The 115,343-nt window shown below is 53.6% G+C and carries 107 protein-coding genes (2 of these 107 running past the window's edge); 34 read left to right on the top strand and 73 right to left on the bottom strand.

What is annotated here, in order from left to right; translation table 11 throughout:
- The 6 genes in view from DOQ08_RS01610 to DOQ08_RS01585 are tightly spaced (at most 57 nt apart) and all read left to right on the top strand, a layout consistent with a single transcriptional unit that may run on beyond the window.
- Positions 1 to 755, top strand: the final stretch of a protein-coding gene (locus DOQ08_RS01610; RefSeq protein WP_114333159.1) for a carboxyl transferase domain-containing protein. 853 nt of this gene lie to the left of the window's left edge; only the last 755 of its 1,608 coding nucleotides appear in the window; its start codon lies off the left edge, out of view; the stop codon is at positions 753 to 755.
- 12 nt (positions 756 to 767) lie between these two features.
- Positions 768 to 1,574, top strand: a complete 807-nt coding sequence (locus DOQ08_RS01605) for an enoyl-CoA hydratase-related protein (protein WP_114333158.1) — start codon at positions 768 to 770, stop codon at positions 1,572 to 1,574.
- Entirely contained in the window at positions 1,574 to 3,562 is a 1,989-nt protein-coding gene (locus DOQ08_RS01600; RefSeq protein ID WP_114333157.1) for an acetyl/propionyl/methylcrotonyl-CoA carboxylase subunit alpha, read from the top strand. Before DOQ08_RS01605 ends, DOQ08_RS01600 begins: the two co-directional genes overlap by 1 nt.
- Positions 3,562 to 4,470, top strand: a complete 909-nt coding sequence (locus tag DOQ08_RS01595) for a hydroxymethylglutaryl-CoA lyase (protein WP_114333156.1) — start codon at positions 3,562 to 3,564, stop codon at positions 4,468 to 4,470. Before DOQ08_RS01600 ends, DOQ08_RS01595 begins: the two co-directional genes overlap by 1 nt.
- Positions 4,467 to 5,045, top strand: a complete 579-nt coding sequence (locus DOQ08_RS01590) for a peroxidase-related enzyme (RefSeq protein WP_114333155.1) — start codon at positions 4,467 to 4,469, stop codon at positions 5,043 to 5,045. The genes DOQ08_RS01595 and DOQ08_RS01590 overlap by 4 nt, the downstream gene beginning before the upstream one ends.
- A gap of 57 nt (positions 5,046 to 5,102) precedes the next feature.
- Entirely contained in the window at positions 5,103 to 6,785 is a 1,683-nt protein-coding gene (locus tag DOQ08_RS01585; RefSeq protein WP_227537506.1) for an AMP-binding protein, read from the top strand.
- A 56-nt stretch (positions 6,786 to 6,841) separates the two neighbouring features.
- Here the strand turns inward: DOQ08_RS01585 and DOQ08_RS01580 are convergent, their stop codons facing one another.
- Positions 6,842 to 7,750, bottom strand: coding sequence for a bestrophin family protein (locus tag DOQ08_RS01580; RefSeq protein WP_114333153.1), 909 nt, complete (start codon positions 7,748 to 7,750; stop codon positions 6,842 to 6,844).
- A gap of 164 nt (positions 7,751 to 7,914) precedes the next feature.
- Here DOQ08_RS01580 and DOQ08_RS01575 point away from each other — a divergent pair, with 164 nt between their 5' ends.
- Entirely contained in the window at positions 7,915 to 8,628 is a 714-nt protein-coding gene (locus DOQ08_RS01575) for an SGNH/GDSL hydrolase family protein (RefSeq protein WP_114333152.1), read from the top strand.
- A 107-nt stretch (positions 8,629 to 8,735) separates the two neighbouring features.
- Positions 8,736 to 10,043, top strand: a complete 1,308-nt coding sequence (locus DOQ08_RS01570; RefSeq protein ID WP_114333151.1) for a short-chain fatty acid transporter — start codon at positions 8,736 to 8,738, stop codon at positions 10,041 to 10,043.
- A 59-nt stretch (positions 10,044 to 10,102) separates the two neighbouring features.
- Here the strand turns inward: DOQ08_RS01570 and DOQ08_RS01565 are convergent, their stop codons facing one another.
- From DOQ08_RS01565 to DOQ08_RS01495, 15 genes are all read right to left on the bottom strand, one after another.
- Entirely contained in the window at positions 10,103 to 10,843 is a 741-nt protein-coding gene (locus DOQ08_RS01565) for a substrate-binding periplasmic protein (protein WP_114333150.1), read from the bottom strand.
- A 65-nt stretch (positions 10,844 to 10,908) separates the two neighbouring features.
- Positions 10,909 to 11,310: a GFA family protein gene (locus tag DOQ08_RS01560; protein ID WP_114333149.1), complete on the bottom strand. Its 402-nt coding sequence runs from the start codon at positions 11,308 to 11,310 to the stop codon at positions 10,909 to 10,911.
- A gap of 68 nt (positions 11,311 to 11,378) precedes the next feature.
- A complete protein-coding gene (locus tag DOQ08_RS01555; RefSeq protein ID WP_114333148.1) occupies positions 11,379 to 11,687 on the bottom strand; it encodes a hypothetical protein in 309 nt (102 codons plus the stop codon).
- A 157-nt stretch (positions 11,688 to 11,844) separates the two neighbouring features.
- Positions 11,845 to 12,840: a branched-chain amino acid ABC transporter permease gene (locus DOQ08_RS01550; RefSeq protein WP_114333147.1), complete on the bottom strand. Its 996-nt coding sequence runs from the start codon at positions 12,838 to 12,840 to the stop codon at positions 11,845 to 11,847.
- Positions 12,841 to 12,842: 2 nt separating this feature from the next.
- Positions 12,843 to 13,730: a branched-chain amino acid ABC transporter permease gene (locus tag DOQ08_RS01545; protein WP_114333146.1), complete on the bottom strand. Its 888-nt coding sequence runs from the start codon at positions 13,728 to 13,730 to the stop codon at positions 12,843 to 12,845.
- Between the two features lie 105 nt (positions 13,731 to 13,835).
- Entirely contained in the window at positions 13,836 to 14,999 is a 1,164-nt protein-coding gene (locus tag DOQ08_RS01540) for an ABC transporter substrate-binding protein (protein ID WP_114333145.1), read from the bottom strand.
- 121 nt (positions 15,000 to 15,120) lie between these two features.
- Positions 15,121 to 15,840, bottom strand: a complete 720-nt coding sequence (locus DOQ08_RS01535) for an ABC transporter ATP-binding protein (protein WP_114333144.1) — start codon at positions 15,838 to 15,840, stop codon at positions 15,121 to 15,123.
- Entirely contained in the window at positions 15,837 to 16,643 is an 807-nt protein-coding gene (locus DOQ08_RS01530; protein WP_114333143.1) for an ABC transporter ATP-binding protein, read from the bottom strand. Before DOQ08_RS01530 ends, DOQ08_RS01535 begins: the two co-directional genes overlap by 4 nt.
- A 76-nt stretch (positions 16,644 to 16,719) precedes the next feature.
- Entirely contained in the window at positions 16,720 to 17,145 is a 426-nt protein-coding gene (locus tag DOQ08_RS01525; protein WP_114333142.1) for a PaaI family thioesterase, read from the bottom strand.
- Positions 17,142 to 18,791: an AMP-binding protein gene (locus DOQ08_RS01520; protein ID WP_114333141.1), complete on the bottom strand. Its 1,650-nt coding sequence runs from the start codon at positions 18,789 to 18,791 to the stop codon at positions 17,142 to 17,144. The genes DOQ08_RS01525 and DOQ08_RS01520 overlap by 4 nt, the downstream gene beginning before the upstream one ends.
- Before the next feature lie 125 nt (positions 18,792 to 18,916).
- Positions 18,917 to 19,804 (bottom strand): 3-hydroxyisobutyrate dehydrogenase, encoded by an 888-nt coding sequence (mmsB, locus tag DOQ08_RS01515; RefSeq protein WP_114333140.1) that lies wholly within the window; start codon positions 19,802 to 19,804, stop codon positions 18,917 to 18,919.
- Positions 19,805 to 19,846: 42 nt separating this feature from the next.
- Positions 19,847 to 20,929 (bottom strand): enoyl-CoA hydratase/isomerase family protein, encoded by a 1,083-nt coding sequence (locus DOQ08_RS01510; RefSeq protein ID WP_114333139.1) that lies wholly within the window; start codon positions 20,927 to 20,929, stop codon positions 19,847 to 19,849.
- An 11-nt stretch (positions 20,930 to 20,940) separates the two neighbouring features.
- Positions 20,941 to 21,720, bottom strand: coding sequence for an enoyl-CoA hydratase (locus DOQ08_RS01505; RefSeq protein WP_114333138.1), 780 nt, complete (start codon positions 21,718 to 21,720; stop codon positions 20,941 to 20,943).
- Positions 21,721 to 21,750: 30 nt separating this feature from the next.
- Positions 21,751 to 22,917: an acyl-CoA dehydrogenase family protein gene (locus tag DOQ08_RS01500; protein ID WP_114333137.1), complete on the bottom strand. Its 1,167-nt coding sequence runs from the start codon at positions 22,915 to 22,917 to the stop codon at positions 21,751 to 21,753.
- A gap of 22 nt (positions 22,918 to 22,939) precedes the next feature.
- Positions 22,940 to 24,433, bottom strand: coding sequence for a CoA-acylating methylmalonate-semialdehyde dehydrogenase (locus DOQ08_RS01495; protein WP_114333136.1), 1,494 nt, complete (start codon positions 24,431 to 24,433; stop codon positions 22,940 to 22,942).
- A gap of 143 nt (positions 24,434 to 24,576) precedes the next feature.
- Here DOQ08_RS01495 and DOQ08_RS01490 point away from each other — a divergent pair, with 143 nt between their 5' ends.
- Together DOQ08_RS01490 and DOQ08_RS01485 are read left to right on the top strand one after the other, a co-directional pair.
- Positions 24,577 to 25,479 carry an AraC family transcriptional regulator gene (locus DOQ08_RS01490; RefSeq protein ID WP_114333135.1) on the top strand — a complete coding sequence of 301 codons (903 nt, stop codon included), beginning with the start codon at positions 24,577 to 24,579 and terminating at the stop codon, positions 25,477 to 25,479.
- A gap of 98 nt (positions 25,480 to 25,577) precedes the next feature.
- On the top strand, positions 25,578 to 26,567 hold the full coding sequence (locus DOQ08_RS01485) for an XdhC family protein (RefSeq protein WP_114333134.1): 990 nt from the start codon (positions 25,578 to 25,580) through the stop codon (positions 26,565 to 26,567).
- Here the strand turns inward: DOQ08_RS01485 and DOQ08_RS01480 are convergent.
- The 16 genes from DOQ08_RS01480 to DOQ08_RS01405 all read right to left on the bottom strand — a co-directional run bounded on the left by DOQ08_RS01480 (position 26,539) and on the right by DOQ08_RS01405 (position 43,093).
- Positions 26,539 to 28,575, bottom strand: a complete 2,037-nt coding sequence (locus tag DOQ08_RS01480; protein ID WP_114333133.1) for a CocE/NonD family hydrolase — start codon at positions 28,573 to 28,575, stop codon at positions 26,539 to 26,541. The genes DOQ08_RS01485 and DOQ08_RS01480 overlap by 29 nt on opposite strands.
- A gap of 274 nt (positions 28,576 to 28,849) precedes the next feature.
- On the bottom strand, positions 28,850 to 29,218 hold the full coding sequence (locus DOQ08_RS01475) for an STAS domain-containing protein (protein ID WP_114333132.1): 369 nt from the start codon (positions 29,216 to 29,218) through the stop codon (positions 28,850 to 28,852).
- Positions 29,209 to 29,637: an ATP-binding protein gene (locus DOQ08_RS01470; RefSeq protein WP_114333131.1), complete on the bottom strand. Its 429-nt coding sequence runs from the start codon at positions 29,635 to 29,637 to the stop codon at positions 29,209 to 29,211. Before DOQ08_RS01470 ends, DOQ08_RS01475 begins: the two co-directional genes overlap by 10 nt.
- Positions 29,634 to 31,958 (bottom strand): GAF domain-containing SpoIIE family protein phosphatase, encoded by a 2,325-nt coding sequence (locus DOQ08_RS01465; protein ID WP_114333130.1) that lies wholly within the window; start codon positions 31,956 to 31,958, stop codon positions 29,634 to 29,636. Before DOQ08_RS01465 ends, DOQ08_RS01470 begins: the two co-directional genes overlap by 4 nt.
- Before the next feature lie 7 nt (positions 31,959 to 31,965).
- Positions 31,966 to 33,165 carry a peptidoglycan-binding domain-containing protein gene (locus DOQ08_RS01460; protein ID WP_165823578.1) on the bottom strand — a complete coding sequence of 400 codons (1,200 nt, stop codon included), beginning with the start codon at positions 33,163 to 33,165 and terminating at the stop codon, positions 31,966 to 31,968.
- A 79-nt stretch (positions 33,166 to 33,244) separates the two neighbouring features.
- Positions 33,245 to 35,041, bottom strand: coding sequence for a hypothetical protein (locus tag DOQ08_RS01455; RefSeq protein ID WP_114333128.1), 1,797 nt, complete (start codon positions 35,039 to 35,041; stop codon positions 33,245 to 33,247).
- Positions 35,034 to 35,306 (bottom strand): hypothetical protein, encoded by a 273-nt coding sequence (locus tag DOQ08_RS01450; RefSeq protein WP_114333127.1) that lies wholly within the window; start codon positions 35,304 to 35,306, stop codon positions 35,034 to 35,036. Before DOQ08_RS01450 ends, DOQ08_RS01455 begins: the two co-directional genes overlap by 8 nt.
- Complete coding sequence (locus DOQ08_RS01445) at positions 35,306 to 36,010, bottom strand: tetratricopeptide repeat protein (protein WP_114333126.1); 705 nt, start codon at positions 36,008 to 36,010, stop codon at positions 35,306 to 35,308. Before DOQ08_RS01445 ends, DOQ08_RS01450 begins: the two co-directional genes overlap by 1 nt.
- A 59-nt stretch (positions 36,011 to 36,069) precedes the next feature.
- Complete coding sequence (locus DOQ08_RS01440) at positions 36,070 to 36,942, bottom strand: type II secretion system F family protein (protein WP_114333125.1); 873 nt, start codon at positions 36,940 to 36,942, stop codon at positions 36,070 to 36,072.
- Positions 36,935 to 37,852, bottom strand: coding sequence for a type II secretion system F family protein (locus DOQ08_RS01435; protein ID WP_114333124.1), 918 nt, complete (start codon positions 37,850 to 37,852; stop codon positions 36,935 to 36,937). The genes DOQ08_RS01440 and DOQ08_RS01435 overlap by 8 nt, the downstream gene beginning before the upstream one ends.
- Positions 37,849 to 39,042: a CpaF family protein gene (locus DOQ08_RS01430; RefSeq protein WP_114333123.1), complete on the bottom strand. Its 1,194-nt coding sequence runs from the start codon at positions 39,040 to 39,042 to the stop codon at positions 37,849 to 37,851. Before DOQ08_RS01430 ends, DOQ08_RS01435 begins: the two co-directional genes overlap by 4 nt.
- A 14-nt stretch (positions 39,043 to 39,056) precedes the next feature.
- Positions 39,057 to 40,232: a response regulator receiver-like protein gene (locus tag DOQ08_RS01425; RefSeq protein ID WP_114333122.1), complete on the bottom strand. Its 1,176-nt coding sequence runs from the start codon at positions 40,230 to 40,232 to the stop codon at positions 39,057 to 39,059.
- 13 nt (positions 40,233 to 40,245) lie between these two features.
- Complete coding sequence (locus tag DOQ08_RS01420; protein ID WP_227537445.1) at positions 40,246 to 41,430, bottom strand: type II and III secretion system protein family protein; 1,185 nt, start codon at positions 41,428 to 41,430, stop codon at positions 40,246 to 40,248.
- Entirely contained in the window at positions 41,420 to 42,361 is a 942-nt protein-coding gene (gene cpaB, locus DOQ08_RS01415; protein WP_114333121.1) for a Flp pilus assembly protein CpaB, read from the bottom strand. The genes DOQ08_RS01420 and cpaB overlap by 11 nt, the downstream gene beginning before the upstream one ends.
- A gap of 54 nt (positions 42,362 to 42,415) precedes the next feature.
- Positions 42,416 to 42,871: a TadE/TadG family type IV pilus assembly protein gene (locus DOQ08_RS01410; RefSeq protein ID WP_114333120.1), complete on the bottom strand. Its 456-nt coding sequence runs from the start codon at positions 42,869 to 42,871 to the stop codon at positions 42,416 to 42,418.
- Positions 42,872 to 42,886: 15 nt separating this feature from the next.
- Complete coding sequence (locus tag DOQ08_RS01405) at positions 42,887 to 43,093, bottom strand: Flp family type IVb pilin (protein ID WP_114333119.1); 207 nt, start codon at positions 43,091 to 43,093, stop codon at positions 42,887 to 42,889.
- A gap of 345 nt (positions 43,094 to 43,438) precedes the next feature.
- Here DOQ08_RS01405 and DOQ08_RS01400 point away from each other — a divergent pair, with 345 nt between their 5' ends.
- The gene (locus DOQ08_RS01400) at positions 43,439 to 44,530 is read left to right on the top strand and encodes an OmpA family protein (RefSeq protein WP_114333118.1); all 1,092 of its coding nucleotides are present in this window, start codon (positions 43,439 to 43,441) and stop codon (positions 44,528 to 44,530) included.
- A 72-nt stretch (positions 44,531 to 44,602) separates the two neighbouring features.
- On the opposite strand, the gene DOQ08_RS01395 is transcribed toward DOQ08_RS01400, so the two are convergent.
- From DOQ08_RS01395 to DOQ08_RS01340, 12 genes are all read right to left on the bottom strand, one after another.
- Positions 44,603 to 46,543, bottom strand: a complete 1,941-nt coding sequence (locus DOQ08_RS01395; RefSeq protein WP_227537444.1) for an alpha/beta hydrolase family protein — start codon at positions 46,541 to 46,543, stop codon at positions 44,603 to 44,605.
- 237 nt (positions 46,544 to 46,780) lie between these two features.
- Positions 46,781 to 49,747, bottom strand: coding sequence for a parallel beta-helix domain-containing protein (locus DOQ08_RS01390; RefSeq protein ID WP_206074758.1), 2,967 nt, complete (start codon positions 49,745 to 49,747; stop codon positions 46,781 to 46,783).
- A gap of 45 nt (positions 49,748 to 49,792) precedes the next feature.
- Positions 49,793 to 52,279 (bottom strand): amidohydrolase family protein, encoded by a 2,487-nt coding sequence (locus tag DOQ08_RS01385; protein ID WP_227537443.1) that lies wholly within the window; start codon positions 52,277 to 52,279, stop codon positions 49,793 to 49,795.
- 332 nt (positions 52,280 to 52,611) lie between these two features.
- Complete coding sequence (locus DOQ08_RS01380; protein WP_114333116.1) at positions 52,612 to 53,715, bottom strand: AI-2E family transporter; 1,104 nt, start codon at positions 53,713 to 53,715, stop codon at positions 52,612 to 52,614.
- 81 nt (positions 53,716 to 53,796) lie between these two features.
- A complete protein-coding gene (locus DOQ08_RS01375; protein WP_114333115.1) occupies positions 53,797 to 54,495 on the bottom strand; it encodes a DUF3592 domain-containing protein in 699 nt (232 codons plus the stop codon).
- Positions 54,496 to 54,528: 33 nt separating this feature from the next.
- Complete coding sequence (locus tag DOQ08_RS01370; protein WP_114333114.1) at positions 54,529 to 55,140, bottom strand: DUF3592 domain-containing protein; 612 nt, start codon at positions 55,138 to 55,140, stop codon at positions 54,529 to 54,531.
- A gap of 18 nt (positions 55,141 to 55,158) precedes the next feature.
- Complete coding sequence (locus tag DOQ08_RS01365) at positions 55,159 to 56,082, bottom strand: formylglycine-generating enzyme family protein (protein WP_114333113.1); 924 nt, start codon at positions 56,080 to 56,082, stop codon at positions 55,159 to 55,161.
- A 20-nt stretch (positions 56,083 to 56,102) separates the two neighbouring features.
- Positions 56,103 to 57,041: a formylglycine-generating enzyme family protein gene (locus DOQ08_RS01360; RefSeq protein ID WP_165823576.1), complete on the bottom strand. Its 939-nt coding sequence runs from the start codon at positions 57,039 to 57,041 to the stop codon at positions 56,103 to 56,105.
- A 158-nt stretch (positions 57,042 to 57,199) separates the two neighbouring features.
- Positions 57,200 to 58,222 carry a DUF6708 domain-containing protein gene (locus DOQ08_RS01355; RefSeq protein ID WP_114333112.1) on the bottom strand — a complete coding sequence of 341 codons (1,023 nt, stop codon included), beginning with the start codon at positions 58,220 to 58,222 and terminating at the stop codon, positions 57,200 to 57,202.
- Positions 58,219 to 60,885, bottom strand: coding sequence for a toxin VasX (locus DOQ08_RS01350; RefSeq protein WP_114333111.1), 2,667 nt, complete (start codon positions 60,883 to 60,885; stop codon positions 58,219 to 58,221). Before DOQ08_RS01350 ends, DOQ08_RS01355 begins: the two co-directional genes overlap by 4 nt.
- Positions 60,882 to 61,499 carry a DUF4123 domain-containing protein gene (locus DOQ08_RS01345; RefSeq protein WP_114333110.1) on the bottom strand — a complete coding sequence of 206 codons (618 nt, stop codon included), beginning with the start codon at positions 61,497 to 61,499 and terminating at the stop codon, positions 60,882 to 60,884. Before DOQ08_RS01345 ends, DOQ08_RS01350 begins: the two co-directional genes overlap by 4 nt.
- The gene (locus DOQ08_RS01340) at positions 61,496 to 63,628 is read right to left on the bottom strand and encodes a type VI secretion system Vgr family protein (protein ID WP_227537442.1); all 2,133 of its coding nucleotides are present in this window, start codon (positions 63,626 to 63,628) and stop codon (positions 61,496 to 61,498) included. Before DOQ08_RS01340 ends, DOQ08_RS01345 begins: the two co-directional genes overlap by 4 nt.
- A 168-nt stretch (positions 63,629 to 63,796) precedes the next feature.
- Between DOQ08_RS01340 and DOQ08_RS01335 the strand changes: the two genes are divergently transcribed.
- From DOQ08_RS01335 to DOQ08_RS01310, 6 genes are all read left to right on the top strand, one after another.
- Positions 63,797 to 64,225, top strand: coding sequence for an SRPBCC family protein (locus tag DOQ08_RS01335; RefSeq protein ID WP_114333109.1), 429 nt, complete (start codon positions 63,797 to 63,799; stop codon positions 64,223 to 64,225).
- 69 nt (positions 64,226 to 64,294) lie between these two features.
- Positions 64,295 to 65,020 carry a YebC/PmpR family DNA-binding transcriptional regulator gene (locus DOQ08_RS01330; RefSeq protein WP_114333108.1) on the top strand — a complete coding sequence of 242 codons (726 nt, stop codon included), beginning with the start codon at positions 64,295 to 64,297 and terminating at the stop codon, positions 65,018 to 65,020.
- A 35-nt stretch (positions 65,021 to 65,055) separates the two neighbouring features.
- Positions 65,056 to 65,802 (top strand): glutamine amidotransferase, encoded by a 747-nt coding sequence (locus DOQ08_RS01325; RefSeq protein ID WP_114333107.1) that lies wholly within the window; start codon positions 65,056 to 65,058, stop codon positions 65,800 to 65,802.
- Positions 65,803 to 65,841: 39 nt separating this feature from the next.
- Positions 65,842 to 67,287: a phospholipase D family protein gene (locus DOQ08_RS01320; protein ID WP_114333106.1), complete on the top strand. Its 1,446-nt coding sequence runs from the start codon at positions 65,842 to 65,844 to the stop codon at positions 67,285 to 67,287.
- Positions 67,288 to 67,383: 96 nt separating this feature from the next.
- Positions 67,384 to 67,785 (top strand): PA2779 family protein, encoded by a 402-nt coding sequence (locus tag DOQ08_RS01315; RefSeq protein WP_114333105.1) that lies wholly within the window; start codon positions 67,384 to 67,386, stop codon positions 67,783 to 67,785.
- Entirely contained in the window at positions 67,773 to 68,792 is a 1,020-nt protein-coding gene (locus DOQ08_RS01310) for a PA2778 family cysteine peptidase (protein WP_319921906.1), read from the top strand. Before DOQ08_RS01315 ends, DOQ08_RS01310 begins: the two co-directional genes overlap by 13 nt.
- Positions 68,793 to 68,804: 12 nt before the next feature.
- Here DOQ08_RS01310 and DOQ08_RS01305 read toward each other — a convergent pair whose 3' ends face one another.
- Complete coding sequence (locus tag DOQ08_RS01305; protein WP_406565338.1) at positions 68,805 to 69,344, bottom strand: class I SAM-dependent methyltransferase; 540 nt, start codon at positions 69,342 to 69,344, stop codon at positions 68,805 to 68,807.
- Positions 69,345 to 69,654: 310 nt separating this feature from the next.
- Between DOQ08_RS01305 and DOQ08_RS01300 the strand changes: the two genes are divergently transcribed.
- From DOQ08_RS01300 to DOQ08_RS01290, 3 genes are all read left to right on the top strand, one after another.
- Positions 69,655 to 70,677 carry an AraC family transcriptional regulator gene (locus DOQ08_RS01300; protein WP_114333104.1) on the top strand — a complete coding sequence of 341 codons (1,023 nt, stop codon included), beginning with the start codon at positions 69,655 to 69,657 and terminating at the stop codon, positions 70,675 to 70,677.
- Positions 70,678 to 70,923: 246 nt separating this feature from the next.
- Positions 70,924 to 72,744 carry a choice-of-anchor D domain-containing protein gene (locus DOQ08_RS01295; protein WP_114333103.1) on the top strand — a complete coding sequence of 607 codons (1,821 nt, stop codon included), beginning with the start codon at positions 70,924 to 70,926 and terminating at the stop codon, positions 72,742 to 72,744.
- 114 nt (positions 72,745 to 72,858) lie between these two features.
- Positions 72,859 to 73,704 carry a DUF6160 family protein gene (locus tag DOQ08_RS01290; RefSeq protein WP_114333102.1) on the top strand — a complete coding sequence of 282 codons (846 nt, stop codon included), beginning with the start codon at positions 72,859 to 72,861 and terminating at the stop codon, positions 73,702 to 73,704.
- A gap of 36 nt (positions 73,705 to 73,740) precedes the next feature.
- Here the strand turns inward: DOQ08_RS01290 and thpR are convergent, their stop codons facing one another.
- Positions 73,741 to 74,274 (bottom strand): RNA 2',3'-cyclic phosphodiesterase, encoded by a 534-nt coding sequence (thpR, locus tag DOQ08_RS01285; protein WP_114333101.1) that lies wholly within the window; start codon positions 74,272 to 74,274, stop codon positions 73,741 to 73,743.
- Positions 74,275 to 74,399: 125 nt separating this feature from the next.
- On the opposite strand from thpR, the gene DOQ08_RS01280 reads away from it, so the two are divergent.
- Positions 74,400 to 75,455 carry an alpha/beta hydrolase gene (locus DOQ08_RS01280; protein WP_114333100.1) on the top strand — a complete coding sequence of 352 codons (1,056 nt, stop codon included), beginning with the start codon at positions 74,400 to 74,402 and terminating at the stop codon, positions 75,453 to 75,455.
- A gap of 28 nt (positions 75,456 to 75,483) precedes the next feature.
- Here DOQ08_RS01280 and DOQ08_RS01275 read toward each other — a convergent pair whose 3' ends face one another.
- The 4 genes from DOQ08_RS01275 to DOQ08_RS01260 form a co-directional block, all read right to left on the bottom strand.
- Positions 75,484 to 75,969 carry a DUF4442 domain-containing protein gene (locus tag DOQ08_RS01275; protein ID WP_114333099.1) on the bottom strand — a complete coding sequence of 162 codons (486 nt, stop codon included), beginning with the start codon at positions 75,967 to 75,969 and terminating at the stop codon, positions 75,484 to 75,486.
- Between the two features lie 101 nt (positions 75,970 to 76,070).
- Positions 76,071 to 76,679: a LysE/ArgO family amino acid transporter gene (locus tag DOQ08_RS01270; RefSeq protein WP_114333098.1), complete on the bottom strand. Its 609-nt coding sequence runs from the start codon at positions 76,677 to 76,679 to the stop codon at positions 76,071 to 76,073.
- Between the two features lie 32 nt (positions 76,680 to 76,711).
- Positions 76,712 to 77,296 (bottom strand): CPBP family intramembrane glutamic endopeptidase, encoded by a 585-nt coding sequence (locus DOQ08_RS01265; RefSeq protein WP_114333097.1) that lies wholly within the window; start codon positions 77,294 to 77,296, stop codon positions 76,712 to 76,714.
- 3 nt (positions 77,297 to 77,299) lie between these two features.
- Complete coding sequence (locus DOQ08_RS01260; protein ID WP_114333096.1) at positions 77,300 to 78,154, bottom strand: crotonase/enoyl-CoA hydratase family protein; 855 nt, start codon at positions 78,152 to 78,154, stop codon at positions 77,300 to 77,302.
- Positions 78,155 to 78,345: 191 nt separating this feature from the next.
- Here DOQ08_RS01260 and DOQ08_RS01255 point away from each other — a divergent pair, with 191 nt between their 5' ends.
- Positions 78,346 to 78,765 (top strand): universal stress protein, encoded by a 420-nt coding sequence (locus DOQ08_RS01255; protein WP_114333095.1) that lies wholly within the window; start codon positions 78,346 to 78,348, stop codon positions 78,763 to 78,765.
- Position 78,766: 1 nt separating this feature from the next.
- Here the strand turns inward: DOQ08_RS01255 and DOQ08_RS01250 are convergent, their stop codons facing one another.
- Positions 78,767 to 78,994 carry a hypothetical protein gene (locus tag DOQ08_RS01250; RefSeq protein WP_072677829.1) on the bottom strand — a complete coding sequence of 76 codons (228 nt, stop codon included), beginning with the start codon at positions 78,992 to 78,994 and terminating at the stop codon, positions 78,767 to 78,769.
- A gap of 24 nt (positions 78,995 to 79,018) precedes the next feature.
- Here DOQ08_RS01250 and DOQ08_RS01245 point away from each other — a divergent pair, with 24 nt between their 5' ends.
- Positions 79,019 to 81,205: an OsmC domain/YcaO domain-containing protein gene (locus tag DOQ08_RS01245; RefSeq protein ID WP_114333094.1), complete on the top strand. Its 2,187-nt coding sequence runs from the start codon at positions 79,019 to 79,021 to the stop codon at positions 81,203 to 81,205.
- 33 nt (positions 81,206 to 81,238) lie between these two features.
- Here the strand turns inward: DOQ08_RS01245 and DOQ08_RS01240 are convergent, their stop codons facing one another.
- Complete coding sequence (locus tag DOQ08_RS01240) at positions 81,239 to 82,123, bottom strand: diacylglycerol/lipid kinase family protein (protein WP_114333093.1); 885 nt, start codon at positions 82,121 to 82,123, stop codon at positions 81,239 to 81,241.
- An 80-nt stretch (positions 82,124 to 82,203) separates the two neighbouring features.
- On the opposite strand from DOQ08_RS01240, the gene DOQ08_RS01235 reads away from it, so the two are divergent.
- Positions 82,204 to 82,503: a SelT/SelW/SelH family protein gene (locus DOQ08_RS01235; RefSeq protein ID WP_114333092.1), complete on the top strand. Its 300-nt coding sequence runs from the start codon at positions 82,204 to 82,206 to the stop codon at positions 82,501 to 82,503.
- Positions 82,504 to 82,524: 21 nt separating this feature from the next.
- Here the strand turns inward: DOQ08_RS01235 and DOQ08_RS01230 are convergent, their stop codons facing one another.
- The 5 genes from DOQ08_RS01230 to DOQ08_RS01210 form a co-directional block, all read right to left on the bottom strand.
- Complete coding sequence (locus DOQ08_RS01230; protein ID WP_114333091.1) at positions 82,525 to 83,043, bottom strand: copper chaperone PCu(A)C; 519 nt, start codon at positions 83,041 to 83,043, stop codon at positions 82,525 to 82,527.
- Positions 83,044 to 83,152: 109 nt separating this feature from the next.
- Complete coding sequence (locus DOQ08_RS01225) at positions 83,153 to 84,277, bottom strand: dihydrolipoamide acetyltransferase family protein (protein ID WP_114333090.1); 1,125 nt, start codon at positions 84,275 to 84,277, stop codon at positions 83,153 to 83,155.
- A gap of 11 nt (positions 84,278 to 84,288) precedes the next feature.
- On the bottom strand, positions 84,289 to 85,281 hold the full coding sequence (locus DOQ08_RS01220; RefSeq protein ID WP_114333089.1) for an alpha-ketoacid dehydrogenase subunit beta: 993 nt from the start codon (positions 85,279 to 85,281) through the stop codon (positions 84,289 to 84,291).
- Entirely contained in the window at positions 85,278 to 86,357 is a 1,080-nt protein-coding gene (gene pdhA / locus DOQ08_RS01215) for a pyruvate dehydrogenase (acetyl-transferring) E1 component subunit alpha (RefSeq protein ID WP_114333088.1), read from the bottom strand. Before pdhA ends, DOQ08_RS01220 begins: the two co-directional genes overlap by 4 nt.
- A gap of 196 nt (positions 86,358 to 86,553) precedes the next feature.
- Positions 86,554 to 86,892, bottom strand: coding sequence for a zinc ribbon domain-containing protein YjdM (locus DOQ08_RS01210; protein WP_114333087.1), 339 nt, complete (start codon positions 86,890 to 86,892; stop codon positions 86,554 to 86,556).
- A gap of 119 nt (positions 86,893 to 87,011) precedes the next feature.
- Here DOQ08_RS01210 and DOQ08_RS01205 point away from each other — a divergent pair, with 119 nt between their 5' ends.
- Positions 87,012 to 87,470: a YaiI/YqxD family protein gene (locus DOQ08_RS01205; protein WP_114333086.1), complete on the top strand. Its 459-nt coding sequence runs from the start codon at positions 87,012 to 87,014 to the stop codon at positions 87,468 to 87,470.
- A gap of 176 nt (positions 87,471 to 87,646) precedes the next feature.
- Here the strand turns inward: DOQ08_RS01205 and DOQ08_RS01200 are convergent, their stop codons facing one another.
- Both DOQ08_RS01200 and DOQ08_RS01195 read right to left on the bottom strand, forming a co-directional pair.
- Positions 87,647 to 88,060, bottom strand: coding sequence for a GFA family protein (locus DOQ08_RS01200; protein ID WP_114333085.1), 414 nt, complete (start codon positions 88,058 to 88,060; stop codon positions 87,647 to 87,649).
- A gap of 89 nt (positions 88,061 to 88,149) precedes the next feature.
- The gene (locus DOQ08_RS01195; RefSeq protein WP_114333084.1) at positions 88,150 to 88,920 is read right to left on the bottom strand and encodes a glutathione S-transferase N-terminal domain-containing protein; all 771 of its coding nucleotides are present in this window, start codon (positions 88,918 to 88,920) and stop codon (positions 88,150 to 88,152) included.
- 251 nt (positions 88,921 to 89,171) lie between these two features.
- Here DOQ08_RS01195 and dacB point away from each other — a divergent pair, with 251 nt between their 5' ends.
- On the top strand, positions 89,172 to 90,740 hold the full coding sequence (gene dacB, locus DOQ08_RS01190; protein WP_114333083.1) for a D-alanyl-D-alanine carboxypeptidase/D-alanyl-D-alanine endopeptidase: 1,569 nt from the start codon (positions 89,172 to 89,174) through the stop codon (positions 90,738 to 90,740).
- 49 nt (positions 90,741 to 90,789) lie between these two features.
- Here dacB and DOQ08_RS01185 read toward each other — a convergent pair whose 3' ends face one another.
- From DOQ08_RS01185 to DOQ08_RS01160, 6 genes are all read right to left on the bottom strand, one after another.
- Positions 90,790 to 91,050: a DUF2798 domain-containing protein gene (locus tag DOQ08_RS01185; protein ID WP_114333082.1), complete on the bottom strand. Its 261-nt coding sequence runs from the start codon at positions 91,048 to 91,050 to the stop codon at positions 90,790 to 90,792.
- 195 nt (positions 91,051 to 91,245) lie between these two features.
- A complete protein-coding gene (locus DOQ08_RS01180; protein WP_114333081.1) occupies positions 91,246 to 92,016 on the bottom strand; it encodes an SDR family oxidoreductase in 771 nt (256 codons plus the stop codon).
- Between the two features lie 15 nt (positions 92,017 to 92,031).
- On the bottom strand, positions 92,032 to 92,721 hold the full coding sequence (locus DOQ08_RS01175) for a histidine phosphatase family protein (RefSeq protein ID WP_114333080.1): 690 nt from the start codon (positions 92,719 to 92,721) through the stop codon (positions 92,032 to 92,034).
- Positions 92,721 to 93,785, bottom strand: coding sequence for a phosphotransferase family protein (locus DOQ08_RS01170; RefSeq protein WP_114333079.1), 1,065 nt, complete (start codon positions 93,783 to 93,785; stop codon positions 92,721 to 92,723). Before DOQ08_RS01170 ends, DOQ08_RS01175 begins: the two co-directional genes overlap by 1 nt.
- A gap of 37 nt (positions 93,786 to 93,822) precedes the next feature.
- Positions 93,823 to 94,644 (bottom strand): SDR family oxidoreductase, encoded by an 822-nt coding sequence (locus DOQ08_RS01165; RefSeq protein WP_114333078.1) that lies wholly within the window; start codon positions 94,642 to 94,644, stop codon positions 93,823 to 93,825.
- 479 nt (positions 94,645 to 95,123) lie between these two features.
- Positions 95,124 to 96,335: an acyl-CoA dehydrogenase family protein gene (locus DOQ08_RS01160; protein WP_114333077.1), complete on the bottom strand. Its 1,212-nt coding sequence runs from the start codon at positions 96,333 to 96,335 to the stop codon at positions 95,124 to 95,126.
- Between the two features lie 150 nt (positions 96,336 to 96,485).
- Between DOQ08_RS01160 and DOQ08_RS01155 the strand changes: the two genes are divergently transcribed.
- Positions 96,486 to 97,385 carry a LysR family transcriptional regulator gene (locus DOQ08_RS01155; RefSeq protein ID WP_114333076.1) on the top strand — a complete coding sequence of 300 codons (900 nt, stop codon included), beginning with the start codon at positions 96,486 to 96,488 and terminating at the stop codon, positions 97,383 to 97,385.
- On the opposite strand, the gene DOQ08_RS01150 is transcribed toward DOQ08_RS01155, so the two are convergent.
- Entirely contained in the window at positions 97,382 to 97,738 is a 357-nt protein-coding gene (locus DOQ08_RS01150; RefSeq protein WP_114333075.1) for a hypothetical protein, read from the bottom strand. The two genes, DOQ08_RS01155 and DOQ08_RS01150, sit on opposite strands and share 4 nt — an antisense overlap.
- 188 nt (positions 97,739 to 97,926) lie before the next feature.
- On the opposite strand from DOQ08_RS01150, the gene DOQ08_RS01145 reads away from it, so the two are divergent.
- Both DOQ08_RS01145 and DOQ08_RS01140 read left to right on the top strand, forming a co-directional pair.
- On the top strand, positions 97,927 to 99,081 hold the full coding sequence (locus DOQ08_RS01145; RefSeq protein WP_114333074.1) for an isocitrate/isopropylmalate dehydrogenase family protein: 1,155 nt from the start codon (positions 97,927 to 97,929) through the stop codon (positions 99,079 to 99,081).
- 44 nt (positions 99,082 to 99,125) lie between these two features.
- Complete coding sequence (locus DOQ08_RS01140) at positions 99,126 to 100,385, top strand: aspartate aminotransferase family protein (protein ID WP_114333073.1); 1,260 nt, start codon at positions 99,126 to 99,128, stop codon at positions 100,383 to 100,385.
- Between the two features lie 83 nt (positions 100,386 to 100,468).
- Here DOQ08_RS01140 and DOQ08_RS01135 read toward each other — a convergent pair whose 3' ends face one another.
- The gene (locus DOQ08_RS01135) at positions 100,469 to 101,038 is read right to left on the bottom strand and encodes a DUF1439 domain-containing protein (RefSeq protein WP_227537439.1); all 570 of its coding nucleotides are present in this window, start codon (positions 101,036 to 101,038) and stop codon (positions 100,469 to 100,471) included.
- A gap of 68 nt (positions 101,039 to 101,106) precedes the next feature.
- Positions 101,107 to 102,333, bottom strand: coding sequence for a pyridoxal phosphate-dependent aminotransferase (locus tag DOQ08_RS01130; RefSeq protein WP_114333072.1), 1,227 nt, complete (start codon positions 102,331 to 102,333; stop codon positions 101,107 to 101,109).
- Positions 102,334 to 102,489: 156 nt separating this feature from the next.
- Between DOQ08_RS01130 and DOQ08_RS01125 the strand changes: the two genes are divergently transcribed.
- A complete protein-coding gene (locus tag DOQ08_RS01125; RefSeq protein WP_114333071.1) occupies positions 102,490 to 103,467 on the top strand; it encodes a D-2-hydroxyacid dehydrogenase in 978 nt (325 codons plus the stop codon).
- A 56-nt stretch (positions 103,468 to 103,523) separates the two neighbouring features.
- On the opposite strand, the gene DOQ08_RS01120 is transcribed toward DOQ08_RS01125, so the two are convergent.
- From DOQ08_RS01120 to DOQ08_RS01110, 3 genes are all read right to left on the bottom strand, one after another.
- Positions 103,524 to 104,189 (bottom strand): LuxR C-terminal-related transcriptional regulator, encoded by a 666-nt coding sequence (locus DOQ08_RS01120; protein ID WP_114333070.1) that lies wholly within the window; start codon positions 104,187 to 104,189, stop codon positions 103,524 to 103,526.
- Positions 104,190 to 104,232: 43 nt separating this feature from the next.
- On the bottom strand, positions 104,233 to 106,182 hold the full coding sequence (gene acs / locus DOQ08_RS01115; protein ID WP_114333069.1) for an acetate--CoA ligase: 1,950 nt from the start codon (positions 106,180 to 106,182) through the stop codon (positions 104,233 to 104,235).
- Positions 106,183 to 106,397: 215 nt separating this feature from the next.
- Positions 106,398 to 107,936 (bottom strand): fatty acyl-CoA reductase, encoded by a 1,539-nt coding sequence (locus DOQ08_RS01110; RefSeq protein ID WP_114333068.1) that lies wholly within the window; start codon positions 107,934 to 107,936, stop codon positions 106,398 to 106,400.
- A 400-nt stretch (positions 107,937 to 108,336) separates the two neighbouring features.
- Between DOQ08_RS01110 and DOQ08_RS01105 the strand changes: the two genes are divergently transcribed.
- The 3 genes from DOQ08_RS01105 to DOQ08_RS01095 all read left to right on the top strand — a co-directional run bounded on the left by DOQ08_RS01105 (position 108,337) and on the right by DOQ08_RS01095 (position 112,136).
- On the top strand, positions 108,337 to 110,217 hold the full coding sequence (locus DOQ08_RS01105) for a sensor domain-containing protein (RefSeq protein ID WP_114333067.1): 1,881 nt from the start codon (positions 108,337 to 108,339) through the stop codon (positions 110,215 to 110,217).
- A 213-nt stretch (positions 110,218 to 110,430) separates the two neighbouring features.
- Positions 110,431 to 111,084, top strand: a complete 654-nt coding sequence (locus tag DOQ08_RS01100) for a class I SAM-dependent methyltransferase (protein ID WP_114333066.1) — start codon at positions 110,431 to 110,433, stop codon at positions 111,082 to 111,084.
- Positions 111,085 to 111,128: 44 nt separating this feature from the next.
- Positions 111,129 to 112,136: a DUF2156 domain-containing protein gene (locus DOQ08_RS01095; protein WP_114333065.1), complete on the top strand. Its 1,008-nt coding sequence runs from the start codon at positions 111,129 to 111,131 to the stop codon at positions 112,134 to 112,136.
- Here DOQ08_RS01095 and murI read toward each other — a convergent pair.
- Together murI and nudC are read right to left on the bottom strand one after the other, a co-directional pair.
- Positions 112,128 to 112,958 carry a glutamate racemase gene (gene murI, locus DOQ08_RS01090; RefSeq protein ID WP_114333064.1) on the bottom strand — a complete coding sequence of 277 codons (831 nt, stop codon included), beginning with the start codon at positions 112,956 to 112,958 and terminating at the stop codon, positions 112,128 to 112,130. The two genes, DOQ08_RS01095 and murI, sit on opposite strands and share 9 nt — an antisense overlap.
- Before the next feature lie 2 nt (positions 112,959 to 112,960).
- Positions 112,961 to 113,788: an NAD(+) diphosphatase gene (gene nudC / locus DOQ08_RS01085; protein WP_114333063.1), complete on the bottom strand. Its 828-nt coding sequence runs from the start codon at positions 113,786 to 113,788 to the stop codon at positions 112,961 to 112,963.
- 136 nt (positions 113,789 to 113,924) lie between these two features.
- On the opposite strand from nudC, the gene plsB reads away from it, so the two are divergent.
- Positions 113,925 to 115,343, top strand: partial view of a glycerol-3-phosphate 1-O-acyltransferase PlsB gene (plsB, locus tag DOQ08_RS01080; RefSeq protein ID WP_114333062.1) — the 5' portion only. 1,053 nt of this gene lie beyond the right edge of the window; the window shows 1,419 of its 2,472 coding nt (coding positions 1-1,419); it begins with the start codon at positions 113,925 to 113,927; the stop codon falls past the right edge of the window.

Raw genomic sequence — 115,343 nt, 5'->3', positions numbered from 1 at the left:
ACCAAAACGAAATATACGGCATCGTCGGCACCGATTTGCGCAAACAGTTTGACGTACGAGACGTGATCTCCCGCATCGTAGACGGCTCAGAATTCGACGAATTCAAACGCTACTACGGTTCCACCCTAGTCACCGGCTTTGCTCACATACATGGCTACCCTGTAGGCATCATCGCCAACAACGGCATCCTGTTCAGCGAATCCGCTCAAAAAGGCGCCCACTTCGTCGAGCTCTGCTGCCAGCGCAATATTCCGCTGCTGTTCCTGCAAAACATCACCGGCTTTATGGTCGGGCAAAAACACGAAGCCGAAGGCATTGCCAAACACGGCGCCAAAATGGTGATGGCCGTGGCCTGCGCCAACGTACCCAAAATCACCGTCCTGATCGGTGGCAGCTACGGTGCCGGCAACTACGGCATGTGTGGCCGAGCCTACAGCCCGGACTTCCTGTGGATGTGGCCCAACGCCCGCATCTCCGTGATGGGCGGTGAACAGGCTGCTGGTGTACTGGCCCAGGTTCGTAGAGAAGGCATGGAGCGCAAAGGCCAAAGCTGGAGCGCCGAAGAAGAAGCCGAATTCAAAAAGCCGATCACCGAAACCTATGAGCACCAAGGCCACCCGTACTACGCCAGTGCGCGCCTGTGGGATGACGGCGTCATCGACCCGGCCCAGACACGCGAAGTGGTCGCCCTGAGCCTGTCTGCCACCCTCAACCGACCCGCCAAGCCAACGCGCTTTGGCGTGTTCCGCATGTAAAGGAGCGCCGACATGTCACAACAACACTCAGCGGTTCTGATGCACCAGCGGGATAACGGCATCTCCGAGATTGTGCTCAACCGACCGGACAAACGAAACGCGTTCGACGACGTCATCATTCAGCAGCTTATTCAGGCTTTCGAATACGTCGACCGTGACCCGGAAACCCAGATTGTCATCCTGCGTTCGGAAGGCAAACACTTCTCCGCCGGCGCGGATTTAGGCTGGATGCGCCGCATGGCAGAGAACACGCGCCAGGAAAATCTGGACGACTCCCGAGAACTGGCCCGGCTGATGAATACGCTCAACCACCTGTCCAAGCCGGTGATCGGCCTGGTTCAGGGTGCAGCCTTCGGCGGTGCGGTGGGCCTGGCAGCCTGTTGCGATATCGTCTTGGCGACACAGTCTGCCAGCTTCTGCCTGAGCGAAGTCAAACTTGGGCTCATCCCCGCCGCCATCAGCCCTTACGTTGTTCGGGCCATTGGGGAACGACAAGCTCGGCGTTATTTCCTCTCAGCCGAAGTGTTCAGCGCGAGCGAAGCACAACAATTCGGGCTGGTGCATATGGTTTGCGACGACGAACAGGCGCTGCAGGCTCGATGCGACGAACTACTGAAACAAATGGCCAATAACGGCCCAGAGGCCATGAAAGCCGCTAAGGATCTGGTCTTTGCCGTTAGCCACAAGCCCATCACCGCAGACCTGATCGACGATACCGCACAGCGCATCGCCGACATTCGCGTGGGCGCAGAAGGTCAGGAAGGGCTCAGCGCCTTCCTGAACAAACGAAAGGCCAGTTGGATTCCGGAGACACAATAATGTTTAACAAGATCCTGATTGCCAACCGGGGCGAAATCGCCTGCCGGATTATCCAAACCGCTCACCGTATGGGCATCCGCTGCGTGGCGGTATATTCCGAAGCCGATGCAGACGCACGACACGTTGCCATGGCAGACGAAGCGTTTCTGATTGGCCCCGCGGCCAGCTCCGAGAGCTACCTGAAAGCCGACAAAATCATTGAAGTCGCGAAAGAAAGCGGTGCTCAGGCGATCCATCCCGGTTATGGGTTCCTGTCCGAGAACACCGATTTCGCCGAAGCCTGCGAAGCCAACGGCATAGCCTTCATCGGCCCCCCCTCTTCGGCCATTGCGGCCATGGGTTCCAAGTCAGCCGCCAAGGCGATCATGGAAAAAGCCGGAGTACCGCTGGTGCCCGGCTATCACGGCAGCGACCAAGACCCGGAACTTTTGAGAAAAGAAGCCGAGAACTGCGGTTTCCCGTTGCTGCTTAAAGCGGTCGCCGGTGGCGGCGGTAAAGGCATGCGAGTGGTCGAAAACATGGGCGAGTTTGACGACGCTCTGGCCGCCGCCAAGCGTGAAGCAAAGAACGCCTTCGGCAACCCGGACATGCTGATTGAGCGTTACCTGACCCAGCCCCGGCACGTCGAGATCCAAGTGTTCTGCGACCAGCACGGCAACGGCATTTACCTCGCCGAACGTGACTGCTCTGTGCAGCGCCGACACCAGAAAGTACTGGAAGAAGCCCCGGCACCGGGCCTGAGCGAAGAAACCCGTAAAGCCATGGGTGACGCGGCTGTTCGGGCCGCCCAAGCCATCAATTACGTGGGCGCAGGCACCGTCGAGTTTCTGTACGACGTAGACGGCTCCTTCTTCTTCATGGAAATGAACACCCGCCTGCAGGTGGAACACCCTGTCACCGAAATGGTCACCGGTCAGGACTTGGTGGAATGGCAGCTGAAAGTCGCCTGGGGTGATCCTCTGCCTCTGGTGCAGGAACAAGTCAAAACCCGCGGTCACGCCATCGAGGCGCGAATCTATGCGGAAGACCCGGATCAAGACTTTCTGCCGGCTACCGGCACCCTTCGCTACCTGAGCACCCCGGCCGAATCCGCTCACGTGCGCGTGGATACAGGCGTAACCGAAGGCGACGATATCAGCATCCATTACGACCCGATGATCGCCAAGCTAATCGTCTGGGACGAAACCCGGGGTCAAGCGGTCAACCGCATGGTCCAGGCGCTGGAGCATTATCGCATTGCCGGCCTGAAAACCAACATCCGGTTCCTGCATGCAACCGTGGACAGCCAACCTTTCCGCGAAGCGGACCTGACCACCAACTTTATTGCCACTCATGAAACCTTGCTGTTTCCAAAGCCAAAACTGGATCTGGACAAGGCCTTGGTGCTGGCCGCCGGCTTTATTCTGGAACACCGGAAATCTGTGGAACCGGTTACCGCTGATCCGTGGTCGCCGTTTGGCCGCAAGAACAGCTGGCGCATGAATTCGGAATTCGCACAGCCACTGTCCTTACAGGTGGGTGACGATATCCACGAGTTGAAAATTCTGGAGCGGGACGACCGATATCAGGTTCTCGTTGACGGCAGCGTTTACCACTTGAATGCCCGCCTGGACGAAGACTACCTGCAAGCGGTTCTCAATGGCCACCGCTTGAGCGTACACGGCAACCTGCACAATAACGAGCTGGTGCTGTTCTACGAAGGTGACACCTTCAAATGCACCGTTTACCAAGAGTCTTACGGCCTTGAAGATGTGGCTGGCGAAGGCAGCCTGGCCGCCCCGATGAACGGCGCCATTGTGGCCGTACAAGCCAAAGTGGGCGACAAGGTAACCGCCGGGCAAAACCTGGTGATCATGGAAGCCATGAAAATGGAGCACGCCATTAAGGCACCGGCCGACGGTGTGGTCAGCGAAATTTTCTACGCCGAAGGGGATCAGGTAGCCGAAGGCGCGGAATTAATCGCCATCGACACCGAGGAGGCAGAGTAATGGCCTTTCCGAAACAGGTTCGGCTGGTGGAAATGAGCCCCCGGGACGGTCTGCAGAACGAACCCGGCGAAGTGATTGCCACCGCCATCAAAACCGGGTTGATTGACCGCCTGGCGGATTGCGGCCTGAGCCACATTGAAGCGGCCAGCTTCGTGTCACCGAAGTGGGTTCCCCAGATGGGGGATGCGGCCGACGTAATGGCCGGCATCACCCGCAAAGCCGGGGTTCGCTACTCTGCCCTCACCCCGAACCTGAAAGGGTTCGAAGGTGCACTGGCAGCAAAGGCCGATGAAGTCGCGGTCTTTGGTGCGGCCTCGGAGGCGTTCACGCAAAAGAACATCAATTGCAGCATTGCCGAAAGTCTCGAACGTTTTGGTCCGGTGATTGAAGAAGCCCGCAAGCACGGCATTCCTGTGCGCGGCTATGTGTCTACCGTAATGGGTTGCCCATACGAAGGGGACATTGCACCCGAGAAGGTCGCCACCGTGGCCAAGGCGCTTTACGACATGGGCTGCCACGAGATTTCTCTGGGCGACACCATCGGTGTGGGCACACCACTGAAAGCCAAACGTATGCTAGAAGCGGTCGCCGCTCATGTTCCGATGAACAAACTGGCCGCCCACTTCCACGACACCTACGGTCAGGCATTGGCAAACCTTTATGCCGTGCTCGAAGAAGGCGTGAGTGTGATCGATGCTTCGGTTGCAGGACTGGGCGGCTGCCCCTACGCCAAAGGCGCATCCGGCAACGTAGCCACCGAAGACGTGCTATATCTTCTGAACGGATTGGGCATAGACACCGGCGTTGACCTGAACAAACTGGTTACCACCGGCGACTGGATCAGTCAGCAACTAAATCGCCACAACGGCTCGAAAGTCGGTCAGGCGTTAGGAGGACTCTGCCAATGAACCAAAATAAGAATGTGGTTGCTCTGGATCTGCCGATTCCCGAGATCAGCAATCTCCCTGAAGACACCAAAAAGTACTTCGAGATCTGCCAGGAAAAGCTGGGCATGATCCCCAACGTACTGACCGCCTATAGCCAAAACTTGCCCCAGCTGGAAGGCTTTACCCGCCTGTACAACGAGTTGATGTTGGGTGAAGGCGAACTCTCCAAGCTGGAGCGGGAAATGGTCGCGGTAGTGGTCTCTTCCGAGAACAAATGCTTTTACTGTCTGGTCGCCCACGGTGCCGCCGTTCGCGTACTCAGCGGTGACCCGGCGCTGGGCGAGCATCTGGTCATGAACTACCGCAGTGCCAAGCTGGACCCGCGTCAGCGGGCCATGCTGGATTACGCTTCTCACCTCACCCGTTCTCCGGCCACGGTTGCTGAACAGGAAATTCAAGCACTGCGGGATGCCGGATTCAGTGATAGAGCCATTTGGGACCTGAGCAATCTGGTGGGTTTCTACAACATGTCCAACCGTGTTGCGATCGCCAGCGATATGCAGCCCAACCCCGAATACCACAGTCAGAGCCGCTAGCAAGCGCGTGATTTGCCAGCCCTCGAATACAACAACAATGGAGGCAGAGAGATGAGCATGACTCTCCCAAGTTACACCAGCGGTATTGCCGACAAGCCCCTACTGGGCATGACCATCGGCGACATGCTGGACCGCACCGCGCAACAATATCCGGACAACGACGCTCTGGTGTGCCTGCATCAGGACATTCGTTGGACCTACAAAACGTTCGTCGAAAAGGTGAACGAGGCAGCCCGCGCCTTCCTCGCCGTTGGCGTGAAAAAAGGCGATCGGGTGGGCATCTGGTCACCCAACCGTTACGAATGGACGGTCACCCAATTTGCCACCGCCAAAGTGGGCGCGATTCTGGTTAACATCAATCCTTCCTATGGCGTGCACGAGCTTCAGTATGCCCTGAATCTGGCGGGTATCAGCGTCTTGGTAACAGCAGACAGTTTTAAAGCATCCAATTACCGCGAAATGCTTTACCAACTGGCACCGGAGCTGAAACAAAGCGAAGCCGGAAAGCTGAATGCCGAAGACGCACCGGACCTGCGCGCCATCATTAACGTTCACGACAACAAACACGACGGCATGTGGACATGGCAGGAATTTCTTGGCTTTGCCGATCAGGTATCGGCAGCGGATCTCGAGAAGCGCCAAAGCACACTGCAGTTCGATGATCCCATCAACATACAGTTTACCTCCGGCACCACCGGCAACCCCAAAGGGGCCACCCTCACCCACCACAATATTCTGAATAACGGCTATTTCGTGGGTGAAAGCCAGCGCCTGACTGAAAACGACCGCTTGGTTATTCCTGTGCCGTTGTACCACTGTTTCGGCATGGTCATGGGGAACCTTGGCTGTATTACCCACGGCAGCGCCATGATCTACCCCGGAGAAGGATTTGATCCCAAGGCGGTCCTGCAGGCGGTGCATCAGGAAAAAGCCACGGCACTCTACGGCGTACCGACGATGTTCATCGCCGAATTGGCGGAACCAGACTTCGAAAGCTACGACCTGTCCACGCTTCGCACCGGGATCATGGCCGGCTCTATCTGCCCTGCCGAGGTGATGAAGAAAGTAAACAGCAAAATGAACATGAAAGAAGTTCAAATTGCCTATGGCATGACAGAAACCAGCCCGGTTTCCACCCAGACCAGCTCTCTGGACCCATTCGAGAAACAGGTCACCACCGTGGGCCGCACTCAACCTCATCTGGAGACCAAGATCGTCGATCCAGGTAACGGGAACGTCGTGCCGCGAGGCGAGATCGGCGAACTCTGCACCCGCGGCTACAGCGTCATGCTGAAGTACTGGAACAACGAAGAAAAAACCCGCGAAGCCATCGACGAAAACGGCTGGATGCACACCGGCGATTTGGCCACCATGGACGACGAAGGCTACGTTCAGATTGTTGGCCGCATCAAGGACATGGTGATTCGGGGCGGCGAGAACATCTACCCGAAGGAAATTGAAGAGTTCTTCTACACCCACCCTGCCATCGAAGAAGTCCAGGTCACAGGTATACCCGATGACAAGTACGGCGAAGAACTGATTGCCTGGGTCAAATTCCGGCCCGACGCAGAGCCCGTCAGTGCAGACGACCTTCAGGCCTTCTGCAAAGGCAAGATCGCGCACTTCAAGATTCCACGAAACTACAAGTTTGTGGATGAATTCCCCATGACCGTTACCGGGAAAATCCAGAAATTCAAAATGCGGGAAGTTTCGATTGAAGAGCTGGGGCTAAAAAAATAGCTCCCTCACAAGACCAATGAAAACAAAAGGCCTCCGGAATTCCGGGGGCCTTTTTCTTATTGCAGTTGAAACTCGACCGGCTGCAGAGGCTCGGGAGCACACTCCCCCAGTGCTTCCGCAATACTGATTTCATGAATTCTGCAGATGGCATCCAGCGGCAAGTCATTCGCGTTGCGGCCAAACGGAAACTCCAGCTGCTCTGACAAGCGATCCAACCCAAAGAAGGTATAAGCCACAATCGCGGTGAATACCGGCGTGAACCAACCGGCAACGCCCACCAAACCAAACGGCAGCATGTAGCAATACACATAGGCCGTGCGATGAGCCAACAACGTGTAAGCGAAGGGCAAAGGCGTATGAGCGATCCGTTCCGAGGCAGCCTGAATACCCGCCAGTTCATGCAAATGCCGATCGATGGCCGCGGCTGCAATCGAGTCTAGCTCGCCAACTTGAAAAGCCTCTGCCACGACCTCTCCCGCCTTCTGAAGCATGAACGCCGCTGGATTCTGAGTCCGCAATGCTGCGTCGATTAATTCTTTAGACAATGACGAAGGCAAATCCAGACGAACGTCTTCGCTTCGCAACTGCCCTCTGAGTAAATGGGTGTGCGCCAGGCTTCGCATCAACAGCTCTCTGCGCCGTTCCGGATTCAGGTAAATACCGCCTGTCCTCGCTAGACTGCGAATCTCATAAACCATGTGTCCCCAATGCTTACGGGCCTCCCACCAACGATCGTAAGTGGCGGTATTGCGCACGCTCAAAAAGATGGACAGCGCAATGCCCATAATGGTGAATGGCAACAGGCTATAGTCCACAATGCCATCCAGATAGTGATGGCGAGATACCCATGTCACCCCTGCCGCAAACAACCCTGTCAGCACAATATGAGGCAGGATATGAGGCACCACCGAGCCTTTCCAGGCCAGCATTAATCTCAGAGCACCGGGGCGATCACGTACTATCATGAAGCAGGTCTCCAATTGTAGGCCAAGGCCCTATCGATCGGAGCAGAATTACACCACATCGTTAACAACTGCAGCAAAGCCTTTCATCAGATGAGACAACGACCATCCCCTCATTCCCCGCTTCGCGCTATGATGAATCATCTCATTGTTTGGAAGGACGCAACATGCACGCACCGTTCTGGCTGACCACGGCCCTGCTGTCTCCGATCTTGCTGTATCAGGGTAAACGAGCCCGGCGAGACACGCCTAGATTGCCCGAAGCAAGCGGTGCCAAAAGCGGCCAGTATGGGGAAGGGGCGCCCGAGTTTCGCTTACTGGTACTTGGGGAATCAACGGCTGCCGGGGTCGGGGTTGCCACCCACAAAGAGGGCCTTGCCAGCCAGTTGGCCATCCGGCTGCACCAACGCACCGGCAAAACCGTTGGTTGGCAGACCTTCGGTGTGAACGGCATTCGCCTTGGCAACCTGCTAAACACACTGGCCTCTGAAAGCCTGCCACCCGCGAATTCTATTGTGCTGAGCATGGGCGTTAACGACACCACCGGCTTTACCTCCCGAGCCCGGTTCCGGCAGCATCTGCAAACATTGCGCGCGGCCATCGCGCCACTCTCTCCTGCACCGATCACTCTGCTTAGCGTGCCGCCCATGGAAAAGTTCACCGCGCTCCCGTCACCCCTCCGGCACATTATGGGTTGGAGAGCGCGACAACTGGATCGGATCTACCAAGATCTTGCCAAACGAACGCCCAACGACTTTCGCTATCTGAATTACCCCACGGTCGAAGATCCATCCCTGCTCGCCAGCGATGGCTACCACCCCAGCCAACGTGGGTATCAGTTCATTGCCGAGGCTCTTTCTGAGCAAGATTGGGGGCTCTAACCCGGCCTTTTTTGGGCAACGCTCGCGGCATTGGCCTTTGGTCGACAATACGCTCTCCTTATTGCTTGGTACCATAACCAAGTTAAAAAATAACAATGGAGAACAGCATGTTAGAGCGCGCATCCAAACCTATGGTAAGTTTGGTGGAGAAGTATCTGCCAGACCCTTACCTGTTCGTGATTATCCTCACCCTGCTCACGTTCGTATCGGCCATGCTCTTCGAGGGCCATGGCCCCATGGCAGTAGTCGAAATGTGGGGCAACAGCTTCTGGAACCTGCTGACGTTTTCCATGCAAATGCTGCTGGTCCTGGTCACCGGGTTCATGATGGCCAGTACGCCACTCGTTCGCGGGATTCTAAACCGCATTGCCAGCCTGGCGAAAACGCCCGGACAAGCGATCGTCCTGGTGACCTTCATTGCTTTGGTCGCAAGCTGGATTAACTGGGGCTTCGGCCTCGTGGTTGGCGCACTGTTCGCGAAAGCACTGGCTCGCCAAATCCGGGTTCACTACCCACTGTTGGTTGCCAGTGCCTACTCGGGCTTCATCGTGTGGCACGGCGGCCTCGCCGGCTCAATCCCACTGACCATCGCTACAGACGGCCACTTCAGCGCAAGTGCAATCGGCATCATCGATACCAGCGAAACCATCTTCGCGTTCTTCAACCTGGCCATCGTTGTTGCACTGTTCATCGTGGTACCTCTGGTGAATCGCCTGATGCTGCCTGCAGAAAAAGACAGCGTTTACGTGGACCCGAAACTACTCGACGACGAACCAGATACTGCGGTGGTCATCAACCGCCCTGCAGACCATCTGGAAAACAGTCGGATTCTGGCGTGGCTGATTGGTTTCAGCGGTTTGGCCTTCATTTTCCAGTATTTTCTGGATAATGGCGGCCTGAACCTGAACATCGTGAACTTCATGTTCCTGTTCATCGCGATCATCCTTCACCAAACCCCAAAGCGCTTGCTGGCAAGCTTGAACGAAGGAGTTAAAGGTGGAGCGGGCATTGTTATCCAGTTCCCCTTCTATGCCGGCATCATGGGCGTGATGACCGCATCCGGCCTCGCGGCCAGCATTTCTGCTGGATTTGTGTCCTTCGCAAGTGCTGAGAGCCTGCCGTTCTGGAGCTTTATCAGTGCGGGGCTGGTGAATATTTTCGTGCCATCCGGCGGCGGCCAGTGGGCCGTGCAAGCGCCGGTGATGTTGCCAGTTGCCCAGGAACTGGGTGTAGAGATTCCCCGAGTCGCCATGGCTGTAGCCTGGGGCGATGCCTGGACGAACTTGCTGCAACCCTTCTGGGCACTGCCCGTGTTGGCCATCGCCGGGTTAAAAGCCAAGGACATTATGGGCTACTGCCTGATGCTGCTCATCATTACCGGAGTCATCATCAGCATTGGTCTGACCTGGCTCTAACGTTTCCTGCCCATAAAAAAACCGGGAGCAAATAGCTCCCGGTTTTTCTGCAAAGTGACCTAATTGGCTGACTGAATCGAGATGGGGCGGTCCGGCGGTGGCAGTGTGGGCAACATGGCGTCCACGTCAATCTTGTGGGTCGCGAAGAACGCTTCAACGGCTTCAATCAAAGCCGCTTCGGTTTTCAGGATGCCTAGATAGACCGGCCATTCTGCGTCTACCAAGTCTGTGGTGTAGGTGGTTGGGTCAAAGTTCCCCTGCAGCGCCAGGAACCGGAACTCTGTTTCGTTCATCACGACGTAATCGCATCGCTTACTCAGAAACATACGCAGCATATGCTGGACGTTGTATGCGTGAAGACGCACCAGGTCGGCCCCCATCCTTTGCTCGAGTTGATCACTGTAGACAAACCATTTACGCAGACAGATGCGGCCCTGAAGTTCATCAAATGAATCTGGTTTTAGGCCAGGTTGCGCGTACACACGGTCGCGCCAGGTTAACACCGGTCCAACGGCGTGCATTCGATCCGGCGACGGCATCCATCGCGGGTTGGCGAAAACTGCGTTGGCAAGGCCATTTTCCAAGGCCCAGGCTTGCCGTTTGCGCGCCATTAAGCGGAATTCGGAGGCAATACCAGTTTCCAAGGAGAATTCGTTGATCACCTCAACGAAAATACCTTTGTCTAGGGTTTTACCGTAGTAAAACGGCAGAAAACCATCGTCTGCGCCCATAATCCGTAGCGTTTGGGACGAAACGGGAAGGGTCCACAAAGCTAAAATAAACAGCAGGCCTATTCTCATTGGGCACCCGTCAATGATGCAGCGCAGGCACGTTCGCCAACAACCACTGATTATGTGATGGTAGCTCAATCTGGCAGTCCCTCAAACTTTGGCAACTCCCCAAATTCGCCACTCCAAGCTGCTTGGCTGGATGAAAAGATGTGCGCTGTGGGTGCCATAGAAAGGTTAGTGTCTAAGCACCCCGCGGGAACAACAAGTAAACCTGCGTCCTGAGTGCTTGGCAATGCAGAGCCACACACCTTACAAAAGCTTTTGTTGTGGCGAGTACCTGGGAGCGTAAATGACGTCACTGCACCTGCACCCGACCGCCAAACCAATTGAGCTGACTGTGAGAACAGATTCGCCGCATAAGCCGACCCCGTATCTTTTTGGCAGTGCTGACAATGACACAAGTAAAAGTTATCAAAATCACCGTTTACCAAAAAGCTCACGGTGCCGCACAGACAAGATCCAAAATATTCTGCCATCAGAACCTCTTATCTGGCTTGGAGCGCGAGCTGAGAGACGGCCCCGTTGATGCATTGGTTAACTGAAGTTAGCGGTACCACGCGTTTGGATACCTTTGCCCAAGGTACATCAGCCAGTACTCTTGTTTATCAATTGAGAGTTTTTTCATTGCGATAGGACGCACCGCGAAGTAAACCACAACCTGATTCACGACTGCTTGAATGAGAAAGATCAGCATTAATCCTGTAAAAAGCCACCAGTTAGGTCCTGAATTAGTGCTAAGACGCTCGAAAAGCGGTACCCAAAGAAAAAGCGCACCCATCGCCGGGAAGAAACTTAGAACTCCCAATGTCAGAATCAGCGTACGATATCCGAACTTCAGCTTATTCATTTCCATGGGGAGAGCGACTCGTTCAGTTAACAGCTGATTATACGAAAGCGCTCGTATAATTCCGTGAATTCGGTAGGCGTCGATCTTCGCGCAGAGGGATTGCGTCGTGATGCTGCGCTCTCCGGCACACCATAGCGTGCCGGAGGAGTCAGAACAGCTTCATTTAGCCAAGATTTTTCTTCATGAACTTCTGGATCTCACCCACGATACCGCTGCGGAAAGCCAACACGGTGAGCACGAAGATGCCGCCCAGTATTGGGTCTACCCAATCCCGCAGCGGCCCTTGGGCCAACTGATATTCCACGTTGACCACAAAGGTGGCACCAACGACCGGGCCCAATAACGTGCCCATACCGCCAACCAGCGTCATCAGGATGACTTCACCCGACATGTGCCAGTGAGCGTCGTTCAGGGAGGCGAGCTGGAACACCACAGACTTCATGGAACCGGCCAGCCCGGCCAGTGCCGCTGAGATGACAAAAGCGAGAATCTTATAGCGATCCACGTTGTAACCCAGAGATACCGCCCGCGGCTCGTTTTGCTTGATCGCTTTCAGAACCTGACCAAAGGGACTACTGACAATCCGCTGCACCAGAAGATAACAGCCAATGAAGACCGCCAGCACGACATAGTACATGTTCATGTTGTTTTCCAAGTCGAGCAGACCAAACAACTTCCCTCTTGGAATCCCGTGCATACCATCTTCCCCTCCGGTGAAATCCGACTGCACGTAGAAGAAGAACACCAGCTGCGCCAAAGCCAGAGTCACCATCGCAAAGTAGATACCCTGCCGGCGAATGGACAGCAACGCGAAAGCGGTGCCCATTACCGTGGCCGCCAGTGTGCCGGCGAGAATACCCACCTCGGTGGTCAGCCCGGAATAGTGACTTAACAGATAGCCAGTGGTATATCCGCCGGTCGCCAAGAACGCCGCATGCCCGAACGACAAGAGGCCGGTGAACCCGAACAGCAGGTTGAAGGCCACCGCGAACAGTGCGAAGCACAGTATCTTCATCAAAAAGACCGGATACAAAGCAAAGGGCGCGGCCAGCAACAGCAGCAACAAAACGCCATTCACCATCATCTTCTTACGGTCCTGGGCCTTTTGTTGCTCAACAATAACCTTATGGATGTCGGCAGGGTTAACAGAGTTATTCATGGCTATGCCTCCTTACCGAACAAGCCGTTGGGTCGGAACATCAGCACGACGACCATCACCAGAAAGATAATGGCGGACGATGCAGGCGGGTAAAAAGTTTTGGTGAGGCCTTCAATCACGCCCATCAAGATGCCGGTGATGATCGCGCCGCCAATGGACCCCATACCACCGATTACCACCACCGCAAACACCACAATGAGCGTGTTGGAGCCCATCACCGGCGTTACGGAGTATATCGGCGCGGCAAGCACACCCGCGAAGGCGGCCAGCATCACACCAAATCCGTAGGTCAGGCTGACCAGAAGCGGTACGTTGATGCCAAAGCCCTGCATGAGCTGAGAATCTTCAGTGCCAGCTCGCAGATAGGCTCCGAGTTTGGTTTTCTCGATAACAAACCAGGTGCCGAAACATACGAGTAGAGCCACCACGATTACCCAAGCCCGGTAGTACGGCAGGAACATGAAGCCCAAGTTAATGCCGCCCTTGAACAGATCCGGCATGGAATAGCGTAGCCCCGATACCCCGTAAATATTGGTTAACACGCCCTGTATGATGAGCGCGACACCAAAGGTCAGCAGCAAGCTGTAGATGTGATCCTGACCGGCAATGCGCCGGAGCAGAAAATACTCGATGAGTATGCCGAATGCCCCTACCAATAGCGGAGCTAAAAACAGCGCTACCCAGTAATTGACACCCATCATGTCAAAGAGAACTACGGTAACCAAAGCACCAAGCATGTACATGGCGCCGTGGGCAAAGTTGATAATCTTCAGTAGGCCAAAGATAACTGCGAGGCCAAGGCTCAACAGCGCGTAGAACGCTCCGTTGATAACGCCGATCAATAGCTGGCCGGAAAGCACAGCAAGGGGGACGCCGAAAATCATGGTCATATTGCTTTCTCCACAAGCAGTGCAGGCGTTGTTGTTATTCTGTCTGTTGGCAGGCGATTGCCCGGCGAGGTCTGCGATGAGACTTGCCGGGCAAGGCTGGCTAATTTACATCTTTACCAGTTTGCACTTGCTCTGGGAGAGCGGACGGTAAGCTTCTTCAGCCGGAATGGTCCGCAGGATCTTGTACAGATCCCAGTCAGACTTGGACTCTGCCGGTGTTTTCACTTCCGCCAGATACATATCGTGCACCATCCGGCCGTCAACACGGATTTTGCCGTTCTTGGCAAACATGTCGTTGATGGGCGTATCCATCATCTGCTTGCGTACGGTCTGGGCGTCATCCGAACCGGCTGCTGCAACAGAATTCAGGTAATGCATCGTGCTGGAATAGATACCCGCATGCACCATCGTCGGGCGTACACCGGTTTCTTTCATAAAGCGATCAGACCACTCACGGGTTTCATCGTTCATGTCCCAATACCAACCGGTTGTCAGCTGGATACCTTGTGCCGTTTCAGCGCCAAGTGCGTGAACGTCTGTCAGGAACAGCAGCAATGCAGCCAACGTTTGGCCCGACTGAGTCAAACCAAACTCACTGGCGGTGGTGATGGCGTTGGTGGTGTCAGAACCGGCGTTCGCCAAGCCCACCACGTCAGCACCTGAAGCCTGAGCCTGCAGAATGAAGGATGAAAAATCCTGGGTCGGGAATGGATGGCGCACCGCACCAATCACTTCACCACCGTTTGCTTCAACCACCTGCCGGACATCGCTCTCCAGCGAATGTCCAAACGCGTAGTCGGCGGTCAGCATGTACCAGGCCTTGCCACCTTCTTTGACCACAGCGCTGGCGGTGCCGTTGGCCAGTGGATAGGTGTCGTAAACGTAGTGGATATGATTCGGCGTGCAGTGCTCATTGGTGATGCTGGAGGCTGCCGATCCGGAAATGATACCTAACCGATCATTTTCTTCGAGGATCTTACTTACGGCGATCGATACTGAAGACGCCACCATACCGGCAACCATATCAACGTCTTCATTCTCAACCCAGCGTCTGACGGTGCTTGAAGAGGTATCCGGACTGTTGCGGTCGTCAGCACTCACGACTTCGATCTTGGCGCCGTTCACTTTTCCGCCAAAATCTTTGATCGCCATTTCCAGTGCTTTCAAGCCATTAGGGCCGGCCAAGTCGCGGTAGGTACCGGACATGTCAGCCAGATAACCAATCTTTACCGTATTGTTCGAGATTTCCGCCTGCGCGCCACCCACCATCAAGGTGGATGCAACGGCTGAAGCAAGAAGTTTTTTTCATCATTGTCATTGTTATATCTCCGATACTGTCTTGCGTTGGTTCGTTTTGTTGTTGCTTTTGTTGCTCTCGATCTTTCCGGGTTCAGACCCCCAGATAGCCATCCAGCACCGACTGCTTGGCAGCAAGTTCGTTGGCGTGAATTTCTTCTACAATTTGACCGTGCTCCATCACGTAATGGCGATCCGCCAACGGCGCTGCAAAATGGAAGTTTTGCTCTACCAAAACGATGGTCAGACCTTTGTTTTTAAGTGCGATTAACACTTCGCCCAGTTTTTCGACGATGACGGGGGCGAGCCCTTCAGTGATTTCGTCCAGCAACAGCATGTTGGCTCCCGTGCGCAGGATCCGCGCCATGGCCAGCATTTGCTGCTCACCTCCCGACAGCTTGGTGCCTTGACTGAACCGGCGTTCGTAGAGATTCGGGAACATGGTGTAAATTTCTTCGAGGCTTAGCCCACCGCTGCGAACAACGGGCGGTAACGTCAGGTTCTCCTGCACGCTGAGCGACGCAAAGATACCCCGGTGTTCAGGGCAATACCCCACGCCCAAACGGGCAATGTGGTGAGGTGCGCACCGCATGGTATCTTCACCGTTGATCGAAATAGTGCCGGTACGCCGTCCCACCATGTTCATGATGGCCTTAAGCGTAGTACTACGCCCTGCACCATTGCGGCCCAGCAACGTCACCAACTCGCCTCGATTAACCACCATGTCTATACCGTGCAGAATGTGCGATTCGCCGTAAAAAGCGTGCAACCCTGAGAGACGCAATTGTTCGTACTCACGATCCGAGTGACTCATTGGGCCGCCTCCACATTGTCGTCTTCGGCACCGGCAACGCCGCGTTCGCCACTGCCATCGCTGCCCATATAGACTTCTCTGACCTGCGGGTCGGCGGACACCGTCTGATAGTCACCTTCAGTCAAGACGGCACCCTGAGCGAGCACGGTGATCCGGTCACACAACTTACTCACCACGCTGAGGTTGTGTTCCACCATCAACACGGTGCGGCCTTGAGCGGCCTTACGAACGAGCTCGACAACCCTGTCCACATCTTCGGAACCCATGCCCTGAGTAGGCTCATCCAGCAACAAAAGTTCCGGCTCCATGGCCAGAGTGGTCGCCAGCTCCAAAGCCCTTTTGCGGCCATAGGCCAGCTCTACGGTCGTGGTGTTGGCGTATTCCGCCAAGCCGACCGATTCCAGCAATTCCATGCTGCGTTCATTGAGCTTATTCAGAGAATTGCCGCTCTTCCAAAAGCTGAAAGACGTGCCTTCGGCGGTTTGCAACGCCACCCGGATATTCTCCAGTGCCGTCATGTGCGGAAATACCGCGGAAATTTGGAACGAACGAATGATGCCCTTCCGGGCAATGGCGGGCGATTTCAGCGACGTAATGTCTTCACCCTTGTAAAGAATCTGACCGCGGGTGGGGATCAGGAATTTGGTAAGCAGGTTGAACACCGTGGTCTTGCCGGCCCCATTGGGCCCGATAAGAGCGTGGATGTCCCCCTGGCGGATCTTCAGATTGACGTCATTAACGGCAACGAAGCCCTTGAATTCCTTGATCAGGTTGCGGGTCTCGAGAACGTACGGTTCACTCATGAGCCACTCGACCTTTTTATTGTTGTCTTTATGAACTAACCACAGGTTAGATTTACGTGTACGTCAACGTCAAGAACTAATTTTCGCTTTTATTTGGCGGAATCGAATAAGTCAGGGTGGAGTGGGCCACCGGCTCTTTCATCCCTTCCGAATAAATAAAAACATCACCAACTGCCATGGTCCGGCCGACCTTCAGCAACGATGCTCTGGCCCGAATAGGCACATCGGCAACCGGTTTTCGCAGGAAGTTAATATTAAGATTAGTCGTTACCGCCAAAGGCACCAGTCCAATTTTGCCTAACAGCGCGGCATACATGGCTACATCCGCCAGCGCCATCATGGCGGGCCCGGAAACCGTGCCGCCCGGGCGCAGATGAACCTCGTCCACGTTCAGCACCATCTCCGCCCAGCCATCCCCAAGGTCCACCAAAGCGCCGTAAGCGGCGCCTTGGGGAAAATGGTCTACGAGGAAGGCGTTCAGTTCCTCGAAGCTGACTCTCATGCCGAAACCTCTTCCTCAGCCCGATTTCTCAGCATAAAGCGCTGAATCTTGCCACTGGGCGTTTTCGGCAGTTCGTCCACGAACTCAATTTCCCGAGGGAAGGCATGGGTCGATAAGCGCCGGCGCACCAACTCCTGCAGTTCGCCCTTCAGGCTTTGTTCGTCTACCGGCTCCTGGCCTGCTTTGATCACCACATAAGCTTTGATGATGGAGCCTCGCTTTTCATCCGGCTTCGCAACCACGCCCGATTCGGCCACGGCGGCATGTTCCAGCAAGGTGCTTTCCACATCGGCCGGGCCAACCCGGTAACCGGCGGTGGTGATGATGTCATCGTCCCGGCCACTGAAGGAGAAACTGCCATCGCCATGGCAAACCACCATGTCGCCCGTCAGGTAGTAGCCGTTGGCGAACGGATCTTTTTCACCCCAGGTATAACCGTCGAAATGGAAGAGCGGCGAAGCTTTGGTATCCACCGCCAACTGACCGACCTCTCCCGCAGCCACTTCTTCGTATTTGGTATTCAACGCAACCACACGATGGCCCGGGGAGGCATACCCCATGGCCCCATCTCGCATCGGGTGTTCCAGCGCATGGAAATTACAGCAAGTCATACCTGTTTCGGTCTGGCCGTAATGATCTTTTACCGGGCAACCAAAACGACGGTCGATCCAGTTCACCACCTCAGGATTCAGTGGCTCACCGGCGCTGCTACACACACGTAAACCCAGCGTTTCGCCTTCCGGCAATACTTGGTCGTTGGCTTTCAGCAAACGATAAGCGGTTGGAGCTGCCGCGAGATTGGTGATCCCGTATTTGCGGATCATGTCGTAGGTGGATTCTGGCGTGAACGCATTGGGATTGAAGTGGGTAGCGTGGCCCATTAACAGCGGACCGGTCACGGCGTAGTACAGGCCGTATGCCCAGCCGGGATCAGCCACGTTCCAGAATACGTCGTCTTCACGCAGGTCGATGGCGTACTTCATGTAAACGTAGAAGGCCAGCAGTGCTTTGGCCGGCACGGCAACGCCCTTGGCTTTACCTACGGTTCCGGAGGTAAACATCTGCAAGAAGGGATCGCTGCCGGTGATCATTACCGGTTCGAATTGATCGGACTGGGCGCTCAGCACTTGTTCGAAATCGGGCACATCATCGCCAGTTGCGGCTGCGTTGCGGCACAGCACGGGCGGGCAGCCTTTCACATCGCCCAGCTTGGGGTAATTATCCGGGTCGGTGACCACCAGACGGGTACCGGCTCTTTCCAGCCGATATTCAATGGCACCAGAGCCAAAGGCGGTAAACAGCGGTTGATACACGGCACCCAAACGTAAAGTACCGGCAATGACGATCAACAACTCGGGGCCGCGAGGCAACAAACCAGCGACGCGATCGCCCTTGCTGATACCGAGGGACTGAAGATAGTTCGCGAAGCGAGCGGAAGCAGACTTAAGCTCGGCAAAGGTAAGCACACCGTCGCCGCCATCGGTTTTTTCGTAGTAGAGCGCGACCTTTTGCGGGTCAGCAGCCCATTTATCGCAAATTTCGTGGCATACGTTCAAGCCACTGTCCAAGCGACCGTCCAGGACCTCTGACTCCAGTGCGGCCGCATCAAAGTTGCTGTACACATCATGATATTGCGGAAGGCTCATCGTCCTCTCCTATTGTTGTTGTGTTCACTTACACATGCTTCATACAGATTTAGCACGACATACATCTTACGTAAAGGTAAACTTTAGGCTAAAAGAAAAGGGCGAACCTAGTCGCCCTTCTCGAATCACTCCGGCTGAAACAGCCTTAAAATGCTGGAGAAATCCAGCTCTCCGTTACCTTGCCCTGCATGCAGTTGGAACAAGTTTCGAGCCAAAGACCCCATTGGAATAGAAGCCTGATTCGTGACGGCGTTATCAAACGCCAAGCCTAAATCCTTAGTCATCAGATTCACCAAAAAGCCGCCCTCATAATTCCGAGACGCTGGAACCCCTTCCATAACCCCCGGCCAAGGGTTGTAGACGTTCAATGCCCAGTTACCACCCGAACTCTGCTTCATTACCTCTGACAACACCGCGGGGTCCAAACCGTTTTTGGCACCCAACGCCAAGGCTTCGCTGGTACCCGCCATCAGGATGGCCAACAGCATGTTGTTACAGATTTTGGCAACTTGCCCGGCCCCGAAAGGCCCTGCGTGGAATATGTTCTTCCCCATATCCTCGAGAATCGGCTTGGCCCTCTCGAAGGTGCTGGCCTCGCCACCACAGATGAAGGTCAAGGTACCGGCTTTCGCGCCGCCTACGCCCCCGGAGACTGGCGCATCGATGAACGCCAGGCCTTTGGCCGTTGCTTCTTCGGCTACGCTGCGGGCTGTTTCCGGCGCAATGGTTGAGGAATCAATCACCAGCGTGCCTTCAGGCAAGGCTGACAGCAGACCCTCCTCTCCCAGATAAACCGCTTCTACATGCTTGCCTGCAGGCAACATGGTAATAACGCATTCGGCTCCTTCGGCAGCCGCTTTTCCACTCTCTGCGCTGCTTGCACCTTCGGAAACCAGCGCCTCAACAGCCGATGCGGACAAATCAAATACCGTCACCTGATGCCCGGCTTTAACCAGATTGGAGGCCATCGGCGCCCCCATATTACCGAGACCAATAAACGTTATCTTCGCCATAGTATTTCTCCTTGTTATTGTGGCAATCCGCCGGGGGGATTGTTACCCGGCGTTCAGGCTGAAAAATTCATCAACCCACTGACTGTCCATCTCCGCCAATGAGGCGTAGCGCCAGCGCGGCTGCATATCTTTATCAATCAACAAGGCCCGAATGCCTTCGGCAAACTCACCCTTCTTCAAACAGTTTTTAGACAGCACCAGTTCGTTATCCAGCACCTGCTTCAAACCATCCAGCTTGCTACGGTGATAGTGCCGCCAGGTCAGCGCCAATGCCGTAGGCGATGCTTTCGCGACGCCTTTTACGGCTTTGCCTAACCAGTCATCGCGGCTTCCAAGCTCCTGCAGCTGAGCCACAACTTGCTCCACTGAGCCGGCATCGGTCGCTTGCTGGATCTCATCAAAGTGCTTGCGAACCGGAGATTCTGGCAACGCCTCGGCGCTTTGTTGCTCGAACTGTTTGAGCACACCACTGACCACGTTGTGGCTATCGCCGTTTTGCCAGGTGGCGGCTTTCAGGCCTTCGATCACTTGCGCTTTCAGATCGTGACTAATGAATCGGTCAGCCATATCCACAAACAGCGCGTCAGCGGCGTTCATGCGCGCGCCGGTCAGCCCGAGAAACAGGCCCGTGCGCATAGGCATACGGTTCAGGAACCAACCGGCACCAATGTCCGGGTACAGACCGATGCTGACTTCCGGCATGGCCAATTTGGAGTTCTCGGTCACCACCCGGTGTGAAGCCCCCACCATCAGGCCGATACCGCCACCCATGACGATGCCATTACCCCAACATACGATGGGCTTGGGAAACGTGTGAATCAGGTAATCCAGTTCATACTCTTCGGTAAAAAACTGCTCGCCCTCGCTCAGCTTTCCGGATTCGGTCATGCTCCGGTACAGCGAGACAATATCACCGCCCGCGCAGAAGGCTTTCTCGCCCTCTGCTTCCAGCCATACAGCCCGAACACTGGTGTCTTCGGCCCAACGTTCCAACTGCGGTTTGAGCAGTCGAATCATCTCCATGGACAAAGAATTCAAGTTTCGTGGCGTGTTCAGCCGGGCGACCGCAATGCGCGCACCGTCGCTGGTGTTCCACTCTTCAAATACTATTGGTTGATCACTCATAACGGCTCCGGTTATTGGTTTTTCCATTCCGGCTTACGTTTCTCGAGAAACGCGTTAACGCCTTCTTTTTGATCTTCCGTGTGGAACAATTCGACGAATAACTCACGCTCCATGCGCCACCCGTCGCTATGGCTGCGGCCATCGCGGGCACTCATCACCAACTGTTTGCAGCGCGCGATAGACGACGGGCTTTGTTTGCAAGCGCCTTCCGCCAGCTTCAGTGCTTTTTCCAGCGATTGGCCAGACGGCACAACTTCTTCAACCAATCCAATTTGCTGCGCTTTTTCTGCTGTCACGCGCTCACCGCACAGAATCATCCGCTTGGCCCAACCTTCACCGACCAACCAAGGCAAGTTCTGGGTGCCACCGGCACAGGGCAACAGGCCGACACTGGCTTCAGGCAGCGCCATCTGCGCATGCTCTTCGGCAATGCGGATATCGCAGGACAACGCACACTCCAGGCCGCCGCCCATGGCGTAACCGTTAATCGCAGCTATCGAAACGCCCCGGAAGCCGGTCAAAGCGGCAAAAGCTTCACCAAAGCGTTGAGCCATTTCATTGGCTCTGGCCCGGTCGCCGTCGGCGAAAGTTTTCAGGTCAGCACCGGCTGAGAAGAACTTCTCGCCCTGCCCTGTCACCACCAATGCGTATATGTTCTGGTCATCGTTCAGCTCTTCGATGGTCTTCTTCAGAGCGGCTAACGAATCCACCGTCCAGGTGTTGGCCGGTGGGTTGGCAATGGTAAGAATCGCAATATGGTCGCGTTTTTCGAGTTGGATCAGTTCACTCATGATTGAATCCTTTTGTTATCTATTGGCCCGTCACTGAATGGCTTCAGCCACGCCATCATCCAGCAATCGGCGAGCAATGATCATGCGCATGATTTCGTTGGTGCCTTCCAGAATCTGATGCACTCGCAAATCCCGCACATAGCGTTCAAGCGGGTACTCCCGGATATAACCGTATCCGCCATGCAATTGCAGTGCTTCATTAGCCACCTCAAAGCAGGCGTCGGTGGCAAAGCGTTTGGCCATGGCACAGTGCAGAGTGGCTTCCGGGTCTTTGCTGTCCAGTTTAAACGCGCCCAGCCGCACCATTTGGCGCGCTGCCACAAGATTCGTCGCCATATCCGCCAGTTTGAACTGTAAGGCCTGAAACGCGGCCAGTGGCTTACCGAATTGCTGACGCTCATGCAGGTAATTGCGGGCTCGAAGAAGCGCGGCCTGCGCGCCGCCCAACGAACAGGTTGCTATGTTCAAGCGGCCACCATCCAGCCCCTTCATGGCGATGGCAAAACCGTCGCCTTCTTCACCGACGCGGTTGCTGGCTGGAATGCGAACGTCTTCAAGGGTGACCATCCTAGTGGGCTGACTGTGCCAACCCATTTTTTCTTCGTTTTTTCCGTAGGAAACACCCTCAGCATCCGCCGGAATCACAAAGGTGGATATGCCTTTTGCGCCGCTGTCCGCGTCACCCGTGCGGGCCATCAGCACCAACACGTCCGTGGCACCGGCACCGGAAATGAACATTTTGCTGCCGTTGATCACGTAGCTATCACCGTCGCAAACCGCTTTGGTTCGCAGGCTCGCGGCGTCCGAACCGGCACCCGGTTCGGTCAGACAGTACGATGCCAGCCACTCCCCGCTCGCCATCTTCGGCACAAACGTTTGTTTAAGCTCGTCATCGGCAAAGCTGGCGACCATCCAGGTGGCCATATTGTGGATGGTGATAAACGCGGCCGTGGAAGGGCAAGCCATGGCCAGCTCTTCCACAATCACGGACGTATCCATCCGGGACAGCCCCATGCCACCGAGGGCTTCCGGGGTATAAATCCCCATAAAGCCCATTTCGCCAGCTTGTTTCATCACCTCCACTGGGAAGGTGTGGTCGATATCCCACTGCCCCGCGAACGGGGCCATGGTTTTCTCGGCGAACGCCCTTGCGGCTTCCCGAAACGCTAGCTGGTCTTCCGTCAGGTTGAAATCCATGACTCGACTCCTGGCTGCGCGATTAGCGCAGCTGAATAGAGAAGTTGGCTTCTGACGAAGTGGCCTCGCTGTTAAACCAGCGGGAAGTCACGGTTTTGGTCTCGGTATAGAAACGAACCGCCTGCTTACCGTAAGCGTGTTGGTCACCGTAGAAAGAACCCTTCCAACCGGTGAACGAGAAGAACGGGAGGGGTACCGGGATGGGAATATTCACACCCACCTGACCAACCTCGATTTCATGCTGGAAGCGACGTGCCGCACCACCATGGTTGGTAAAGATAGACGTGCCGTTACCGTAGGGGCTGTTGTTGATCAGTTCGATCGCATCGCCCAGTGAATCTGCGTTCATGCAGCACAACACAGGACCGAAGATTTCTTCGTTGTAGATATCCATCTCGGTGGTCACTTCACTGAACAAGGTTGGCCCAACCCAATGGCCATCGGGGAAACCTTCAACGGTGCATCCACGGCCATCCAGCATCAGCTTTGCACCCTGGGCTTCACCGGTGGCGATCAAAGATTCAACACGTTCTTTGGCCTTAGCGCTGATGACGGGACCGTAGCTGGCGCCGGAATCGTTCCAGGCACCCGGGCGAACCTTAGCCATGGCTTCTTTCAGTTCCGGAATCCACTCTTGAGCCGCGCCCACGAATACCGCGACGGAAATCGCCATACAACGCTGGCCCGCTGCGCCCACAGAAGCACCAACCAGAGCATTCAGAACTTGCTGCTTATCGGCATCGGGCATGATGACCATGTGGTTCTTCGCACCGGCAAAGCTCTGAACACGCTTCATGTTGCGAGTGCCGGTTTCATAAATGTAACGACCGACAGGTACGGAACCTACAAACGAAATGGCTTTGATGGCCGGGTCATTCAGCAGCGTGTCTACCTGCTCTTTAGCACCGTGTACTACCTGCAGAACGCCTTTGGGAGCGCCAGCTTCCTCAAACAGTTCCGCCAGTCGCATTGGCGTGAGAGGATCCTGCTCGGACGGCTTCAAAATAAAGGTGTTACCGCAGGCGATGGCCATGGGGAACATCCACAGCGGAATCATCGCCGGGAAGTTAAAAGGCGTGATACCGGCACAAACACCCAGCGGCTGAATCCAGGAGTGTGTATCGACTTCGCGGGCCACGTTTTCGACCGTTTCGCCCATCATCATGGAAGCGACGTTCGCGGCGTGCTCAACCACTTCAATACCGCGCCACACATCACCCTTGGCATCATCAAACGTCTTGCCGGTTTCCTGTGACAGGATTTCGGCAATCTCGTCGTGATGTTCTTTCAGCAATGCCTGGTAACGGAGCATCACCCGCGCTCGCTCGGAAATCGGCGTTTCTTTCCAGCTTTTGAACACTTCGCCGGCGTTGTCGATGGCCTGACGCATTTCATCAGTAGTCGCACAAGGCACCTGAGCGATCACTTCGTTGGTGGCAGGGTTGGTCACGTCGATCCAGTTTTCGGTCTGGCTCTGCGCAAATTCACCGGCAATATACTGAGGTACTTTCTTCATGATGCTGTCCCGTGGTTGTTGTTATCCGGAACGCCTCGGTGGTCGTCTACCAACCACACCAAGGCGATGATTTACCCACAGACTAGCACGCACACCAACAATAGGTGATTGACTAAATTTCGCTCTTGATGGATTATTTTTCGATGCCAAGAAAAACAAATCTTTCTCAATCGACACAAACCTCGCAATGGCCGGTGCCAGCGGACAGCGTTCGATACGTGATTCCAGAGCCTATCGTGCGCCTGCTCGCCAGTCATGACCTGACCCGAGAGCTTTACCCCCTTGCCTTTGGCCACTACCGTAAGGCCGTGGGTCATCACATGCACAGAGAACATCACCGCGACAATCTTTTGATCTACTGCACGGATGGAAAAGCCTTCCTGAACGTAGAGGGAACCCCCCACACCGTCGGCTCTGGCGACCTGCTGCTGTTACCTGCCGGCGCGAGCCACCGGTACACCGCCGATCCGAACAACCCCTGGTCCATTCACTGGGCCCACTACTCCGGCCCGTTAGCGGAAGCGTTTCGGCAACATATGGGCTTTACCAATGGCACCTACATTCGCCACTTGGGCCGACAACCTCGTTTGCTGGTGGATTTCAACGGCTTGCTGTCGGTCCGCCAAACGGGGTTTCGCACTCAAGGGCTGATACACGCCAGCAACCGCCTGCGCCAGTTATTGGCGGCGGTACCGATCAATGCCGACGAAACCGGGCAAGCACGACAGGCTGAACTTGAGGTTATTCACAACTACATGCGGGAACACCTTGAAGAACGGCTGACACTGAATGAGCTGGCTGAACTCGCCGGCCTGTCGCCCGCGCATTTTGCCACCCGCTATCGCGAGCAAACCGGTACTGCTCCCATCCAGCATTTTTTGCACCTGAAAGTGGAACGGGCGTGCGAACTGCTGGACACCACCAGCCAAACGTTCGCGGATATCAGCCGACAACTGGGTTACGACGACGCCTATTATTTCTCTCGTCTGTTTAAAAAAGTCATGGGGAAATCTCCCAGCGACTATCGCCATACCGCAAGGCATTGAATAGCAGGCGATCACATTGCAGCTGAGCCCTGATATAGTTGGCGCAGCCTATACCAACCTCTAACAAGACGAATCGAACAACCTGTCGGGAGAGATCAATGCAGCCGTTGGATATTCAGGTGGTTGAGCAAGCCATGCACTGGTGCAGGGCCGGCGAAGGTTTCTGGCTGTGCACCGTATTGAGCACCTTTGGCTCATCGCCGCGAGCACCCGGCTCCTGGTTAATCGCAAAAGCTGATGGCGACCATTGCGGCTCGCTTTCCGGCGGCTGTGTCGAGGAAGATTTTCTGGCCAGACTGAAGGACGGAGAGTTCCGGGGCCGCTTGAACCGGGTTCGCTACGGTGCCTCAGATGGCCCGGACAACCCTCGCGTTAGTCTTCCCTGCGGCGGTGTTCTGGATGTGCTGGTGGAACACTGGCCAGCCAATAACCACACTTTCGAACACTTTCAGTCACTACAGAAAGCTTTGGCGGGGGCCGGGGCACTGGTGCGCAATCTGTGCCTGAAAGCCGGCGAGGTTGAACTCATCCCGGATGACAGTCTGGGCAGCAAAGTGGAAGAAGACCAGAACGAGCAACGAGTGCGCCTGCGCGTGGGCCCGGTGTCACGTCTGGTGATTGCCGGTCTGTCGCCAGTCTCAACCGTGTGCGCCAGCTTTGCCCACAGCCTCGGATTTGAAGTGATTGTGTGTGACCCCCGGCCCGAGGAAGTTCGGCAGTTCAATGTGCCGGGCGTGACCTTACGCCAGGAACTCCCGTCGGTCTGGATTGCCCGTGAAGGCTGCCACCGGGCCACAGCTGTGGTTGCCCTCACCCACGACCCCAAGATTGACGATACCGCCCTTATTGAAGCGATCAAAACCGACGCGTTCTATATAGGCGTTATGGGCTCCCAACGGACCTCCGAAAAACGTCGGGAACGCCTCTTGCGAATTGGCGGCTTAACGGAAGCCCAAGCCGACCGCATTCACATGCCTATCGGCCTGAACATTGGAAGTAAAACGCCCGCCGAGATTGCCCTTTCGGTGATGGCGGACGTTGTTCGGGTGCGCGAGGGGGTTACGGCGCCTGCATTGCATCCAGCTTAGCGGATGGTACAACGGGAAGAACCACGCTCGAAGGCGTTTCGGGCCCCGTGTGCAACGTCATCACTCCCAGCAATGAATTGAGAGCGGTGAGCAGCGGCGGCAGGCCTTGCGCAACATTGCTGGTATTCACCGACACTCTCAAGGTTGATCCCGGCGGCACATACGCACTGCTGGCGAAAATTTCTACCGATACCTTGCGCACTTCATGCGGCTCGTAGGGCTGAACGTCGTCCAGACGGAAAGTATGCCAAGGTTGAATCATTTCTCCGTTGACGAATCGCGAGCGGGTTTCATCAACCGAGTTCAGCCCAGCTGTCATCAGGCCATTCGTAACCGGTGTAGTGGTGCCATTCGGGTTAACGATATCCAGTCTCACGGAAACCTGCACGTCTTTCGCGGTGGTTGAAACCCAAAGGTCTGCTTGCATGGGGCCGTTCAGGTATAGACCCTCTTCGCCTGCAGGCAACTCGTATTTGGCCGCAGCAAGTTCTGCAAGCGAATTATCTTGAGTACATGGAAGTGACAGCATTCCGCCCAATCCGGCTGTCCACTGATCAAGGCTGGACGAACACAGCCCGTTTAACAGGTGCTGAGCTACGAAAGCTTTCCCATCATTTTCAGGAGCTTGGCGCTGCAGCTGGCCCGGCCCCACGAAACTTTCCGCTGGGCTCAAATAGAAACGTTCCGCCTGCATATCCGGATGTGGCCAGTGGCTGGTGGTGTCGTATTCGTCTAACCCGAGCACGTACTGGGTTACATCCGGCTGATTTTCCACATCGGTATCCAGCCCCATCACGTATTCGTCAAACCATTGCAGGCGCAAAGTGTCCAGGTCCGGCACAGCGTGCTGGTTTGCTTCGCCGCCGCCCAAAAACTCAACACCCGCGGCTTCAATGTGGTTCCAGGGGCCAATCAACAACTTGGTTTCAACTCGCCCGTTCAACTGCTCAAACCAGAGTGGTTCACTGCGCTGGAACAAATCGAACAAGCCACCCACGATAAAGGTCGGCACGTTGATTTTATCGGCCCCTTCGAGCGGCGAGCGAACTGCCCAAAACTCGCTGTCGTAGGCTGTTTCGGGCTCGCCGGCCAGAGCCTTTACAATTGTAGGCACCTGGAAACCGGTCAAGGCCCCCACTATGCGTTCAAGTATCGCTTCCGAAAAAACTTCCGGATCAATAGCCGCCATTTCCGCCGGAATAAGCCCAAAGCCCGTCACCATTCCGAGCCACAGCGGAATAAAGGTCGCGTTCACGTTGCCACCGGTAAACACTATATCCCGATAGCCATCACCGATCGGCACAATGGGGAATGCAGCCTTAACGGCTGGATGGTTGTGCTGAGCCGTCAGTACCGAGGTAATGCCCAGATAGGAGATGCCTTCCAAACCAATACGATCCTGGGCCCATTCTTGATCCACTACCCAGTTCAGGACTTCAAGATAATCTTGCTGCTCACGCTCGTCGAACGCAGCCCAGCTGCCACCGGAATTACCAGTACCACGAACGTCGACAACCACGTGGGCATAGCCACGCTTAACGAGGAACTCGTTGGCTCCACCAATTTGTGGCACAAACTGCCCGAACGATGTGTTATAGGAAGTTTGCGTGAGCACCACTGGAAACGGCCCGGGAGCCGCTTCGCCTTCACCGAAACCGGGAACGGTCACTTTCGCAAACAGCTCAGTCCCGTCAGACATGGTGAACGTCTGATTATCCAAGGTGACCATGTGGGTAAACTCTGGCGCCCGTTCATAAGGCTGCCACTGTCGCCCGTCATCAGCGTAGACATCCACAAGCCGAGACTCCGATTGGCGGTTGCCCAAGGTCATTATTTGTCTGACAGGCTGGGGGCGGGCTGATGCGTCGGCTGACACTTCCGTTTCTACATCAAGCGTTACCTCCGCGGTTGCGCCGTCTGAGGGGCCTCCTGACGACTCGCCGTTGCAACCGACGAGAACCAACGTGAGTGACAATATCACGGACATCCAAACCGAACTTTTTTGCATCGCTACGTACTCCCACCTCTTCTTACGGGAAAGTCGCCTCTCACGCCAATTCATGCACGCAGAGCGAACTCAAGTGAGCGAAGCTTATCAGTAGATACCCCTATCGCATTGGCTATCCTGACAGGCAGTAGTGGCGATAGTTACCATGAAGGGGGAACAATCTGTGCGCTGGCAGAGTACCAGCGCTATCGGTGAAAATAACGTGCAGTTGCAATGATTGTACGGAAATTTAACGGCCGGAGGATCGGCCGTGCTGAAGCCTAACGAGGTGTTATTAACTATTCTGCTGTTTCTGGAGGGATGTCAGGTACTCGTCCATCTCTTCGGAACTGCCAAACACCGAAAGATCCGGCATGAGTTTAACCACTTCAAACACTTTCTCCACGCCGGGGTTCATTTCTGTCACCATCAGCTGGCCGTCTCGCGCCTTCATTTGCTTGAGCATTTTGAAAACAACTCGCAGCCCCGCTGAACTGATAAAACTGACTCCCGACATGTTCAGCGCTAGATAGGTCACTGAGGGATGAACCATATCATCCAACATTGCCTCTAACTCCGGCGCGGTGTCGCTGTCTACTGAACCATCCAGCTTCAGACCCAACGCTTCATCACTCTGCTGAATCACCGAAATTTCTAACGACATAACAGGTTTTCCTTTGAGTCGCGTTTCAAACTCCATCTGACAATCATGGTGTTGATACCATCCTGGTAGTTATAGTGAAATTCATCGCTAAGAGCGGAGATCAAATGCAGCCCCATTCCCCCGTCTGCTCGGGACCCCAAAGCGTCACCGGACATTGGCTTCGTATTGGTCGAGTCAAAGTAAGGGCCTGGATATTCCACCACGAGCTCTAAACACTCCACGCCGACTTCGACCACTAACGTCCAATTCAACTCTGGATTATCCGCGGCCACATGCATTCTGAGATTGGCATGAATTTCGTCAACAACGACTTTTAGGTCATGTACCAAGGTATCCGCTACACCTTGGAGCAGCGCCTCTTGGGCCACCGCTGTTAAAACATTGCTGACTGGTTCATTTGCCCTAACCTGTAGTTTCATAACCCTTGGCGGCTCAATATCATTATTGTTATATCGTCGGACTGCTCTGCTCCAGCCGTATACTCCACCAAACGCTCACGAATGTTTGTCAAAAAGCACTCTTCGTAACTGCGCGGTCTACCACCAAGGCTCAACAGTCGCTGCTCTCCAAATTCCTCGCCCGCAGCGTTAAAAGCTTCAGTAACTCCATCGGAGTATAGTACAAGGCTACCTCCTGCGGGGATTTCCAGGAATTCTGTAGTCGGTTCTATGTTTTCATAAAGACCAAGAGGGCCAATCGTCTCACCACTCCACAGGCGAGGCGGCTGGTCACTGAATCGTTGCATCGGCATAGTGTGGCCGGCATTAATCATCTCGGCCTTACCACTATTCTTATCGACAAGAATCATCACCAACGTGACAAACATACAAGCGTCGTTTCCCCGGCAAAGTTCTTGGTTCAATGCCGCCGTAATGTCTTTTAGATCACCATCTTTGTTGTGTGCCAGAAAATTCAACAAACTGATGGTTTTGGCCATGAACAGTGCAGCTGGGACACCTTTGTCTGAGACGTCACCAACCGCAGCGAGAAACCGCCCTCTCGATAGCGGAATCACCTCGTACAAGTCGCCTCCCACAGCGCTCGCCGGCTGCAACCAGGATTCTATTCTCCAGTTTCGAAATTCTTTGACATAAGAACCACTGCCCGGAACCATCGACATCTGAATGCTTTTGGCGACAGCCAGTTCACTTTCCAGTTTCTTTCTGGCTCGGCGTTCGGTATCGGCAGTATCGGCCAAGTGCTCAACCAATCGCTGGTTTATAAGGCTCGTTTTCATCACCGAACCAATCACGCTCAGATGCTCGATCGTCGACTTCTCGACATACTGGAATTTTGATTCAACAACCAAAAAACCCAACAGATACCCTTTTAAGGAGTCACTGTGCAGCGGCACAACTAACACCGGTTTGGATTTTTTGTGGGTTTTCAGCAACCCGTACAAATCGTCTTGCGGGGTGACGTATTTGGGCTCGTGGCCCGGGAACAAATCGCAGAACCGCTCCCGGGAGATAGACGACCGTTCGGGCCCTTCTGCAAATTCGTCAATATCAAAGTCTGTGCTGGCAACCGGTACAATCAGATCTCGCTGCACATCTACCCGCCAAACCTCCATCGCGCCCAGGTCGTATTTCGATTTAATACCCTGAATCACGTTCGTAAGCCCGGCGGAAAACCCTTCAGAAGGGACGTTCACGATGGAAACACTCACCTCACGAACGTAGCGTTCGTTCTCGGAGGACGCTTCCAATTCACGTCGCCATTGCTCCCGCTCAATTGCCAGACCAACCAACGAAACCGCGAACGAAAAATGGCCGATAATTTCATTATCCGGACGTTTGGGTACACTGCTGAAGAGCGTAATCACGGCCTGCAGTTTGCCATCTTCTCCCAATACGGGTTCAGACCAGGCTGAGGCAACCTTTAAAGACTTCAGAACATCACTGTAGCCTTGCCACTGCATATCGTCGGCCGCAGATTCGCACACCACACTTTGGCGAGTATGAGCAGCAGAGCCAATTGATGTAGCGCCATAACGAGCCGAAACGGAAGGAACCTTGGAACAAAAAACTGTGGCAAACTCACCAACTCCCTGGGTTACCAGACTGTCTTTTTGCTCGTCATATAACGAAATAACGCAGTGTGTGCCGGGAATCTGAGCTTCAAGCAGCTTGGATACCCGTTCAATAATGGCTGTGAGAGGGCTGCCATCATTCACACTGAAAAGTGCCCGTTGACGCAAGTTATCAGCAATGCTTTGCAGCTTTCGGTGGTGAACGTTCACGCCAGAAAAAATCATTGCCGGCTCCCCGGCAAATACCGTGAGCGTAATCTCACAGTCCATCCACAAACTTTGATCGGGACCCGCTGCAAAGCGCCACTCTCGTCGTTCAACACCGAGATCGCGCGCACGCGATAAAAAACCCTCAAAGTCCAGCAAACTGTTTGGGGTCGGCAACCAGGCATCAGGCTGGCTAAACACCTTATCCATCAATTCTTGCTCACTGCTGCAACCGAACAACTCCAATGCCTGGCGATTAGCGAACAAGAGCTTTGGCCATTGCCGCTCAAAAATCAGGATAACGTCGGGTAGCTTGTTTAACAGTGCACGACTGTCTTCGAGGGAGGAGTTATATTGACGGCGGAATTCTTGAAGGCGGGAAGCTAACGATTGATATCGTTCGGCTTCCTTATTGCGGAAACGCAAATGCACCAGAAGCACAAGCGCTGCTATGGCTAAAAGCAAACCCAACAACGGCAACACTAGTGCATCTGGCAGCATTGTTTTTTTATTCCATTAGTTCGAGATGCTCTAGTGTTTCAATCGTAATTGCACCAGAGGCTAATCCATGTTCCCGCTGATAGAACGTGAGTGCGTCCAGGGTTGCCGGACCAAGAAGCCCGTCATGCACACCCGGTGCGTAACCCAGATTCTCCAAGCGTTGTTGCATTTTCAGCACCATTTCGCTGGTTAGGTTGCGATCACAAACCGCCTGTCTGGCAACGATTTTAGGCTTTCCTTCGTACCGCTTCACATTCATTGATAACACTTCTGCCGGCACTTCTTGCTGAACCGTTTCGGCCGGTTTTACCAGTTCGGCAATTTCGAGTGCATCGACCTCGTCCTGCATGGTGACAGGAATAACCTCTGCCGGCTCATCCACTTCCCAGCGAGTCACCGTTTTGTACTCGGCAGGGATCACTTCCGTCCGGGTTGTTTCGGGCTTCACTAGCTTGGTTACGGTAACCGTTTTGGTTTTGGCGGGAATTTCTTTAGCGCAGAAACCGAAAGCAGAAGACGCTCTGGCATAGGCGGCGGCACCCGAAGTACGACAAGGCTCCAGCTCAGTGCGGGCTTCTTCCAACACGACCTCTTCTTCAACGTCTTCATAAACGGCGGGCTCTACCACCAAGCGTGTGGTTTCCGGTTTAATTTCGACCTTTTCCACCACTTCTTTGTAGGTAGCCGGTTTAACACGATAGGTCTTGGTACCTTGCTTGGTCACAACCTTTTTTAACCCGCGGCGGAATTCTGCCGGAGTCACTTCAAGCCGTACCTCGGAGTCTCTTACCTTTACTTCTAGATTGTCTTGCACGGAACGAGGATGAATTTGCGCGTAGACCCAGCACTGGCCGGGCTGGATATCCATCACGGGTTCACCAATCATTCGCTCACCCGCCGCTTCGGGCTTGGAGTCAGACACTGATACCTTCTCGGCCTCCGGTTCGTTATCGGATGCTTGGTTTTCTGCGCGAACCTCAGGCTTAGCAGGCTGCAGTGCTGCCTTCTCTGGTTGACCACCCGGAGCTCTAACAGGTGTTTCGGCCTGAGTGTCTGGCGTTCTAACAACCTTCGGCTCCACGGTTCTGCGAGGGTCCACCTCATAGGAGTATATACCGCTAACGGTCTGCTCCTCGGTTTTGGGCTCTAATGCACACCCTGCAACGGTGATAGCCAATACGGGTAACCAATAAGATTTACGTAACACGCGCCTGCCTTTGTTCGTCGTTTGTAATGTATTTGCCACTTTGATCCACAGCATAAATGCTTGAGGGTGGCACAATATATCAGTTTTGAAGCTTTACGTTCTCAATCAGCTGAGTGCTAAGCTGATCTGCACCTGTCATGGTAATTTCCAGCCCAGAGAGGTCCACTCCCAAGACCATCAACAGTGGTGATACGATCCCTTGAAGTAACACTGTGGTGACAAGATTCACCAACACTTCCACTACCGGCTCAAGTAGATCAATAATGGGATTCAAAATGCTGAGAGCACTAGGTTCTCCGCAATCCAAAGCCAGATTCTCGATATCGAGATCTAGCCCCTGTATCCAGGTTGGCTGGCTGTTAGCCAGTTTCTTGGCACATTGCCCTTCCGGGCAATACAAGGGTACGCCGGTTAACGTATGAGTTTGCTCAGCAACCGGGATATTTACACCGAGGTCCGCATCCACACATAAATTAAGTAGAGGCTGACCTAACAACGCAAGCTTTAGCAGCGTAGCGTGAATCGGCTCTCTCGCCACTTCGCCGTCAGGCTGAATCGTCCCTGTGTCTATACTGGCCACTGACGGATGAGCCAAAACTTCAATGTCGATATCATTGCTACTGCCACGAGCACAGCCAGCCCCCACAAACTCGGCGCGACCACCACCCACTTTGACCGCCAGCGGCACACGAATACTGTCCAACAGCTCTACCTTTGCCAGCCCGAGGGTTAAGCCCGATATCAAATCACCGATAAAACCAATAGAGAGCTCTAAATCAACAAGCGCTTCCAAAGATACGTCCGACGAATGAAGCTCTGTCATCCATTCGTTATCACTTCCTTGCCGTGCCGGACCAATCACTACCGGCGCAGGATTATCCACGCCAAGCTTTAATGAAAGGTCAAGATCGCCCAACAAACCATTATCCAACAGCGGCTTTAAGACCGGACTTGTACTGGTATCTATATTCAATCCAAGTAGGCCAGTACCAGTCGTCTTTCCTAGCTGATGCGCGCTATTCAGGACAACGCTCATAATGAAGTCGTAAAGGGGAAATTCAGCACTTCGGGCCGCTTCTTTATCTCCCTTGACCTCGAGTACTGACGATAGTTTGAGCCCACTAAGACCGGATGCCTCGGTTAAGTCATCAACGAGCGCACCCACTGGCGATGTCACCCCACCAACAACATCAACAACCGCGTCCAGCACCTCTATCAAGGGGCGATCCAGCAAAGCCGTAACATTGTTAACGCCGAGATTAGACAGAAGATCCCCGACACCCAACAATGTCGACTCCAGGCTGGCTAAACTCGTAGGATCAAGAGAATAATTACTTTGACCCAGGACTCCTCCAAGCAGATTTCCGAGAAGTCCATTGGTCACTTTTACCGTTGAACTGTTGGCGCTCAACGTCGCATAGAGTTCTTTTCGAGCTGCAGCGTTCACCGAGATCTCAACCGGCTCGAAGAAGGTTTCCGGAAGCAGCCATGACACCCGTTCTTTTCGGGTGTAGCGAACGACAGCCGCATTGCTTTGGTTCGGGGGTGTTGCTTTAAATTGGAGCTCGCCGGTCGTGGAATCACCCGTTTCAAGCAGGCCGACAATCACTTCCAGTTCACTGCTATCTCCGTCGAATCCAGCTTGCTTCGCTGCTGTTAGAGCGCGTGCGCGCATCAGACTGACATCTCCGACACCGCAGGCCATTGCTTCGTCGGCCGCAGCCGTTGCCGCCGCGTTCACCACAGCCTGCATATCGCCCTTAACACTGTATAGGCGTGCTGCATCCATCGCCAAGGTCGCTACTACGGCAATTGCGACCAGCAAAAAAGGCATCAGAAAAATCAAAACGCCCTTTTGGCGCTTAGTATCAATCACCGCTCGATGACTCGCCAATACGATCAGGCATAGACTGATCAAAAGACTCGGCCAAGCGCTTCTGGGTTTTTGCGTAGAGCGCCATGCTCAGCTCGCCACCCTCGGTTTTTTGTTCAGCCTGCTGATCAAAAATTTTTCTGACATCGGTTCGGTTATCGGGTTGAAAATTAACCCCTGACAAACCAAGTTCCGCCTCGGGTTCAGTTGCCATGGCGTTGAAGGTCACCAACACCGTAGCTGCCAAAAAACAGGCCTTGAATTTCATCAGACACCTCCAGAAAAGCGCTCAGAAAACTTTATACCCGCTGAAACTGCGTCATTACTCAGGCCTAACTCACGCTGGAGCTTAGCGACAGAATCATCACCACCGTGCAAATAGTATGCAGCAATCATGTTTCGACCGACGGTCTCTTTCTTGCCGGAAAGCTCGTATGCCGTTCGCAATTCGAAAGCCGCCTGCCCGAAGAACCCACCCTGCATAAGCACTACGCCGAAATCGTTCCTCATATCGGCGGAGGCTGGCTCTTTTGCCTTCGCCATGCCGAGTGCCTTTAGGCCTTCCTCAATCTTGCCACCTTTCACATAAACCACGCCTAGGCCGTGATAGGCCCGTGCGCTGTCACAGGTCTCGGCAATCTGCTGATACACTTCTTCCGAGTAATCCAGCTGTTCCACTTTCGCAAGCAACTGGGCCCAGCGCAGCCAATGATGCTGGGTCTGGAACGATAACGCTTCAAGGCGCGCCAAAGCCGCGTAGTTTTCTGACGCATTCATCATCGAATCGATGGCATCTAACTCAACGCGGTGTTCAGGTGTCATATTTGTGGAGCAATTAACCTGCAAGTGACTGCCGGATGTCCGCGACTCTTGCTCCGTCTCGGAGTCTTGTAGCGGCGGAAGAGCACAACCCGCGACCAGTGCTGCCGTAAAAAATGCTGTCGAAACCAGGCTGGCCTGCTTGTACTTCATCTGTTGCTCCTTAAATCAAATACGGTAACGTTCAATATTTTTTCAGACCCTATAAACCACTACCGCTGGAGTGCATCCATAATCGATAGCACAGCTGGCCCGCCAATCAATATAAACAAAGAGGGCAGCATAAACACCATCATGATAATGGTCATGCGAGCGCCAACCTTATTGGTTTCTTCTTTAAGCTTGCTGCGCTCTTCATGATGAGCCTCAGTAACAATTTGCTCCAGCGCCCCGGACACTCCAGCACCAAGCGTACCCGCCTGTTTCATAAGCGTGACATAGCTTCGCAGGACAGTGAGGTTGCGGTTTCGTCCAAGCTCATCGAGCGCTCGACTGCGGTCTGCCCCACTTTCCATGACTCGATTGAAACGGTCGATCCGGGTTACCAACAGGGGCATCAATTCCCTGGCCTGATGTGAAATCAGCTTCAGTGATCGTTCCGGGCTAAGCCCTGCCTCCATCAGCATTCTAGTCATCTGACAGAGCTCTATGGATTCACGGTTCTGTTGTTTTTCGGCCGTTCGACCTGAACTACGGATGAACTGGCGCGACAGATAAAAAGACATCATGAACGTAACTGCTGTCGTCATTACGCCAGAAAATACAATTGCGGCCAGAGTCAAAACGAACGGAACCACCCAGCACAACAAGATGTAATACTGGCGAGCCCGATACGGCGTTTTACCCGTTGCATCCAATGCGGGCTCCAATTCCTTAAAGTCACCACTAAGCAGAGGACGGTCGACCAACCAATACACAAAGGTCTCGAGTGGCGGGCTACCTGTCTCATCTTCGGTAGTGAGCTGCCTATGGGATAAGCGCGCTCGAACTCGCGCTTGCAATGCCCAGGCGGGCCCCCAAACCCAAAGATAGAGCACCGATGCCATAGCCAATACGATCGCGCCAATAAACCAAAGATTAACCACGGCCCACTCCCCTGATCAGGTTCCAGACCAATACCGTTCCAATGATTTGCAACGCGCCAGCCATCATCATCATGGTATGCCCCGCCGAGGTATTCAGCAGCGCTTCGGAGAACTCCTCATTCATTAAAACAACATAGGCACCTAACCCTGGCGGCATAATGGCAAATACAATGGCAGTAAAACGGGTTTCAGCGGTCGCCGCCATAAATTCACGACGCAATTCTTCTCGGGATCGTATTGCTTTCGAAACCTCCTCAAGCACCGGCCTGACAGGCGAACCAAAACGAGCCGATGTTCTCAATGCGATCGCCATTTGGGTAAGTGGTGGAATGCTGTAAAGATCAGCAAAGCCATCAAGTACCTGAGTGTAATCACGCCCCTGGCTGATAGCACCTCGCAGCCGGAAGCAAAGCGGCTCAAACGCCGCCGATGCATCATCAAACGCAACCAACATACTTTGCTCAACCGAGCGTCCTGCGGAAAGTGACCGCAACACAGCGTCAACGATACCCGGCAGCTCTTCAAATATCTGGCGCCGCATGCGTTCGAACTTTACCCGCCAAAGCGTCACAGCAATCAATACGAACGCAATCAATGCAACTATAGCCTCGAGCAAGCCTCGAACAATAACGATCGTGGCGATGACCCCAAGCAACACCGCTAGCAGCAGAATTAACCTGCTCACAGAGCCCTGGATGCCTGCTTTTATCATCAACTGTTCAACCGGCCCCAGGCGAATACCCGCAACCGTTTTCTCTTCAATGATGTCTTGAGGTGCCAACCGACGCAGACTTTCTTTCTGCAGATTCTTCATAGCGCGATAGTGACCTACCACAAACTGCAGCAAAATCACTACAACGGCTAGAAAGCCTAACCCCAAGGCCGATAGCCACAAGACCTGCACACTCACTGCGCTTCACCCTCTAGAACTTCTTCCCGGATGTCAGGGGCCTGATAAAGGACATTCATCTGATAAGGGTTCGACTTGGTGGGTGTCATTTCGACCACCTCACTCACAATACGTCGGCCATTGGAAAGCCGTTTCAGCTGAACGAGCACATCCAAAGAGGATCCGATTAATCGACCGATGGCCTGTTCTCCGGCGTCATAACCGTTTACGGCCAGCAACGTTTCTATTCGAATCATTGCGTCTTTCGAAGAGTTCGCGTGAATCGTACTCATCGAACCTTCGTGCCCCGTGTTCATCGCCTGCATGAGCTCGATAATTTCACCGGCACGAACTTCGCCAACAATGACCCGGTCAGGGCGCATCCGAAGCGCGTTGATAACCAATTCCCGTGCACTGATACGCCCGCTGCCCTCTGCGTTGGCTGGCCGTGTTTCCAAGCGAACAATGTGGGGGTGATTCAGCTGTAATTCCGCCGAATCTTCGATAGTCACTATCCGCTCATCTTTCGGAATGAATTGGCTAAGCAGGTTAAGAATCGTTGTTTTCCCTGTGCCAGTACCACCACTCACCAGCAAATTTCTTCGCCCTTGAACGATCTTTACCAGCAGGTCCAGGCATTCCCTTGTCAACGAACCAAGATTCACCAAGTCTGATGCCGCCAAGTGCTTCTGGGTGAACTTTCGAATCGAAATGGAAGGTCCATCAAGAGCGATGGGGGGGATAATGGCGTTCACCCGCGAACCGTCCTGAAGTCGGGCATCCACCATGGGGCTGCTTTCATCCAATCGTCGCCCAAGGGGTGCCAAAATCCGACGGATAATGCGCATCACATGGTCGTCATCGATAAACCGGGTTGGGGATTTCTGCAGAACACCGGCCACTTCCACGAACACGTTTAACGGGCCGTTTACCAGAATGTCGTTCACTTCCGTGTCTGCCAATAATGGCTCAAGCGGCCCCAGCCCAACGATTTCATCAAGAGTTTCACGAGCCAGCATGATCTGTTCGGCCGTTGCCAGCGGTACACGATGATGCGCGATATACTGATTGACGTTCGCCTCTACAAACTTTTCAAGCAGGCTGACATCGGTACGTTCAACTTCAAACCCTTCCTCATCTAAACGCTCGATCAGATGGGAATGGACTTGTTTTTTAAGCTGCTGATATTCTTCATCGACACGAGTTGCCACGATTTATATGCCCCTCAGCGTTTCTTGAAAAAGGCGAACGGCCCCTTCGACGAAGGAGATTCTCCATAGTGATTGTGGACGAAATCCACTAATCTTTTCTGGTACGCTGAGGACCTGGGCAGGGCTCCTAACGGCACGCCCGCGTTGATCGAATCCAATCGGTTAAGCCATTCGACAGGGAGACGGAGACTGGCTTCCAGCCCTATATTTTTCTCGATATCCTCCAACTTCAAGGTCGCACCTTTCCTGTAGCCATCGATGACAACCAGACTCTTACAGTTCTGCCCCAGCCACTTGCGACTCTGCTGAATCATGGCTTCGGTATACTGAATTTGATCGACAACCGGATGCGACAAAATCACCAACTTAGTGATGTCTGAGCCTAGTATTTTGAGCCACGCTTTCGCTTGGTGCTCCACAACACGGATCACCATGTGGTCAAACAATTCGGCCAACCGAGATATAGCAATAAACAGATCTGCAGCATCATCGCCCGTGAGCGTTTCAGCCATAATATTTCCCGAGAGCAAACGCAAACCCGGGGAGTATTCTTCCAAGGCCGTATTAACAAACGCCTGGTCGATTGCATCGGTTCGGTTAACCAAGTCATTCAAACTCAGCCGGTTCAAGCTATCCAAATAAAACGATCGATTTTCTGTCGCCATCGTGTCGATAGCCAGCACTGAGCCCTTGGACTGTTGATGACTGAGCTCACACGCAAGGTTCTGAGCGAAAAACCGCGTATCGACAACGGAGGCTGCGCCAAGAACGAGTGTTAAAGAGCCGGAAACACGTTCTGGTTTCGATACGGAATCAACGGCCGACAATTGCGAAAGCGCTAAAATTCTATCGCTGGCTCTATCTCCATCAACTCCGGTAATAAGGCAATCTCGAGCGCCCGCTCTCATAACTTCCAGCAACAATTCCTGAGAAATATGCTGGGCAACGGCGACCAAGCAGACGCCGGGATTAGACGCTAAGATGGCAGAAAAAAGTTTGGCAGAGCGTCCCTGCTCAGTCTCGTTGACGGCCGCAACAACCACTTTAGCCTGACTCGCCTGGACCAATCGATTGACACGAGACAGATCCCCCGAAGAAACAAACTCAAGGCTCCAAGTATCTCCAAGCACTCGTTCAAGCCAAGCGCGAATGCCTACTTCCTCTGCAATACAGACCAGAGTTTCACTCATGCTACCCAGCTCCTTACCAGCTCAAGCCACTTTCGAGAGGCTCTGTACCGTCCCGTGAGTTAATGAACATATCGCCCCACTCGGTACTGCTGTACTCGTATTTTTTCCCGAAGCTCTTAACGTCTTCAGACAATTCTTTCTTGGCACTCACAAATCGTGGCGTAACCACCATAATGAGTTCACGATCTTCGCTGGAAATGCGATCTGAGCGAAATAAAGCACCGAGAATCGGGATATTCCCAAGACCGGGTAATTTATCGCTGTTATTGAAGGTAGAGCGGCTCACTAAGCCACTGATCACAAAGCTTTCGCCCGGCGCCATAGAGACCATGGTTTCGGTTCTACGCACACGCAAACCTGGCACTGACACACCGCCACTAGACACGCCCGAGGTAAAATCCAAATCGCTCACTTCCGGCGCCACCTTGAGGATGATTTGATTTTCATCAATCACCGTGGGAGTCAAAGACAGGCTTACACCAAATTCTTTGTATTCAATCTGCACCTCACCATCGTTGCCGGAAATGGGCACCGGGAATTCGCCACCCGACAAAAAGGTCGCATTCTGACCACTCAGACTGACTAACGACGGTTCCGCCAAGGTGTATGCGAAGCCGCCCGATTCAAGAGCATTGATAATACTGAGATGACTGGAACCGAAGCTAAACAGGTTAAAGCCATCGGTGCTTAGACCTGCTGCACTTCCCGGAATGCCGCCCGGCCTTGTAAAGCCGCCGCCATTCGGCGAGATACCGAACGCATTATCACCACCGTTAAACAGCTTGGCGTAATGGAAGCCCAATGTATTTAGCTGCTGGCGGCTTACCTCCACCACACGAATGTCGGTTTGTACCTGCATGGGTACCGAATGCTTCTCGCCAGCCGTGGAACTGACCAGATAATCTGTTGTACTCGGGGATGACTTGCCTTTCAGCCAAACTCTGACGGTAACAGCACCTGAAGCCTTGGCTGTAACAAGCACTTCCTTTTCTCCGCTGGCTTGCACCGAAGCAACTTCCGGATTGGACACTGCCACTTTTTCGAGCTTCTGGGTGAACGCAATAATGTGCTGTTGCCCAGGAGCAAGTGCTACAACGCCCGCATTACTGGCAGAGGCAAATTGAACGCCGACTAGCCCAAACACCATGACACTGATCGCAACCACCGAACGTAGCGCAATTTTCATGTTAGCGAACATACACTGTCCTTGTTTCTGAACCTTCAAAAACCTGCACCTTCAACCCCGGCGGCTCTTCTTTTTGAGCCTGTTTTTTACGCGCTTGTTTCTCTTCCGCCTTTCTGGCCTTTGCTTCAGGAGACAGCGGTCGGATATCCGCCAGGAATACCACCTCTTCCTGAGCATCGTTTGTTTTCATCGAGGGTTTTGTCTCGCCGGCCTCGGGGTTTTCAGGTTGCGACGCAATCACACTCCCGCCATGGCTGGTTGCCACAAACTTCAAACTGGCTTCGGACGCCGCCAACGCCAAACGTCCGACTTGCTTATCTGGGACCGCCAAAACCATTGTAGCGTTTCTGCGGCGCTCGTCTTCTGATGTTAGTTGAGCTGGGTCTGTCACGCCCTTTACGGCCAGCACTTCGATTTCACGGAGTATGATTGAGGAGGAAGGTCCGTCTTGGGAATCCCCTCGGAAAGTAGCGACCACATCAACCACATCTCCGGGCTGAAGCAAACCACCAATACTCGAAATAGGATTAAATTCGAAAGCCACCGCTCGCATACCTTCGTCAAGAATGGTTTGCAGTGTACTGGCACTCTCTAAAGTGGACTGGCCCAAGGGGTTCCCGGCGCGAAGAGCCGTTGTCGTTGTTTCACCAAACGGAGCATCATTGGCTGTTAGTATGCCCGGAAGTTGAACAGTGGTTTCAACTTCTGCAAAAAGCTCCGGCGCCAACTCGGTACCCGCTTCAATATCTTCAAGCGCAAAAAAATATCGGTAGGTGGGAAGCGACGGCTCGTCACTTTCACTGGATGCGGTATGAGAGGATTCGATGCTTGCAGCAACTTCAGGCTGCTCTTGGTTATAACGAACCAAGCCGACGATCGCCAAGACTACAGCAGCCGACGCAAGAAGAAGCGCAGGCAAGGCCGAGACAAATTTCGCCCTCATTATTATTTCTACCTTCTCGTACTTGTTGTTCGAATATTCGAGACTACTCGACCACTAAAAGGCAACTGCCGCTCTAACAGACAATTTACTCGGTTGTGGAGGAAAGCTGCCCAAAAAACCAAGTTTCAATTGTGGCAAAAATGACTTAGTGCCGTCTGCACTGAGACGACATTCAAGCATTTCAACTCCGTCAGAGGAAACATTTTCGCATACCTGCTCAGTCATTCGCGTTCGAAGGCGGGCGGGTAAGCCGGCAACCAGCTTTCCAAGCGAGGCACTACTATGGGCCAAAACCTCACCGCTGATGTCTTGGTACTGGCGCCTATCCAGAAACAACACAGATGCGGACGCCCGATCCACTGCTTGCTGCATTTCCAATTTATGAAAGAACAACATGCCGTAGACTAAGCCTCCATAGATAAGCCCAATCAACAGAGGAAGTATGAAGACAAACTCCAGAGCAACAACTCCGGAGCTTCTCCTTAGCGCCTTGAGTTTCGTTGGCACCATCACGCTGCTGACACTTTATTTGATGCCAGCTTCATCTGAGGCAGTGCTAAAGATGTCAGTAAAAAAGGTTTTGACTGTCTCACCTAAATCTGTGTTAGCCACCACAACAAGGATGCCAACCAAAACCGCTGCCAGCATCATGTATTCAAGAGAGGAAGCGCCCTTTTGTTTTTTGGGGGCGGCATTTCTGATCCGAGCAACTACTGCTTTATCAAGCTTCATACACGTGTCCTCTAACGACGGGATGGTATCACTGACTCAGACGTCCAAGGCATTTCGCATAAATTAGATTCCATCCCGCATTATCCAACACGCGCCCAAGACATCACTTTGTCAGAGTGTTAATTAATATCAGGTTAACACTATTTGCAAACTACATCCTTATACTTTTGTTTGTTTTACGTTATTCGATACAGTGGCACGACCACACTAGGCTAACGCCCCAATGATAAAGCCGCAACATAAAGTGAGGCCCAGTTTGATTCTTTGTGGCACCGCATTCATAGCTATAGTATGCCACCAACTATTTCTTTCCATTGACTATAAGATCATTAAGAGGCTCTGAAAATGTCAACGCTCAGAAGAGCAGCAATTATTGCTGCGCTGATAATCCCCGCCACTGCCAGCGCACAAGACTTCCCTTCGCGCTATAGCAGCCTTGGCATCGAAGCCAGCTTTGTTGATTCGGGCAACTCCGATGTCACGTCTCGGGTCGGTGATGACATCGCCAACTACTGGGAGTACGGACTGAACTTTACCCATCAGTTCAATCCCAATATCAGCATGCTGCTACAAGGCAGCTATACCGAATCCGAAACCAAAAAGCGTGATGAAGACCTAGACATTTTGCGCGGCTCCATTGGCGCACGCGTTCACCCAAGCCGCTACCGGCTGGCCGGCTGGCGCCCATTTGCAGGTGGCGGGTACAGCTACGCGGATATCGACGTTGATAACTTGGGCTCTCAAGGCGAAGACCTGATCTTTGCGGAAGCCGGCCTGCAAAAGATGGTTGCGCCGAGATTTATTGCTGAAGCGGGCGTTCGTGGTCGGGTAGACATTGAAGACGAGTACTTCGACGCTCAAGTTTTCGCTGGCGTGCATTACGTATTCGGCCGAAAGTTTGCTTCGGCTCCGACCGGTCGCCAGCCCCTGGATTTTTCCAAGCTGTCTGCGCCACCTGCCGATTCCGATGGTGACGGTGTACCCGACAACCGGGACAAGTGCCCGAATACGCCCCAAGGCGCCTTGGTGGATGACGAGGGTTGCGCGAAAGAGCTGACCCGCGAAATCAAAGAGACCCTGTACGTGGAATTTGAGCACGACAAAACGGAGGTTCAACAAGCCTTTTATCCGGAGCTCAAAAATCTTGCCAAGGTTCTAACGCAGTACCCAACATCACGGATTCTATTGGAAGGTCACACCGACAGTACCGGCCCTTCTTCCTACAACCAAAAGTTGTCCAAGAGCCGTGCCGATGCGGTCATGAAAGTACTCATCGATCACTTCGGAATCAATGCGGACCGGATTCGCACCACGGGTATGGGTGAATCTCAGCCTATTGCCACGAACGATACCAACGAAGGCCGAGCACGTAACCGCCGCGTGGAAGCGATTGTCTCTGGTAAGCATACGGAAATCTTGAAGAAATCCAGCCTGTAAGCTGGAACTTTTTACTTTAACGGGTACGCCCATGTGCGATGAAGCAGTTCAGTCGCACATGGGCCAGGTTCTTTACCAAGGCTGCTGATTGAAGTCCTCAGGAGTACCGTAATAGGCATCTGGAGTACGCTGACTCAGAAGCTCAGACTCCAAAATCGGCAACCGCACTTCACCCGAAACCGTATAAGCATTCACGAAAACACCACTCAATAGAGTTTGCAGTGGGTCCATTAAATCCTGCACTGCGGCACCGGACATACCACTACCTGCACTAAACCCATTCAGCAGCAACTCCGTTACCTGCCCAATCGTGGCGGTGCTCATGAAGTTCATGTGCTCTTTTGATTTGAACGCCATCAACCCTATTTGATCGCCTGGTCGCAGCGCTTCACCAACCGCAATTAGCTCATGGTTCGGATAATCACCCGGCACAAACCCCGTGACCATATCGTCAACTAGCATCGTCTGTCCGTCCCGAATGAGACAAACGCCCATATAGGAAACTCCGAGCCCGCCGATCAGATCACCTTTAACTTTAAAGTCCCGCAACTTGGGGATGCCCGCCAACACTTTTCGCTCACCGGCCGGCACCTCATAGACAGCTTCACATTTCTGAGGCCCTCGAGCCATACCAATGCTCATTGAGAATGAGCGCCACTGGTCATTAACTCCCATCAGTTTATCAGCCTCATAATTCAAGCCTGGCACTTCTTCAGCTATCAGTGCTTTTTCGTTATCCAGAGTGATGCAAACGCCCGGGATACGGTCCAACAGGGACTCATCAGCTCCACGAAGCTTTACATCGAACCAAGTGCGGATGGCAGCAAACATGTCAACACCACCACACGAGGTGGTGCCATCAACCTGATTGGCTAAAGGATTCATGTGGCCAGACTGATTAGATAGCAACCGAACATCTCCGCCAGCAAGCTTGAGGTAGTGATAGTTATCTACCGCTTCCTGTAGTGGGAAGAGCACATCACGGTTACCCTGAATCAACAAACTATCAATAGGGCGCAGCTTAAAGGGCTCTTCGCCGTCCCTGTATGGCTTCTGAGACACCTCCAAATTCTTCAGATAATGTAGCCCGTTCTGGCCCATAAACTTGATAATTTCACCCGTAGGATCCAGTGCTTTGCGGGTGCGTATGAACGGGAAGAACATACCGACACAGGCCTCATCAAGCAGCGGGTGTCGGCTTTTGCCAGTAGATAACAAGCACAGCAAGTTACCCCAACCGCCTTTCACTGCGCCGCTGGGCAATAAGGCTTGCTCAAGCGCGTGCCACGTCCCCACAGGAACAATGGTATCGACCCGGTCATCCAGAGCCGCCAAGGTGAGCTGGAAGCCTCCGCCATAGGAACCACCAAACAAACCTAACGGGAAGTTACCCGCTTCATCTACTGCGACCGGCAGCTCACCTGAACGGCCACGCTCGGCGATCCAGTCAATCACAGCCTGCGCATCCCGGGTTTCATGATAGGGGTTCATGACCATGATTTGGCCTTCAGAGTCGCCAAAGCCACGCTGGGAGAAGCTAACCACGATATAACCTCTACTATGCAAGTCCGACAGCACATCGTCCAACTGCCCAAACATCGAAAGCAGCCCGCCACCCTCATTGACAGGGCAGTTGTAGGGTTTTAAGTATTCTTCGCAATAAGGCTGCTCAGGCAACTCGACCACTTTGCTGCCGCCCCAACCATGGCTATGCAGAATCACCGGCAGCTTTTCACCCTCACGGTGTTCCGGAATGAACACCTGCGCATCAATCCATGTGTCAGAACTGTCTTCGTAGTAGTTAGCGTTTTTCAAGTCATCACAAGACGGCCCTTTAGCTGCGGGGCGACCAGCTGGGGCACAGGTGGGAGGCGCGTCAGAAATAATCGGCTGTAGATCGGGGTATGGGTCTCGGTTTTCACTGCGGGTATCCGTGGCAAAGGCTAGCGCCGGAACCACCGGCCCCAGCGAGACCTCAGGTCCGCCCAAGCCGGCATCCTGACTATCACCCACATTATTCGTTCCAACAGTTTCTTGCTGAACACTAGACCTCTCCCCTACTGGTCCTGAACCATTATGGTCACTGCCAGAGCCGGACTCGCCGCAGGCAGTGAGCAGAAGCACAAGTGAGGGTGCCAATAGTGTTTTAAATGCTAGGTTGTTCATAAGCCATTATGTCCTCGCAATAAAAAGTCCACACCGCTGATGATTACTCATTCGCGATGCGGGCTTGGATTTCGTTTTTATTTTTTACGGAGCCATGGATTTAAAAATCCCAATGCCTCCACCACAGGCCTCAGAGTTTTCGTAATCTGCATCAGCAGCACTCTCGATCCACTGATTCAGCAACTCCACACCCTCGTTATGCACAACACTCTTAGCGATGGGAGGCATTTTGATTTGCGGGTTGTCGGCGTTACCTACACGACAAGACACGATCGATTCATCCGGGCTACCCGGGACAACCACGTGCTGCTTGCCACAGGAACCGCCGCCGGTCGCGGTAGGCTTCTTACAGATGCCGTAACCGGCATCGATCTTGCGATAGTGATCGAGGTAGTAACCGGTATTCGAAGCTGCGCCTTTATCGTTATGACAATGCTGACAGTTCGCTTCCAGGTAGGCCCGAAGACGAAGCTCCAGATCCTCGTTTGGGTCATCCCAGCGAGGCAGGTACTCCAGGTTTTGGGCAACACCGCCTACGATTCGACCAAAATCAGGAACATTCGTTAGAAGCCCATGATCGACCCAGTATTTCAGCTGGTTGACGCGATCAAAGCCGCCCTGCCCTTGATTGCCCATAAAGTCAGACTCAGGCACATAGGCACGGTTCATATTTCGGGGTTTCGGCCCTATCGGTGCAGCGCCAGCCTCCAGATCATCGTTAGAGTGACAGGTGATGCACTGACTTTGGTTAGGAATCGCGTAGCTGTCTGAAGAACCTTGCAGCTTCTTTCCAGATTGCTTGTCGGTATAACTCCAGCTCACACTACGAGTTTCACCACCAGGCACCAACGTGGCCACTTTCTTACCGTTGGCGTCTTTGCCCCAGCTGTACGCTGGACCACTCCAAACAGCTTTACCACTTTGCGACATGCGCTTGATCAATAACCGTGTTTCGATCAGCTCTTCGGTATCATTTTCTTCATCTCGAAACGCAAACGTCTTGGCGATAACGGTTCCGTTCGGGAAATGAATCGTGCCGTTTACATTGCCGCCGCCTTGGCCATCCTTGTATACCGCTTTCGTTCCAGGCGGGATGAAGGCTACTCGGTATTTGGTAGCGTAGTCCGAGAACAACTTGGAGTTCAGCACGTAAGGAACACCACCCTCATTGGGCATACTCCGTGGGTCCTGATCGTCGGCAAACAAGTTGTATTGATCCAACCGAGGGCAGTCAACAGCGAGCGCTTTACGGTTAATTTCACCGGGCTTTACGGGCGTTTCACACAACTGGTTGATGTATTCCTTGCTAGGAGCCGGATCAATGGCGCCACTGCGCTCGAACGGCGGAATCGTTACACGAGGCAGGCTTTCCAGGGTCCGGCCATACAGTTTTTCACAGTCATGATCTTCCAACTTGGTGTCCGCGAAAAACTCCAGAGGCCCGGTCAGAATGTTCGTTAAACCTTCCCAGGAAAAGATGGCCTTTGGGTCGAAATCGGCCAATCCCGTCACCAGCTCAAGACCACGCATTCCATGGAAATTGATATAGGCCTGACCATCGTCCATTTCATTGTGGGCGATACAAGAGCCCCACTGCGGCAATTTGCGTTCACCGGCGTCGTTGAACTTGTAGGCGTTGTAATGACATTCCGGATTCGGGTGCTGATTGGTGTGAATCGGCTTTCCGTTTTTATCTTTGGGTACGGGCTGTCCATTGGCATCTTTCGGATAACCACACTCAGCGTCGTAATCATCCAGCAGTCCATCCCATACAATGTGAGCGCCCTTGCCGGGGTTGGTAATATTCTTGATACCAATCAGGGTAGGCAGAAGAGTTTCGATTTCGCCGCCGGCAACCTTCTCCATATTCGGTGAAGGCAAGGAATAACCCGAATTTCTCATCACGTTGTTATGGATGTGCAGCCCTTCGGTATAGGGATCGAGTTTTTTATCTGTCGTCTTACCCTTGCCATCCAGCAATTCGTAACTGGTATAAATAATCGCGGCAGTGCTGTTGTCCTCAAAGACGTTGTTGTAGATCTCGATGTTATCGTAGCCAAGGGTAATGAACCCCGTGCCTCGGGGCACGGCAGACACTATGCCGCTGTGGGCAAAGTTGTAGGTGTTGTTGTTGCGGGAGATGTTGTTCAGCATCACCGAGGTGTCACCGTATTGGGTGATGTTTTCCAGATCGTAGATCAGGAAACCACCGGTATTACACTCGGCAAGGTTGCTGTCGTATTCGCCACCCTGAACGTTTTCAATCTCGAAGCCCATTACGTTATAGGCCGCGCGACTGTTCTTGATAATGGCGTTATTGGTCTGCCCCACATAAATGCCGGCATCGGATGCCCCAATGGATTCAGAGTTATCCACCAAGATATTCTCGGACTCCACCGGGTAAATGCCATAACGGCCAGCAGAAGAACTCGGAATGTAGTCGGGTGTTGGATCGCCCTTATCCATCGGAGGGCTGGTACATGCGACCTTCAAACGATCGGTATAGTTTGCCTCGGTAATCGGCTCTCCACCGCCAGACCAGATTGCTCTGACGTTCAGCAGAGTGCCCCACTTCACGCCTTTCAATTTGAAAGCATCACCCGGGGAATCGAGGATGGTCAGGTCCTTAACAGTAATGCCGCGGACGTTCAGCGCTTCAAGGCCCGTTACGTTGTCGCTTTCACGGAAGTTCAAAACGGTTTCATCTTTACCGCAACCGCGAATCTCTACATCTTCCGTGGCCTGAATAAGTAGGCCGTGATACAGCTCGAAATAGCCGCAGCCAAATTCAAGCGTATCGCCCGGGCGCAACTGAATCATGGCGGTGACCATGTCATCGGTGGCGAATTCACCCGGGTTTACCGTGAAGGTGCGCCCTTCACTGAATCGGTCTACCAGCTCTTGATCGTCTTTGGGATTCTCCGCTTTCGCTGAAGGTTTATCAGACCCTCCTGAGCCACCAAAACACCCAGCCATCGAGAGCATGGCCGCCATGCCGAGCACCATCACCCCAGCCCGCCAGGGGGTGGGCATTGTTTTTATAGTTTCCATCACAGCTACTTCCTTTCTTTTGCTTGTTGTCTAACTTGCCAAAGACTACAAAGGAGCGTTTTCTATACGTTCCCACATCCTTAGATAGGCCTCCGCTGAGGTGAACAGCTGATTCACGGCTTCGTCCACGCTTTCTTTGGGGCGGTCAGCATTCAGGATCATGTCGGCAATTTGGTCAGGGTAGAGGCCGTAATGTGCGATTCCGCGGCCATCGTAGAGCCCAAACTCACGGTCACCGGTTTTTTGCTTGTTTAAAATCACACGACCGTCTACAGATTCGAACGGATACAGGCGAGCATCCTCTTCCGGGGAACCCGGGTTACCAGGCAACGCGGCGATGCCGTTAACATCCGTGGCAAAGCCCGCGCCCCCATACGGTCCGACTTTGAACTCGTCGGGGCGCGGACGGTTGCCGTTTTGCAGCAAAGAGTCCACCCAACCTTCACGGGTGCCGCCAAATGAAGCGGCAATACCACCCTGTTCAGCGATGCGGTCACGGAGAGCTTCGGTGCCGCCCCAGCCGCCATGGCTGTTGATCACGGGATAGTTCAAACGCCCGGTGATATCGAGGATACGCGCAGCAGCTTTACGACTGATGTGGTCCGTTTCGATCATCATCTTGCGGCGCACCAGCTCTTGAATCAGGAAGTCACCAAGATCCGTCAAACCACGGCGATTACATAGGTGATCGGTGCCTCTGCGCGGATCCATTTCTTTCATTTCTTCAGGAGTCTCCGGGAAGCGGTCACCGAAATAGTCCATCTGGAACAGCAGCTGGTCGATGATTCCGAATGGCTGCAAAGCCGCATTCTGATCCGGTTCATCACCTACAAACTCGGTGCCTTCCGGGCACTCTTCAAACTCGATGGGGTGGCCAGTTTCCAGCATATTCCCCACAGCGAGAACGGGACCAATACCAATTCCAGAACTCAAATCCGGTAAGTGGCCACCAAAAGCATTGTCAAACTTGTGGACGGGGAAGATGTTGCGTACACCAAGCTGATAGAGCTGATCCAAACCTTCAACAACATCTTGGCGGGTACATTCAGCGATACCCAAAAACTCTCCGCAGCTAAGTACTTTCGACATTTCAACACCAAGCACGACCGCCAACTTGCCATCGGCAATCACGCTGCGCGCCCGAGCTGGACTGGTGACAATCTGGAACCAGCCTTCGCCGGGCCCGCCGTGCTGGGCATCAATATAATCCTGCATTTCATACATGCGCTGAATCTGCAGCAAAATCGATTCCATAGGATCACAGTCATTTTGCTTTTGAGGGTTTATGCCGCACAGAATTTCGTTGTGTACTAGATGGTTCACCAGAATTTTCATGCCGGACAGGTGGGCTCGCTCCATCCACCGGTAATAGCTCTGATGATGCTGCAATGAGTTGTGTCGAGGCCATGCGTTGAAGCCGGGCCAGCCTTGAGTTTCATGGGGGCCCGAACCGCTGGTCACCATCTCCAGCAATCCCGTGGTCCCGCCAGGCCCGTGCGCTATCGCACAGTCTTCAAGCGCATGAGTTACACCAAATTTGTGGAACGGATCGCCGTAATTGATGCGGCCGCCAATAAACTCGTAAGCGGAAATATGGGAGTGGGTATCGACATAGCCAAAAATATCGTCGTTATCGAGCCCTTCAACATTCTTGAAACGATCAACCTCTTTAAGATAGATCGCCGGGCCCCGCTCATCGACGACTTCCAAGCCCAACTCGGCCTCGGGATAGGCCTCACACCCTTGAGCTTCGTGCAAGCGGAAGGTATTCGTCTCGTCTCGGAGTGATGGCGACATGAGCGTTAAACCATCATTTTTCGCAGTAAGGAGCAGCCCGGTTACATCCGAGGCCAGCGTGTAGGTATCCGTGCCTTCGTGTTTGTTCAGATTCCAGACAGCAAGGTCGTTAGGGCTATTAACCGCTGCTAGAGAAGGCTGAACATCGGTGTTGGCGAGCTGCCCACCCATGAAGTCCAAGCTTTCTCCGAGAGACCGCAAGATGCCCCCTAAAGGTGCAATGGGATCCAGCACGAGATTGAGGGTGTCGCCCAATCCCGAAACCAAATAACTCAGCTCTCCGATAAATTTACCGTTGGCATCCAGAAACTCGCCGCCCGGGTCGCTAATGCCTAACAGCTCAAACTCCCCCACTTGGGTTTCTTCACGAGAAAAGTTCGACATCAATAGGTAGGAGCCCAGTCGCGTTGGCCGCATAGTGAAGCTTGCCGCTTCGGAAGGATTCGTAGTGACACCGTATTCGCCGCCATCCACTTTCGCGACGTACACGCCGTCCGACTCAAGGCTGTAACAGCCGTTGGCAAACTGGTAGCGCGTATTTTCCCATTGGTATACGGCCTTTTGAGTTTCGCCCGTTTGCGGTGGCGTCGCCTCAGGGGTCACTTGTTCATCGGTCGGAAGGTTACTCACCTCATCCGCTCCTGAGCCACCATCTTCGCCGCCACACCCCGATAGAGCCAATGCCATTCCGGTAAACGCATATGCCAGACGACGCTGGCGAGAGTTCTCAGCCACTGCACACTCCTTCTGGGGGTATCCCCTTATTGTTTTATTTAACACTACGACTTGTCAGCTTTCCGCGCAGTATAATCTCACCTCATCGATCAACGCTTACTTTTTGAGCTCTTTTTCCGGTCATATCGGGCCTAATTACACACAACGGACCGATTTTTGTGATCCGGTCGATAGAAATTTAAGCAGTTAAATGAACAAAAGAAGATTATTTAGTTAAGGCGCAGGGTTGGCTAGGCAGCCATTTTGCAGCTCAAAACAACAGGCGGGGCATGTTTTTGGCAGGAAATGTCACGGGGGAGGCTAGGCCGGGCAATCCGACCTAGCCTTATCGATCATCGAGCAATAACTTTGTAAACGGGACGAAGCTTAGGAATCTGTTTTAGAACGACTTGGATAACGGTCATCAAAGGGACCGCAAGAAGAACCCCGACCGGCCCCCACAACCAGCCCCAGAAGAAAATCGAGATAAAAATAATGACGGGATTAATTGCCATGCGAAAACCATGAATCCACGGCTCGAGAAAAAACCCGACAATGGTCGTGAGCAGGATAAAGCTTAAGGGCGCTAACGCCATCATCCAAAGCGTATCTAGGGTCACTGCGGACACCAACGCTAACAGCGCAATGGTCAGCATGTTTCCAAGATAGGGAATGAACCTGGCCAGGCCGGCCACCAACCCCCACATGGCTGGGTCTGGCAAACCAATAGCCCAACAAATCAGAGCAGTCAGCACGCCAACGGATGTATTACTCACCCCTAAAACCGCCAAATATTGCGCGATTTCACGCTGAGAATAATGAGTAATGCGCAACACTCTTCGACGCTGAGATGCCGGCAATTGCCGAGCAAAGTTTCGAATCAAGCGGTCGCCACTTACAAGCAAAAAATAGGTTAAAGCCAAAGCCAGTGCCAAACCGGCCACGCCGTCTCGAACTTTCGAAACCATTTGGCTTCGCCAGGAATCCGTGGCCAACACCACCGTCTTGGGCTTTTCTTCGCCACTGTCCGACAAACCTTCTACCGATTTCTCCACTTGCTCGGCTGAGCGGTTCACCTTATCGATCTGGCGCTTGATTTGACTGTCGCCCACTAACAAACGCGATATACCTTGCGGCGCTTTCTGCGCCCACTCCAAAGCTGGCGTGGCAACCGCTGCGCCAACGCCGACAATCCCCACCAAAACGAGCAACACGAGAAACAACGAACTGACGGCTTTCGGAATGCGAAATTTAAGGTAAGCGCGCTGGACGAAAGGAGACAAAAACAAACTGGCAAGTACCGCCAATACAATCGGCAGTATGATTTGATGCGCGATATACAGTGTATAAAGAACACCCAATGCGAACAGCCCATAGATAGGCGTAGACAGCCCGGCAAAAACGCTGCCTTCCTGTTCAGACTGAGGGGCATTTTCCGTTTGCGGCGACTCCTCCATGGGGCGCGCTCTCCTGTAGTGAATTCTCGAGTGAAAACACAGTCTAACGCCCTCGGGGGTTTAACGCATTGTTGATTTTTGCTAACCGGCCAGCCTAGGCAAAAACGATGTATCCATCCAATAGCGCTTGAGATTGGCCTCATCAACCAGTACGGGCATTGTTTCCTGGTGAATATGATTAGTTGGATCAAACCACAGGTTATCGCTTAGGAATACATGAAGTTCACCGGTTTGAGGGTGCTGCCACTGGCAGACAATGCGGAACGGGTTACGACCGTTCACGGTCAGACTGGTGTTTTGCTCAACCGACGAAAATGTTGCGAGCACCTCGGTGCCGTGATCTTTCAGGTAAGCCTGTGAGCGGTTCTTCTTCCAACCAAACAACAGCATCCCGCCGCCAATGGCGCCAAACACGAGCCCCATACCTCCAAGAATCATGGGCAGCCCCCACAGCGAGAAGAAACTGTTGATTCGAGCACTCTCCGGAGCCGACGGCTCGTAAAACACAGACACACGCTCGCCGCGACTGAACGACGGCGGATTTGAGCCGGAGCGCGATCGGAACTCGATCTCCCGACCACGGATATCCTCGAAAACGACCACCGGATAATAGGTAGTCGAATCGCTGGAGCGAGAGCGCTCCAGGTCAATGACCGTGCCCGTGGCTTCCGTGGCTCGCTCGATAAATGACACCGTACTGCTGTAACTCATCACCGCACCAACAAGCATACCGGCGCCAATGAGTGTGAAGGCGTATTTGAGGATATTCAGGGTTTTCAATGGTTCAATCCTTGTGTTTTGGGGTCTCTTTCCTTAAGCCAGCTGACCAATTTCGGCCCCTTCGGGAACGAGAAAAGGCATTTGGGGCTCACGCCCCTTCAAGATATTTGCCAGACGCCGCTCTCGTACCTTGTGAACGGAGGGATCAAACCTGAGTACCTTGAGGGGCACCGGGTCACCCTCCTGCAACTTGTCGAACGTCGCCAGCTTACTCAGATAGAAGGCCCCACTGTGACTTTGGCCATCAAACTGAAAATCAAACTCAATCAGAAGGTCACACTGATAATGCCCTTCACCCTGTGGCTCATTTCGATGGTCGTATTCCTGATGAAACTGACAATCCGCTTCTTTTTTTGTCAGTACGCCGTCCACCTCTACACCGTGCTTCCGTAGCAAGGCCTGGCCGTAGAGGTAGCTGGCGCCCGAGTATGTCGTGACAATAGCAAGCAGAACCAACCCAGCGCCCATCAATGCGAAGAAAGCTCCCGCAATCATGGCCCCCCAGTCACCAAAATCGACGTAGAAAATGCCACCACCCACAGCAGTGGTGATTATTCCTACGCACAGCATCGTTAGCATAAGGCCGAGGTCAGTCTTTAGTGCTGACCACAGAAGCGGCCAATCGATGTGTTTTTTTCTGAGCATTTTTCTGGCGCTGGGAGGTTAGTTAATGGGCTGGGGCTGGTTAACGACGCAGCGGAAGCCTTGATAGTAGGAGTTCAGGCCTCGTCCCATTCTCCCGTAAACCGTCGCATTGCCGCCAACATGATCACCCAATCCCGCCAGATCCCTGACCACGCGTTTCCCGGCATGCTCACGGCTAGGCTCTATGGCCACAGGATTCTTGGTGGAAAGATGGTCAAAACCGGGCCGGAACCAGTCTTTGGTCCACTCGGCCACGTTCCCGGTCATATCGTGCAAGCCCAGGGGACTCGGGGGGTAAGAGCCGACCGGGCGCCTCTCCACATCGATTGATGAGTGAATCAACACATTACCGGAAACTGGTTGCATCGGGTCGATGGCATATGAGGGGCGTTGAAGATACTTATCTAGCTCCACTTCACCTGTATCGGTTGCGAATGCGATGGCCTGCCCCCGATTCCGAGCCGCGTACTCCCACTGAGCTTCGGATGGGAGGGAAAAGGGGAGCCTCGTTTTCTCGGCCAGCCACAAACAGTAGTTTTCTGCTTCCTGGAAATTCGGACTCCGGGCAGGTTTATGTTTGTAATTTGGCGAGGCAGGATCATCATTTGAGGTTATGGGCAACCTCACAGCACGCTTGAAGCCCTTTTCAACTGTGTAGTCGCCCGCTCGCCCCACATCCTTTAGAAACGTGACGAACTCCCCCCAAGTAACCTCTCTTTTGAGAATTGAAAAGCTCTCGAGCTCAACAAGCTTTGGCGGTTTGTTGTCATCGGAGATCGGGTTAAAAAGCACTCCCGATTCGTTTCCGACATCTCCCAGCCAAAACTCGCCGCCTTCGACAAAGACCAGATTGCTTTTGGCACTTGTGAGCACCCCATCGATTTTAATATCGGAAGGCGCTTGAGGTGAGGAGCAACCAGTTGAAAGGGCAAGGAGCAACATCACACAACCATTCCGTGCCCTCAATTTATTGGCTCCGGGTGGTTGATGACGCAGCGGAAGCCCATACCTGCAAAATCTACGGATCGACCACCCCGCGCGAAAACAGTCCCACCGCCTCCAAACCAGTCGCCACGGCCGCCCCAATCTCGCACCGTTTTACTGGGCAGTCCCTCACCGGACGGTGAGTCTGGGCCTCGCGGATTATCATAAGGAGCATATCTATAGTAATCCTCCTGAAACCAATCCTGCGTCCATTCCGCTACGTTTCCCGTCATGTCGTATAGGCCTAACGGATTTGGTGGGTAGCTGCCAACCGGGCGCCGCTCGAACTTCAGCGAAGAGTGCATTAGGGCGTTGCCAGAGGGCGGTATCGAAGGGTCAACATACTCTTTTGGGCGGCGCAGGTAGGGATCCCTCTCGACATCTCCTGTATCCGTGGCATAGGGCACCTCCCTCCCCCGGCTTCGAGCCGCATACTCCCACTGGGCTTCGGTAGGCAAAGCAAAAGGCAGCCCGGTACGTTCTGCGAGCCAAGCGCAATACCCCTCAGCCTCTCCGTAATTTGGTACTCGGGCGGGCTTCCGGTAATAGTTCGGTGACAAGGGGTCATCCGAGACTAACAAGTACTTTTTGAGAGTAAATTCTTCCTCGTACAAGTGATGTCGATTGAGTTCCTCGTAGTACACCGCCATTTCGCCCCAAGTCGTCTCATATCGAGATATGGAGTAACTATCGATTCTAATTTTGACTGCTGGGCGACTATAATCAGTCAGAGTCACGTAAGGACTACCATCAGGCTTCCCAATATCTCCAAGAACAAACTCACCGCCTTTCACAAACACCTGATTATCTGTTGCCTGTTCCAGGGCAGAAGAAACCAGGCCATCCTCACCACAGCCAGATATGAATGCTTGCGCTACTACCAAACAAGCTATTTTCAGCGGATCAATACCCGACATCTGTCAAAGCCTCCTAAGCTATCCGCATCTTTAATGCTGACCACAGAAACGGCCAATCAATGTGTTTTTTCTGAGCATTTTTCTGGTGCTGGGAGGTTAGTTAATGGGTTGAGGCTGGTTATCAACGCAGCGAATGATTGGCTCTGCTGAGAAAAGACCTACCGGGGAAGAGTTTTGCGCATTCTTTCATGAAGCTCGTCCAGCTCCTTCTGTTTTTGCGCCATGTAGTTTTCTTCGATATCGATCAGGCGAGTTGTTGAGCCGTTTGGTTCTAGGCGCTCTTGAACGACTTCAGGCCAGTGTTTACGAGCCTTCTTTCTATCAATCTTCTGTACAATTTCCATGCCGAATGCAGGCAGGAACAGCATATAAGAGGTCACCCAAGAAAGAAAAGCAGCCCCAGAAACACCCTCCCCCTCTATGCGTTCTCTCCCCAAAGTTCTCCTTGAATCAAGAACCAAGTCAAGAAAGGAAATGTCGCCGGATTTCAAGTTTTTCTCTATAAACGAATTTTTAAATTCTGTCTTATTGCCGGTCTCGTCAAACCACGGGCCAACTGTCATATAGCTTCTCAAATATTCCCAGAAACTTAATAAGGTTGGTAAGCGCTTGCCCGCTGGAACGCCTGATAGATTCAGCACTATCCGATCTTCGGGGTCACCGAACTTCCGAAGAACAATTTCCAATTTTCCATGAATAATGGCTCCTGAGTACTGATTGACTATCGTATATTCATACGCGACTGCCTCTATATCATCCCATTCTGAGTAGTAGAGTTCGCCTTTGTGATCGTAGTAAATCTCGCGCGTACGCCGATTAAAAACTACAGGTAGCATGGGCGGACGGCTAATCTCCCATATTGCAGGAGCAATAATGACTAAAACTGAGAGAAAGAAAACCCACCAGTCCAAATTCGAACTATAAGGTGTTCCAAATAGGTTAGGCAGCAAAACAAGCAGTATTCCAACTGCTCCCACAAAAAAACCTACACCTGTAAGAATGCCTCTGCTATCGGTGCTGCCGGTTCTCAAAGTCAAAGACACCTCATCTTGCGACTCTACGAGACCGGGCTGGGATGGAGCATAGCCAGTACCCGAGCCACCGCTCAGCTGAAGAGCATTTGAGGAACTACCAAATTTTTTAGTTACAGCGTCAAACAACTTTTTCGCGTTTTCAATCACCAGATATCAACCTTTACCGGAGGCATTTCCAAACCAGGTTGTGGTCGATAGATTAACTCGCCCTGCAGCCCAAAGATCTGGTCATCATCGTGATAAACTCTTCTGTATGTGGCCGTAGCTGCGGCGTTATGAACTCTTGTACCCACATGCAGACTGAAATCAGCACCAGACCAAGTCACAGGGGTTCGCTTTGGCTGAAGGATTTGCTCTCTTTCCTCTGTATCCAGAACAGCTCGTAATTGCCGTTCAACCCATGCCAAAGACCGGTAACCAACACCGCTTCTCAACTCATCGCCAGAAAAATAAATAGTTTCAGGATTCAAAGCACTTTGGCCTGCTAGCTCAAGAATCAACCAGCAATCCTGCATATGGATTCCCGTATGCGGATTTAACCTTGGAACCCTTTCCAGCCTCAACTTGATGGGAAAAATAACCGTGTACAACCGCTCCATTTCATCTCGATAGTTTCCTGACCACTCCGCCGGCTTTACACCAAATCTAGTATTAGCGAGCCAGCGCTCAAGCGGTGTATTCTGCGCGTAGTGACGGGCGACCAAGCCTCCAATCAAGGATGCAGTTAGGCCTAGAGACAACGCCGTATAGAAGCCACCCAGCCTAGACAATCCCCGGACTGAGGAAGCAACTTGCAACCCTAGTGCGGCAGCTCTCGCCTCACGATACGCTCTAAAAGCTCTCACACTGAGCGCCAGTTGCCCCGACGACACCCCCATCAAGCCGGCCTCAAGAGCAGACGTATCGAAATCACCAGAACGGTAGGACTCGATCGCTTGCATCCCAAATACAATGATGTCGAAAGCCGCAGTGGCAGCGGTGAGCGCGGCTGCAACTGCACCTACTCCATGGCTATACGCTGCTGGGTTAGGTGACCTTGAGAGTCCTTTATTCCAATTAAGCTCGGAAATCTTGTGCTCTAAGGATAAGGCTGCAGCGGTGAAACCTGTGACGCTCCCGGTAGCCTTTGCTAAACCTTCGACGTCTTTATTCGAATCGGTAAAAAATTCTGAGATTGCAGACACCATGTTCAATCCGGTCAGAACAACCAGAACTGAACGCAAGGGAGCCTTTTCTAAAGCATCCTTGAGGCTGTATGGGTTGCCTTTAAAATATTGGCCAGCATTTGCTGATGCGATACGAATAACGGGCACTTTCCGTGCTTCGACGTCAGGAGGACTAAGAGTCGCCGCTGCATTGCCACTATTTTTCGCCGCCTCACTCAGCCACTGATTCGATTGAACAGCACCTACACTGTCCACCGCCAATGACTGCCCTGTTCGTGCCAATCCAGACACCAAAAAGCCACTGCCTAAAAGTGAGATTCGATGCGGGAATCCTCTCAATTCAACTGCGGCTGCAGGCGAAATTGCGTTGAAAAGTATTTGTGTCGGCACAGCCGATGGAATTGGTGCCCGCCCCACTAAACCCGACACCTTAGAGTTTATGGCGGCAACGACAGCCGTGGCAGCTTTGGATAGGTCTTCAACAGAATCGTTAGCCATATCGCCAATTGATACTAGCTTCTCGACGTCACCGAGTGATACACGCTCTCTTATCCCAAGCAACGCATTCCAGAACCAGCGAGTCCCCTCCCCCTGAACTGCGGCTAGGCGGCCGATAGCCCCGGCCCCTTTACTAAAATAAGATGGACCAAGCAAAGCAAGTCCGAATTTTTCCTGCAGAATGGTGTGATGATCTTCTTTAGCCAGATCCAGGCTCTCGCATGAACTTGCGAGGGTTTCAGGGCCATTCGCACATTCGAGGGTATCCATCCATAGGACCCAGGAATCAAGGAGCCCAGCAACAACGTCTTCAAAATGTGACTGAGACTCATCCGATTCCCGCCACACTCTCTGTAATTTCGGCAGATCTACAAGTTCAGGAAGTTTCGCTTCAAGCTGGCGATCAGTCTCATAAAGATCCTTGATCGTCTTCGCCAAACTCCACTCTCCACCGAATCTGGCTCTTAACCTCTCCTGGTTATCGTGAGCCAGACGAACCAATGCGGCCAGATCTTCGGTAACACCCCATGGATCGTCCACTATCCCCATCACGCGCTGGTCAAATCGCTGGGTAGAACGCTCCAACCGAGGCCAGTGGGGAATGGTTGGAGTCAGGCCAGTCCAGTCAAACTCCTCAATGGAGGTAACTTCTGGCAAGGCATAAAAGGTCTTTTCATCAAGCAGCTGCGTGTTCGGTGAACCTCCTGGCACAATCCTGCGCATAAACTTGCTGCGCTGACCCGGTTCATTCACAATCATTTCGAAATGAGCGTCAGACCATTGATTCTCACTCCAGGCGACATCAGCAGGCTCACCAGAGGGTAAAGACAAGTAGACATTGCCGCGATGATCAACAACCTCCCCACCTCGGGTCGTCTCCTGAAGCAGGGAATTTTTAACCGAATACTCAATTAACCTCCCTTCGAACTCACTCCAGACATACAGCCAGCCATCTCTCAGAAATCGAGGAACAAGTCCAAGATTCCGATCCTGAAGATCAGTATAGCGATCAATATTAGGAAACAGGTCCGGTAAATCGGGCAATTCCAGCCCAGCTAAGAGCTCCCCCTCATAGCGCATAGGGCCAATGGCGTATCTAAGGGGTAGAAAAGCCGTCATTAGTGGGCAAGTTGCGCAATAAGTCATAACACGTCCCTGTGTTGGTTATCCGCAGAAGAATCCAGAGCGGCCAGCAAATCCAAGCTAAATTGAAAGCATGGGGCCACCAGATTCGACTCGAATTGTCCTTCCTTTTGTTCGTCACTCATTCTGGAAGGTGAAGGGCGATACTGAGTCATCGATCCATCACTTGAACGGAAAAAGATGCTGTTAATGCCAGACCAAAAATGAGCGGGTAAACGACCGTCAACTCCAGCTAGTCTCGAGACTACCTTGGCATCACCAATCCTCAGCCAGACAGCGTGCCCCTCCGGCATCATCACCTGAACCCTAGACCGCATAAAGTCCAATAATGCTGACTCATCATAAGACGTATGCAACACCGAAGTCCTCGCGACTAAGGGATGGTTCTTTGCCCACAGCTCTTTGAGCACTATGCTCGCTCCAAAATCAGCAATCATCGGCCCTAATGCTGATACGCCATCGAAAACGCCGTCTTTAAGTACCATTAAAGGGCATACATCCAGGCTCTCTTCATACAAACTTCGCAGGCCTCCCGCGATCGCTCCATCAAACAACATGAACATTTTCTTGTCGGACGGAGACAGGCTTTCATGAATGTTCGAACTCTGCAGCGTCATGACGAAATCCCCTCGTCCGATCTCACAGAGCAAACCTCCGAAAAAGTATCTTCCTTCCTCGCTGCATTTCTGAAACTTGCGGCCTGTTTCAGGTCGGCCTCAGGCGGTCGCAACTGTTCCGCGTTTAAAAACTGAGGGGCACCGGAATGCCGTGTCTCGGTATTGGGAAGCGTTGAGACTGACTGCTCAGATAGAGCATCATGAGTTACCATATTTGGCAACAACGGCCCCTTCACCCCAACCCCACTACCACTCCCAGGCCCACCCCCTGAATTCATCCGCACCAAAGGCCCTGACACCGTCACCCCACTCGGGTCTACCTTCACAAAGCTGCCACCGGCCTTAAGCGTCACCTCAGCCCCGGCTTCGATCACGATTTTCATACCGGCCTTGTGGTGGATTTCGGTGCCGGCTTCCACCAGCTGGTTTTTGCCCTGCTTACTGTGGTGGCTGCCGTTTACGGTGAGACTGTAGTCGGCACCGATGCTCTCGCGATGTTCGCCATCTGTGGTGTGGTGGCTGTTGCCTTTGGTGTGGCTGAAGCGGTTGTTCTCCACCGTCAGGTGGCTGTCGTTCCTGATGACTTCGGTGCGGTTGTTTTCCGTGAGCAGGTCCAGGTCCTTCTGGGCGTGCACGTAGATCTGCTCTTCGGCGGCTTCGTCTTCAAAACGCAGTTCGTTGCTGCCTTCGCCCTTGTGGGTTTTGGTTTTTAATGTGGTCCGGGTTTTGTGTTCTGGCAGCGCGTACGGCGGTGTATTGGTGGCGTGGTAGGTTCGGCCGGTGATGATGGGCTGGTCCGGGTCGCCGTCCAGGAAAGATACGATCACTTCGTGGCCGATTCTTGGCAGGGCCATGAAGCCGTATTGGCCACCAGCCCAGCCCTGGGCTACTCGTAGCCAGGCACTGCTTTGTTCATCGTTTTTCGAGTATCTATCCCACGGGAACCGGACTTTGACGCGTCCATACTGATCGCAGTGGATTTCTTCCCCTTCCGGGCCGGTGACGATGGCCATCTGGGGGCCGTCGATCACGGGTTTGTGGTTACACAGGGGGCGCCAGGTTTTGTCGGCCGGGATGGCGGTGAATTCGTTGTGGTAGCTGGTGGGTTCGCTGCCACCCTCTTCTTCCATGGCCTGGGGCTGTTTGCCGGTGTGGGTGATGGCGGTCAGCAGCCATTCCCGGTTCAGGCTCTGGCTGTCATGCTCTTGCAGTTCCACTTTCGCACCCGCAGCAAAATCCGGGCGGTTGCTTTTGCCTTTGGCTGTGGACGCGTCGTTTCTGAGTGCGTCTAATCGGGTCTCAGTAAACGGCCGGCCACTGGCGTCGGCTTTGTAGCGACCGGGGTAGTCGTAATGTTGGTAGTCGTCGCGGTGGTTCATGCCGCCGGCACTCTGTTCGTGCATCAGAGCGTAGGCGGGGTTCTTGAAGGTGTAGTCTTTCATCGCCACCGATGAAGCGCGCACCCTTTCTTCGTAGGCGAAGCTGAAGACGCAGGCCTGTTGAGTGCTGCCGCCGGCTTTGGTATTGCATTCTGCCGGGTCTAATTTGGGCGCATCACCGTGATGGTCTGCGATGACTAATGCTGGTTGTTCTTCGCCATCCACGCTGCCGTGTTGGTAGCGGTAGTGCCAACCTTCTTCCGCAGCCAGTCGTTCCACAAATTTCAGGTCGCTTTCCCGGTGCTGGACGCAGTATTCCCGCTCTTCGGGCGCGCGTTTCAGGTCGAACACCGTATCCACAATGCCCCGCTCTTCCAACAGCGTGCGCACAATGGCATCGGTGGTCTGAGCTTGGAAGATACGGCTGTTGTGCATTAAGCCCAAACGCCACACCGGAGGTTGGATCACCACTTCGTAATGGGTGCGGCGGTGGCCAGTGTTGCCTCGTACGAATTCGTTCACCACGCCGGTGAACCGACGCAGGGGCTGGCCGTCTTGCCACACCACCAGATCCACCGGCTGTTCCAATACATCCGCGGCTTGCACGTCCGGATCGGTGCTGGCCAGTTTCAAACGGCCATGGGAGAGCGTGGACAAACCTTCGGTGAGCACAAAGCTGGCAACCACGAAGTGGTCTGAGGGGAATTCGCCAACACGGGCGGTGAACTGCAATCCGCTTGCCTGGGGCATAACTTCAGTCCCTGAAGTGTGTGATTTAGATCCTGCTCGTCCTGAGCACGGCAGATTATAACGAGAGCACTCCATAAGACCAACCACCCACTCGGCCTACTGGACACCTTTTGTTAAACAGTGTGAACCGTTACTCTTGGGCCAACATCAAAGAACAAGAGAAGCAAGATGGCAGCCTACAAAATAGAGATCGATGAAACTTTCAACGTGCCGCGCAAGAAGGTTTTTGCGCTGTTTGCCGACCACCACCGTTTTGGAAAAATGATTGGCGCGCCGGTCAAACGCATTAAAGAGAGCGATCAGGCCGATCCGAATGGCGCGGGCTCAGTTCGTAAAGTCGGCTTGGGGCCTTTGAGTATCGAAGAGACGGTACTTGAGTTCGAGCCCTATTCCTTGATCGAATACACAGTCACCAGCGCCGGCCCGATCAAAAATCACATAGGGCGCATTCATTTTAGCGACACCGCAGACGGCCAAACCCGCCTTAAGTACACCATCTGCTTTGAAGATGTCGTTCCTTTCACAGGCAAACTGATTCGCTCCTTATTGGAGTTGGGGCTGCGCCGAGGAATCCGACGAGTTCCCGAACTGGCGTAACAAAGCTGTTGTATTGTCGTCAGGTTCAGTAAAATCACGCTCTTTATAGCAAGCAAGGGGCACAGAAATATGGGCAGAGCCTATCAGAATCGCAAAGAGTCCATGGCCAAAACGGCTGCGGCAAAAACCAAGGTCTACAGCAAATACGGTCGGGAAATTTACATGTCGGCCAAGTCTGGCGGCGTTGACCCTCAGGCCAACCTATCTCTGCGAGGGCTGATTGAGCGCGCGAAGAAAGACCAGGTTCCCACCCACGTTATTGAGAAAGCGATTGATAAAGCCAAAGGCGGCGCAGGCGAAGACTACTCCACCGCTCGCTACGAAGGTTATGGTCCCGGCAACTGCATGGTCATCGTTGACTGCCTGACCGATAACCCGAACCGCACCTTCGGTGATGTTCGCCTGGCTTTCACCAAAACCAAGTGCAAAATTGGCACCCCCGGCGCGGTTGCTCACATGTTCGACCACTGCGCCATTTTTGTATTTAAAGGCCAAGACGAAGAATCCGTTCTGGAAGCCCTGATGGAAGCCGATGTCGACGTCACCGATATCGAGAATGAAGACGAAACCATCACTGTCTTCACCCCGAACACCGAATACGCCAAAGCCAAGCAAGCCTTGGAAGATGCCTTCGAGGGCATTGAGTTTGAGGTAGACGAAATCCAATTCCTGCCGAAAACCACCACGCCAGTAGAAGGCGACGACATCCCGATGTTCGAAAAGTTTATGGATATGCTGAACGACCTCGACGATGTTCAGAACGTATTCCATAACGCTGAATTGCCGCAGGAATAGTCTGCGCAAGGCTTTAGCTTCAAATGAGGTAACGCATGGCTGGTACAGATGAGGGATTGAAACCTCGTGTAGTGATCCTGAAAACGGGCACAACCTACCCTCAAATCAAAGATCAGTTCGGAGATTTTGAAGACTGGTTTGTGAGCAAGTTGTCCAGCCAGCTGAACCTGACGGTCGCCGACGTTACTCAAGCGCCCCCACCCGGTCAGCCGGATGATTGGCACGGCGTGGTCATCACCGGCTCGCCTGCCATGGTGAGCGACCGTGAACCTTGGAGCGAGCAAGCAGCAGACTGGCTAAAAGGTGCCGTACAGACAAACATTCCAACGTTTGGTGTCTGCTACGGCCACCAACTACTCGCCCACGCTCTGGGCGGCAAGGTAGGCTACCATCCGAAAGGACGCGAGACTGGCACACACAACGTCTCTCTATTCGACAATGCGCAGCATGACCCACTGTTCCGCCACCTTCCCCAGCAGTTCCCGGCGCAACTAACGCACAAACAGTCTGTTCTGGAGTTACCTCCCGGCGCGGTGTTGCTCGGCGCAACGGAGTTCGAACCCCATCAAGCATTTCGGGTTGGCGAACATGCCTGGGGCGTTCAATTCCATCCTGAGTTCACTGATGATGTGATGAGGAGCTACCTTCATGTCCAAAGTCCTGAACTGGAACAAGAAGGGCTCAATACCGAATCACTTCTGAACCGAGTGTCGCCTGCCCCTCACGCTACCCGGCTTCTTGAGCTGTTCTCTGAGTGGGTTATCAACCAACAACGCGAGTAAACTGCTCAGCACGGGCAGATTCGACGGATCGAAACGACTATGACGATGAAGGTAGTAGCCTGTATTCTGCTGTTGGTATTGATCGCTTTGGGTGTGTGGCATTCATACAAGCCCCTTCCGGAAGGCATTCAATACACAGGAAGCACAGCTCCTCTGATTTCTCCACGCCTGTTAACCGATACCACACGGCACTTCCCGAATGGCGAAACATCTCTAGAGCACGAAATCTTCGATGAGGTTTTTCAGCTAATTGCTCAAGCCGAGCAATTCATTCTTATCGACATGTTTCTTTATAACAGCACAGGTTCTGAAAATACGGGCCTACGCCCCCTCTCAAGCCAACTGACACAGGCATTGATCGAAAAGAAGCGTGCCAATCCCCGGATCGACATTGTGGTGATTTCAGACCCGCTGAACACGTTTTACGGCGGTACACGCTCACCAGCCTTTGAAACGCTGAAAGAAGCCGGCATCGAATTGGTTGTGACCAATCTCGAACCACTTCGTGACAGCAGCCCTGCTTGGTCGGCCCTTTGGCGAGTGTGTTGCCAATGGCTCGGGAACAATCCGGACGGCGGCTGGTTGCCAAACGCTCTTGGCACAGATAAAACCACGCTGCGCAGCTATCTGGCACTCCCTAATTTCAAAGCCAATCACCGCAAAGTTTTGGTCGCGGACTCCGGCGATCAGTTCCGCGCACTCATTACTTCTGCCAATCCCCACGACGGCAGCAGCCAGCACAGCAACATCGGGCTCAGCTTCAGCGGGCCTGCGGTAGCCGATGTGATTCGAAGCGAACGCGCAGTGGCCCATATGTCCGGCGCCAGCACCCAAACGTTTGACCGCTGGCTCAGCAAAACGGCTAACTCTCAACCGCCAGAACCCGAAACATCAAGCACCATAAAGCTGCTCACCGAGTCCGCCATTCGTGATCAAGCCCTGGATATGATCAAGCGAAGCCAAAGCGGCGAAGCCATAGACATCGCCATGTTCTATTTCTCTCACCGGCCAATCATCGAGGCGCTGAAAGCCGCACGGCAACGTGGCGTAAATATCCGCCTGTTGCTGGACGCAAACAAAGATGCTTTCGGCCATGAGAAAAACGGAATACCCAATCGCCCCGTGGGACACGAGCTGCACCAAGCGGGCATTCCTGTTCGCTGGTGCAATACTCAGGGCGAGCAATGCCATAGCAAGTTGCTCAGCTACTCCCGGCAAGACGGCCGTCAAGAGCTGCTACTGGGTTCTGCCAACTTTACCCGGAGAAATCTTGACGATCTCAACCTTGAGTCCAATGTTTGGTTGAGCGTGCCGAACGATCATCCGGTTGCCCGCAAGGCCTCCGGCTTTTTCAATGACCATTGGGCCAGCGAGCAGGCAAACAGCAAGCCTCTTAGCTTGCCTTATTCCAGCTGGGCTGATGACTCACGCCTGAAATACTGGCAATACCGGTTTATGGAAGCCACAGGTCTTTCAACTTTCTGATGGTGATCCTTGTATCCATGAACGTTTTGTATGTTGAATCATAAGCCTGAGCGTTCTAGGGTTAAGGAAACTAAACAAACGAGAAAGGAGTCTGCAATGAACGGCATTCGACGCTATGCCAAGCAGTTTTCGCTTGTAATGGCCATCCTGATGGCTTTTGCCACCACCTTCTCCGTATCTGCCCACGCAGGCATGGTCGGAACAGGCGAGTTAATCCAGCAACAACAGGTCAACCTTGACCGCCAACAGCTACTGGACATGCTCGAACAGCAGGAAGTCAAAGAAAAGCTCACAGAGCTTGGTGTCAGTGAAGACCAGGTGGCTGAGCGCATTCAGAACCTTACCCCGGCCGAACTGGCCGATTTTGAACAACAGTTGGCCGAAGCCCCCACCGGGGAAGGTGTTGTCGGAATCATCGTATTATTCCTGTTGGTGTTCATCATCACCGACATGCTGTGTGCAACTAACCTGTTCTCCTTTATCAATTGCATTCGCTAACCCGCTCCCTTTATCAGACCGCAATCTTTCGATGCAGCAGACTGGCAGCCCTTCTTGGGCTGCTTCTGCTGGCCGGCTGTGCAACCACTCCGCCCTGGCCCGATTCGCCCATAGCCGGGCAAACTGGTTTCCAAAACCAGCAACTGTTGGGCGATGTTCCCTTTTTTCCGCAAGAAAAGTACCAATGCGGTCCGGCATCCTTGGCCACTATGCTGAACAGCCAAGGCCTTAATACCGATCCGGACATCCTGAAAGAACTGGTTTACCTACCCGGTAGGGAAGGCTCGCTACAAGTTGAGATGGTTGCCGGTGCGCGGTCACACAACATGGTGGTTTACCCATTGCAGCCAGACATCGAAACGCTGCTGGCAGAGGTCTCGGCCGGCAATCCGGTGCTCGTCATGCAGAACCTGGGATTCGATTGGTGGCCACAGTGGCACTTTGCAGTGGTTGTTGGTTACGACCATCAGAACCAAGCCCTGATACTCAACACTGACACCCGCAAACACCACCGCCAGCCTTACAAGGTATTTCACGCCACTTGGGACCGTGCTGAGCGCTGGGCTGTGGTGATCCTGCCTCCCGATCATCTGCCGGCAACGGCTGAACTGCTACCTTGGCTACGCGCAGCCCACGATCTGGAGAGCACCGGCCACACGCTTGCAGCCCAAACCGCGTACCAAACAGCAGAACATTACTGGATTAACCAGCCCGCCCCGCTTATCGCTCAGGGTAACCTGGCGTATAGCCAAAAACGCTTTGACGCTGCCGCCAATCACCTGCGCCGTGCGACTGAGCGGTTTCCAAAATTTGCGGAAGGCTGGAACAACCTAGCTTACGCGCTTTCAGCGGCAGGCTGCGACCAACAAGCCAATCAAGCAATGGCCTGCGCTGCTGACTTGGCCGGCGATCGATTTTCAATGGAAAACTTCCAGCCGGACGCACGCTCGTCAGACACGAGCGCCGCATGCCCGAAACTTCCAGCCTGCGCAGTCGAGACCGATTAAACAGGCCTCGGGTTAAATCGGCTTGTGCAGTAAGACTGCATCTTTGGCTGGAATCTCCAAGTGCCAGCCATATCGAACCGCCAACCACTCGAAAGTAGCTTGCCGGTAGAAAACCACGTGTGTCGGATCGCGCCGATAGTGCCAGTTATCGAAGCGATCATCGTCCGTCTGAAAACAGGTCATCACACCTAACACGCCACCCGGTTTCAAGAGCCGGTCAAATTGAGCAAACACCTTAGCTGGTTCGAACAAATGCTCCACCACTTCCGTGCATGTAACGAAATCATAGCGCTGCTCCAACACAGCTGACTCTGGGTAGAAAAACAGATCGTAGAGTGCAACCGGAAAACCGGCCTCCTCAAACATAGCAGCCAACGCTGGCCCCGGGCCGCACCCGAAATCCAGCCCTGCCGCGCCTTCGGGCAATGCTGCCAAAATGGGGTCCGCCAGTTTCGACAAAAAACGCCGGTACCCCGCATCATCGGGGTCGTTGTCGTGCAGCTGATACACGGCACACTCTTCATCCGGTGTTAAGCGACATTCCGGCGCCATAACCGTGGCTTGGCAGTTGCCACAACGTAGATAACGCTTCTGTTCCACCTCTCGAAAGGGCTCCAGGGCAGACAGCTCGCACACGGGGCATATCCCGGAAATTTTATTCACCAACAGTTCCTCTGAACCTGAATACATTTAACCCTTCCACGTTTTAGGGTTTTCCCTTTGTCATATCCGGCCATGCCGCCAATTTGTGACTTACCACTACAAAGCACTCTGAAGCAGCTGCCTATACTTGCGCAAAAAACAGCCTCCCATGGCTGAATAATAAGCGCTGTTTAATGACGAACGCTCAGAGAGACCTCATATGGATATGTCGACGCCCCTCGCTTTGGAGGTGCCGATCATTTCGGCACGTTACGCTCGCCGTTTTGTTCATTTTATGGAAAAGCGCGGCGTAAAACGAAACACCATTTTGACGAAAACCGGCATAACCGATGAATTGCTGAATAATCCCGAAGCCAGCCTTTCCATGACTCAAGTCCTTGACCTACTCCGGCAAGCCGATTGGCTCATGGCCGATGAGCGCGCTGCCTTTGAGTTCGGCAAACAACTGGATCTGCCCTGCCACGGACTTCTGGGGTTCGCCATGCTGGAACAAGAAAACCCCCGGCGATTAGTCAGCATGATCGTACAATACCTGCGGGTAGGGCTTCCTCTCATGGATATGGAGCTGGCTTCAACGGGCTCTACCTTTCGCCTGAAACTGATCGACACCTGGGGCGTAGGCGATCTGAAAGCCTGTCTGGTGAAAATCTACATGGGCAGTATTTATCGGGTTTCGTGCCAGGTCTGTAGCCACTTCACGTTTCGGTTCGATTTCCCGAGCAACCTTCCTCTACAAAGCTGGGAACTGCTCGCGCCAAACTGTGAGTTCATCTTTAACGCAAACATCAACGAAGTCACCATCCCTTTAAAAGGGAGTCCTGCTCGAAAAGACGATACCAACCTGGAATTTCTGGTTGCCAGAACCCGCCGTTCACAGTCGCAAAAACGGGTGGCATCCGATGAAACCGTGCAGCAAGTCCGGGAACTGATCATGAGTCAGCCCGGCCGCCCATGCACCACCGAAAACCTCGCTCGCCGTTTGGATATGAGCCCACGCACGCTTCGCCAGCATCTGGCGAATGCAGGTACTTCTTTCCGGGAACTCCGGAACGAAATTCGCGAAAGCTTTGCCACTCTGTATCTAAAAGACACCAACGTATCTCTGGAATCCATCTCCGAAAAACTGGGGTTTAGCGATCAAGCCGGCTTCACCAAAGCGTATCGCTCCTGGACAGGACAAACTCCGGGAGATGTCCGGCGGAAGGCCAGAAACAAAAAGTAATCCAGGGTACCCACTTACATTGATGTCGTTCACGCTTTGAACAAATTCCTGCCGCAACTACCGCTTTAGACAAAAACGGTGCCGCCACAAGCAATGACGGCACCACACCCTCCACCGTTTAATACCCCTGCAATCGTGGGCATCAAGCCTATGACCCAAGTAATTACGCAAGTCCGATCGAACTGCCCTCATCGGTGATGTCTGCAACTTAATGATAACAATGATCGCAAGACAGAGGACGAACGAATGAAACTCAGTAACCTCAATACCAATGTGCGTAAGCTCGGCCCCGCCGTAGCCGCTGCAGCACTGATGGCTGGTGGTGCGAGCAACGCAGCAGCAGAGCAAGTCTCAACCGAACTGGCCTTTGAATGCCCGTTTCCGCTGATTGGCACCCAACCCATTCGTGCGCAAATCAGCGCTGACATTCCCGCTGTAGCGTCTGTGGGTGACCCAACACCACAATTTGAAGTTACTGCGATCACCGTCGTTAATGATGATGCCCGTACCGGCTTGAAGCTCGTTGGCTCAGAAACCGTCGAAGGCGTGGCAACCAGCACAAACAATGTCATTACTGCCGGCCGCAATCTGGAGCAAATTGTCACCCTGAACATTCCACCTACCGCCATTCCTGCCGAATCCGGTGAATTCAACGTGCCCGCTTCCGGTGTAGCCCCCGAAATCCTGTTCACTGCGGATGACATTGGTCAGGCCGAAATTCGCGTTGGCGCCTTGCAGCTCGAGCTGATCGCTCGCACCGCTAACGGCGACATTGCACCAGCCCCCATCGGTGAAATCACCACCGACTGTGTGCAACTACCAAACCAGAACAATCTACTGCAAACCATCACCATCGCTGGTGAAGTTGTCGAAACACCGCGCATCAGCGTGGACGCTCAAGAGCTGGCCTTTGGTTCCGTACAAGCCGGTTTGAGTGCTCAGCAGTCTGTTTCTGTCCTCAGCACCGGAAGTGCTGCTTTGGGCATTAACAACATCAGCATCAGCGGCCCAGACGCCCAGCTGTTTACCCAAACCAGCGACTGCGGTTCGTCACTGGCCCCAGACGCCTCTTGCAGCGTAAACGTTACCTTTGCCCCAAGCACCGACGGTACTCGTAACGCAACTCTCACCATCGAGTCTACCGATGCTGACAAGCCAAGCATCGACATTGCCCTGTCTGGCCGAGGTACTTTGGCACCGACACCTGAAATTGCGGTTACCCCGGGCTCTGTAGACTTGGGTCGTGTCCAGGTTGGCACCAGCAAATCTGAGCAAGTAACCATTGCCAATAACGGCAACGCCGCTTTGCTGATCGACAGCATCGCTCTGACGGGCTCTAATGCCGGCGACTTTACTCAAACCAACAACTGCACCACCGTAGCGACCGGTGCAAGCTGCTCGGTAGAGCTGAACTACACTGCCGGCGCTGCAGGCGTGAGCACCGCAGCCTTGGTTATCCGCTCCAGCGATACCGAAAATGCTGAAGTTACAGTACCGGTAACAGCAGAAGCGTTCGAAGAACCCACAGGCGGCGCAGAGCTCGAACTACTGCTGGGCCTTGAAGGTTCCACTCTAATCGCTGCAACAGGTGGCAGCCTGCCCCTGAACGGCTCTATTGCCACGTTGCTTGACTTGGCTTCCGGCACTTTCGAAGCAGACACTCAGGTGAACCCTACTTCTGGAAACTTCACCATCAAAGTACTGTGGAGCAAGATGCACGCAGCGGCCAACGTTGAATTCGAGCAAGCAGGACTAACCACAGGCTCCTTGGTCAATGGCAAACTGACGGCCAACTCCCCGCTTTACGTAAAAGTACCCAAGGTTGCTATCAAGCTATTCGGCCTGCCGGTACGTATCGGTGGTGGCGATCAGTGCCGCACCAGCACCCCGGTTGATATTCAGTTAGCCAGCCCTGAAGGCTCTAACTTCTCGCCCGCAACCGGCGGCAACGTAACCGGTGTTTACGACCTGCCACCCCTTGAAAACTGTGGTCTGCTGACCAGTGTGTTGAACAAGTTCATGTCTGGTCCGGGTAACACCATCAACCTGAATCTCACCCCTCAATAAGTTCTAAAAGTTCCGGCTATGCCGGGAATCGGTCACAACCGGCATAGCCGGTTGTGACCCGCAAGCACCACAATAAGACCAAAAAACAGAAGCTTAAATGCAAGGAAAACTGATATGAAAAGCCTGAAAAAAACCGCGTTAGTGCTGGCTGTCGCCGGGCTCCCGTTGGCTGCCCAAGCTGACCTCAAGCCACTCGAAGACGTTCACATGAGCAACGTGACCGGCCAGGCCGGTGTCACCATTGAGCTGGAAACAAAACTCTCCATCGACGAGTTCATCTACACCGATGAAGGCTCGTTCTCCATCAAAGACATCAAGATTGGTGGTGCCAATCGTACGGACCTGTTCGAGGAAATCACCGATTTCCGCGACGTCTTGTTCGGTGGTGCCAACGACCTGATTGACAACATCAAAATCGACATCGATATTGCCGCTGACGGCGACGCCATCATCAACATCTGGCCCATCACCGCGGCACCTATCGACTTTGGCGTAAGCACTGGTAACTGGTCGCTGCAAGGGGCTACCGATTCCACGCTGCTCGCAAGCAACTTCAGCATGGTGGGTGCATTTACCAAGGTGGGTATTCGCATCGATACCGCAACCGACAAACTCAATCTACAAACCCAAGTGGGTATTTCAGACCTTGACGTAGATGTCGACTTCCTGGCATTAGGCATCCGTGACCTGAAAATGACGGGTGCAGACTACATGGGCACCAAGCTCGATGGCTCTGCAGCGAATCCTAGCGTTCTGACGCTGGGTGCCAACATCGACATGGACGTGTACAAGTCCACTCGCTTGGCTGATCCCTCTCAGGATGCTCTGGCGATCGATCTGAATACCTTTGCGGCCGACATGTCGATTGGTGATGTTCTGGTTGGCGGAACCTCTATCGGCTCCGTTATGCTCGACAATCTTGTGGTTGAGAACACCACGATGCGCATTTACGGCCACTAAGACCGTATCGAAGGGCTCGGCTTTCCCGAGCCCTCTTTAATTCAGGGGGAATCGTTTCAATACGGTGTAAACCGAACCGTTTGGCCCTTGGGTACTTTCATATAAAACGAACGCGTTTACGGCCATAGTACCGAAGCTTTCTTCACTTTTTTCCTCCATCAAACGCTGGACCGAACCAGCACCCCGTCCGAAACGGCTCAATGTAATGTGGGGCTTAAAATTATGGTGGTCTACACGGACACCCGCTGCGACCAATGTCTCCAATAATTGCCGGTGCAGCGAAACCACGGGAGTTTCCGGACAGACACCCGCCCAGAGGATGCTCGGCCGTTCTGGTGAACCGAAACACCCCAACCCACGGACGGCTAATTCAAATGGCTCTGCCGAGACAGAGCCTGCCGAGTCAAACAAACCGGGAACGGTACCCTCTGGCACATTGCCTAAAAACACCAACGTCAGATGCAGTTGCTCGCTACTCTGCCAGCCTGCACACTGAATCGGCGCCTGAACATTCAACAAGCGCTGCTTGATGTCCGGCGCAATCTCAACACCGAAAAACACCTTCGGCATACCTGGCCTCCTGTAGGCAATTGAGCCAATGGCAAACCATCGTCACTCTGAAATAGTTGCCATCATAAGAACATAACGCCAGCATAATATGCATCGCAAAACGAGGCACTCATAAAGGAACGCCCATGCTTTGGATCTTTCTCGCCATCGTTGTACTGCTTGTTGTTGCCACCTTCCTGATATTTCGGGTTCAGGATCTTTCCCACTTTGACGGCAACGAATGGGCTGTTAATGAAGTCACCCCTCACCCCGCCCACGATGAAGTGCTTTCACGTCTAAAAGAGATGGGCCGTGCGTCCAAAGGGCTTAAAGGCAAAGCCAGATTAGCGGCAGTGCGTCAACACTTTGATCGTTTGGGCGCAGAGGCAGAAATCGAGTCTGAGCTTCGCCCATGCACGCTGCCGAAAGGTGAGTGGGTGATTGCGCCGGGGGTGAACACCCAACGCAGAGTACTCTACATTCACGGCGGCGCATGGTCCGTTGGCAGCCCGACCAGCCATCGCGCGGTGACCAACCGATTCTCCCAAGTTGCCAATGCCGCCGTGTTTGCTGTGGATTATCGATTAATGCCCGAGCATCGCTTTATGGACGGCATCATCGACTGTCGCGAAGCCTATACCTGGCTTCTTCACCATGGCCCCGAGGGCGAATCCGAAGCTGAGTTTATGGTTGTGGCCGGGGATTCTGCCGGCGGCAGTCACACCCTGTCCTTGATCGCTTGGTTACGTGATAGCGGTTTACGCCAGGCAGACGCGGCGGTCGCCCTGTCTCCATCCACAGACCTGACACTGACGGCCCCCAGCAATCGTGACAACATCCGAAGCGATGCCATGCTAGGGCCAATATTTGGCGGGCTTTCAAAAGTACCGCTGCCGGTTATCTGGTGGGGCACACTGGCTGCGTTCCGGTTGTCTCCGACCAACCCGGTGGCGTCTCCGCTGCGAGGGAACCTTGCGAATCTCCCCCCTACCCTGATTCATGCCAGCACCACCGAAATGCTGTTGGATAATGCGTCTCGATACGCCGCCAAGGCAAAAGCGGAAGGGTCACCAGTGGAACTTCATACCTGGCAGAACATGGTTCATGTCTGGCAGATATTCACCCCGCTGTTACCCCAGGCCGAGGAAGCGTTCGAAGATATCGCACGCTTCCTGGAGCGGGTCGAAGCTCGCTCTGACTAGCCAACCTTTGGTAACCGACAAGCCCGGATCAGCTATTGGCCCGGGCTTTTTTCTTCCGAACGTATAAAACTTTATTCACTTTGGCGACAACCTCACCGGATTCATCAACAATATCCAGTGTCCACTCCGGCAGGTATTTATCACCGCCTGCGGTTGCTTGCCGGATTTCCTCCAGCCGCTCTTCTGTCAGTTCAAAGTGAGCCGTTACACGGCCCTTGCCCGGCCTGACAAATTCGATGCTCGCCGCTTTGTCCCACACCACATAGTCGTTGCCCAATTTGCGCATGAGCAGCAGCATGTACATGGGATCCACCATGCTGTAAAGCGAGCCACCAAAGTGGGTCCCTACGTAGTTGGTGTTGTACCAACGCTGTTTCATTTCAACCGTGGCTGTGGAGAAATCATCCGCAATATGGGTGGCTTTGATGCCCGCACCCAAGTAGGGAGCAAAGGTATTCATCACGTGGCGCATCGAGCTGGCACTGGCAAACCAGCGGCGAATCGTTGAATTCATAGGGTTCCTCGACGTATTAAGAGTCTTGCAGGCGTTTTGAAGCGCGCTATCTTCCTGCAAGATAATCGAAGACTCAACCTAATTTCATACAACTGTTTGAATTATTCCAGCCCAACCAGCGCGAGCTTCAGCGCAATCGTCAGCATCATCAAGCCGATCAAACCATCAATAATCCGCCACACCTTCGGGCGAGATAGCACGGGCGCCATCGACGATCCGAACCAAGCCAGCCCACCAAACCACAACACCGACGCACTGCTTGCCCCCAGTAAAAAGCCAGTGGTACTTTGCTGCTGAGCGCCTACCGCCGGAACCAGCAGCAAGGTATCCAGATAGACTTGAGGATTCAGCAAGGTAACCGCCAGCGTGGTCAGCAACACGCCTTTCAAGCTACGCCGCTGTTGCTGCTTTGCCGTCAACGCTCCCCGGCCCCAGATAACCCGAATAAAGGCCTGAACCGCCAGCCAGCCTAAAAACACCACACCCAACCAACGAAGAATTTCCAGCCCTTGTGGCATGGCGGTCAACGCAGCCGATACACCGAACATTCCTAAAGTAAACAGCACAATATCCGAGATCATGCACACCCCGGCAGACCACCAATGATGTTCCCGGCGAATGGACTGGCTGAGCACATACGCATTCTGGGCGCCAATGGCCACGATCAGGCCACCACCCACTAACAAACCGGTTACATAGCTTTCAAACACAGGTTATCTCTACCGTCTCGAGTCAAAAGAGATTATCGGCGAACACCGAACCATGAGGGGTAATTCAACAAGAAATACAAGGCGAGCATATCGTAAATGGCATGCCAAACCATGACCATAGCCATACTCCCACTGATCTGATAACCGGTGCCCAAGATCAGGCCCAACCCTGTGGCCATCACGAAGTACGTTAAAGAAACGTAGTGCACCAAGCCGAACAGCAGTGACGCGGCAATCACTGCGGTCCAAGGTCCGGTGTTCTGCAGCAACCAGCCTTGGATAGCGCCTCTAAATAACAACTCTTCCCCGACACCGGCCAGTAACGACAACAACACCAGTGCTGGCCAACGGTAACTGGCCGCAAACTCGTACAAAGCCTGCATCTGATCACTGAGATTATCCGGAAACAGCCAGGTAAGTTTAGTCAGCTGCAACAGCAACAGATAGGTGATCGCGGCACCGACACCGCCGTAAATCAGCGCCTTAGCCAATCCTAGCTCGCCGGTTAATAGCGGGATATCAAACAACCAGAGCGCCAAGGCGCCCACTACACCGATACCGCCCTGAAATAACAGGGCGGTGACGGGCGAAATAGTGGGTCTCTGGCGTTGACTCATAAATCAGTTGGAGAACAGATCCTTGATCGGGAACAGGTCGTCGTAGGCGGGAGCCTGCTTTTGGGCCTTGGCCTGGAAGGTCTTCATCATGTCGGTTGGGCGGAACATACCGGCCTGCCAGGTTGCCATGTACTTCAGGCTGTCTTCGACGCTGTGGTCACGGCTGAAGTTCAGCATTTCTTTGCAGCCGGTAACCGCCAGCGGGGAGTTGGCAGCAATTTGTGCGGCAATCGCCAGCACAGCCTCCACCATTTCTTCCTGAGAGTCATACACACTATTCACAAAGCCAAGACGCTGGGCTTCTTCGGCACCAAATTTCCGGCCGGTGTAAGCCAGTTCGCGCACCACGCCTTCCGGCATCAGCTTCGGCAAGCGCTGCAGCGTACCTACGTCTGCCGTCATGCCCAGCTCGGTTTCTTTAATGGTGAAATAGGCATCTTTGGTGCAATAGCGGCTGTCCGCTGCACAGACCAAATCCAACGCGCCACCAATGCAACCACCGTGAACGGCCGCCAACACGGGCAAACGCACTTTTTCCAGAGATGTCAGTGTGTCTTGCAATTGGAGTACGACACGGCGCAGGTTCTCCGCCATGCGGCCGGGGTCACCGCTCATAGGTACCGATTTCGGATCCGAGAAAACCGCCAGATCCATGCCCGCAGAGAAATGCTTACCAGTAGAGGAAATAACAATAACCCGGGCGTTGGTGTTGGCTTCAATATCCTGCACGCAGCGAGGCAGCTCCAACCAGAACGCTTTATTCATGGAGTTCATGGCCTCAGGGCGGCTGAACTGCACGTGCGCAACGTGGTCTTTGACTTCGACATTAAAACTTTCGTAGGTGGCGAGTTCCGACACGGTGTGACTCCTTTAAAGGTATGTCCCTAAGATATTTTTATTACTGGCTGATATTCAGCTCTGTATTCGGTAGCACGCACATTACCTTGAAACGAGTTTCTAGGGAACGCCCTTCAAACTTGCGGTTAACGGAGATCATGGTCCAGACTCACTATCAATAGTTCATTTTTTGAACAGAAGGAGATTAGATCATGTACAAGAACATTCTTGTTCCTGTTGATCTGGCGCGCCTGGACCAGATGGCGAAAACGCTCAATACAGCCATCGATATGGCCAAGCACTATGGGGCAAGGCTTTGTTACGTGACCGTGACGAACAGCACGCCCGGTGCTGCCGCGCATAATCCGAAAGAACTGGCAGACAAGCTGCAAGCATTCGCCGAGGAACAAGGTAAATCACACGGTATTCAGACCTACGCGAAAGTACTGGAGTCTGTCGACACGGCCGTTGAACTGGATGACAAGTTGCTCGGTGCCATAAAAGACACGAGTACCGATTTGGTGGTTATGGCGTCACACCCGCCGGGAATTGGCGATGCTTTGCACCTGCTACGCTCTAACGCGGCAGAGATCGTCAAGCACAGCAAAATATCGGTGTTCGTGGTGCGCTGAGTTAGCGCCCGTCGCCTTTCACCCCTAGGCGGTCCAAATACAAATGCAATTCCTGCTCGCTAATGTTCACGTATTCGAGCACCCGGCCGTAAAGCATCACTGTGGGCACGTTGCGCCCACCCAGTTCCTTTTGGGTTTCGCTGAGGACGTAGAGTATCGTCCTCTCTGTTTTTGTGAGACCATCCCGCGCATCGGGGATAACCTCGTCAATTCCGCGTAAACTGCTCATATTTCTGAATCCGGTAAGCTGCCCATGGAAATCAAAGTCAATTATCTCGACAACCTGAGGCTTGAGGCCAAGTTCGACGATTTCACCGTCGTCTCAGACCAACCCGTTCGCTACAAAGGGGATGGTTCGGCACCCGGCCCGTTTGATTACTTTTTGGCTTCTTCAGCCATGTGTGCCGCTTACTTTGTAAAGGTTTACTGCAACGCCCGGGACATTCCTACCGACAACATCCGGTTGTCCCAGAACAATATTGTAGACCCGGAAAACCGCTACAAACAGATCTTCAAAATCCAGGTGGAGCTGCCGGAAGACATTTCCGACAAAGACCGTCAGGGCATTATCCGTTCCATCGACCGCTGCACCGTGAAGAAAGTGGTGCAAACCGGCCCCGACTTCCAGATTGAAGTGGTGGAAAACCTGGATGAAGACGCTCAGGCCCTGCTTAACGTTGGCTCAAGCGACAACACCAGCACCTACATCGAAGGCAAAGACCTGCCCCTGGAGCAGACCATTGCCAACATGACCGGGATTCTTGCGGACCTGGGCATGAAGATCGAGATCGCTTCATGGCGCAACATTGTGCCACACGTTTGGTCGCTGCATGTGCGCGATACCGCTGCCCACATGTGCTTCACCAACGGCAAAGGTGCCACCAAGGAAGCCGCATTGGCTTCAGCACTGGGTGAGTTCATCGAGCGTCTTAACTGCAACTTCTTCTATAACGATCAGTACTTCGGTCAAGACGTGGCCAACAGCGAGTTCGTGCATTACCCGAACGAGAAGTGGTTCCAGCCGGGCCCCGAAGGCGAGCTGCCTGAAGGCATTCTGGACGACTACTGCCTGGGCATCTACAACCCTGACGGCGAACTGCTCGGCACGCACCTGTTCGACACCAACTCCGGCACCCCGGAGCGCGGTATCTGCAGCATCCCTTACGTGCGTCAGTCCGATGGGGAAACCGTGTATTTCCCCTCTAACCTGATCGAGAATCTATTCCTCAGCAACGGCATGAGTGCCGGCAATACTCTGCAGGAAGCTCAGGTTCAATGCCTGTCAGAAATCCTCGAGCGCGCGGTCAAGAAAGAAATCATCGAGAACGAAATCGCCCTTCCGGACGTGCCAGACGAGGTGCTGGCCAAATACCCGGATATCGTGGAAGGGCTGAATGCGCTGGAGGAGCAAGGTTTCCCGGTGCTCGTCAAAGACGCTTCACTGGGCGGGCAATTCCCGGTTATCTCGGTCACGGTGATGAACCCGAAAACCGGTGGCGTATTTGCCTGCTTTGGCGCCCACCCCAGTTTCCAGGTGGCACTGGAACGCAGTCTCACCGAATTGATGCAGGGCCGCAGTTTTGAAGGTCTGAACGACCTGCCAGCGCCCACCTTCAACACCATGGCGGTGACAGAGCCCAACAACTATGTGGAGCACTTCATCGACTCCAGTGGTGTTGTGTCCTGGCGTTTCTTCAGTGCCAAGTCAGACTATGACTTTGTGGAATGGGACTTTTCCGGTACCAACGAAGAAGAGGCCAAAGCTCTGTTTGGCATCATTTCGGACATGGGCAAGGAATGCTATATGGCAGTCTTTGAAGACCTCGGCGCACCGGTTTGCCGGATTCTGGTACCCGGTTACTCTGAGGTGTATCCGGTGGAAGATCTCGTATGGGACAACACCAATATGGCGCTGGCCTTCCGGGAAGACATCCTCAACCTGCACCGCCTGAATGAAGAGCAGCTGGCATCTTTGGTCGAGCGTCTGGAAGAAGCCGAGCTGGATGTGTACATGACGATCGTTACCCTGATCGGCATTGAATTTGATGAAAACACCGTGTGGGGCCAACTCACCATTCTGGAACTGAAACTGCTGATTTATCTGGCTCTTGGCGAGCTTGAAGACGCGCTCGAACTGGTCGAAATGTTCCGGCAGTTTAACGACAACACGGTAGAGCGCGGTCTGTTCTATCAGGCCATGCAAGCTGCTTTGGAGGCCACGCTGGACGAAGAGCTGGAACTGGAAGATTACCTCTACAACTTCCGCCGGATGTTCGGAAACGAGGTTATGGATGCCGTTGTCGGCTCCATCGATGGCTCAGTCCGCTTCTACGGGCTGGAAGAAACCAGCATGAATCTGGAAGGCTTGGACAGGCACCTGAAGATGATCGAGAGCTATAAAAAGCTCCATGCCGCTCGAGCGAAAGCCGCCGGCCTGTAATCTCCCATCATGTATCCAAAGCCGGAGGGTGAATCACACCGCCCTTCCGGCCTTCACCACTTCCCTCCCGATAACGCGTAGCGCTCCTTTTTTACAGACCGCCTCAAAGGGCGTGGTACCGGCCTCGTCACCATCAACGGTCACGGGTTTAGACTTCGGTGTGAGCACCTGACACACCGGGCTTGTTACCTGAACCACCGTACTGGTTCGACGGGGTGTCTCACCATTCAATCGCACCATCAAAAACGCAAATAGCAACTGCGGCAGCGGCCTCGGTTTCACGGCAATGATATTCAGTTGGCCATCGTTGGCTGAGGCTTGGGGAATTTCATGGCCGCCACCAAAAAACGCGCCGGAGGCCACAGCAACCGACAACCAACGCCCCTTCATGGCCGACTTATCCGTTTGGATTTCGGCATGAAAACCGCGCTGCTCGCCTATCTGGCGAACAAGCGTGGCCACGTAGCTGAATTTCCCCAACCACTTTTTGGTCGGTGAATCCGCTTCACGGGCGGGTAAGGTTCCGAGCCCTATGTGAGCAACGTTCAAAAATATCCGGTCTCCGGCTACCGCAACATCAATGTGTTGAATAGGCCCGTCTGCAACAAGCCGGGCGACCTGCTCTGGTTCTGCCGGAATATTTAAATTACGGGCAAAATCGTTGGCGGTTCCGGACGGTAACACGGCCAGAACCGCACCGGTGTCTATACAAATTTCAGCGGCACCATTGACCGTGCCGTCACCACCAGCAGCCATCAGGCAATCATCTTTCGACACTCTGTCGCGCCATTGGTCCTGCTCGTCCAGATGGCAAACTTCAACATCCGTTATCCCTTGAGCTCGCAAGTGCCCAAGCCAGAAATCTGCGTTCCGGGTGCCGTCTCCAGATCCTGGACTGTCCACTAGCCAATGGGGCATCACGCCTCCTCCACTAAGAAATCCGTCTCTTTATTTGATAGCATGAATAACTCATTAATTCCTGCTGGAAGTATTACCGTATGGCAACGCGAGTCACGCTTCACTATTGCACCGGCTGCAACTGGCTCTTGCGCTCATCCTGGATGGCTCAAGAACTGTTAACCACCTTCAACGGGATGATTGATGAGCTAACCCTTAAGCCGGGCGATGGCGGGATCTTTGAAGTGTGGGTGAATGACACACGAATCTGGTCGCGCAAGGAGCAAGGTGGCTTTCCAGAGATCAAACAGCTGAAGCAACTGGTTCGCGATCAGATCGCCCCAGAGCATTCTCTGGGGCATACGGATGCTCACGCTCCGCAATCAGGCGCTAATACCTGAGAGCGATATGCTCCCTCTATCTCAGTGTTCCATCTCTGAATGATGCGAGTGCTCCATGACCTTGGCATCTAACGACTGAACGACCAGCTCGACGGTAACATCTTCGGCACCCTCGAAATCCAGCTGGACCGGAATCGTTTCACCTGCCATCAGGGGCTTTTTCAGTTGCTCCAGCATCAGGTGGTAACTGCCGGGCTTTAATTCCACGGTGCTGCCGGAAGGAACCGCCAAGCCTGCAGTTAGCGGCTGCATCCGCATCATCCCTTCATGCATGGAGGTTTCGTGGATAGAAACGTGGCCGGCTCTCGAACTTTCTGCCGCAACCAGCAACACATCTTCAGCCCCGTGATTGGTGATCGTCAGGTAGCCCACTCCCATAGGCGTGCCTGGCGGTGTCGGCCGACTCCAGGCATTTTCAACTTCGATGGCACCGCTTGCATGGTGCCCATCATGATGCTTTTGACAGGCTACCACGGGCTGGGTTGTCAGAATGGAACAGGAGAGTAAAAAGGCGGTTGTCAGGGAATTCCGTTGGATCATGGCGTCTCGCGCGGTCGAAGGTAACTTTATTGGTGCCCCTAGTGTTGTTGCCTTCAGAACATTTGGCAAGACGTGCACACCGACGGGCGAGGCTCTGCCCGAAGGTTTATCAGCTGGCTTTACTCAAAGCCTCAACCAGCGCACCCAAGAACCGCGAGGCTTCCCCGCCTGTGGCCGCCCGATGATCAAAGGTGAGCGACAAGGGAAGAATGCGACGAATAGTCGCAGCCCCGTCATAGGGAACAACCTTGTCCCGCATACGGCCAGCACCAACAATCGCCACTTGTGGCGGGCTCACAATGGGGTTGGCGTATTGCCCCGTCATGGTGCCAAAATTGGACAAGGTGATGGTCGCGCCCTGCATTTCCTGAGGAGGAATTTTGCGGGAGGCGACCGACTCTCTGAGGTTTTCCAATCCTTGCCTCAAGTCTTTCAAGCTTCGGTGCGTCACGTCCCTGAGCACGGGCACAAACAAGCCTTCCGGGGTGTCTACGGCGATCCCCACATGCACTTCATTCAGCAGTTGGCGGCTAAGGTTGTCGCCATCGAACCAACAGTTGAGTTCTGGAACTGCGGCACATGCTTTGCCAATCGCCTGAACCAGTCTCATGGTGGTGTCGGTCCCTTTTTTCCAGCTCCCCACATCCACATCTTCAAAAATCGACACGGGCACCACCTGAGCATGGGATAATGCCATGTTCTTCGCCATGGTGCGGCGAGTGCCTCGCAAGGCTTCCGCATCACCCAGCTGCTTCTGGTGGCTGGCTTGTTTGTATACGTCATCATTGGTGATCAAACCGCCGGGGCCGCTGCCTTTGATGCTTTCCAGATTAACCCCGAGCTGTTGGGCCAGTGCCCGAACGCCCGGGGTGGCACGATTCGACCGAGCGCGTTTGCTGGATGCCGCAGCACCAACAATGAACGTGTCTTGCTGCGCGCCTTTCCCTTCGCCCTTACCAGAGGATTCCAGCTTACCGACGACCGTTCCGGAGTCTTCGTCTTCACCTTCGTAGGCCAGCAAGGGTTCACCGGTATGAATGATATCCCCTGCCTCACCATAGAGCTTGGCAATCACGCCCGCTTGTGGGGAGGGCACCTCCACAATGGCTTTTGCGGTTTCCACACTGACCAACACCTGATCCACTTCTACGGTATCGCCCACCTTCACATGCCATTCGACGATTTCGGCTTCCGGTAGGCCTTCACCAAGATCTGGGAGTCTGAAATTTTTCATTATTGTCGCTCCTACAACCCAATGACCTGCTCAACGGCGTGCACGATGTCTTCCATCTGAGGCAGATAATTCTGCTCATTGCGGTAGTACGGCATTACCGTGTCATATCCCGTTACTCTGATCACCGGGGCCTGTAAATCCAGAAAGGCGGATTCAGCAATGGACGCAGCAATCTCGGCTCCAACACCCCCGTTGCGGCAAGCTTCATGAACGATCACCGCCCTGCCTGTTTTCGCCACCGAGCAGAGTAACGTTTCCCGGTCCAATGGGCTGATGGTCGCTACGTCGATCACCTCACACCCCACCCCTTGTTCCGCCAGTTTATCCGCCGCTTTCAGGGTTTCCATCACGCAAGCACCCCAGGTAATCAGGGTGACATCATCGCCTTCCCGCAAGGTAAAACAGGTATCCAGCGGCAGCGCCTCGCCATTGTTCTGGACGCTCTGTGTAACAGCCCGATATATCCGCTTGGGCTCGAGGAAGATGACCGGATCGGGGTCTCGAATTGCCGCCAACAGAAGACCATAGGCACGTTGGGGAGAGCTTGGAATCACCACTCTTAACCCCGGAATATGGGCAAACAACGCTTCAGTACTTTCAGAGTGGTGCTCTGGGGCGTGAATACCTCCGCCAAACGGGGCCCTGAACACCAGCGGACAATGCAGCCGACCGCGAGTACGGTTGCGCATTCGGCTGGCGTGGCAAACGATCTGCTCCATCGCCGGATAGATAAACCCCATAAACTGGAACTCCGCCACCGGCTTCAACCCCTGGGTGGACATGCCGATCGCTGTGCCGGCAATCAGATTTTCAGCCAACGGCGTGTCCATCACTCGCTTGAAACCAAAGGCGTCTTTCAGGCCCAAGGTTGCCCGGAACACCCCGCCATTCGTCGCAATATCTTCCCCCAGCACCACCACGTTTTCGTCTTGCGCCATTTCCCAATGCAAGGCCATGTTGACCGCTTCTACCAAGGTCACATCACGAACGTCTGACTGTTTCATGCCGGACCTCCACGATATTTGTTGGCAATTTGTTCACGCTGCCCCTGGAGCGCACCGGGGAGGGTTTCAAAAAGATAATCGAGCATTGCGGTGGGCGGTTCGGCCTCGGTTGCCAAGTAGGCATCGACGGCTTTATCGATGGTTTTTTTGGCATCCGCCTGCAGAGCCTTTTCTTGCTCCGGGCTCCAGAGTTCGTTGTTGAACAACCAGCTTTGCAAACGCTTTACTCCGTCTTTTTCCCACGCCTGCTTAAGCTCATCGGCGCTGCGGTAACGGGTGGCATCGTCGGCGGTGGTGTGATCACCCAACCTATAGGTTACGGCTTCAATAACCGTCGCCCCTTTGCCGTCGTGGGCGCGTTTGAGGGCATTATCCAAAGCTTCGGTACACGCGAAGTAATCATTGCCATCAACAATGTGCCCGGGCAAACCGGCACCAATGGCTTTCTGAGCAATGGTTTCTGCCCCACTCTGCAAACTGCGAGGCGTCGAAATGGCCCATTGGTTATTGATAACAACAAAGACCACGGGTAAATGCCATGCCCCGGCAAGGTTCAGGCTTTCCATGAAATCGCCTTTCGACGTGCCGCCGTCGCCGATGCAGCAAACAACCGCCCTGTCTTCACCTCGAATCCGAAACGCCGATGCAACGCCCACGGCATGACCGCATTGGGTGGCAATGGGAACCGCAATGGGTAGGTCTTCAGGGCAGTTTTGCCACGCACTCCCACGCTCGTCGCCGCCCCAATACAGCAGCAATTCTTTCAGGGACACACCTCGGAGAAGATGAGCAGCTTGATCACGATAATAGGGAACAAAGACATCGGTCTTGGCCATGCTCTGACCAATGACCGTACCGATTACTTCGTGCCCAAGGACCGAAGGATAAGTGCCGCATTTGCCGGTACGTTGAAGTGCAATTGCTTTGGAATCCAAGGTGCGCGCCAGCACCATATTGCGGTAGGCAGCCAGAACCCGATCTGTGTTACCGGATTGGCTAGGCAGGGCTCCGAGCGGCCTGCCATCCTCATCCAGATAGCGTGTGCTATCCACATGAAACTCATGGAGTTCTTTCATCCCATCCTCCTGCCCCCGGCTGTACGATATCAGCCCGACTGAACCTATGCCTGCTTATGGCGGGCACTTCCAGTGTTGGAGTCTTCGTCTTATTGTTAGCGTGGGTTGCACGCTGTGGGATTAAACAGAGTGCCAGCCGACACCCTGTTTAATATTTAGACGATGGGATGCAATAGATCAAATGGAGGGGGAGCAATCAGGCTTTCTTGACGAACTCGGATTTCAACTTCATCGGACCGATGCCGTCAACCTTGCAGTCGATATCGTGATCACCCTCAACCAGACGGATGTTCTTCACTTTGGTACCCACTTTTACAACAGAGCTGGAACCTTTCACTTTAAGGTCTTTGATCACGGTAACCGTATCACCGTCCTGAAGTTCATTACCGTTGGAATCCCGAATCACCTTTCCGGCTTCAGCTTCCGCTTGTTCAGCCTCAGTCCATTCGTGAGCACACTCTGGGCAAACCAGCTGAACGCCGTCTTCGTAGGTGAATTCAGAATTGCACTTAGGGCACGGTGGCAGTTGAGACATTATCATTTCCTGTTAATGGGATGAGATGCAGATTATAACACTGCGTGAAAAGTTGTTCTCGCAGCCGCCACAAGAACAGGTAAACTGCCGCTTTAGCCAATGAACGAAAGGACACTGAAATGCCGATCTGGGTCGATGCCGACGCCTGCCCCGTGCCCATCAGGGAAATCATCTGCCGCGCAGCTACCCGTTGGAAGGTTCAAACGACCTTCATTGCAAACCATGTGATTACCCTGCCGCCAAGCCCATTCATCAGCCGTCGCCAAGTACCGCAAGGCTTCGACGTTGCCGATAACGAGATAATGGATCAGATGACAAAAGGGGATCTGGTCATCACGCAAGATATCCCTCTGGCAGCGGAAGCCATCGAGAAGGGGGCGACCGTGTTTAATCCACGGGGACAGGCTTTTACGAAAGAGAACATTCGCCAGCGCTTGGCGATGCGGAACTTTATGGAAGAAATGCGGAATGCGGGGCAAGTCACTGGTGGCCCGGCGCCGTTTGGCCAGGCGGACCGCAAAGAGTTTGCCAACCAACTGGACCGTTGGTTACAGCGAAACGCTCGAAAAACAAATTAGAGGAGCGCCATAACAGCAACGGCGAACACGGCCAATGCCACGGCACACACGGCCAGTTTGATACCTTCTAACGCTTCCTGCTGCATATTGCCCCCCTTAGTTAGCCCTTACCTCACAAGACAAATGATAATCAATGTCATTTAGATTGGCAAGCAGAACATCCGGGGGCGTTGCGTTCAAAACGGATCGTTCGTGCGTTCCGTTTTTTCATACTGGGGCAGCTCATCGGTAATATCGAACCACTCCGCTTTTGAGCCGACATAGATATGACGGGCCGGCTTGGCCGCAATCGGCTCGTTGATCACACCGATCCGCAAACGAAGAATCCCCGAAATGGCATCCAGCCTGCTATAAAGGTGACTGCCACAACGGCTACAGAACGCACGATACTTGCCCGGCCGGGATTCATACTCTGTAACCTGCTCTTCGCCGGCCACATACCGAAAACGCACTTTCTGTACCGGCGCACTGGCCGAGAAAGCACTGCCATGAGCCCTCCGGCATTGACTGCAATGGCACAGAGAAATCGGGCCAAGGGCGCCTTCATACTCAAAACGAACATCGCCACACAAGCACCGACCTGTATACATCACATTCTCCCAAAGCAGCTGAAATAACCGCGCTGATCATACCGGCTCGGGGCGGAAATACTACCCCGAAGCCAGCTTAATCCATGGGCTTAGAGGGCGTATTCTTTTTCTAAATAATCGACGATCTGCTTAGACTCGAACAGTTTCACACCGGTGTTCGGATCTTCCAGATACGGCACCTGAACCCGACCGTGTTCTTGGAAAAAAGCGTCGCGCTTTCCACCGGGCTGCGGCTTGTATGGGCCCGGTTTGATGCGCTGGAACGCAGGGCCGAATTCAGTCCAGTGCTCTTTACCGAGGTTGTGTAACGTGTACGGAAGCTCGAACTCGCACAGTTTTTCACGGACCAGCCGTGAAAACGGACTGCCTTCAAAACTCCACAGGTGCAGGCTCTGCTCCGGACGCTTGGCACGTTCAACCCGCATACCCCTCAGCTCACTGCTCGCTGAAGCCGCCGCTCCCCAAACGAACTGCCCCGCTTTTGTCTCATAGTAACCGGGCACTGAACAGCCACCGTACTGACTAAACAGATATTCGATAATCTGTTCTGACTCATACATTACCTGGTCTGTATTCGGATCTACCAGCAACGGAAATTGTTGCTTGCCGCCCAGCATCTCAGCCTCACGCCTAAACACTTGGCCGCCTTTAGGGCATGGCCGTATGTCCACATCCAAATGAAGCGCTGTGAATACTTCACGCACCTTTCGGCAGTATGGACAAGCTTCGATGTCGTATAAAACCAAGGGCTTTTGCGGCTGAACAGCCGGTTTCACAACTAAGCACCCTCGCCAGGCCGAGAATGAAGACGTTGCAACCGATTCCAACACGTTAACGGAATGTTTGAGAGCTCGAAGCATGGTGTATTCCTATAGAAAACGAAGGGGTTCGTCATTGTCACACAAATGACGCTTCAACCATTGGCCCTGTCGCCATGACCGCAGCCCACTGTAACCTACTGATTAACAAAACGTTGCCACCCCATTGAACAAAAACCTTCAGAAACAATACACATAACGTCATTTTTTAACGTCATGTGTAATGTTTCTGCATAGTAGAAATAAGCCGAATAAGCTATGGTTAGAAAAAATGCCAATCACGGGTTCAGGGTATGCAGCGGCTGCACACACAGGCTAAAAAACACCTGCAAAGGGTACGATCCACACAGAAAAACCTGCTGGCGGCGGTGGCCGTGCTCAGCACGCTGGCCGCGCCTGCCCTCGCTGAAAGCGGTAACACCAACGAAGCCGTTTCTAATTCCCGCCTGTGGGCGTCGGAAATTCGTGCCTACGCCGAGAAATCCCTGAATAGCGATGAAGCGTTGAGCGTTGCCGCCATACCTCTAAACGGCCCGGGCATTGAGCAGTATGTAAACGCTGACCAACTCATGAGCCCGGGCTCAATCATGAAGCTGGTAACCACCTATGCGGCACTGGAACTCCTGGGCCCTACGCACCACTGGAACACTGACTTCCTGACTGATGGTGCAATGGTGGGAGACACCCTCGAAGGCGATTTATACGTTCGCTTTGGCGGAGATCCCAAGCTTAACCTTGAGCGCCTATGGAGCACGCTCCGAGAACTCAAAGACATGGGCATTCGCCAAGTCACCGGGGATCTTGTGCTGGATGGCAGCTATTTCGAAATTGATGGTGGGCTTCCGGTCTTTCATGACAATGGCAACAATCCACACGCGCCTTTCTTGGTGGAGCCCTCCGGCTACCTCACCAATTTCAACTTGCTCCACCTGCAAGTAAGAGCCGACGAACGTGGCACTCAAGCTTGGGTCACCCCCAATTTAAACGACGTCACAATCGATAACCGGATAACAGCCGTGGCCGAGGGCCCCTGCCCTTCCCGCAGAAACTTCAAGTGGCAACCGGTGTTTCACAACAACCAGAAAGTAACGGTAAAGGTGACCGGCGAACTGCCGCAAGGGTGCCGGGCTACGAGCTATATGTCATTGCTTCCCCATGACCGCTATTCTGCCTCCACGCTTCGTTCGTTGTTCTCCGAGCTAGACGTTGTTATTCATGGTGGAGACCGGTTTGAAGAAACGCCGAAAAATGCCCGCCTTGTGATGCGCTCTACGTCACCCGATTTGGTGACGATGGTGCGCGACATCAATAAATGGAGCAGCAACGTGATGGCTCGGCAATTATTGCTCACCATCGGCGCTGAACTCCGAAAAGACGATGAGCAGGACGACCGGGTCGCGGGCATCCGCGCAATCTACGAATGGCTTGAAGAAAAGGGAGTAAACACAAACGGCATGGTGATCGACAATGGTGCCGGCCTTACCCGCCACGGTCGAATTTCAGCCCGGCAAGGGGCGCAGATTCTGCTTCATGCCTGGAACAGCCCCTACGCGTCGGATTTAATGACTTCAATGCCCATCATCGCGATGGACGGCACCATGGCGCGGAGGTTGCGCAACACCGGGTTGAAAGGTGAAGGGCGAATCAAAACCGGCTACTTGCAGGATGTTCGCTCAATTGCCGGATTTGCCCGGGACAATAACGATACTACGTGGGCTGTGGTTGGCATGGTAAACAACGACCCGGCCTGGAATGGCGGGGCGGTACTTGATCGAGTTCTGCATTCGTTGCATTACCGGCCCCCTGTGGGGCTGGCCTTGTCTCAATCGGCGGATGACAACCCTAAGTCGTCTGTCCAATAACTGCCTGATAACGGTTGGCACCGTGCGCATTGTGCGCACGGTCAATTCCTCAGCCTGACTGTCGATCGTTGCCAAACAGCCTGACCATCGTCCAGTCCGCAATCCTTCCCGCCAAGGGCGCAATAAAACTGACTAGAGGAAATGCCACCGCCCACGCGACAACAAAAGCCGCGCCCCAGCGATGGAAAAAGCCGTCAGCCAAACCCGTGTTGATCAAGGTAATAATCCCGGACATCAACAACGACATGATACCGGACATATAAAAGGCAAAAACAAACTGGCGGACACGGGCTTGCTTGTATGTGGACATGCTTTCCTTCCCGATTCTGGTGTCATGAGCAATAAACAACCCGATCAAGCAGCCGACACGCAAGGCGGCGAACACGTTGACCTGTGAGAAGCTGCAACATGATAGTAAGCGGGACATATTTTGCCATACGGCTTTTTACCAAGAAGGGGCGGATGACTCTCGTCAACCGCCCCTTCTTGTCATCACCAGTCGTATTTAGATAGTCAGGTAACCACCGTCCGCATTGATGCACGCACCTGTGGTGTAGCTAGAGGCGTTCGATACCAGATACAGCACTGTACCGGCCATCTCGTCCGGATCCGCTACGCGCTTCATGGGGATATGAGCCATGGCTTGTTTCTTGATGGCTTCGTTGGTGGTCAGGGCACTGGCAAATTTGGTGTCCGTCAGGCCAGGCAGCAAGGCGTTAACCCGCACATTCTGCTGCCCCAGCTCCATGGCGAAAGACTTGGTCATAGAGATGACTGCAGCTTTGGTTACTGAGTAAATGCCCTGGAAATGCCCTGGATTCACGCCGTTCACAGACGCCACGTTCACGATGGAGCCGCCGCCATTTTTCTTCATCAACTGAGCACCACGGGCGCACATGAAAAAGTAACCGCGAATGTTCACGTCCACAGTCTTCTGGAAGGCACCAAGGTCAGTGTCTTCAACCGGGCCAAAGTAGGGATTGGCCGCCGCGTTGTTCACCAGAATATCCAGCTTGCCGTGGGTCTTGGCGATGTGTTCCCAAGTGGCTTCGATCTGGTCCATTTCACCAATATGACAGGCCACAGCTTCGGCACTGCCGCCAGCGTCGCGAATACTGCTGGCAACCTTTTCGCAGTCATCCACTTTACGGCTACTGACAATCACGTGAGCACCGTAGGTCGCCAGAGTACGGGCAATGCTTTCGCCGATGCCACGGCTAGCGCCGGTTACCAGGGCGACTTTGCCAGTCAGATCAAACAGGTTCGCGTTGCTCATAGTTGTTCCTCAGTGTTATCGGAAGGTCACCAGAGCGGGGTTCTCCGCTTCTAGGTGGCTATAGTTATTGAATACGGCCAGGCTACGCCGTGAGCCGGAGTAGAGAATTCGCGAAACGCTGGTATTGGCAATCACACTGTTTACTTCCAGCGTTTTTTGGTCGGACAGCTCCAGCAAATTCTGGGCAATCACGGCAATCGGCCCTCCCGAGGTGGAAACCACCACATCCGCGCCGTCGGCCATTTCGGTCAGCTGATCCAGTGCGTGGTTCACCCGTTGTTTGAAGCCTTGCCAGGTTTCAGCGTACTCGTCATCGTATTCGCCGCTTACCCAACGCTTCACCGCCTTTTCAAAGGCCATCTGAAACGCCCGGGCCGGCTTTGGAAAGCTCGCCAGATCTCGCGCCATCGTTTGCTTGTCCGCCCATTCCGGGCGCAAGCGTTCGACCACTTCAATATGGTCAAACTCGTTCAGGCCTTCGAGTACCTGCATATCCGGCAAGGCAGCGCCATAACCGGTCGCCAGCGCTTCCACGGTTTCGCGATGGCGCTGGAGATTGCCGCCGAAGATGGCCCCCGGCTCCACTTTGTCCGCCAGCCAACGGCCGAGCACTTTGCCCTGCTCCCAACCGCGTTTGGAAAGCTGGTCGTAATTTTCTTTCCCGAAACTCGCTTGGCCGTGGCGCACCAAATAAATCGTTGCCATTACAGACTGCTCTCACTGATCAGGCGCAGACAACGCTTCTCGAGATAGTTCGCAGCGTGGCCAAAGGCGGCAAAGCGCTTGTCTTTGGTTTGGCCGTTGTAGAAGCGGTAATAAATTTGCTGGACAATCACCGCCAACCGGAACAAACCATAGATTTCATAGAAATCGAAGTTATCAGCCCGGAACCCGGATTTTTCCATGTAGTACTCCACCACTTCCTTACGGGTCAGCATGCCCGGCTGATGGGTGGGCTGACGGCGCAGCATCTGGAACGGGCCTTCGTCATCGGCCTCAATCCAGTAGGCCAATGTATTGCCCAAATCCATCAGTGGGTCGCCGATAGTGGCCATTTCCCAATCCAGCACACCGATCACTTCGAACGGGTTGTCGGGGTTGAGCACCACGTTATCAAAGCGGTAATCGTTGTGGATAACCACTTGCGCAATATCGTCTGGCATTTTGTCGTTCAGCCAGCTCATTACGGCTTCAAAATCACCCACGTCTTCGGTGCGCGCTTTGCGGAATCGATCGCTCCAGCCACCAATCTGACGCTGAACATAACCGGCACCTTTACCCAGTGTGTCCAAGCCTGCAGCTTTGGCATCCACGGTGTGGAGGTCAACCAGCTTGTCGATCACGTTCAGGCACAGTTTTCGTGTATCCGCTTCGCTGAGTTCAAGGTCGCTAGGGAAATCCTGACGCAGAATGATGCCTTTGAGCCGGTCCATCACGTAGAAGTCACAACCCAGCACGCTGTGATCGTCGCAGATGGCGACGATGTTGGGCACATACGGGTAAACCGGCTTCAGCGCCTCCATCACCCGCGCTTCGCGCAGCATGTCGTGGGCGGACTTGGCGATCTTCCCGAACGGCGGCCGGCGCAGTACGTAGGACTGGTCACCGTAGTCCACCTGATAGGTCAGGTTCGACGCGCCACCCGGGTACTGTTTGATGGAGGGCTGGCCTTCCAAACCGGGAATGGCTTGCTTCATAAACTGATCAACCACTTGGATGTCCAGTTCTTCGCCTTCCCGGATGTCTACGGCCTGATCAATCTGTGTCATTCATTCTCTCCTGTGATCCTAGAGCAAGCTTGGCGGTTCAGGCGTTGCTTTTGCTACCCATTTTACCCATCCAACGCTTGGTTTCCTGGTGCATCAACCAATCAAACGCTTTCGGCGCATGGCGCTTGAGCATCCACATACGGCGCTCTTTGACGTGGGGCAGCACCCAGAAATCTTTGCCCTTCACGCTGCGGTAGATATCGTCTGCAACGTCTTCTGCGGTAATGCTGGAACGCTTCATCAGTTTGTTAACGTTCTGCTGGATACCCGGAATATCCGAGCGCATTCCGTTTGTGAGGTTGGTCTGGAAAAACGCCGGGCATACGCAGCTCACGTGTATTCCGGAATCCCGAAGTTCTTGGCTCAGGGTTTCAGACAGTGCGATCACGCCGGCTTTGGAGACGTTGTAGCTGTTCATCAACGGCGCAAGCATGAGCCCGGCCATTGAGGCGATGTTAACGAACGCGCCGGAACCCTGTTCTTTAAACAAGGGAGTAAAGGCCTTACAACCGCGAACCACGCCCAGTACGTTGATATCGAGGATCCATTCCCAGTCACCGATGGTGGTGTCTTCAATAGCCCCTGCGGAGGCTACGCCGGCGTTGTTGACCACAACGTCTACACCGCCCCACTTTTCCACGAGATCGTCCCGGACTTTCTCGAAATCGCTCAGGCGGCGAACATCGCATTCTACGAAGTAGCCTTCGCCACCGGCGTTGTTCAGCTCTTTCTCAACCGCGATGCCCTGCTCCGGGTTGATGTCCCCAATGCAGACCTTGGCACCTTCTTTCGCGTACCGCAATGCAATCGCCCGGCCCAAGCCACTGGCTCCGCCGGTTATGAATACTCGCTGTGTCATTCGTGTTTTTCTCCGTTTAGTTTGGAGTCTATTATCTTCGTCCGAGTAAGAGCTGGTGCCGGATAGAGCTTTCCAAAAACCGCTACAAGCACATCCATGTGCGCTTCTCTCCGGCCATCCATGGCCTACGACATTTTTGGAAAGCTCTATCCGGCACCAACTCCCAAACTTTTCAGTAAGCTGCTCAAAAGCCATCACTGAAACATCATGGGTTTTCTTGGCATCCCGCAAATGTCTGATAGGGGACGGCGGGGTGATGCTTCTGAAAATGTGCGTAGCCATGGATGGCGAAGCAGAAGCGCCACATGGGTTCGGCCGAGCGCTTATGAAGCAAAGCTTCATGCGACAGCCGAACGACCGCAATCTACGATTGCGGGCCGGACCCCGCAGGGGTGCCGAAGGAGCGGTTTTCAGAAGCCCCACCCCGATGGCCACCCATCACCTAACCATCAGGCTAGAAGACCCCATACTCCCAAATCTCAAGACTTATATTTGCGAAGCTCAAGGCGGGCCACCATCGCCCGATGAACTTCATCAGGACCATCAGCCAATCGCAGAACACGTGCATAGGCAAACAGTGCGGTCAGCGGGAAGTCGTCATCGCTGACACCACCACCACCGTGCATCTGAATCGCATCATCCACAATCTGCTGCAACATCGCCGGCACCACCGCCTTGATCATGGAAACCTCCTGCAACGCCCCCATGATGCCCTTGGTATCCAGCGCCCAAGCACACTTCAACGTCAACAACCGCGCCTGTTCGATGTTCATGCGGGCATTGGCGATAACATCCGGGTTGGCGCCGAGTTTCGCCAGTGGGCGACCAAACGCTTCGCGGCTCATGGAACGCTTAACCATCAACTCCAGAGTACGCTCGGCAGCACCGATCGCACGCATACAGTGGTGTACACGGCCTGGCCCTAAACGCCCCTGGGCGATTTCGAATCCACGGCCCGGGCCGGCAATGATGGCGCTCTTCGGCAAGCGGACGTTTTCGAACAATACCTGGCCATGGCCGTATGGCTCATCATACGCACCGAAAACCGGCAGCATGCGCTCGATGGTGATGCCCGGGGTGTCCATTGGCACCAACACCATAGAATGACGGCGGTGTTTTTGAGCGTCGGGATCGGTGACGCCCATGAAGATACCCACTTTGCAGTCGGGATGACCAACGCCGGTGCTCCACCACTTGCGGCCGTTCAGGACCACTTCGTCGCCATCAACAACGGCCGAAGCTTCCATGTTGGTGGCATCCGAGGAGGCAACCGCAGGCTCTGTCATGAAGAACGCAGAGCGGGCTTCGCCGCTCATTAATTGCGGTAGCCATTCCGCTTTCTGTTCGTCTGAGCCGTAGTGGATCAGCACTTCCATGTTGCCAGTGTCAGGCGCGTTGCAGTTGAAGATCTCCGGCGCAATAAAGCTGCGACCGGTTTCCTCGGCAATCACGGCATAGTCAGAATTCAACAAGCCACAACCGTGTTTTTCATCCGGGAAAAACATGTTCCAAAGGCCTTGAGCTTTGGCCTTTTCTTTCAGTTCCCTGATGATCGGCAGAACAACCCAGCGGTTTTCCTGGGCAGCCAGGTCTTTATGGTATTGCTCTTCAATCGGGTAAATCTCATCACGCATGAACGCTTTCACGCGCTTAAGGTAATCTTGGCCTTTCTCGGAAATATTGAAATCCATGGTGCAGCTCCTCGCGCTTACCAGCCCCAGGTTCCGGGGCGCACTTTCGATCAGATGGCAACCAGTCTAGAAGGCAATGCGCTATTACGCGACTGAATTGTTCTTATCGTTTATCATTACCACTACTTATTCAGAAAGCGGACGTTCATCATGGCCCTGAATCGACTCGATCTTAACCTGCTGCACGTGTTCGACACGATTTATCGGGAAGGCAGTCTGACCCGTGCTGCCAAGGCCCTGCACCTGACTCAGCCCGCGGTGAGTCATTCACTCGCCCGGTTACGGGATCACTTTGACGACCCGCTGTTTACCCGTCAGGGCAATCAAATGGTGCCAACCCCATTGGCGCGGCGTTTTCTGGAATCGATGCGGCCGGGCCTGAATCAGGTGCAAAGTGCGGTCAACCAGTTTCATGCCTTTGACCCCGCCAGTCAGCGCAAAACCTACGCGCTGGGATTGAGAGACGTTCTGGAGTCGACGTTTCTTCCGTCGCTTATAAACCGACTGGAACCCTACCCCGACATGGAAATTTCCAGCCAACGGGTGGCAAGACGAGAAATGGAAACCCAATTAGCGGCGGGCAAGCTGGATTTTGCGATTGATGTCTTACTGCCTGTCAGTAACCAGACCAGTCACGAACTGCTTCGGCAAGACAGGCTCGTGGTGTTGGCCCGGAAGAACCATCCGGCCACGCAAAAGGAGCTGACCATGGAGTCTTATTTGGAGGCCAAACACGTACTGGTTTCGTCCCGAAGCGAGGGCCCCGGCTTGGAGGACTTTGCGCTGTCCCGGCAAGGCGCGCAGCGAGACATCCGCTTGCGCTGCCAGCACTATTATGCGGCGTGTCGTGTCGCCGAAACCTCGGATTTGCTGCTCACCATGCCCGAGACGTACGCCAAGATCATTGCCGAACGCGCAGAGGTGGAGGTGATGATTCCGCCCGGTGAAATGCCCTCGATTGATGTGCACTTGTACTGGCACAAAGCTTACGAACGGGAGCCTGCGCTGGTGTGGTTCCGGGAGCTACTGCGGGATCTACAGGAAAGCTAGTAGGCTCCCACCAGCATCAAAAAGCCCATAAAGCTGGCTGCGGTGATGGCTAACGACACCGCGACTATACCAAAGCCCCACCAAATCGCTGCGCCACTGGAGACGTTCACGTTGTGACCCAGTAGTGTGCGATAGAACGCCCAAGGCCCCAGAACAAAAGCGCCAACCACAGCAAACACAAGGCCGATAGCAATGCCGGCGAAGGTCCAGGTGGCCAGTGCTGTGGCCCGCTCTGATATCGGTTCCTGCACACCGTGATGCTCAAGGAACTTCTTGCAGAAGATCCAGATCAAACCAAACAATGCCGCCACAAAGACGAGTGCACCAATGAGCGTGACAATCCGATAGAGCACTTGAAGATCCTGTATTCGGGAGGTTAATAGAGGTCTAAGTCAAACGTTCAGCCACTATAACCATCATCCGTCATAACGCACAACAGAGCTATGAGATTGGTGCTTGCGAGAACTGGCATATAGTCGTGTCAGGGCTACACTGGGGGGTGTTAAATCCGCTTACCCCACACTGTTCAGGAGGTTCGGGAATGACCCAAACCACCCGTATCGCAGTTACTCCCGGCGACGGCATTGGCCCGGAGGTAGTCGCAGCCGCTATCCATTGTCTGGAAGCGTTACGCGCCAAACACCTACTGGCACTGGAATGGACACGTTTCCCTTGGCCGTCTCATGCCTGGCACGAAGAACACGGCGAAAGCTGGCCAACCGATGCGCTGGCGCAACTCAAGGCCTACGATGCCATCCTGTTAGGCGCACTGGGCGACCCCGGCCCGATTAACGATCCTGACCGCTATTTGTTGTCTGACAGCGTCTCTCTTTCGCCTCTTCTCGAGATGCGCAAAGGCTTTGACCAATGGGTTTGCGAACGGCCCGCCCGACTTCTGCCCGGCGCACGCCAGTACCTGAAAGACGATCGAGCCAAAGATATCGACATGCTGGTGATTCGTGAAAACAGCGAAGGCGAATACGTCAGCCAAGGCGGTCGGCTCCGCCAGGGCACAACCGACGAAGTCGCTACCCAGATGGAAGTGTTCACGCACCGGGCTACCGAACGCATTATCCGCTACGGTTTCGAACAAGCCCGAAAGCGCGCCGCTGAACGCGCCAAACACGAGCGTGTAAGAACGTTCAAAACACTGGACGGACGTTCTTGCGAAAGCCAGGTCTGCGTGATCACCAAACGCAATGCCCTGAGGCACTGGGGTGATTTATATACGGAAGTCTTCGAAGCCGTCAGCAAAGACTATCCTGATGTCGCAACCCATCATGAGCTGGTGGATGCTGCCTGCATGAAGTTCGTCCAATGCCCTTGGGCGTTCGACGTGGTGGTTGCCAGCAACTTGCAGGGCGACATTCTGACCGATCTGGCTGCAGTGCTTTCTGGCGGGATGGGTGTCGCCCCTTCCTGCAATCTGAACCCGACTGACACCGACATGCCGTCCATGTTCGAACCGACTCACGGCAGCGCACCCGACATTGCCGGCAAAGGCATCGCCGACCCTACCGCCATGCTGTTCACCACCGCGCGCATGCTGGAATGGCTGGGGCAAAAAGATTCCAAACTCGCCGTTGCCGGTAAAGAATTGTTCGATGCGGTAGCGGCCGACCTTACCGAAAAAGGCTCCGAACAACGCGACACTCAGGAAATCAAAGACGCCATTTGTAAACGTCTAACCTCGTGACTAGGCTGCTAGTGAGTTTCCAAATTCATTCCGGGAGGTAATCAATGACCGACCATAAGGGCAAGCTGTCCCCTTTGCTGAAACAAGCCACAGGTGTCACTGCCGCCAAAGGCGAAGGTGCTTATATTATTGACCCGGAAGGCCGGCGCTATCTGGATTTCACATCCGGTATCGGGGTAACCAGTACCGGGCACTGCCACCCGAAAGTCGTGGAGGCTGCGCAGAAACAAGTCGCCACCATGGTTCATGCCCAGGCAACAACCGTCATGAATCCTCGGCTGCCCGAGCTTGCCGAGAAACTGGGGGAGCTTACGCCAGACCCTTTGAATGCTTTCTTTTTTTCCAATGCCGGTACCGAGGCTGTTGAGGGGGCTATTCGCCTGGTGCGCCAAGCGACAGAACGGCCAAACATCATCGTATTCCACGGTGGTTTTCATGGCCGCACCATGGGCTCGCTTTCTCTCACCACGTCGAGCGTCGGCTTGCGAGCCGGTGTCAGTCCGATGATGAGCGGCGTTGTTGTGGCCCCATTCCCTCACGCATTTCACTACGGCTGGAGCGAAGAGGAAGCCACCGATTTCTGTTTGCGAGAACTGGACCGCATTTTTGTTACCTATTCTGCTCCCAAGGAAACGGCTGCCATGTTCATTGAACCCGTTCAAGGCGAAGGCGGTTATGTTCCGGCGAACACCAGGTTCATGCAGGGGCTAAGAGAACGCTGCGACAAACACGGCATTATGCTGGTGTTTGATGAAGTGCAAGCAGGCTTCGGCCGCAGCGGCAAGTTCTGGGCTCACGATCACTTCGGGGTCACGCCCGATGCCATCCTGATCGCCAAAGGCCTAGCCAGCGGCTTCCCTATCTCCGCGCTGGCCGCATCAGAAGAAACCATGGCCAAAGGCTGGCCTGGCTCTCAAGGCGGCACCTACGGCGGCAACGCGGTTTCAGCGGCAGCCGCCATCGCCACCATTGATGTGATCAAAGAGGAAGGCCTCGTCGATAACGCGGAGCGCATGGGTAAGCGCCTGCGCAGCAATCTGGAATCGCTGAAGAAAGACTACCCGGACATGGCGGACATTCGAGGCATGGGCCTGATGCTGGGTGTAGAAATGCGCCGCGGCGATGCCCCGGACGGTGAGCGTGCCGGCAACCTTCTCAAAGAGTGCGAGAAACGCGGTTTGCTGATGTTGCGCTGCGGTCCCTATCAGGAAATCGTGCGCTGGCTCCCGCCACTGATCGTCAATCAGGAGCAGATCGACGAAGCCACTCGCATCTTTGAAGAGGCGCTGAAAGCAACGGCGTGAGCAGGCTGTCCAAACAGAAAAGGCCCGGATGACACTCATTCATCCGGACCTTTTTCTTATGGTGTTGTTGTCAACGCGGAGTTTTACTCCGCCATAACCAGTTCCAATCGACCGCGGGCAACCCGAATATCCATTGGCACCACACCTAACAAGCGCTGGGCGGTGCTTGTCTCATCCAATCGGTACACCGGCATGGTTTCAAGCATCTGGGCCACTACCCTCATGACAGAGTCTGTCACTGGACCCAGGTCCCCTTTGAAGAACGGCGAGTCAATGGAGCTTTCCAAAAGCTGCAAGCGGCGTATGTACACCGCTTTCTCTTGGCTGTCATAAACCGGCGCGCCCTCTACTTTAAGGGCAAGATCTACCGGCAGCTTGGCCAAAAGTGCATTCAGGGCAACCTGCCCCTTCAAATCAATAATCGCGACATCGCGGCCATCGGGGCCCAGAGTAATATCCGCATCCGTCAAACTAAGACTAAGCGGAGAGCCGCTTTGAAGCTGTTCGCGATCGTATTTAGCCACCGCATTCTTCAAGTGCTGTTCCACTTCACCTTCGGTAATGGAGTACGGGGAAAAACTGGCACATCCGCTTGCCAGAACGACGGCAAACATCAGCGTTAAACTCACAATCGGTTTCAGCATGTCTTTCATTAGTCAGTCTCCTCGGAAGACTCCTATAGTGAGGGATCTCCCGGGAACTGACAACTTACAGTCCTGTATCAGAATTTCTGTTTCGCCATCCAGGGAATAATGCGGTCGAAGGCTTCATTCATTCGCTCGCACGTGAGCGAGAAACTGAACCTCAGCGCATTGGTGCAATGGTCACCGAAGGCATCCCCCGGCACCACGCAGACGCCGGTTTCTTTCAGCATCCGCAACGCCACATCAGAGCCGTCTACATGGGGCGGCAAATTGGGGAAGGCATAGAAGGCACCCCCCGGCTTGTATCCGGTCAGGTGCGGTGTGCGATCAATCAGTTTGACGATATTGTCCCGACGCTCGCGATAAATGCTCACCATATCCTGAACGCAATGCTGCTCCGCTGTCAGCGCTGCAACTCCAGCAAACTGAGCCGGAGTATTGGCGACCGACGTCGTAAACATATGGTAACGCCGTAACGATTTGATGGCCGCCTGGCTTGAGATAACCCAGCCCACTCGCAGACCCGCCATACTGTAGGTTTTCGAAAAACTGCTGATACACATAATATTGTCGAGATCGACCGCGCAACTGAGCACACTGGCGAAATCGTCGTCATCAAACAGCATATGGTCGTACACCTCATCGGCATAGACCTGAATACCCCGGTACGCACACTCCTCCAGAATCGTCTCTACGGTGCTTCGCGGGTAAACCGCTCCTGTGGGGTTATTAGGGTTATTCAGAACCAACGCAAACGTGCGCGACCCCATGGCTTTGATCACATCATCAGGGTCAAGCTGGTGATTGTTTTCAGCGTAGGTTGGGATGTATTTCACTTCACCGCCGGTCATCCGGATCAGCGGTGCATAGAGCAGGAACGATGGGTCGGTCACCAGGAACTGTCGGCCCGGTGCCGAGGTGGCCGAAATCGCCAGATACAAAGCCTCGGTCGCGCCACTGGTGATCAGGATATTGTCCCGGGTGAGCTTCCGGTTGTAACGTTTACCGTAATAATCGCGCAGCGCCACCAGAAGCTCGGGCAGCCCGGCATCCATGGTGTAGCCGGTTTGCCCGGCGTTTAGCGCATCTACATATGCCTCTATAATGTGCGGCGGTGTGGGTTGGTCCGGCTGCCCAATGGAAAGATGGATGACATCTTTCATGGTGGAGGCCATATTCACCAGTTTACGGATACCGGATACCGGAATGGCCTGCATTGCGGGATTCCAGCTGGCCTTCGCTTTCCGGTACTTCATCTTGCGAGACGTTGCCTGGCCTACACTCTTGTTCAACGGTTCCGGCATGTCCACCTCCTTGCAGTCAGGGGAATAAAGGCTTACCTCGAGCGTAGCACGAAGCCCCGGGTCTACAAGTAAAGCGACTGATTTGACCACGGCCTTACGGGCAACCAGACTGTGTAAGCATAAATAAACTGACTGCCACCCCCTTCTGGAGCTGACATGACAGAGTCCCGAAAACCGGTTGTAACCGTGCTCACCGCCCCCGATGATCCCACGCCGCCGGGCATTGAGCCTCTTAAAGATCAGGCCGAACTACGTTTCGCCTGTGATGAACAATCTCTGAGGGAAACCCTGCCCGGCACCGACGTGATGATGGTGACAGACTTCCGTACCGAAGCGCTTGAGTCTGCTTGGGCTTCGGCCGATCGTCTGCAGTGGATTCACGCCACCAGCGCCGGTGTCGATGCGCTGATGTTCCCTGCCCTTATCGACAGTGAGGTTACGGTGACCAACGCTCGCGGTATTTTCGACCGCACCATCGCCGAGTACGTGCTGTGCACCATTTTGATGTTTGCCAAAGACTTTCCCCAATCGCTCAGACTGCAAGCCAAGCGTCAGTGGCAACACCGGGACACCGAGCGCGCTGAAGGAAAACAAGTGCTCGTGGTTGGGGCTGGCTCCATTGGCCGCCAAATCGGCCGTTTGGTCGGGGCGATTGGCATGCACCCACATGGGATTGCCAGAACAGCCCGGGAATCAGATCCTGATTTCGATGCAGTACACAGTAATGAAGCTCTGTATGAACAACTTGAACAGGCTGATTTTGTGGTGATTGCCGCACCACTGACACCCCAGACCGAAGGACTGTTCGATGAGAAAGCTTTTGCCTCGATGAAAAAATCCGCCCGTTTGATCAATATCGGACGCGGCCCCATCGTGAACACCGAAGCTCTGATCAAAGCGCTGGATGACGGGGAAATCGCCGGAGCGGCACTCGATGTCTTCGAAGAAGAACCGTTACCGGAAGATCATCCGCTTTGGACTCGAGAGAATGTCATTATGACGGCCCACATGGCGGGCGATTTCATTGGCTGGAATCAGGCGCTGACCGAACAGTTTCTCGACAATTTCAAGCGATGGTCGCAGGGCGGGGAATTATTTAATCTGGTGAACAAAAAACTGGGTTACGCAGGCTAAACAAAACGGGAGCCGAAAGGCTCCCGTTTCTTATCTAACGCTCAAAAAACCAACCATCAACCACCTGAAAGCGACTGCTCCGAGGGATCTAGTTCCATTTGCTGGATAGCAATCACCGCTTGGGTGCGGTTGCGCACACCCAATTTACGAAATACGGCTGTAATGTGAGCTTTAATGGTGGCTTCTGACACATCCAGATCGTAGGCAATCTGCTTGTTCAGCAGCCCTTCCGCCAACATACCCAACACCCGGAACTGCTGGGGTGTCAGGGACGCCAAACGCTCCGAAAAGTCCGTAGGCTCGGATTGCATGCGTTCAATCTTATCGGCCACGCCCTCCGGCAACCATACGTCACCTTCAAGAACCGCCTGGATGCCTTCGGTGATGGTCGGCAGAGGCGCGCTTTTCGGGATAAAACCAGATGCTCCGTAGTCCACTGAACGGCGCATAACCTGCAAGTCTTCAGAGCCAGACACAACCACCACGGGCAATCCCGGATACTGACCACGCATGAACACAAGCCCGGAATAGCCATGAGCGCCCGGCATATTCAGGTCCAACAAAATCAGGTCAGCATCGGGGTTGGCCTCTACCGCCGCCTGTAATGCCTTGATGCTGTCCACTTCTACGGTGTTTGCATCTGGCACCGCTTGGTTGACCGCCTGCTTCAAGGCTGCTCGAAACAAAGGATGGTCATCAGCGACGATAATTGTTTGTGTCATTCCACACATTCCTCACAGGTTATAGGCTGACAAGCACGGGCGATTAATTCGATGCCCGGCTACCAATCAGTTCATCCACTACGCTTGGATCGGCCAACGTGGAGGTATCTCCCAGCTGGTCATGTTCATTGGCTGCAATCTTACGCAATATCCTGCGCATAATCTTGCCAGATCTTGTTTTCGGAAGGCCCGGAGCCCACTGAATCACATCCGGTGATGCAATTGGCCCGATTTCCTTACGAACCCACTGAACCAGTTCTTTCTTCAACTCATCCGACGGCTCTACACCCTGAATCAGGGTAACGTACACATAGATACCTTGGCCTTTAATTTCATGGGGATAGCCCACCACTGCAGCTTCGGCCACTTTATCGTGGGCGACCAGCGCACTTTCAACCTCGGCGGTACCCAGGCGGTGCCCCGAGACGTTCAGAACGTCATCAACCCGACCCGTGATCCAGTAATCGCCATCCTCGTCCCGGCGCGCACCGTCACCGGTGAAGTACATCCCTTTATAGGTGCTGAAATAGGTCTGGATGAATCGCTCATGGTCACCAAAAATGGTGCGCATCTGCCCGGGCCAGCTATCCAGAATCACCAAGTTACCCTCGGTGGCACCCTCCAGCAGATTACCCTCGTTATCCACCAGCGCGGGCTGGACACCAAAGAACGGCCGGGTAGCGGAACCGGGCTTCAAATCAACAGCGCCCGGCAGCGGCGCGATGAGAATACCGCCGGTTTCTGTTTGCCACCAGGTGTCCACAATCGGGCACTTACTGTTACCAATGACCCGGTGGTACCACTCCCACGCCTCAGGGTTAATGGGCTCACCTACCGAGCCCAACACACGTAAGCTGTCGCGGGTTGTACCATCCATGCACGATGCGCCTTCGGCCATCAGTGCACGAATCGCGGTAGGTGCCGTATATAGAATATTAACTTTATGCTTATCGACGACCTGCCCCATCCGTGAACTGTCTGGATAGTTAGGCACACCTTCAAACAGCAGGGTAATCGCACCGTTCGCCAACGGGCCGTATAGGATATAGCTGTGGCCCGTTACCCAGCCAAAGTCAGCCGTACACCAATAGACATCGCCATCATGATAATCAAATACGTACTGATGGGTCATGGAGGCGTACACCATGTACCCGCCAGTGGTATGCAACACACCTTTCGGCGCACCGGTTGATCCGGAGGTATACAGCATGAACAGCGGGTCTTCCGCATTCATCGGCTCCGGGTCGCATTCAGCGGAAGCATGCGCCATCAAGTCCTCGTAACAAACGTCCCGGCCCTCGGTCCAGGGCACCTGATCGTTGCCCGTGCGCTTCACCACGATCACACAATCAACGTTGGCTTCGCTTTCATGCTTAAGGGCGGCATCGACATTCTTCTTCAAAGGAATGGCCCGACCACCGCGCAGGCCTTCATCGGCCGTGACAACAAAGCGGGACTTGCCGTTAACAATACGCGCGGCGACAGCTTCGGGAGAGAAACCGCCGAAAACCACCGAGTGAATTGCACCAATGCGGGCACATGCCAGCATTGCAACGGCAGTCTCAACGATCATCGGCATGTAAATAGTGACCACATCGCCTTTCTTGACGCCCTGCTCTTTCAGCACGTTGGCAAACTTACACACCTCTTCGTGCAGTTCGCGGTAGGTCACATTCCGTGAAACCGAGGGATCGTCGCCTTCAAAAATAATCGCAGTCTGGTCGCCGCGGTCAGCAAGGTGACGATCCAGACAGTTAGCTGAAGCGTTTAAAACGCCATCTTCGAACCATTTAATAGAAAGGTTATTGTAATCGTAGGTGCTGTTTTTCACCTTGGTAAACGGCTTTATCCAATCAATACGTTTACCATGCTCGCCCCAAAATTCGTTCGGGTTTTCAACCGACTGACGATACATATGCTCGTATTGCTCGGCAGTCACCAACGCATTTTTCGCTATATCGGGTTGAACCGGATACACCTTTTTATCTGTCATCGTCTTCCCCTTGCTAAGAGTTGTTATCTTTATCGAATGTCGTTTCAAGGCGGGTGGAACGCTGTGCCGCGTTCAAAAATATGGTTACACGTAGTTCAACACGTGAATCACTACACATTGAATTAGACGAACGTCCAAAATAAATTAGACGAACGTCCTGCGTACGAATAGAAGGGGAATAAACGTTCGAGCAGCACTCAAACGTTCAAGGGCATTCAAGCTGCACGTTTTGCTTGCTGTTTCGCCCGCACCCGTTGGCTTTTTCGGGGTTTCAGGGCGTATCGGTTGAGCCCGGCCAAATGAATTTTCCGCAGGTAGATTTCCCAATCAACTGCGCGAGCATCTACCGGGAACAAACTCTTATCAACATCCCCGAAGCGTTTTGCTAACGCCAGCAGCTCGTCATTGCAGAAAATATAATCCGGTGCGGTGTAAAACCCGAAGATGGTCGCCAGTGACTGAGTGGTATCCAGGTTTCTCAGCCATTTCATATCGGTGCGGCTTCCCAGACGTTTCAGCACCCCATTGGTTAAACTGAGTGGCAAACGCACGCCACTCACCACCAGCTCGAACAGGGTTCGGTTTACCGCCACAAAAGGTTTAGACGGCTTCCGGTAGAACAGATGATCGTATGCTGCATAATTCGCTTTCGCTTCGGCCAGCAGGTGATCAATAAACTCGCCAATGGTGACCGGGTTGGAACTGCCGCTGCAACATTGGTAAATCCTTTGGGTATTCGGCTCCACCAATGCCTCTGCCAACGCAAGAATGATTGAATTGGCCACAAGATCCACGGGGATAACATCAATAACACCTGAACGGTTGCCCGGAAACAGCGACACTTTCTCGCGGGCATACGCCAGAATAATTGCGTCAGCAACTTTAACCCCTTCAATCCAGCCGGCTGCTGGCTCCTCGAGAGCGCTTTCGATAATAGAAGGCCGAACGATGGTCAAACTTCGCCCTTTCAGCGCCTTAAACAATAGCTGCTCGCCCATCCATTTGGTAAAGGTGTAGGTATCACTCCAGCCATAGCGACGGGCTTCCCGTAGCCCCAGCTCCACCAATCGTTTCTCCAACGCCTTGCCCTTATAGCGGGTTCGCTCGTCATCAATTTTGCTTTGGAGAGTCGCTATCAGTTTTTCAACTTCGTAGTAGCCATGTTCCGAACGCGGTATATACTTTTTAGCCGGCTTAATGATGGATTCGCTAACCTGCCCACTATTCATACCGTTCACATAGCACGTCGATACCTGCAATACAGCGAGTTGCGAATTCAATCGTGCCAGCTCGGCAATATTTTCCAGACACAGCGTGTTGATCTTTAGGGCTTGATCAAGGGCTTCCTGAAAGTTCACGCTGGCCGCAGAGTTGATGACTGCATCCAGATCGCCTGCCAGCTGCTGAAACGCCTCTTGCCCGATGCCGAACGAAGGCTCGGTGACCTCTCCGGTGACGCAGTGAACCTTATCGGACAGGAACGACTCAAAAGCTTCTGAATCGGTTTCGCGCATGCGGTCGAATACGGACGAGGTCGCAATTTCTTCAAGAAACCGACTGCGGGCATCCGCATGTTTTCGGTTCGCTCGAATCAACAGATACACACCACCGATCTCTGGCACTGTCCGGATGAGTTTTTCCAGAACCACTTTACCCAGAAAACCCGAGGTGCCTGTAATCAGCACCCGCTTTCCTTTCAGTTGCCTCAACACCTGAGACGTTGCTTTAGCTGTCTCTGCCTGCTCGTTCGCCATCTTCTGCACTCCGTGTCTCAAACCGGTTATCGGGTTCAGCATTCCCGTATACCGGGCCATGCTTTGCTTTTATTGTCGTTCAATGTTTGCACACTCAGTATGACAAGCGGGTGACCAACTGCATAATTAACATACAAGCCTGCGCTGATTTTGTTTTCCGCCTCTCAAAAACGACGACTTATCTGTAGAAAAACCAATCACATCACATTCCTGCTAACAAACCGCTTAAATAGACCACACTAAGCGTTTAATAATCCGGTGATATTGTCTAAGCTCAAATTCAAACAAAAATGAACACCTCATCACGTATTCCCTGATGCGGTGCACCAGATGGCATGCCAGCTCTGCGAATTACCCAAAACAACGATAAAACTGGCGGCGAAACAACGGAAACGCGGACATGAAAACCAATCTGATTGAGGAAATTCTGGGCCATATCCGGACACCATACGCACCTGATGAACTCTTAACCCTGGTAGACACAGCGATAAGAAAGCACCCGCTCATCAAGTCTCACGTTGCTATTCAATCCCGGCTCGAAAAGTCCGAAGCGCTGCATCGCTACATCGTTAACAACTCTCCCGACATCGTCTTTATGCTGGACGAATTCGGGCACTTCTGTTTTATCAACGACAAAGTAAAAAGCTTGCTGGGCTACCCACCGGCGGAACTCTGCGGCAAACACTTCCGATACATCCTTGACGAACGGGATGTCGCGCGCGGCGCATACGCTGTTCGCGGGCCCAACATCAATGCCGATAACCCTCGTTCACTGGAAGTTCGCATGAAAGCCAAAGGGCAAAATGCAGCGACACGCCACTTCGAGATCACCGCATTCCCTATTGAACCCCAAAGCTGGCCGCAAACCGATGACTCATTGACCGGCTGTATCCCTCAACTTGCCCGATACTATGGCACAGCACGAGATGTTACCGACCGAAAAGAAGCCGAAGATTTTATAAACTTTCAAACCTATCACGACCCGTTAACCCGCTTACCTAATCGCGCGCTTTTCAAAGACCGGCTGGAATTGGCTGCGGCCCATGCTCGTCGCAACGACCATAAATTAGCGGTCATGTTTCTGGACCTTGATCGCTTCAAAATCATCAATAACACCCTCGGTCACGCCATGGGCGACCGCCTTTTGCAGGCCGTCACCCAGCGCATGGAAAAATGCCTGAGGCACGGCGACACACTGTCCCGATTCGGCGGTGATGAATTCACCATTTTGCTTCCGATTATCGAAAGCACAGAGGGCGCCCGGAGTGTTGCCAAAAAACTCATTGCGGCGCTTCAAAGCCCATTCCAACTCGGAAATCACGAAGTGTTTGTGGGTGCCAGCATTGGTATCGCCCTGTTCCCGGATGCCGGTCAAACCATGGAACAATTGCTGCAATGCGCGGAAGCCGCCATGTACTACGTAAAAGCGCGGGGTAAAGACGGATACCGATTTCACTCCAAAACTATGCGCAGAACCACAACCCATCGGCTCCGGATGGAGCGCGACCTTAGGCTTGCCATGGAGCGCGAGGAATTTCAGGTGCACTATCAGCCCCAGGTTTGCGCCAAAACCCATCGCATGATTGGCGTGGAAGCTCTGGTGCGCTGGCAGCACCCTACTCTGGGGCTTCTTTATCCTGTCGATTTTTTGCCTTTGGCAGAGGAAACCGGGCTCATCGCAAAGCTAAGTGAAAAGGTACTTAGCCACGCCTGCAAAGAGGTCGGTGGCTGGATAGCCGCGGGGCACCCGGACCTTCGTCTGGCGGTCAATCTATCTCCTAGCCAAGTGGAACATCCACGATTTGTTGAAATACTGACGGATCGCATCAAGGCCAACGGGTTTCCAAAGGAAAATCTGGAAATAGAAATCACGGAAAACGTGATCATGAAAGATCTGGAACAAATCAGCAGTAAGTTCAGAGACTTAGCCAGCTCAGGTATTCGTATCGCCATTGACGATTTTGGTACCGGTTACTCGTCTCTGAATTATTTGCACCGTTTGCCCATTCATACCCTGAAGGTTGATCAGTCCTTTGTAAAAGCCATCCGCAGCGGCGACGAAGGAGCTTGCATAGTCAACGCCATTGTTGCCATGGCACACGGTTTGAAGCTGGAGATCGTAGCGGAAGGGGTTGAAACCGGTGAACAGTTATCCTACCTAAAGCAGCTCGGTTGCCAGCAAGTGCAGGGGTTCTTCTACGGACCAGCGCAACCCGCATCCGAAATCAACAAAATACTCGACTCCAAAGACCGTCGGCTGGCCTACCCTTGCATGAATTAAGATTGTAAGACACTCCTATCACAAAGGTTGACGAGGTTAGCAAAGCGTTGCTGCTCGTTATTTTTTGTATCTCGAAATGCGTGCTACTGCACATATTTCGCTCAGCGCCTTCTCTAATCTTGTTCTTACACGCACGCCACCGAACTCACCGTTTAACGGTTAACAACGACAAAAAGGTGGCGGCAAACAGATACCAGAAAGAAGGCAGTAACGATGCGCGACAAGTACAAATATATCGGTCCCGTCTACGATTTTCTCAGCAACCTTTACAGCGGCAAAAACATTCATCACTGCAAAACTGCCATGCTGGACGTTGAAACCGTGCAAAAAGGCGACCGGGTTTTATTTGCCGGTGTCGGCCATGGTCGTGACGCCATTCGCGCAGCCGAACTCGGGGCCGATGTAACGGTGGTCGATTTGTCTGAAACCATGCTGCGTAAGTTTGGTGAAGCCCTGAGTGCAGAAGCACCGCACCTGAACATTCGCCGCATCCACAGCGATATAATGAAAGTGGATGAGGTAGACCAATACGACATGGTTGTCGCCAACTTTTTCCTGAACGTATTCGATGAAGACATGATGGTTAAAGTGCTGGAACATCTGATCAGCCTGGGCAAATCGGAGGCTAAAATCGTCGTTGGTGATTTTTGCTACCCCACCGGAAACATTTTCTCTCGCACGTTCAAAAAACTTTATTGGTACATGGCCGTGTTCGTGTTCTGGCTGTTCGCCAACAACGCCTTCCACAAAATCTACAACTACCCCGAGCATATGCAGCGCTTGGGCTTGCAAGTGAACGAAAAGAAGCACTTCAAGCTACTTAACATGGATTGTTACTGGTCGATTCTGGGTCAGAAAAAAGCCTAAAACCTATTAACCAAGATAATAAAAAAGGTTACGGGAGCAGTGTTATGTCAGACCAAATTCTTGCACTCGATGGCATCAACGAAAACGCGCGTTGCCAGTTCACATTTTCAGAACGGGTGGGCTACCTGAAACAACACGGAGCTCACTCTCAGTCGTTCTCCACCCTACAGCCCGGCATGCAATATTTCGATGTACCGGGCGTCGGCTACATTGCTTACATGCGCAAATGGGGCGGCACCTTCGTGCTGTCCGATCCGGTTGCGGCTCGGGAAGATTTCCCCGTGATTCTAGAGCAGTTCCAGCAGAAATTTCCGAAGGCCTCATACGTTCAGGTGTCCAAGGCTGTAGTGGATTTTCTGCACCTGCGTTTCGGCATGTATGGCACCCAATTTGGCTGCGAGTCCCGGATCGAACTTCAGAAATGGTCTCTGACCGGTAAAAAGAAACAGATCTTGCGCACCGCTCTGAATCAGGCCGACAAGCACGGGATCACTGTTAAAGAACGCTACAGCGACGATAACACTCGTGAAATATCCGAGGCCTGGATACGTACCCGCAAGTGCAAAAGCAATGAAATCCGTTTCCTGATTCGCCCGATGGAAATGGATTACCGTGAGAACGAGCGTCACTTCTATGCCTACCAGGATGGCAAAGCGGTTGGCTTTATCTATTTCGATCCGATCTACCTCAATAACGAAATCATCAGCTACGTGCCGAACATCTCACGGGCAAATGCAGATTTCCGCCAGGGCATTTTCTACACGTTGATGGCCCACGCTATGGAGGTCTTTAAAGAAGAAGGAGTTCCGTTCATCGATTTGGGTCTGATCCCTTTATCACTGGATAAAACCACCGAACATCAGGAAAGCCGGCTGTTGAAAAAGCTGATGCACGGCATCTACGACAAAGGGAACTTTCTATACAACTTCAAAGGTCTGGAGTTTACAAAGTCCCGCTTTCGCGGCGAAAACTTCAAGACCTATTGCTGTCACAAACGGGCCATTCCGGCGCTTGAATTCTTCGCCATGTTCAAGCTGACCCGGCTACTTTGAGTCGGGCCAGTGGCTCTTCACATCAGCAACAGGCATGCCCATCCCCTCCAGAAAGCGGGCAATACCGGCGGGCGCGGGGCCTGAAAAACAGGCCGTTCTGACGACCGCCCCCGCCAACTCCTCTGGCGCTTCTGGAACCGGCATGCAGCCGGCATTTTGCAGTAAATACTCCACACGCCGAGCAATTGCCTGCCCCGAATCGACCCAAAATTTCACCCCGGGCAAGCTTTCCCGAAACCAAGGCAGCAACAAAGGATAATGGGTACACCCTAAAACGACGGTGTCCACACCACGTTGTTGGAATGGAAGCAGAACGTCATTCAGAAGGGGCTGTTTCGGCTCCTGGCCGGAAACCAATTCCTCTGCCCAGCGCACCAGGTTGGGATCGCCCAATCGAACCACCTCGCAGTCACTCGCAAAGTCTCGAATAAGCTCATCCAGGTAAGGTCGTTTTACCGTAGCTGGAGTAGCCAGAACGCCGATTTTCCGGTTCACCGTGCATTGCGAAGCCGGTTTGATCGCAGGCACCACGCCCACCACAGGGATCTCTGTTCGAGCTCTCAAATGAGGCAGGACAACCGTGCTGGCGGTATTACAGGCAATAACGATGACATCGCACGACGTTTCCTGAACACACGCTTCGATCAGCGAACAGCAGCGTTCGATCACCACTTGTTCAGGCTGATCGCCATAGGGAAACCCCGCGTTGTCGGCTACATACAGCAACTCTGCGCCGGGCAAAGTTCGATGTATACAGGCAGCCACGCTGAAACCACCCACACCGGAATCAAACACCAGTACTCTCGGATTACGTTTGCTCATCGTCAGGATGACGCTCCGGAAGAGTTAATCTCGGCTTTCATGGCCTGAATTAGCTGACCAGAAATGGTGGTGACAGGGGGAATCGGCGGATGGTCATCCGGTGTGTACCAGCCGGCATCAGCCAACTCATCTTCCTGAAGCACAAGATCACCACCTTGATAGTCTGCAAAAAAGCCCATCATCATTTGGTGTGGGAACGGCCAGGGCTGGGAGTTTTGGTACCGGATGTTCGCTACATCCAGCCCGGTTTCTTCTTTCACTTCTCGAACGACCGCTTGCTCCAGACTCTCGCCGGGTTCAACAAAACCCGCGATCAAACTATAAAAGTTACGGGTAACCCGGGACGATTTGGCCAACAGAAATCGGTCATCTCGACGAATAACCACAATCACGCAAGGTGAAATTCTGGGATACCAAGGAACGTTGCATCGCCCACACCAGCGGGCACGTTCACGTGGGTGAGCTTGTGTCGCTTCACCGCAGCGCCCGCAGAAACGATGGTCTTGCCACCATTGCCAAACCTGAAACCCGGTGCTTAGTAGCTCGACCGGTGCAGCCGGTACTTGTAATATCGCGTCTCGGAGCGTCACAGTGCTTAGGCCCGGCAAACCGGTGTCCGGCAAGGTACTGACAAAAACTCTGTGCCCGCACCAGGTTCCAAGGGGCAGGGCTTCTGGCCGGCTATCCCCCATTTCAGGGCCACCCCAACGCAAAAACCACCCGTTGCCCGGTTTTAAAATGCCGCCACCGGAAAACGCCAACAACAAATCACCCTGTTCTGGCGTATCGTCGCTCCAACCGGGTACCCACTGCGCGCTGTGATTCACCATAGCCAGCCCCTATTTATCTAACGCTGGACAGCAATGTAACACATCGAAATAACTGGCAAGAATGTCTATACGACTTTTCGCCCTCGCGACAACCCGTTAAACTTGGCCACTGTTTCCAGGTCCGGAGTTACATCTTATGCGATTTTATCAGGGCATTCGCAGCCTGATCCTGTGTTTTTTCCGCAAAATCCTGTTTTTATGGGTTCGCACAGACGTCAGCGGCAACACATTGGAAGATCTCGGGCTCGATCCTGAAAAACCCGTGTGCTACGTCCTCCAGTACAGTTCGTTGTCGAGCCGATTGGTTTTGGAGCAAGAAGTGATTCGGGCCAAACTGTCCGGGCCAGCCCCTGAACTCCCGGTCAAGAACAGCTCTACCCATTCGTTCTTCTTTCTTTACCAACGGGTGGGCGGCTTGTTCAGGGGCGGCAGACAAAAACCCGTGCCTACCAAAGAGTTCAGTGAGCTCGTCAAATTCGGGGTAAAGCACCCGGAAAAAGACGTGCAGATTGTCCCTGTATCACTCTTTTGGGGGCGTTCTCCCGACAAAGAAAAATCGCTGGTCAAACTCCTGCTTTCCGATACCTGGTCCGTTGCCGGCCGACTACAAAAAATGCTTTTGATCCTGGTTCACGGCCGCAACACCTACGTTCAGTTCAACCAACCGTTGTCACTTAACAAAGTCGTAGACGAGTACCGCAACAACGAAGAAAAAGCCCGGCGTAAACTGGGCCGCATTCTCCGCACCCATTTCCGGCGCGTACGCCAAGCCGTTCTGGGGCCGGATTTATCCCATCGCCGCACACTGGTTGAAGGGCTACTGCGCACCCCCGCAGTGAAAGAAGCCATACGGGAAACTGCCGCCAAAGAAGACATCGCACCTGAAAAAGTCCGTGCACGCGCATACAAATACGCCGACGAGATTGCCGCCAGCATGTCCATTGTGACCATCCGTTTTATGGAACGGGTGCTCGCCTGGCTCTGGAACCGCATCTACAACGGCATTGCGATTAACAACATTCAGGTTGCCAAAGAAGTCGCACAGGACAGCTCGGTTGTTTATGTGCCCTGCCACCGCTCCCACATCGATTATCTTCTGTTGTCTTATGTCCTTTACAAGAACGGGTTGATGCCCCCCCATATAGCGGCAGGTATCAATTTGAACATGCCCATCGTCGGCCCGATTCTTCGCCGTGGTGGTGCATTCTTCATGCGCCGAAGCTTCAAGGACAACCCGTTGTATGCCACTGTATTCAATGAGTACATGCATGTGATGTTCACCCGGGGTTATTCGGTTGAGTACTTCGTAGAGGGTGGCCGTTCACGAACCGGACGCATGCTGCCGCCGAGACCCGGCATGTTGTCGATGACCGTGCGCAGCTTTCTGCGCGACAACCGGAAACCGATTGTTTTTGTGCCCGTCTACATCGGTTACGAGAAGGTGATGGAAGGCCGCTCCTATCTCGGTGAGCTGCGCGGCAAGAAGAAGCAAAAAGAAAGCGTGTTCGGGCTGGCCAAAACGGTCCGCAAGCTCAGCAACTCGTTTGGCCGGGTT

This window comes from Marinobacter litoralis (assembly GCF_003336705.1).
In the GTDB taxonomy this organism is placed as follows: Bacteria; Pseudomonadota; Gammaproteobacteria; order Pseudomonadales; family Oleiphilaceae; genus Marinobacter; species Marinobacter litoralis.
This window is presented reverse-complemented; position numbering and strand designations above follow the sequence as displayed.

Bases quoted from the DNA above. Each gene is read 5' to 3' on its own strand.
- DOQ08_RS01530 (WP_114333143.1), bottom strand. From the start codon at position 16,643: ATGAGTGAACCGTACGTTCTCGAGACCCGCAACCTGATCAAGGAATTC.
- DOQ08_RS01560 (WP_114333149.1), bottom strand. From the start codon at position 11,310: ATGGCAGAATATTTTGGATCTTGTCTGTGCGGCACCGTGAGCTTTTTG.
- DOQ08_RS01255 (WP_114333095.1), top strand. From the start codon at position 78,346: ATGTACAAGAACATTCTTGTTCCTGTTGATCTGGCGCGCCTGGACCAG.
- DOQ08_RS01235 (WP_114333092.1), top strand. From the start codon at position 82,204: ATGGCAACGCGAGTCACGCTTCACTATTGCACCGGCTGCAACTGGCTC.
- DOQ08_RS01485 (WP_114333134.1), top strand. From the start codon at position 25,578: ATGCAGCCGTTGGATATTCAGGTGGTTGAGCAAGCCATGCACTGGTGC.
- DOQ08_RS01555 (WP_114333148.1), bottom strand. From the start codon at position 11,687: ATGGAAATGAATAAGCTGAAGTTCGGATATCGTACGCTGATTCTGACA.
- DOQ08_RS01495 (WP_114333136.1), bottom strand. From the start codon at position 24,433: ATGAAGAAAGTACCTCAGTATATTGCCGGTGAATTTGCGCAGAGCCAG.
- dacB (WP_114333083.1), top strand. From the start codon at position 89,172: ATGCAGCGGCTGCACACACAGGCTAAAAAACACCTGCAAAGGGTACGA.
- DOQ08_RS01405 (WP_114333119.1), bottom strand. From the start codon at position 43,093: ATGAAGCTTGATAAAGCAGTAGTTGCTCGGATCAGAAATGCCGCCCCC.
- DOQ08_RS01510 (WP_114333139.1), bottom strand. From the start codon at position 20,929: ATGAGTGATCAACCAATAGTATTTGAAGAGTGGAACACCAGCGACGGT.
- DOQ08_RS01390 (WP_206074758.1), bottom strand. From the start codon at position 49,747: ATGGAAACTATAAAAACAATGCCCACCCCCTGGCGGGCTGGGGTGATG.
- DOQ08_RS01565 (WP_114333150.1), bottom strand. From the start codon at position 10,843: ATGAGAATAGGCCTGCTGTTTATTTTAGCTTTGTGGACCCTTCCCGTT.
- DOQ08_RS01595 (WP_114333156.1), top strand. From the start codon at position 3,562: ATGGCCTTTCCGAAACAGGTTCGGCTGGTGGAAATGAGCCCCCGGGAC.
- DOQ08_RS01605 (WP_114333158.1), top strand. From the start codon at position 768: ATGTCACAACAACACTCAGCGGTTCTGATGCACCAGCGGGATAACGGC.
- acs (WP_114333069.1), bottom strand. From the start codon at position 106,182: ATGACAGATAAAAAGGTGTATCCGGTTCAACCCGATATAGCGAAAAAT.
- DOQ08_RS01290 (WP_114333102.1), top strand. From the start codon at position 72,859: ATGAAAAGCCTGAAAAAAACCGCGTTAGTGCTGGCTGTCGCCGGGCTC.
- DOQ08_RS01205 (WP_114333086.1), top strand. From the start codon at position 87,012: ATGCCGATCTGGGTCGATGCCGACGCCTGCCCCGTGCCCATCAGGGAA.
- DOQ08_RS01520 (WP_114333141.1), bottom strand. From the start codon at position 18,791: ATGAGCCTTCCGCAATATCATGATGTGTACAGCAACTTTGATGCGGCC.
- DOQ08_RS01330 (WP_114333108.1), top strand. From the start codon at position 64,295: ATGGGCAGAGCCTATCAGAATCGCAAAGAGTCCATGGCCAAAACGGCT.
- DOQ08_RS01550 (WP_114333147.1), bottom strand. From the start codon at position 12,840: ATGAATAACTCTGTTAACCCTGCCGACATCCATAAGGTTATTGTTGAG.
- DOQ08_RS01340 (WP_227537442.1), bottom strand. From the start codon at position 63,628: ATGCCCCAGGCAAGCGGATTGCAGTTCACCGCCCGTGTTGGCGAATTC.
- pdhA (WP_114333088.1), bottom strand. From the start codon at position 86,357: ATGAAAGAACTCCATGAGTTTCATGTGGATAGCACACGCTATCTGGAT.
- DOQ08_RS01155 (WP_114333076.1), top strand. From the start codon at position 96,486: ATGGCCCTGAATCGACTCGATCTTAACCTGCTGCACGTGTTCGACACG.
- murI (WP_114333064.1), bottom strand. From the start codon at position 112,958: ATGAGCAAACGTAATCCGAGAGTACTGGTGTTTGATTCCGGTGTGGGT.
- DOQ08_RS01465 (WP_114333130.1), bottom strand. From the start codon at position 31,958: ATGCTGCCAGATGCACTAGTGTTGCCGTTGTTGGGTTTGCTTTTAGCC.
- DOQ08_RS01210 (WP_114333087.1), bottom strand. From the start codon at position 86,892: ATGTCTCAACTGCCACCGTGCCCTAAGTGCAATTCTGAATTCACCTAC.
- DOQ08_RS01265 (WP_114333097.1), bottom strand. From the start codon at position 77,296: ATGAGTCAACGCCAGAGACCCACTATTTCGCCCGTCACCGCCCTGTTA.
- DOQ08_RS01135 (WP_227537439.1), bottom strand. From the start codon at position 101,038: ATGAAAGACATGCTGAAACCGATTGTGAGTTTAACGCTGATGTTTGCC.
- DOQ08_RS01165 (WP_114333078.1), bottom strand. From the start codon at position 94,644: ATGACACAGCGAGTATTCATAACCGGCGGAGCCAGTGGCTTGGGCCGG.
- DOQ08_RS01130 (WP_114333072.1), bottom strand. From the start codon at position 102,333: ATGCCGGAACCGTTGAACAAGAGTGTAGGCCAGGCAACGTCTCGCAAG.
- DOQ08_RS01240 (WP_114333093.1), bottom strand. From the start codon at position 82,123: ATGCCCCATTGGCTAGTGGACAGTCCAGGATCTGGAGACGGCACCCGG.
- DOQ08_RS01580 (WP_114333153.1), bottom strand. From the start codon at position 7,750: ATGATAGTACGTGATCGCCCCGGTGCTCTGAGATTAATGCTGGCCTGG.
- DOQ08_RS01575 (WP_114333152.1), top strand. From the start codon at position 7,915: ATGCACGCACCGTTCTGGCTGACCACGGCCCTGCTGTCTCCGATCTTG.
- DOQ08_RS01490 (WP_114333135.1), top strand. From the start codon at position 24,577: ATGCCAAGAAAAACAAATCTTTCTCAATCGACACAAACCTCGCAATGG.
- DOQ08_RS01545 (WP_114333146.1), bottom strand. From the start codon at position 13,730: ATGACCATGATTTTCGGCGTCCCCCTTGCTGTGCTTTCCGGCCAGCTA.
- DOQ08_RS01540 (WP_114333145.1), bottom strand. From the start codon at position 14,999: ATGGTGGGTGGCGCGCAGGCGGAAATCTCGAACAATACGGTAAAGATT.
- DOQ08_RS01535 (WP_114333144.1), bottom strand. From the start codon at position 15,840: ATGAGTCACTCGGATCGTGAGTACGAACAATTGCGTCTCTCAGGGTTG.
- DOQ08_RS01525 (WP_114333142.1), bottom strand. From the start codon at position 17,145: ATGAGAGTCAGCTTCGAGGAACTGAACGCCTTCCTCGTAGACCATTTT.
- DOQ08_RS01445 (WP_114333126.1), bottom strand. From the start codon at position 36,010: ATGAAGTACAAGCAGGCCAGCCTGGTTTCGACAGCATTTTTTACGGCA.
- DOQ08_RS01175 (WP_114333080.1), bottom strand. From the start codon at position 92,721: ATGGCAACGATTTATTTGGTGCGCCACGGCCAAGCGAGTTTCGGGAAA.
- DOQ08_RS01425 (WP_114333122.1), bottom strand. From the start codon at position 40,232: ATGAGTGAAACTCTGGTCTGTATTGCAGAGGAAGTAGGCATTCGCGCT.
- DOQ08_RS01380 (WP_114333116.1), bottom strand. From the start codon at position 53,715: ATGGAGGAGTCGCCGCAAACGGAAAATGCCCCTCAGTCTGAACAGGAA.
- DOQ08_RS01275 (WP_114333099.1), bottom strand. From the start codon at position 75,969: ATGAATTCAACGATTCGCCGCTGGTTTGCCAGTGCCAGCTCGATGCGC.
- DOQ08_RS01505 (WP_114333138.1), bottom strand. From the start codon at position 21,720: ATGAGTGAACTGATCCAACTCGAAAAACGCGACCATATTGCGATTCTT.
- thpR (WP_114333101.1), bottom strand. From the start codon at position 74,274: ATGCCGAAGGTGTTTTTCGGTGTTGAGATTGCGCCGGACATCAAGCAG.
- DOQ08_RS01370 (WP_114333114.1), bottom strand. From the start codon at position 55,140: ATGCTCAGAAAAAAACACATCGATTGGCCGCTTCTGTGGTCAGCACTA.
- DOQ08_RS01295 (WP_114333103.1), top strand. From the start codon at position 70,924: ATGAAACTCAGTAACCTCAATACCAATGTGCGTAAGCTCGGCCCCGCC.
- DOQ08_RS01145 (WP_114333074.1), top strand. From the start codon at position 97,927: ATGACCCAAACCACCCGTATCGCAGTTACTCCCGGCGACGGCATTGGC.
- DOQ08_RS01225 (WP_114333090.1), bottom strand. From the start codon at position 84,277: ATGAAAAATTTCAGACTCCCAGATCTTGGTGAAGGCCTACCGGAAGCC.
- DOQ08_RS01305 (WP_406565338.1), bottom strand. From the start codon at position 69,344: ATGGCGCCGGAATGTCGCTTAACACCGGATGAAGAGTGTGCCGTGTAT.
- DOQ08_RS01200 (WP_114333085.1), bottom strand. From the start codon at position 88,060: ATGTATACAGGTCGGTGCTTGTGTGGCGATGTTCGTTTTGAGTATGAA.
- DOQ08_RS01335 (WP_114333109.1), top strand. From the start codon at position 63,797: ATGGCAGCCTACAAAATAGAGATCGATGAAACTTTCAACGTGCCGCGC.
- DOQ08_RS01585 (WP_227537506.1), top strand. From the start codon at position 5,103: ATGACTCTCCCAAGTTACACCAGCGGTATTGCCGACAAGCCCCTACTG.
- DOQ08_RS01500 (WP_114333137.1), bottom strand. From the start codon at position 22,917: ATGGATTTCAACCTGACGGAAGACCAGCTAGCGTTTCGGGAAGCCGCA.
- DOQ08_RS01600 (WP_114333157.1), top strand. From the start codon at position 1,574: ATGTTTAACAAGATCCTGATTGCCAACCGGGGCGAAATCGCCTGCCGG.
- DOQ08_RS01095 (WP_114333065.1), top strand. From the start codon at position 111,129: ATGTCAGACCAAATTCTTGCACTCGATGGCATCAACGAAAACGCGCGT.
- DOQ08_RS01350 (WP_114333111.1), bottom strand. From the start codon at position 60,885: ATGACTTATTGCGCAACTTGCCCACTAATGACGGCTTTTCTACCCCTT.
- DOQ08_RS01320 (WP_114333106.1), top strand. From the start codon at position 65,842: ATGACGATGAAGGTAGTAGCCTGTATTCTGCTGTTGGTATTGATCGCT.
- DOQ08_RS01570 (WP_114333151.1), top strand. From the start codon at position 8,736: ATGTTAGAGCGCGCATCCAAACCTATGGTAAGTTTGGTGGAGAAGTAT.
- DOQ08_RS01280 (WP_114333100.1), top strand. From the start codon at position 74,400: ATGCTTTGGATCTTTCTCGCCATCGTTGTACTGCTTGTTGTTGCCACC.
- DOQ08_RS01120 (WP_114333070.1), bottom strand. From the start codon at position 104,189: ATGACACAAACAATTATCGTCGCTGATGACCATCCTTTGTTTCGAGCA.
- DOQ08_RS01185 (WP_114333082.1), bottom strand. From the start codon at position 91,050: ATGTCCACATACAAGCAAGCCCGTGTCCGCCAGTTTGTTTTTGCCTTT.
- DOQ08_RS01250 (WP_072677829.1), bottom strand. From the start codon at position 78,994: ATGAGCAGTTTACGCGGAATTGACGAGGTTATCCCCGATGCGCGGGAT.
- cpaB (WP_114333121.1), bottom strand. From the start codon at position 42,361: ATGAGGGCGAAATTTGTCTCGGCCTTGCCTGCGCTTCTTCTTGCGTCG.
- DOQ08_RS01195 (WP_114333084.1), bottom strand. From the start codon at position 88,920: ATGCTTCGAGCTCTCAAACATTCCGTTAACGTGTTGGAATCGGTTGCA.
- DOQ08_RS01450 (WP_114333127.1), bottom strand. From the start codon at position 35,306: ATGAAATTCAAGGCCTGTTTTTTGGCAGCTACGGTGTTGGTGACCTTC.
- DOQ08_RS01470 (WP_114333131.1), bottom strand. From the start codon at position 29,637: ATGAAACTACAGGTTAGGGCAAATGAACCAGTCAGCAATGTTTTAACA.
- DOQ08_RS01140 (WP_114333073.1), top strand. From the start codon at position 99,126: ATGACCGACCATAAGGGCAAGCTGTCCCCTTTGCTGAAACAAGCCACA.
- DOQ08_RS01345 (WP_114333110.1), bottom strand. From the start codon at position 61,499: ATGACGCTGCAGAGTTCGAACATTCATGAAAGCCTGTCTCCGTCCGAC.
- DOQ08_RS01170 (WP_114333079.1), bottom strand. From the start codon at position 93,785: ATGACACAGATTGATCAGGCCGTAGACATCCGGGAAGGCGAAGAACTG.
- DOQ08_RS01110 (WP_114333068.1), bottom strand. From the start codon at position 107,936: ATGGCGAACGAGCAGGCAGAGACAGCTAAAGCAACGTCTCAGGTGTTG.
- DOQ08_RS01590 (WP_114333155.1), top strand. From the start codon at position 4,467: ATGAACCAAAATAAGAATGTGGTTGCTCTGGATCTGCCGATTCCCGAG.
- DOQ08_RS01160 (WP_114333077.1), bottom strand. From the start codon at position 96,335: ATGGATTTCAATATTTCCGAGAAAGGCCAAGATTACCTTAAGCGCGTG.
- DOQ08_RS01480 (WP_114333133.1), bottom strand. From the start codon at position 28,575: ATGCAAAAAAGTTCGGTTTGGATGTCCGTGATATTGTCACTCACGTTG.
- DOQ08_RS01475 (WP_114333132.1), bottom strand. From the start codon at position 29,218: ATGTCGTTAGAAATTTCGGTGATTCAGCAGAGTGATGAAGCGTTGGGT.
- DOQ08_RS01245 (WP_114333094.1), top strand. From the start codon at position 79,019: ATGGAAATCAAAGTCAATTATCTCGACAACCTGAGGCTTGAGGCCAAG.
- DOQ08_RS01325 (WP_114333107.1), top strand. From the start codon at position 65,056: ATGGCTGGTACAGATGAGGGATTGAAACCTCGTGTAGTGATCCTGAAA.
- DOQ08_RS01100 (WP_114333066.1), top strand. From the start codon at position 110,431: ATGCGCGACAAGTACAAATATATCGGTCCCGTCTACGATTTTCTCAGC.
- DOQ08_RS01365 (WP_114333113.1), bottom strand. From the start codon at position 56,082: ATGTTGCTCCTTGCCCTTTCAACTGGTTGCTCCTCACCTCAAGCGCCT.
- mmsB (WP_114333140.1), bottom strand. From the start codon at position 19,804: ATGGCGAAGATAACGTTTATTGGTCTCGGTAATATGGGGGCGCCGATG.
- DOQ08_RS01230 (WP_114333091.1), bottom strand. From the start codon at position 83,043: ATGATCCAACGGAATTCCCTGACAACCGCCTTTTTACTCTCCTGTTCC.
- DOQ08_RS01125 (WP_114333071.1), top strand. From the start codon at position 102,490: ATGACAGAGTCCCGAAAACCGGTTGTAACCGTGCTCACCGCCCCCGAT.
- DOQ08_RS01180 (WP_114333081.1), bottom strand. From the start codon at position 92,016: ATGAGCAACGCGAACCTGTTTGATCTGACTGGCAAAGTCGCCCTGGTA.
- DOQ08_RS01410 (WP_114333120.1), bottom strand. From the start codon at position 42,871: ATGGTGCCAACGAAACTCAAGGCGCTAAGGAGAAGCTCCGGAGTTGTT.
- DOQ08_RS01360 (WP_165823576.1), bottom strand. From the start codon at position 57,041: ATGTCGGGTATTGATCCGCTGAAAATAGCTTGTTTGGTAGTAGCGCAA.
- DOQ08_RS01420 (WP_227537445.1), bottom strand. From the start codon at position 41,430: ATGTTCGCTAACATGAAAATTGCGCTACGTTCGGTGGTTGCGATCAGT.
- DOQ08_RS01105 (WP_114333067.1), top strand. From the start codon at position 108,337: ATGAAAACCAATCTGATTGAGGAAATTCTGGGCCATATCCGGACACCA.
- DOQ08_RS01300 (WP_114333104.1), top strand. From the start codon at position 69,655: ATGGATATGTCGACGCCCCTCGCTTTGGAGGTGCCGATCATTTCGGCA.
- DOQ08_RS01315 (WP_114333105.1), top strand. From the start codon at position 67,384: ATGAACGGCATTCGACGCTATGCCAAGCAGTTTTCGCTTGTAATGGCC.
- DOQ08_RS01400 (WP_114333118.1), top strand. From the start codon at position 43,439: ATGTCAACGCTCAGAAGAGCAGCAATTATTGCTGCGCTGATAATCCCC.
- DOQ08_RS01220 (WP_114333089.1), bottom strand. From the start codon at position 85,281: ATGAAACAGTCAGACGTTCGTGATGTGACCTTGGTAGAAGCGGTCAAC.
- nudC (WP_114333063.1), bottom strand. From the start codon at position 113,788: ATGGTGAATCACAGCGCGCAGTGGGTACCCGGTTGGAGCGACGATACG.